This is a genomic window from Streptomyces sp. NPDC050509 (assembly GCF_044457965.1).
GTDB lineage: Bacteria > Actinomycetota > Actinomycetes > Streptomycetales > Streptomycetaceae > Streptomyces.
The window spans coordinates 1-114,772 of sequence record NZ_JBITHL010000017.1; the positions used below are offsets into that span (position 1 = coordinate 1).

Sequence of the window (114,772 nt, forward strand, 5' to 3'; positions counted from 1 at the left end):
GTCTGGCGACGCGCGCATCAGGCGGAGGCACGACGGCACCATTTCCGAAGGCGGCTACGACTCCAGATGATCAAGATCTAGCCCTGTAGTACTAGGGCCTCTCCTGCTCCCCTGAAAAGCCGCCCGGCCGGTACCATGGTTGGCGGCAAGCGGCCGTGTCGTAATCAGGCAGCCGAGCTGGGTTTAGATCCCAGTGGGAGAAATCCCGTGTGGGTTCGAATCCCACCGGCCGCACCGTGCCCGTTGGCCCCGTCCGATGCCGGACGGGGCCGACGGCGTCTCTCAGCCCAGCAGCTCCCGTACCACCGGGACCAGCGCCCGGAACGCCTTGCCCCGGTGGCTGATCGCGTTCTTCTCCGCCGCCGTCAGTTCCGCGCACGTCCTCGTGTCGCCCTCCGGCTGGAGGATCGGGTCGTAGCCGAAGCCGCCCGTGCCTGCCGGGGTGGGGCGGAGGGTGCCCAGGAGGCGGCCTTCGACCACGCGTTCCGTTCCGTCCGGGAGGGCCAGGGCTGCCGCGCAGGCGAAGTGGGCGGTGCGGTGGGGTGGGGCGATGTCGGCGAGTTGGGCCAGGAGGAGGTCCAGGTTGGCCTTGTCGTCGCCGTGGGTGCCTGCCCAGCGGGCGGAGAAGATGCCGGGGGCGCCGCCCAGGACGTCGACGCAGAGGCCGGAGTCGTCGGCCACGGCCGGGAGGCCGGTGGCGGAGGCGAGGGCGTGGGCCTTGAGGAGGGCGTTCTCGGCGAAGGTGACGCCGGTTTCCTTGACGTCGGGGATGTCGGGGTACGCCTCCGCCCCGACCAGTTCGTGCGGCAGGCCGGCGTCCGCGAGGATGGCCTTGAGTTCGGTGATTTTCCCGGCGTTGCGGGTGGCGAGGATCAGGCGGGTCATGCCCACCAGTATCCGTACCGTACGGGCGCGCCGGACGGGCGCCCGTACGGTGGCGGGCGTCAGGCCGTGCGGGCGAGGGCCTCGTTCTGGAGTGCGGCGAGGTCGACGCAGCCGGCCGTCGCGAGGTCGAGGAGGGCGTTCAGTTCCTTGCGGTCGAAGGGTTCGGCCTCGGCCGTGCCCTGGACCTCGACGAAGCGGCCGTCGCCGGTGCAGACGACGTTCATGTCGGTGTCGGCGCGGACGTCCTCCTCGTAACAGAGGTCGAGGAGCGGCGCGCCGTCGACGATGCCGACGCTGACGGCGGCGACGGTGCCGGTGAGGGGGCGCCGGCCGGCCTTGACGATCTTCTTGCCCTGGGCCCAGGTGACGGCGTCGGCGAGGGCGACGTAGGCGCCGGTGATGGCGGCGGTGCGGGTGCCGCCGTCGGCCTGGAGGACGTCGCAGTCGAGGACGATGGTGTTCTCGCCGAGCGCCTTGTAGTCGATGACTGCGCGCAGGGAGCGGCCGATGAGGCGGCTGATCTCGTGGGTGCGTCCGCCGATCTTGCCGCGTACGGATTCGCGGTCGCCGCGGGAGTTGGTGGCGCGGGGCAGCATGGAGTATTCGGCGGTGACCCAGCCTTCGCCGCTGCCCTTGCGCCAGCGGGGGACGCCTTCGCTGACGGAGGCGGTGCAGAAGACCCTGGTGTCACCGAAGGAGATGAGGACGGAGCCCTCGGCGTGCTTGCTCCATCCGCGTTCGATGGTGACGGGGCGGAGCTGTTCGGGGGTGCGGCCGTCGATTCGAGACATGGTTGTGAGCCTATCGGGACGTGGAGAGGGGCCTGATCCGGCGGTGGTGACCGTGGTCGGATTCAGGCCCCGCTCCTCCGCGTCGCGATTTCGGGGTCGCGTTGCCTTCGTCGCGATTCCGCGTCGCGTTGTCTTCGTCGCGTTTACATCATGTCTTCGATGTCCGCCGCGATGGGGTCGGCGTCCGTGCCGATGACCACCTGGACCGCGGTGCCCATCTTGACGACGCCGTGGGCTCCGGCCGCCTTGAGGGCGATCTCGTCGACGAGGTCGGGGTTGACGACTTCGGTGCGGAGGCGGGTGATGCAGCCCTCGATCTCCTCGATGTTGTCGAGCCCGCCGAGTCCGGCGACGATCTTTTCAGCCTTGGTGGCCATGTCTTTCTCCCTGACGTTCGAACACAGACCGTTTTGTCACCGTAACGCACGGTTGGCTCATCTTCGCGGGCGGGGCGTCTCGCCGTACCGAATGATGGCGGGGAGAAGCCTAACTCAACTGGTCTACACCAGTAGTGGAGGGATGGGAGAGGAATGGGGGAACGCCGATGAGCGCCGACGGCGCCGCTGTGCCGGGACAGTCGGCGCGGCGGCCGGGACGCTGGTGGAACGGCGTGTTCCAGGGGCTCCAGAAGGTCGGCCGGAGTCTGCAGCTCCCGGTGGCCGTGCTGCCCGCCGCCGGTCTGCTGGTCAGCCTGGGCAATCTCTTCTCGGCGTATCTGCACGGCCCGTTCTGGGACAAGACGGCGAAGGTGTTCACCCAGGGCGGTACGGCGATCCTCGACGCGGCGTTCGGGCTGCCGCTGCTCTTCTGCATCGGGGTGGCGATCGGCTTCGCGAAGAAGGCGGACGGGTCGACGGCGCTCGCCGCGGTGGTCGGTTTTCTCGTCTACCACAATGTGCTGGCCGCGTTCCCGGTCGGCGGCTCGGTGACGAAGGCGGCGCCGGACGGGGTGCCGCAGAACCCGGGGGTGCTCGGGGGCATTCTGATCGGGCTGCTGACGGCGGTGGTCTGGCAGCGGTTCCACCGGACGCGGCTGGTGGACTGGCTGGGTTTCTTCAACGGGCGCCGGTTGGTGCCGATCCTGATGGCGTTCATCTGTGTGGTGCTCGGGGTGGCCTTCGGGTTGCTGTGGCAGCCGGTGGGTGACGCGCTGACGGCGTTCGCGAAGCAGCTCATCGGGCTGGGTGCCTGGGGTGCGGGGATCTTCGGTGTGGCCAACCGGCTGCTCATCCCGATCGGTATGCATCAGTTCCTGAACACGTTCTTCTGGTTCCAGGCGGGTTCGTTCACGAAGCCGGACGGCACGGTCGTCCAGGGCGATCTGACGCGGTTCTTCGCCGGGGATCCGTCGGCGGGGCAGTTCATGTCGGGGTTCTTCCCGATCATGATGTTCGGGCTGCCGGCGGCGGCGCTGGCGATCACTCACTGCGCGCGCCCCGAGCACCGTAAGCGGATCGCGGGGCTGATGCTCTCCGTGGCCCTCACGTCGTTCGTGACGGGGGTGACGGAGCCGCTGGAGTTCTCGTTCATGTTCGCGGCGCCGCTGCTGTACGGGGCGCACGCGCTGCTGACGGGTGCTTCGATGGCGATCACCTGGGCGCTGGGGGTGCACGCGGGGTTCAGCTTCTCGGCCGGGCTGATCGATTACGTGGTGAACTGGCATCTGGACACCAAGCCCTGGCTGATCATTCCGATCGGCCTCTGCTTCGCGGTGGTCTACTACGTGGTCTTCCGGGTCGCGATCACGGTGTTCGACATTCCGACGCCGGGGCGGGAGCCGGAGGAGCTGGAGTCGGAGATCGAGGACCAGAACACCAGGTAGCCCGCGACGGCGCTCCGGCCCGGGACGTAACCGCGTAACCCAGGTCACATTTTTCGCCGAATTACGGCGGTTCCTTATCCGTTCCTCACCGTGTACAACTGGTCTAAACCATTGAGTGGTGTAGACCACGCGGCCGTGTGCCGCGTTCCCCCTGGAGGAAGTTGATGTCCACGGCCAGCGCCGCCCCCGCGGCGGAGAACAAGCCCGCGGCGGCGAAGCCGAAAAAGGGCAGCGGCCTGATGTCCGTGATGCAGCGTATCGGGCGCAGCCTGATGCTGCCCGTCGCGGTCCTGCCCGCCGGGGCGCTGCTGGTACGGCTCGGGAACGCGGACATGCTCGGCCGTGAGTCGTTCCCCGCGTTCGTCACGAAGATCGCGGGCTTCATGGCCGCGGGCGGCAACGCGATCCTGGACAACATGCCGCTGCTGTTCGCCGTGGGTATCGCGATCGGCTTCGCGAAGAAGGCGGACGGCTCGACCGCGCTCGCCGCCGTCACCGGCTATCTGGTCTTCAAGAACGTGCTGGCGACCTTCACCGACTCGAACCTGCCCAAGGTGGCGCAGGTGGTGGACGGCAAGATCGTGATGACGGACGCGCCCGTGGACGCGAAGGTCCTCGGCGGTGTGGTGATGGGCGTGGTGGTCGCCCTGCTGTACCAGAAGTTCTACCGGACGAAGCTGCCGGACTGGGCGGGCTTCTTCGGCGGCCGTCGTCTCGTGCCGATCCTCTCCGCGTTCGCCGGGCTCGGCATCGGCATCGTCTTCGGCTACATATGGCCGGTTCTGGGTGCCGGGCTGCACAACCTCGGTGAGTGGCTGGTGGGTTCGGGCGCGGTCGGCGCGGGCATCTTCGGTGTCGCAAACCGTGCGCTGATCCCGGTCGGCATGCACCATCTCCTCAACTCGTTCCCGTGGTTCCAGGCCGGTACGTTCGACGGCAAGAGCGGTGACATCAACCGCTTCCTGGCGGGCGACCCGACGGCCGGGCAGTTCATGACCGGCTTCTTCCCGATCATGATGTTCGCGCTGCCCGCGGCCTGTCTGGCCATCACGCACTGCGCGCGCCCCGAGCGGCGCAAGGCCGTCGGCGGCATGATGCTCTCGCTCGCGCTGACCGCGTTCGTGACGGGTGTCACGGAGCCGATCGAGTTCACGTTCATGTTCATCGCGCCGGTGCTGTACGCGGTCCACGCCGTGCTGACCGGGGTGTCCATGGCGCTGACCTGGGCGCTCGGTATGAAGGACGGCTTCGGCTTCTCGGCGGGCGCGGTCGACTACTTCCTCAACCTGGGCATCGCGACCAACCCGTTGGGGCTGGCGCTGGTCGGGCTCTGTTTCGCGGCCCTCTACTACGCGATCTTCCGTTTCGCGATCGTCCGGTTCAACCTCCCGACGCCGGGGCGGGAGTCGGACGAGGAGCTCGCCGAACTCCTCAAGGCCGAGGCGAAGTAGGCGCCTCTCCCGGCGCCTCTCCCGGCGCCTCTCCCCCTGGGTTCCGTGGGCCCGGCCGATGTCAGGACGGCCGGGCCCACGGTCGCGTACAGGTACGCGTACGAATACGAGTACGGTCCCGTACGCCGCGTCAGATCTCGTAGACCGCGCCGGGGACGGCCAGCTCGGCCGGGCCCCCGTACACGTCGCGCGCGTCGGCCAGGTTGCGGTCCCCGTCGGTCCACGGCGGGACATGGGTGAGGACGAGCCTGCGGGCGTGGGCGCGGGCGGCGTGCGCGCCGGCCTCGCGGCCGTTGAGGTGCAGGCCCACGACGTCCTCCTTGCCGTAGGTGAAGGCCGCCTCGCAGAGGAAGAGGTCCGTCCCGTCCGCCAGCTCGACCAGGGGTTCGCAGACGCCGGTGTCGCCGGAGTAGGTGAGGGATCTGCCGCCGTGCTCGACGCGGATCGCGAAGGTGTCGACGGGGTGCGCGACCTTCTCCGTACGGACGGAGAACGGGCCGATGTCGAACGAGCCCGAGCCCGGCTTGAGGGTGTGGAAGTCGAAGACCTCGCTCATGGACTTGTCCGTGGGGGTGTCCGCGTACGCCGTGGTGAGGCGCTGTTCGGTGCCCTCGGGGCCGTAGACGGGGATCGGGTCGCACCGTCCGCCGTCGAAGCGGTAGTAGCGCGCGACGAAGTAGGCGCACATGTCGATGCAGTGGTCGGCGTGGAGATGGCTGAGGAAGATGGCGTCGAGGTCGTAGAGACCGATGTGGCGCTGCAACTCGCCAAGGGCGCCATTACCCATGTCGAGGAGCAGCCGGAAGCCGTCGGCCTCTACGAGGTAACTGGAGCAGGCCGATCCCGCGGCGGGGAACGAGCCCGAACAGCCGACGACGGTGAGCTTCATGGAGCGGGAACCTCCGTGGCGTGGACGGCGGGGCGACGGGGGTTGTGCGGTTTACCGAGCGTAAAGCGCGAAACGGCTGGTCGCTCCTCCACAGTGGTCCGTTGTGGGGGAACTCACCCAGGACGTCACTGGTTCGGATGGTCCGTACGGGTGGGGCCCCGCTCCACGCCACGGGGCCCGCGCCCGTCCTGTTCCCCGTCCGCGCACCGTCCGCGCTCCGACTGTGCTCCGTACGCACTCCCCGGCCGCCGGCCGGCCGCCGCGGACCGCTACGCCCAGAGCTGGCCGTGCAGCGCCTCGATCGCCTCTTCGGTGGTCGCCGCCGTGTAGACGCCGGTCGACAGGTACTTCCAGCCGCCGTCCGCCACGACGAAGACGATGTCGGCGCTCTCCCCCGCCTTGACCGCCTTGCGGCCCACGCCGATCGCCGCGTGCAGGGCGGCGCCGGTCGAGACGCCCGCGAAGATGCCCTCCTGCTGGAGGAGTTCGCGGGTACGGGTGACGGCGTCGGCCGAGCCGACGGAGAAGCGGGTGGTGAGGACGGAGGCGTCGTACAGCTCGGGGACGAAGCCCTCGTCGAGGTTGCGCAGCCCGTAGACGAGGTCGTCGTAGCGGGGCTCCGCGGCGACGATCTGGACGCCCTCGACGTGCTCGCGCAGGTAGCGGCCGACGCCCATGAGCGTGCCCGTGGTGCCGAGGCCCGCCACGAAGTGGGTGACGGAGGGCAGGTCGGCGAGGATCTCCGGGCCCGTGGTGGCGTAGTGGGCGCCCGCGTTGTCGGGGTTGCCGTACTGGTAGAGCATCACCCAGGAGGGGTTCTGGGCCGCGAGTTCCTTCGCGACCCGTACGGCGGTGTTGGAGCCGCCCGCGGCGGGGGACGGGACGATCTCGGCCCCCCACATGGTGAGCAGGTCGCGCCGCTCCTGCGAGGTGTTCTCCGGCATCACGCAGACGATGCGGTAGCCCTTGAGCCTGGCCGCCATGGCGAGCGAAATGCCGGTGTTGCCGCTGGTGGGCTCCAGGATGGTGCAGCCGGGGGTGAGCCGGCCGTCCTTCTCCGCCTGCTCGACCATGTGGAGCGCGGGCCGGTCCTTGACGGAGCCGGTCGGGTTACGGTCCTCCAGCTTGGCCCAGATCCGTACGTCCGCCGAGGGGGACAGCCGGGGAAGCCGGACCAGGGGGGTGTTGCCGACCGCCGCGAGCGGGGAGTCGTACCGCATCAGACGGCGTGCGTCGCGTCGGGCGCGCCGCCGGCCACGGCCGGGAGGATGGTGACGCTGTCGCCGTCGGCGAGTTTGGTGGCGATGCCGTCCAGGAAGCGGACGTCCTCGTCGTTGAGGTAGACGTTGACGAAGCGGCGGAGCTGGTTGTCCTTGGCGGGGTCGATCAGCCGCTCCCGGATGCCGGTGTGGCGGGTGTCGAGGTCGGCGAAGAGCTCGGAGAGCGTGTTGCCGGTGCCCTCGACCGCCTTGGCGCCGTCGGTGTAGGTGCGGAGGATGGTCGGGATGCGGACCTCGATGGCCATGACATGGGCTCCTGTCGGGAGACTGCGTGACGGGCGCGCGGCTCGGGCCCCCGCGCGAGGGGGTGGTGCTGGGTACGTGCGACGTGCGTGCGGGTACGGAGGACCGCGCTCCGGGCGGGCCGTCGCTCAGCCGGCGGCGCGGCCGGTACAGATGGCACTGGCGAGGCGGCACAGGTCGACGTGCAGCCGCGCCACGAGCAGCGGGGTGCTCGGCGTCTTGTCGCTCACGTCGGTGGAAACCATGCGCTCATCGTATCGATTCCCGTTCCGCGTCCCGGCATGCGTTCCCACTGGGTGGACGTTCGGCGTCCACCTGATGGACAAGGGGGTGGGCAGAGAGCTGGACAGGGCGGTCAGACGATCTCGACGGGCTCTTCCTCGACCGTGCCGTCCACGATGCGGTACGAGCGGAACTGGAAGGGGCCGGCGCCGTCGGTGTCGGCGGTGGAGACCAGGACGTAGTGGGCGCCGGGTTCGTTGGCGTAGGTGATGTCCGTACGGGACGGGTACGCCTCGGTCGCGGTGTGGGAGTGGTAGATGATCACCGGCTCCTCGTCGCGGTCGTCCATCTCGCGGTAGAGCTTGAGCAGGTCGACGGAGTCGAACTCGTAGAAGGTGGGCGAGCGGGCGGCGTTCAGCATGGGGATGAACCGCTCGGGCCGGCCGGTGCCCTCGGGGCCCGCGACGACGCCGCACGCCTCGTCGGGGTGGTCGGTTCGCGCGTGCGCCACGATCCGGTCGTGCAGGTCCTGGGTGATGGTGAGCATGAAGAAAATATAGAGGGACCGCCACGAAGGCCCCCGGATCAGGGGCGTCTGCCGCGATCCGGGGGCCTGACGACCGGGGCGGCGTGACGAAGTCACGCGCGGGAGGTCACGTCACGCGCGGGAGGTCACTCGGAGGCCGGGGCGTACTCCGGCTCGTCCGGGGTGCCGGAGGTCTTCGCGCGCTGCGGGGCGCGGTTCTTCACGTACTGCCAGCCGACGGCGAGGAACACCGCCCAGACCGCCCCCACGTAGAGGGAGATCCGCGCGTCGCTGTCGTACGCGATCAGACAGGTGACCAGGGCGAGGAAGCCGACCGCGATCCAGCTGAAGAGCGAGCCGCCGGGCGCCGGGAAGGACGAGGCGGGCAGCCGGCCGGCCTCGACGCCGCGCCGGTAGCGGATGTGGCTGATCAGGATCATCATCCAGGTCCAGATGCCGGCGGCGGTGGCGACGGAGGTCACATAGCCGAACGCCTTCTCGGGGACGAGGTAGTTGAGGATCACGCCGATGCCCATGAGGGCGACGGAGACGGCGATGCCGACGGCCGGGGTCCTGCGGGAGTTGAGCCGGCCGAAGGCGCTTGGCGCCTCGCTGTTGGCGGCGAGGTCGCGCAGCATCCGGCCGGTGGAGTACATGCCGGAGTTGCAGGAGGAGAGCGCGGCGGTCAGTACGACGAAGTTGACGATGCCCGCGGCGAGCGGGATGCCCATCTTCTCGAAGGCGTGGACGAAGGGGCTGGTGCCCTCCGAGAACTCGGTCCACTTGACGACCGAGAGGATCACGGTGAGCGCGCCGACGTAGAAGACGATGATGCGCCAGGGCAGGGTGTTGATGGCCTTGGGGAGGGTCTTCTCGGGGTTCTCGGACTCGCCCGCCGTGACGCCGACGAGTTCGACGGCGAGGTAGGCGAACATGACGCCCTGGAGGGTCATCAGGCTGGAGCCGATGCCGTTGGGGAAGACGCCGTGGTGCGCCCAGAGGTTGCCGGCGGTGGCGGTGTCACCGGCGTCGGAGAAGCCGAGGGTGAGCACGCCCAGGCCGATGACGATCATGCCGATGATGGCGGTGACCTTGATCATCGAGAACCAGAACTCGACCTCGCCGAAGATCTTCACCGAGATCAGGTTCACCCCGAAGAGGACCACCAGGAAGACCAGCGCGCTGACCCACTGGGGGATCTGCGGGAACCAGAAGTGGATGTAGATCGCGGCGGCGGTGAGTTCCGCCATGCCGGTGACGACCCACATCAGCCAGTACGTCCAGCCGGTGGCGAAGCCGAAGAAGGGGCCGAGGAACTCGCGGGCGTACTCCGCGAAGGAGCCCGAGACGGGCCGGTAGAGGAGCAGTTCGCCCAGGGCCCGCATGATGAAGAAGATCACGACGCCGGCGAGGGCGTACATGAGGATGATGCTGGGACCGGCCTTGGCGATGTTCGCCCCGGCGCCCATGAAGAGGCCGACGCCGATCGCTCCGCCGATGGCGATCATCTGGACCTGGCGGCTGCCGAGTCCGCGCTCGTACCCCTCTTCGTCCGCGCCGTTCCCGGCGGGACCCCTGGCGGGCCCTTCGCCGCCGTACTCCTTGTCGACCTGCGCAGAGGTCATGGTCATGCGCCCTTTCTCCATGCAGCTCCGCGGACCGCTCGCGGCCACGGACCGGTTCCTGATCCCCCCGGATATGGATGGAGTGCCACCGGCGTTCGGCCGGTCGAGACACCCCCGGGGACAGGGGTGGCGTCCCCGGGGGGTCCGGCAGATCTATCACGGGAGGACGGGCGCCCGGCGCCCGCGATTGTGGCCCAGCCCACAGGAAAAAGGGGACGAATCGCACCGCGAACCGCAAAGAAGGCCGTGGTGGTGACGGGATCGTTATGTCAATTTGAGCATCATTTGAGCGTATGGCGAGGACACGGAGGGCGGCGTTCGAGTGACCTCGACGTGGCGCGGAGGCGTCACCGGAACCGGGTCGTCCGGAACCCCGGCCGACCCCCGCCCGGCCCCCGGCCGACCCCCGCCCTGAACCCGCTCGGAACCCCGCCGGGACCATCAGGCCGTCAGGGCATCAGGTCATCAGGTCATCAGGGTCTCGACGAGCGTCTCCTGGAGCGCGCCGAGCCAGAGGTACGCCATCACCATCGGCTTGCGCGGGTCGGAGTCCGGCAGCCGGTACAGCTCGCCGCCCTCGTCCTCGTCGGAGACCTCCAGGCGCGTACCGATCGTCAGCCGCAGATCGTTGAGCGCGCCCAGCCAGTGCGCGCAGTCGTCGGGCGTCAGCTTCAGTACGGCGCCGCCCTCGCCCGTGGCGGTGAGCGCGTCCAGCGTGCGGACGAGCGCCACGCCGTCCTCGCGCTTGCGGTCGCGCAGGTCGTTCTCGGTGAACCGGCGGAACTCCGAGGAGTACTCCTTCAGTTCGTTGTCGACGGAGCCCTCGCCGGAGGCCTCCGGATCGCCGTACGCGTCCGGGAAGAGCCGGGCCAGCGCCGGGTCGGCGGGCGGCTCGCTGGGGCCCGGGGCGAAGAGCGCGGCGAGCGGGTCCTCACCCTGCGCGGGTTCGTCGGCGGGGCCGATCAGCTCCAGCAACTGCACGGCCAGCGACCGCAGGATCGAGATCTCGACCTCGTCGAGCGCGACGGCCGCGCCGCCGCCCGGGATCGCCTCGAAGCGCCCGGCCATCAGGTGCGGTCCTGCGAGAGGGTCGCCCAGAGCCCGAATCCGTGCATGGCCTGCACATCGCGCTCCATCTCCTCGCGGCTGCCGCTGGAGACGACCGCGCGGCCCTTGTGGTGGACGTCGAGCATCAACTTGTGCGCCTTGTCCTTCGAATAGCCGAAATAGGTCTGGAAGACGTACGCCACGTAACTCATGAGGTTGACCGGGTCGTTGTGGACGATCGTCACCCACGGCACGTCCGGCTCAGGGACCGCGAAGGTCTCCTCGGCCGATTCGGGGCGTTCGATCTCAGTCGGAGCAACACTCACGGTTCGGGACGACCTTCTTCTCCGCAGGGGGGCGCCGGCATGCCGCGGCCTCACGCGTCCCATGCTGCCACCACGTGAGCGGTGTCGCACAAACGGCCACCGAGAAATCGTCAGAGTGACGACTATTGCGAGGTAGCATCGTCGTATGAACACTGCGGACCTTGGGCTGCCGGTGGACATTCCGTCAACCGCGCTCTTCACCGATCAGTACGAGCTGACGATGCTCCAGGCGGCACTGCGGGCCGGTACGGCCGACCGGCGCTCCGTCTTCGAGGTCTTCACCCGGCGGCTGCCCGAAGGCCGCAGGTACGGGGTCGTGGCGGGCACCGGGCGCGTCCTGGACGCCGTGGAGAACTTCCGCTTCGACCCCGACCTGCTCCGCTTCCTGCGCGAGAACGCGATCGTCGACGAGCCGACGCTCGCCTGGCTCGCCTCGTACCGCTTCCGCGGCGACATCTGGGGCTACCCGGAGGGCGAGGTCTACTTCCCCGGCTCCCCGGTGCTGCGGGTCGAGGGCTCCTTCGCGGAGTGCGTCCTGCTGGAGACCGTGATCCTCTCGGTCCTCAACCACGACTCGGCGATCGCCGCCGCGGCCTCCCGGATGGCGACGGCCGCGGGCGGGCGCCGGCTGATCGAGATGGGCGCGCGCCGGACGCACGAGCTGGCCGCGGTGGCCGCCGCGCGCGCCGCGTACGTGGGCGGCTTCGACGCCACCTCCGACCTGGCCGCCGGGTTCCGGTACGGCATCCCGACGGTCGGCACGAGCGCGCACGCCTTCACCCTGCTGCACGACACGGAGCGCGACGCCTTCCGCGCCCAGATTGACTCGCTCGGCCGGGGGACGACGCTGCTGGTCGACACGTACGACGTGGCCGAGGCCGTACGGACCGCCGTGGAGATCGCCGGGCCCGAGCTGGGCTCCGTACGGATCGACTCGGGCGATCTGCTGCTGGTCGCGCACCGGGTGCGGCAGCAGCTCGACGAGCTGGGCGCGGTCAACACCAAGATCGTGGTCACCTCGGACCTGGACGAGTACGCGATCGCCTCGCTGGCGGCGGCGCCCGTGGACGCGTACGGCGTCGGTACCCAGCTCGTCACGGGCAGCGGGCACCCCACCTGCTCCATGGTCTACAAGATCGTCGCGCGGGCCGTTTCGGCGGACCCGAAGGCCCCGCTCCGGCCGGTGGCGAAGAAGTCGCTGGGCGGGAAGACCTCCGTCGGCGGGCGCAAGTGGGCGGCGCGCCGGCCCGACGCGCAGGGGTACGCGGAGGCCGAGGTGCTCGGCACCGGCCCGGTGCCGCCCGAGCTGCTGGACCAGCAGCTCCTGGTGGAGCTGGTCAAGGGCGGCGAGATCGTGGCGCGCGAGTCGCTGGACGTGGCGCGGGAGCGGCACGCGGCGGCGCGGGCGGGGCTGCCGATGTCGGCGATGCAGTTGTCGCGGGGCGAGCCGGTGATTCCGACCGCGTACGTGTGAACCGAGGACGTGTGAACGGGGTGCGGACGAGCAGGGGAAGAGGGTGAGTGTGATGCGTATGTCCCGTACTGGCGTGCGACCTCTCCCCTACGGCGGCCGGAGTCTCTACGCTCACATCCAGCCGCCCTCCCCCGGCCTCCGCACCGCTTCCCTTACCGCTCCGTCTCCCGTCCGCTCCCCCACTGAAGGACCCCCGCCATGCACCGCGCACTGATCGTCGTCGACGTACAGAACGACTTCTGCGAGGGCGGCAGCCTCGCCGTGGCCGGGGGCGCCGATGTCGCCGCCGCCATCACCGACCTGATAGGCGAGGCGACCGCCGGGTACCGGCACGTGGTCGCCACCCGTGATCACCACGTCGACCCGGGCGACCACTTCGCGGTGTCCCCGGCCGAGCCGGACTACGTCACCACCTGGCCGGTGCACTGCGTGGCCGGTACGGAGGGCGTGGGCTTCCACCCGAACTTCGCCCCGGCGGTCGCCTCGGGCGGGATCGGCGCGGTCTTCGACAAGGGCGCGTACACGGCGGCGTACAGCGGCTTCGAGGGCGCCGACGAGAACGGCGTCGGGCTGGCGGACTGGCTGCGGGAGCGGGAGGTGACCGCGGTCGACGTGGTCGGTATCGCCACGGACCACTGCGTACGGGCGACGGCGCTGGACGCGGTCCGTGCCGGCTTCGTCACGCACGTGCTGCTGGACCTGACGGCGGGCGTGGCCGCGGGGACCACGGAGCGGGCCCTGGAGGAGCTGCGGGACGCGGGCGTGGTGCTGACGGGCAAGCCGGTCCTCTGACGTCCGCGTGGGCGCCGGGAGGGCGCCGGGCGGACGGGGCGGGCCGGAGCGGGACTCCAAGGGCCTTCCTGGGCCGCTGCGGGGCTTTTCGTGGGGTTCCGTGGGTTCCGTGGGCCGGGGGCTTCGTGGTGGGTCAGTACCCCATCACCGCGGGTCTCAGCAGCGCGCGGATCGGCTGCCAGAGCTGGTCGGCCGTCCCCGTCCCCGGCGCGCCCGGTGTCGTACGCCAGAGCAGGCCGTCCGGGTGGTGCAGTACGGCCGTGACCTCGTCCGGTGTCGGCGGCTCCGCGTTGCCGCGCAGGTAGACCGCCCGGAGCCCCAGGTTCCGCAGCCTGGTCAGGGCGCGGGCCCGGTTCGCGGCGAGCACCAGGACGCGTACGGTGCCGTCCTCGGCGGCCGGTCTTGGCAGGGTCAGTGCCACCACCACGGTGCCGTTCGGGAGCTTGCTGAAGCCTCCACTTGCCATGTCTTCATCTCCCCCGTGAGACGTCGTGTCAATAAGAGATCCGTAGGACGCACCTAAACACGATCGGCCGCCGCCCGCTAGGGGGCGACGGCCGATCATGCATTTGACCTGCGGTTACTTCCGGTTACTTGCCGGACTTACCTACCTTGACCGTCATCGTCGAGCCGTCCAGCGGCTGGCTGATGATGCTGATCTTGGTGTTGGTGTCAGGAACCTTGACGCTTCCGCCCTTGTTCTCCTCGCTCCAGTAGGTGCCCTTGCGGTCGTCGAAGACCGGGGCGCCCAGCGACGGGGAGATCCGCGTCGGCTTGTCGGCGCGGTGGAGCGAGAGACCGGTCGTCGGCCACCAGCTGAAGGTGGAGTCGTACGACTGGATCCGGTTGCGCATCAGCGTGCCGTCCGACCACTTCAGCGGCTTGGCGTGGGCGTCGATCGGCAGGACCAGGCCCTCGCCCGGGTGCTGGCTGGTGTTGTTGTCCTTCTGCGAGGTGTCCCACAGCCAGATCAGCAGGCCGTTCTGGTACGGGAAGTGCTCGACCTTGCCGTCGTTCGGCGCCGTGAAGCCGAAGTTGTACGGGCCGACCTTGAGGGTCCGGTCGTACGAGACGTACTGGCGGTTCTCGGCGATGTAGTACTGCTCGTAGTCCTGGGTGAAGGACTCGCCGATCCGCGAGAAGCCGTTCGCGGTCCAGCCCGCGTCGTCGCCCTCGGCGTTGTCGGTGAAGACCGAGGCGCCGTCGGCGGTGACGGTGATCGCGTCGGCCGTGAAGCCCTTGCCGCTCACGCCGCCGTCCGTCTGGTAGCGGAAGCGCAGGTCGAACTTCTGGCCGGCGTAGGCGTCCAGCGGGAAGACGAGCTTCTTGTTCGTGCCCGAGACACCGGTCAGCGCCGGCTTGTCGGCGGCGTCGCGGGTCAGGGACTTGCCGTCGGCCGTGCCCTCCAGCGGCGTCCAGTTGGCGCCGCCGTCCGTGGAGACCTCGGTGTAGAGGTAGTCGTAGTCGGCCTCGATGTCCCACCAGCCGGTCAGGTCGAGCGACGCGGCGGACTTGCCGGTCAGATCCACCGAACGGGTGAGGGTGTTCTTGAGGTCGTCACCCATGTCGCTCCACCACTGCTTGGAGCCTTCCGCGGGCTTCACGACCGTCGTGGTCTTCTCCTTCTTGGGGAGTTCGACGACAAGCGCCTGCGGGTTCTTCGTGTTGTACGCGGAGACGCCCAGCTTGTGGGTCGAGTTGGTGGCCGCCTTGGCCTCGGCGTAGTCGAGCCAGCCGAGCTGGAGCTTGTCCCAGGCGGTCATGTCGCCGGGCAGGTCGCCGATCTCGTTCTTGCCGGTGCCCAGCCACGAGCCGGACGACATCAGCGTCCAGAAGGCGGTGGAGTTCTCGCCGCCCGCGGTGTCGTACAGGTCGGGCAGGCCCAGGTCGTGGCCGTACTCGTGGGCGAAGACCCCGAGGCCGCCGTTCTCCGGCTGCATCGTGTAGTCGCCGACCCAGATGCCGGTGTCGCCGACCGGCGCGCCGCCGGCCTTGTTGCCCGCGGGGCCCGTGGAGCCGGCGTTGCTGCCGTACGCGTACCAGCGGTGCGCCCACAGGGCGTCCGTGCCCTGGACGCCGCCGCCCGCGGACTCGTCCTCACCGGCGTGGACGATCTGGAAGTGGTCGACGTAGCCGTCGGGCTCGTTGAAGTTGCCGTCGCCGTCGAAGTCGTACCGGTCCCACTGGTCGTACTGGGCGAGGTGGTCCTTGATCTCGGCGTCGGTCTTCCCCTGGGCCTTCTGGCCTGCGGTCCAGGCGGTGAGGCCGTCGCGGACCAGGTCCCAGACGTTGGCGCAGTTGGTGGAGCCGCAGTAGTTGGAACCGTAACGGGCCTCGTTCCACGGGACCTTGACCCAGTCGGAGACCTCGCCGTCGACCGAGTAGCGCCCGGAGGACGTCTTCTCGTAGTACGTCTTCAGGGAGTCCTTCTGCTTGCCCTTGGCGTCCTTGCCGGTGCCGAAGTACAGGTCCTGGAAGTGCTCCTGGCTGTAGTCGGCCTGCCAGGCGGTGGAGTTGTCCACCTTCCGGTCGGGCTCGGCTATCTCGTTGTGCAGCGGGCCGGGGTCGCCGCCGTACCTGACGACGGGCGGCAGGGGGCCGTCGGGACCGTCCGGGTCGTACGTCGTCGAGTTGTCGACGTCGTCGCCGAACTCCACGAGGATGGTGAAGATCTTGTCGGTCTTCTCCCGGCCCAGCTCGACGTACTTCTTGTTGTCGAGCTTGACGACCTGGGAGCCGCCGCGCTTCTCCACCTTGGCGTCGCCGGATATGACCTGCTGGAGCGCGGCTTCGCGCTGCTTGGACTGCTGCTTGCTGAACGGGCCGTCCAGGTCGTGGTCGGCCTGCCCCTTCTGAGGCGCCGGGTCACGGCGCTCCGCGCCGGATGGGGCGCTGGAAGCGGAGGCGGGGTGGTCCTGGGCCTGAGCCGTGGTGAAGGCCGAAGCCGTCGCGGCGGTCGCGGCCAACGCCACGATCACTGCGGACACTCTTCTCGCCCGTCGGTTTCTGATCACTTGGTGGTGTTCCTCCCCGGCGCACGCGATCCGCGGACCGGGAGTGGAGGATCCGCGCGCGTCTGCGCGTCATAAGTGACGACATTGGACCCGAGTTGAGAAAGAAAAGACAGACCTTGACTTGAACCCGTCAATTGCATTATGCGGCCTTCCGGTTTCACTATCCGGACGGAGGGAGTGAACCGGCCAACCGGTGCATATATTCGGCCTGTTGGCAGGGCGGCGTGACTCGATGCGCCCCCCATGCACCGGGACCAAAGGTCAGGTCACGCTTACCAGCCGTTCCACTCGGGCATCCACCGTCTTAGAGTCGGTAGGCAGTGCGACCGCCTTGCCACGGCCTGGTCCCACTTGTCCCACTGCACGAGACAGCACCAGACACGCCAGACGCACCGAACACCCCCAGAACCACCGAATCCCCAGAACCCCACAGATATTGACGCCCCCGAGGGACGGATTCCGCCATGCCGCGTCCGACTGCCGCACAGCTCGCCTACGGCTCCGCCACCATCGTCTGTTCCACCCTCGCCATGCTCCTGCTCTCCGGTACGAGTACGGGCATCGGGGTCGCGGTGATCGGCGTCGCCGCGCTCGGTCTGGGGCTGTTGGTCGCCATGACCGTGCCGCTGCCCCGCAAGGACCGGGCGGCGCGGGCGGCCACCCCCCGCCACCGGACCGGCGCGGACACCACGGCGCGCGCCACGGTGGCGGCACCGCGTACGCAGGGCTCGGGCGTGGGCGCCGAGGCCCGCCGCTAGCGGTTCGGGGCGCCGCCCGCGGAGTCGCCGCTCACTGAGTCGCCGCCCAGGGAGTCGCCGCTCACTGAGTCGCCGTCACCACCACGGTCCTGGCCGCCTTGTCGTGCAGACCCTGCCGGTACGGCCGGCTGGCCAGGATCGTCACGATGATGATGAGCCACCAGAGACAGAGGCAGCAGAGCAGCGCGGGAACCCAGAGCACCAGGGCGCGCAGCAGCGACGCGTTGGACTCCGGTACGGACCCGTCGTTGAGCATCGCCACCCGCAGCTTCAGCCAGCGCTTGCCGAGGGTCTGCCCGTACTTCTTCGTCATCAGGGTGTCGTAGCCGACGTACGCGATGATCGAGATGAGCGACCAGACCCACTGGGTGCCGGTGTTCACCTGGTTGGTGACCTCGTCCCAGTTCCCGGTGTTGTTCGAGGTGTGGCGCCAGCCGCCGACGAGCAGCGAGATGACCGCCAGCGGGATGAAGATGATCAGGGCGTCGATGATCCGGGCCGCGAGCCGGGTGCCGAACGGCGCGAGCGGCGGCATCCCGGCGAGCGGATCCGTACCGCCGTAAGGGCCGTCGCCCCCTCCCCCGTAGGGGTCCCGCCCGTAGGGAGAGCCGCCGTACGCGCCGCCGCCGGGGTCGTTCGGGTCGTAGGGCGGGGCTTTGGGCGGGCCGTGCTCGCCGCCGTAGGGAGAGCCGTACGGGGAGCCCCCGGAGTCCCCGGAACCCCCTGAGGATGGCGGAGGCCCCTGGGGCGGCGGAGGCTCCTGCGGTCCCTGAGGGTCCTGCGGCCCCTGGCCCTGGCCCTGGGGTCCCTGCGGCTTCTTGAGGAAGGGGTCGTCCTCGGGGGGCTGGCCGGGCGGCGGCTGATCATTGCTCATGGGGGCAGTGCACCCCGGGCAGGAAGGGCCCGCAACGGCTGGGACGCCGTTCGGAGGAACGCCCCGCCGCCGCCTCACACCCCGTCAGCAGGGGTGCCGCCGGACGCTCAGCGCGCCACGAAGGTATGGGCGATCTTGTCGTGCCAGCACTGCCGCCACGGCCGGTCGATCAGGCACCACAGCACATTGCCGAGCCCCACGACGAGCACCCCGAGCACGCTGTAGACCAGCCAGCGGCGCAGCGCGGCGCCGAAGGCCGGGGCCTCGTGGGTCTCGATGTCCCGTACGTCGAGCCCGCACAGCTTCTTGCCCAGCGTGCGTCCCCATTTGGCGGTCGGTACGGCCTCGTAGACCACGCCGACGACCAGCAGGGCGGCGAGGACGCCGCCGAGGTAGCCGGCCGTGGTGGCGTCGAGCAGCCAGACGGTGACGGTCTGTCCGGTCTGCCTGGCCGCCTCGACCTTGTCGTCGATATGGGCCAGGGCCCGGGTGATGAGCGGTACGGCGATGGCGCCGACGATGGCTCCCAGCATCAGCGTGTCGATCAGCCGGGCCACGACGCGCTTGCCGAGACCGGCGGGGCGCGAGGCGGCCTGGGCGCGCGCGGCCTGGAGGAACGGGTCCTCGACCGGCGGCTTCCAGGGCACCACGGGCTGGTCGGCCTGGTCCGGCTGGGCGAGCCGGTGCACCTGCTGGGCCCAGGAGGTGGCGCCGCCGCCGCTGCCGGAGCTGATGGGCCCCGGGTCGGGCTCGGGTACGGGCGGGGGCGCGGGCGCGTAGGAGTGCGGGACCGGCGGGGACGGCTGGGCCGGTGGCTGCTGGTGCACCGGCTGACGGGCGGGGAGCTGCGGCTTCGGTCCGGCGTCGAGCGCGCGGATCGCCATCGTCCCCTCGTCCCTGGCGGGGCGCTCCGAGGCGGCGTCCTCGCCCTTCGCGCGCCGGGCGGCGCGCAGGGCGCGGATGGTCATGGTGGAGTCGGCGGGCGGCTTTCCGCCTTCGCGGGGCGCCGGGGCCCGTCCCGGTCCGGCACCGCCGCGCCGCTGGGGGCGGATCGCGACCGTACCGTCGGAGACCGACCCGTCGTCCCCGTCGCCGCCGGTGCCGTCCCCGGGGCCGAGGGAGCGTACGCCGGGCAGCGCGCCCCCGGTCGGATCGGCGGCCGGGGCGGGCGCGGGTGCGGGTGCGGGAACCCGGGGGTCCTGACCCGTCGGGCCGGTCGGACCCGTCCCGCCCCAGGAGACCCGGGCGTCACGCTCGCCGCCGAACCCGGTCTGGCGGGAGGCGTCGGCCTGCCACGCGGAGGCGGGCTCCTGCCGGGCCCGCTCGGGCGGGTCCTCGTCGAGGAAGACCGGCCCCGTCTCGTCCACGGCGGGCAGCGCGGGCGGCGTGGCGGCGGCGGGCAGCGCGGCCTGCGCACCCTCGCCCTCCCGGGGCGCGGGCCGCGAGGTGCCGGGCACCCAGGCGGCGCCGTTCCAGTACCGGACATATCCAGGAATGGAAGGGTCCGGGTAGAAGCCTTCCCGAGGTACGTTCCCGCCGTCACCAGGAGGAGTAGCCACTGACCCCAACTCCGTTCGCTCACACCATGATTGACCTGAAAGGGCCGCCCGGCGCCGGAACGGCGACCGGATTCGTACTCCCGCTTGTCCAGGAAGACATTAACGAAGAACTCGGGGCCCGGAAGATGGCGCCCGGCAGAAAGAACCCCGTTCGGGCGCCAGGCCGGCGGCGCTGCTGCGAAGCGTAAAGCTGCGGGGTGGGATCTGTTCGCGGACCTGCACCAATTCGGCACACGGGTTCGACGCGGATGGTGTGACCAAGGGGCAGAAGCACGGAAAGCACGCCGCGCAAGAGCCCATCACCCGGACGGACCGGCGGACGGCTCGGAAACTGACGATCCGCCCCAGTTGCCGCCCGGTGACAGCCGGCCGTGAGCACGTGCCCTACGACACGTGCGTTACGAGGGAACGTGCCGCCACCGGTCCGCTTCCGCGCGAGCCACCTCGGCGTCGTACCGGCAGGCTTCGAAGTGACATTCCGGCGGCGGGACCTCCAGGTGGGGCACCTGCCAGTCCGACCACCACACGATGTCCCCGATCCGCTGTACGGCCACGGACAGAAAGCCGCAGCAGCCGCCGGTGCACTCGGGCTCCCCCAACTCCAGACGCCGCCGCTCGCCGACCGCGCGCAGGGGGCTGGGGCGGCCGACGGGCAGCATCTCGGACACGTACGGCCCACGCCCCCCTTCGCCGACCGCGCCTGCCACCACGTCCTCACCGTTGACCCGGAACCGCAGGTGGGCCGCGAACCGGGGCCCGGGCGGCAGCACACTGATCTCCAGGTGATCGAACACCGGGCCACCCTATGGTGAGCGGGAGTGAGAGGTTCCCTCACACAAAGTCATCGCCGAAAGTCGCGTCATGAACCAAGAGGTACTGCCTCTCTCCTGGTAAGGCCCCGCCGCTGGGCCCCCCGCCAGGAAAGGAAGTGCCCGCCATGCACTCTGTGGTCGAACGCGAGCTGGAACTGAATCTGGTGCTGTCGCCCGAGCGCAGCATCCCCGTGCCCGCCCGGCTGACGTACCGTACGGACGATCCGTACGCCGTGCACATCACCTTCCATGTCGGCTCGGACGCCCCCGTGAACTGGACCTTCGCCCGGGAGTTGCTGGTGGAGGGGGTCTTCAGGCCGTGCGGGCACGGGGATGTCAGGATCTGGCCGACGAAGGTCGACGGGCGGCAGGTGCTGTGTGTGGCGCTGTCCTCGCCCGACGGGGACGCTCTGCTCGAAGGGCCGTCGGGGGCGCTGTCGGCGTGGGTGGAGCGGACGCTGCGGATCGTGCCGCCGGGGACGGAGGCCGAGCGGCTCGGTCTGGACGACGCGCTGGCCGCGCTGCTGAGTCCGGTGGCGACCGACGAGCTGTGGCTGCGGGACCCGTGGCCGTCGGACGAGTCCGTGGACGACGAGGCGTGACGCCGGAGGGCGCGTGTCATACGTTGAGTTCGCGGGTCTCCTCGATGAAGTCGCGGACGGTCGCCGCGTTCCGTACGGGGAGGTCGCACCGCCCGGTGCTCGTGCGGACCCGCAGCCGGGACGGGCCGAAGGTCGTCGTCTCCGCCAGCTCCGGCCACTCGATCACGGTCGGCTCGGCGGCTGCGCCGCTGTGCAGGGTGACGCCGTCGTCGGTGACGGCCAGGTCACCGAGGCGGACCGTGCCCTCCGTGTCCAGGGTCGCGCGCAGCCGTTCGAGCAGCCGGGGGCGGATGCCCGCCTCCAGCGCCTCGGCCAGCTTGTTCTGCCGTACGACATGGGCGAGGACGACCGGCTGCTCGCGGCCGGCCGGCCAGATCGCGGTGACGGCGGCCCGTTCCGTGGTCCGGAAGCCGCCGGGGGCCAGGCCGATGTCGCTGTCGCCCAGGTCGTGGCCGGTGGAGTCGATCTCCTGCCAGGCGTACGTGACCGGCTGGGACCGCGGGTGTCCCAGCAGCACGCCGCCCTCGTACACGACGGCCATCCGCACGCCCTCGGCGGGCGGTATGCGGCGCAGGCCGGCGAAGCCCGCGTAGACGAGGCCGGCCACCACCGGCACGTACAGGAAGGGGGACTTGAGGGTGAGGTAGGCGATCACGGCGGCCATGGCCGCCGGGACGAGCAGGATCTCCATCCAGCGCAGCCCGCGGTGGACCCGGTGGACGGAGCGCCGGTCGCCCAGGCCCCGTCTGCCCGCCGTCGTGTCGTACTCGGTCAGCTTGCTCACACGTACCTCACCCGTACCGCCGCGCCCTCGGTCTCAGAAGAGCTTGCCCGGGTTGAGCAAGCCCAGCGGGTCGAAAGTCTGCTTGATACCGCGCTGCAACTCCAGCCCCACCGGCCCCAGCTCTCGCGACAGCCACTCCTTCTTCAGGGTGCCGACGCCGTGCTCCCCGGTGATGGTGCCGCCCAGCTCCAGGCCGAGCCCCATGATCTCGTCGAAGGACGCGCGGGCCCGCCGGGACTCCTCCGGGTCGGCCTGGTCGAAGCAGACGACGGGGTGGGTGTTGCCGTCGCCCGCGTGGGCGCAGACGCCGATGGTCAGGTCGTACTTCTCCGCGATGGCGGCCGTGCCGTCGATCATCGCGGCGAGCCGGGAGCGCGGTACGCACACGTCGTCGATCATCGTGGCCGACCGGACCGCCTCCAGCGCGGGGAGCGCGAGGCGGCGGGCCTGGAGCAGCAGCTCCGACTCGGCGGCGTCCTCGGCGGGGACCACCTCGGTGGCACCGGCCGCCGCGCACAGCTCGCCGACCGCGGCGAGGTCGGCGGCGGGGTCCGGCGTGTCGAAGGCGGCGAGCAGCAGCGCCTCGGTGGACTCGGGGAGGCCCATGTGGGCCAGCGCGTTGACGGCGCGGACGGTCGTACGGTCCATGATCTCCAGCAGCGACGGGGTGTGCCCGCTCTCCATGATCCGGCAGACGGCGTCGCACGCGGCGGCGGCCGAGCCGAACTCGGCGGCCAGGGCGAGCTGCTGGGGCGGCTCGGGTTTGAGCGCGAGGACGGCCTTGACGACGATGCCGAGGCTGCCCTCGGAGCCGACGAAGAGTCGGGTCAGGTCGTACCCGGCGACGCCCTTGGCGGTGCGGCGTCCCGTGGTGAGGAGCCGGCCGTCGGCGAGGACGACGTCGAGGCCGAGGACGTACTCCGCGGTCACGCCGTACTTGACGCAGCACAGCCCGCCGGACGCGGTGCCGATGTTCCCGCCGATGGTGCACATCTCCCAGCTCGACGGGTCGGGCGGGTAGGCGAGGCCCAGTTCGGCGACGGCGCGGGAGAGCGTGGCGTTGATGACGCCGGGCTCGACGACGGCGATCCGGTCGACGGCGTTGATCTCCAGGATCCGGTCCATTCTGGTGAGGGAGAGGACGATGCACCCGTCCGAGGCATTGGCGGCGCCCGACAGCCCCGTACGGGCTCCTTGCGGGACGACGGGGACACGGAGCGCGGTGGCCGTGCGCATGACGTGCTGGACCTCTTCGACGGTGCGCGGCAGTACGACGACGGCGGGCGTTCCGGCCGGGCAGAAGCTGGCCATGTCGTGGGCGTAGGAGATCGTGATGTCGGGATCGGTGATCAGGGCGTCGGCGGGAAGGGCGGTCCGGAGCCGTACGAGGAGATCGTCCATGATCCCAGGCTCGCACCCGGGGCCATCGGTGTGAACCCGTGGGCGATCCACAACTCAAGACAGTGTGTGCTCTTCATATTGACGCACAGTAATCATCATGAACGCCATGAAGACGGAGCAGGTCAGACAGGTCAGAAGGGCGGCGCTGGCGGCCGGGGTCGGCGCCGCGCTGGTCGGGGGCGTCCTGCTGTTCGTACCGGACCGGGACGGGGCGGGGACGCCGACCCCCGAGGAGCGGGCGCTCGCGGCGGTGAGCGCGGGCGCGCCCGCGTCGCTGCCGGATCTCGACGCGCTCATCCTGGACCGCGAGAAGTGGCTGCGGACGCATCCGGAGGACAGCACGGCGTGGGCGGTGCTGGGCGCGGCGTACGTGGAACGCGGCGAGCGGCGCGGGGACTCGGCGTACTACTCGAAGGCCGACGAGGCGCTCCGGCGCTCGCTGAAGGGGCCGCCGGTGGGGGCAGCAGGGCCCGAGGACCACGGGGCCCGCGCCGCCGAGTCCGCGGAGGGCGACGGTACGGACGGCGACGGCGGTACGGAGGGCGGGGACGGTTCGGACGGCGGGGACGACGGCAAGCAGGGCGCGCTCGGCGCGCCCACCCGCGCCCAGGCGCTGGCCGGCCTCGCCTCGCTCGCCAACGCCCGCCACGACTTCACCACCGCCAAGAAGTGGGGCGAGACGCTCCGCGCCCGCCGGCCCGAGGCGTGGAGCGCGTACCCGGTGCTGATCGACGCGTACACCGGTCTGGGCGACTACCCGGCGGCGGGCAAGGCGCTCGACAAGCTGAAGGAGCTGCGCCCCGGCAGCCCCGTCGTACTGGAGCGCGCGGTGTCCGTCTACCGCGACCGGGGCTGGCGCGAGGACGCGGAGGCGAAGGCCAACGAGGCCACGGCGCACGCCGGCTCCCCCACCGCGAAGGCGGAGGCGCTGTACGCGCTGGGCGAGCTGGCCTGGGAGCGCGGCGAGCCGACCGAGGCGATGGGCCACTACGACGCGGCGCTCGCGACGGTGCGCGACCACCCCGCCTCGCTGGCCGGCCGGGCGCGCGCGCTGGCCGCGCTGAGCAGGACGGACGAGGCGTACCGCGACTACCAGGCGGCGCTGGCGAAGCTGCCGCGCCCGGAGTACGCGCTGGAGCTCGGCGAGCTGTACGACGCGAACGGCCTGGACGGCGACGCCCGCACCCAGTACGCGACGCTGCGCGCGCGGGCGGCGCGGGCGCAGGGGCACGGCGTGAACGAGGAGCTGGTCCTCGCCCGCTTCGAGACCGACCACGGCGACCCGGCGGCGGCCGTGGCGCGGCTGCGCGCCGAGTGGGCACGGCACCACAGGAGCATGGAGGTCGCGGACGCGCTCGGGTGGGCGCTGTACCGGGCGGGCCACGGCAAGGAGGCGCTGAAGTACGCGAAGAAGGCCACGGAGCAGGGCCGGCGCAGCGCGCTGTTCCTGTACCACCGGGGCGAGATCGAACGGTCCCTGGAGATGTACGGCCCGGCCCGCCGCCATGTCGGGGACGCGCTGCGGATCAACCCGTACTTCTCCCCGCTGCTGGCGCCGCGCGCGCTGACCGCGCTGGAGTCGCTCGGGGAGCCGGCGGAGGGCGGCCCGCGGGACGTGGAGGGCGCGGGGTCGACGCCGCAGCCGGCCGAGATGGCCCGGCCGACGAAGCCTCCGACGGGCGCCACGCCTTCGGGAACACCGAGCGGGAGCCCGGCCGTGCCTTCGGTGCCGGTGGTGACGCCGTCGCCCTCCTGAGGGGCGGGCGGTAGGGGCGCACGCGGCATACGCCGGCAGGGGCGTACGCGGCATACGTACGGGAGCGGGGCCCGGTCGAGGAGACCGGGCGCCGCTTCCGTGTGTGCGGCGCCTGGTCCTGGGGTGGCTGCCCCGCCCGGGTGCACACCAGTCGGTGTTTGTTGTCAGGAGGAGCGGTCTCGGCTGTCGGATCCGGATTCCAGGCGCTTCAGCCAGGCGTCGAGGTGAGGACAGGCGGTCGCAGGGCGCCCAAGCCGAGAAGCTCGATCGCGCCCGGGCCGTCCACGACCTTGCGGTAGGCGGGGTGGGCCCTCAGGATCCGCTTCGACGGCGCCGTGTCGGGACCGTCGTTGACCAGTTCGGGCCCGCCCGCGGCAGTGACATGGGACCGCGGTACGTCGGCCAGCCTGGGTGAATCGATCAGCTCGGCAAGCTCGTTCGCGGCGGCGAGTACCCAGGTCTCCGTCTCGTGGAGGACGAGGAACGGCAGGAATCGCGGGTCGTCGACGACCCGTGCCATCGCCTCCTCGACATGGCCGACGCGAGCGTACGCGTCACCGGCCGGGGCGCTGGAGAGCCCGGGTGTGCCGGAGGGCAACCCGTACAGATCGAGCATCGTGGTCACCGTGTCGACGGCCGAGTTCCGCAGTAGTGCCCGGATGTCGTGCTCGATCTTGGGCCACCTGCTCACCCCGCCTCTGTCGTGCGGCCGACCTGCGGCCCGCCGGGTCTTGAGTGCGACCGGGGTGACCCAGATGTCCCGTGCGGTCAGTTCCGGCTGGAGGACCTGCTGCACCAGGCGCTCCTCCGTCGCACCCTCCACCAGCACGTGAACCTGACGCACCTGCCCCGACCTCACCGTTCCTGCTCGGGCCGGGGCCGACCACCCAGCAGGTTCTTCAGCCACAGGTCACCGAGCGAGTAGCTGTCGAGCCAGGCTGCCAGTGCCGCGGGATCGGGCCGGTGCAGCTTCGTCGAGCCGTCCACGCGCTCCGCGACGACGAGTTCGTCGAGCCCGAACTGGTCGACCAGGGTGACGGACTGAGTGGCGGCGAGAATCTGGCTGTGGCCGGAGGCCGACCGGAACAGCTCCGCCAGAACGGTGATGGCGAAGGGGTGCAGGCCCAGCTCAGGTTCGTCGAGCACCAGCAGCGCGGGCGGTCGCGGCTGGAGCAGGAGGACGACAAGACAGATGAAGCGCAGCGTGCCGTCGGACAGTGCGTCGGGCGGGAACACGGTGTCGGACCCGAACTGCTTCCACCGGAGCAGCACGCGCCCCGCTGCGTCCTCGGTCAGGACGAACTCACGGAAGAAGGGTGCGACGGAACGGACCGTACGCACGATCTGCTTGTACGCCGCAGGATGCTCCTCGCCCATGCGCCGCAGGAACGCGGCGAGATTGCGTGCGTCCGGGTGCAGAACCTCCGTGTCGGAGGCGTAGCCCGGCTGCTTCACCGGGGCACCGGGGGTCGTGTCGTGGAAGTGGTAGACGCGGCAGCCCCGCAGTATCTCCAGCGTGTGACGGGCCACGCCGCTCGCTCCGAGCCGTCCCAATTCCGCGACCTCGGCGAGTTTCGACTCACTATGGCCCGGGCCGATCTCCTGCTTCAGCGGCTGCTCATCACGCGACGTGTCGTGGAACTCCACCACCTCACGGCCGAAGACCAGTTCTCCTCGATGCGAGGGAACCAGCCTTGCCTCGTAGGCGTTCACAAGATCGCTGCCGTCAGCCTCCACACGCAGCCCGATCCCCGCAGATCCTTTGGCCACGTCGTGCAGCATGGCCACGGCTCCACCCCGCAGCCCGACCTCCATACCCAGCTCACCGTCGGCGATGCGCCCGAGCAGCTCGACGGCCTCGATGAAGTTGGTCTTGCCCGCGCCGTTGGGGCCGACGAGCACGGTGACCGGGCTCAGGGCCAGCTCGGCCTGTTCGATCGACTTGTAGCCGCTGATGGTGATGCGTCGAACCCTGCGTGACATGGTCATCAATGTATCGAGCCATCGGGGTCATGCGCGGGCGCGCGGCGCCGACGCCTGGTGTGGTGGGCTGCCCATCGATTGTTCACCGATTCTCCTCCCTGAGGGGCTGGTTCTTCATTGTGGCCTCGGATATACACATACGGAACATGGCACTTATTTCCGCCCCGAAAGCGTTCGTCAACGTCGTTTCCGGGCCCGTCGCCGGAACGGGAACCGGAGCCGGAACCGGTCGAACCATCGGGGCTTACGGTGTCTGCGGCGGCCGGGGCGTGGCGCGTGGCGCGGTAATACGCACGCGGGTACGAGTACGGGCAGCGCCCTGAGGGTGTACCGCCCGCTGAAGTCATCGGCGTCGAGGGCGAACTCAGCGCCCGCGAAGAGCTGGTCCCGTGCCGCTTTCTGCGCCTGGGGGGCGTGGCACCAGGACCGGAGTGCGGTGGGTACGTCCGGATCAGGGGCCGGTACGGGGACGAGCACGCCCGGCGGGATCCACCCGGCACCCGGGTCGGGATCGAGGCCGTCGGCGATACGCCGGGCCTGGTGACGGAGGAACGACAGGGCAGTGTCCGGCGACACCGCCTGCCGGGCGGCGAGGACGACGCGTACCCACGCACCGTTGACCGGCCCCTCGCAGACCACGGTCACGTTGTAGAACCGTGCCGCGCTCACACTCGCCGCCTGGCGGGGGGGGGCCGCTGCTGCCGATGGAGCTTGGCGAGGGCGGCAAGTTGAGTCCGTTCCCGCTCGGTCGCCGGGCGGACCGAGATCAGAGCCGCCTGCCAGGTGTGCCCGGAGGGGCGGACGAGACAGACCGCCGATCCGGCGAAGGAGCGGATGACACCCGGCATTTCCACTCTCCGGTCGAACACCGCCATACCGACCCGCAGATCGGGCAGACCAGGCTCCGTCGCGGAACGTACGGGCAGGCGTCGCGGCGGGCAGCGGGGCGGAACGTGCGGTTCGGGGATCATCCGGCGTCACCGGCCCGGGGGTGCGGGTGCGCCGCGATCTGACGGGCGCACTCCGCCGTGGTGAGCGTGTCGATCCCGCGAAGGGCGTTCTCCCGACGCCTGTCCCACCAGTCGCACAGGTCGCAACCAGGCACCGGGGCCGGTCGCCAAGGACCACTGGCCGCTGTCACGGTGTGCGGCTCGTCCGCGTCTTCGCCCGTCGGTGGGGCCGTCCGGTGATCCATGTTCCGCGCCTCCAGCGCCTACGTACTGTGCTTGCCTGGTAACAGATTCGGCGTCGGCACGTAGTCTCAAAAGAGGCAAAGCGATTCCAAGCGGGATGCGAATACTGGGGAGTTGAACGCATGAACGATGAACCGGAGACACCGGCGGTGCAGTTCGGCAAAGAGATCAAGTACGCCCGGGAAGCTCGGGGATGGTCGCAGGCGGAGTTGGCCGACAAGCTGTTCTGCAAACAGCCCTATGTGAGCAAGACGGAGAACGGGCAACTCCCGTCAGCGCAGTTCGCGGAGCAGTGCGACAAGGTGTTTGGCGCGCCCGGCACTTACGCCCGGATGCGGCAGCGAGCGGCTGACGCGGGCAACCCTCTCTGGTTCATCCCCTACCTCCAGTTGGAGCGCGAGGCGGTGAGCATCTGCGACTACTCCGCCACCCGCGTCATGGGCATACTGCAAACCCCGGAATACGCAGAAGCCGTCTTCCGATCCGCCCGCCCGCACGACTCGGCAGTCGAGACCAAGAAGCTGGTGGAAGACCGGATGCGGCGGCGGGAGGTGTTCGACATTCCGAACCCGCCATCGCTGTGGGTGATCCTGCATGAGGCGGTTCTCTGGTCGGGCGCGGGTGGCCCAAGTGCCATGCGGGGACAGCTTCAGCACCTGGTAGACGCGTCGGAATCTCCGCACATCACTGTCCAGGTCTTTCCCTTCAGCGCGGGCGCCGCGTCGCGAGGAGTGCCGTTCGATGTGCTCACGCGGCAGGATGGGACCGAAGTCCTTTACGAGGAGACCTATGTACGAGGGCAGGTGGACGACTCGGCGGAAGCGGTAGCCGAAGCACGAGCGGCCTACGAGCGGCTGCGCGCGGATGCCCTGTCACGCGATGACTCCCTCTCTCTCATCCGTCACGTTATGGAGGCGTACACCCATGACCCCCACCCTCGACCTCTCCCGCACGGAGTGGGTCAAGAGCAGCTACAGCGAAGGGAACGGCGGGCAGTGCGTCGAATGGGCCCCCGCATGCGCAGCTTCCGGCGTCGTCCCCGTCCGTGACTCGAAGGACCCGAGCGGCCCGACCCTGGACATCCCTACCAGCGCGTTCGCTTCCTTCGTGGCGGGCGTCAAGTCCGGCGAGTTCGGCACCGTCTGATCACTCGGCACAGCGCACACCGGTTCACCGGGCCGCCGTCACCCTCCCCCGGAGTGACGGGGGCCCGGCTCGCCTTTCGGTCGGCGTTCCGGTGCCGAGGGCGGCGATGCGCAGCAGGGAGACCTTCCCGCCGTCCGACATCCGCCCCCCGCCCGAGGTTCCCCCGAGCGGCTGGGAGTCAGCGCCGCTCGGGTCCGGATGCTTGGGGCTTTCGGTGTCTGCCGATGCCTGGGCCGAGGGGCCTGGGGGCCGGGCCCGGCTCCTGCGCCGGGGGCTCGATCTTCGAGTCGGGGTACTGGATGCGCTTCGCCTCCGCGAGGTTGGCTGCGAAGCCGTGCGCCTCCCACGCGTACCCGTTCCACCGCTGGATCGGGCGAGGGTTCCCTGCGGCCTCCCAGGCGACGAGCGCCTCCTCGATCCGGTCCCACAGGGGCACAGGGCCGCCCTGCCGAACCGTCCACCTGCCGTCACGGGCGATGAACTCGGCGAAGGGCTCCCGGTCGGGGGCGAAGAGGTGGAGCAGGGGCGTTCCGTCGCTCCGGGCGGCACGGACGAGATGTGCGCCGGGCGCGGCGAGTTGGGCGAGAAAGGCCGGCATCCAGTCGTCCAGGAGGGTCGGCGAAGCCTTCGTCTCCCTCTCACTGTCCGCGTAGGCGGTGGGGGCCGACAGGTCACCGGCGGGCGGCCGGGCAGGCTCCGATTGCCTGGTCGAGGGCGTCACTGTCCAACTGGACGAGGAGACGGCGCACGGTATGGGGGTGCGGGACGGACACCGCGCCGGTCAGTGGGTCCAAGGGGGAAGCCGAGGGCCCGGCAGGCCCGGACAGGGGCGTCGGCGATCCACTCGGTGATCGCGGTGAGTGACCGGGCGCCGGCCAGCACACTTGCCGCGGCTGCGGTGACCAGGGCGGACAGCTGGTAGCGGCGCCCGCGAACACCTCTCGGATCGGGCACCAGGCCCAAGAAGCCGGACAGGGCGACCGCGTCCGTCAGTGGGGCCGGCGGCGGAAGCCCGGGCCGGCTGTCCAGCGCGGTGGGCACAGGGGAAGACGCAGGAGCAGGCACGGACTCACCACGTGTTCATGGGACTTCGACACTCACATGATCACCGGGACCGTGCCTGTACTGCGTCCGCCCCTGCCCGAACCGGGACGTCCGACGCGACTCCCAACCAGCCCGGCGATGCGGACGAACCCCAATCACGCAACGCCCCCTGGTCCCAACCGCATGTCGTCAATCGCAGCCGCCATCCTCACCCTGGAGCGGCACCGCTGAAAGGCTCAGTCTCTCCTGCGGGGGACGGCCGTACACATCCGCAGGGGCACCACCGGGGTCGAACCAGCCGATCAGCAACCCGGGTCGGCGGTGCTCCACGATCCCGCGCCTTGTGTGCATGCGTGATCTGCACTAGCCTCACCGCTTGATACATCAACTAGATGCCGATCCGTGGGCTCACGTAGCAACTGGCATCAGGAGCAGGCCCCGTCGGCATGGAGCCGATGAATTCGACCCCCCAGTGATCTGCATTTTCTCCTAGCGTGTTCCATAAGTTTCAATTGAATGAGGACAAATGACTGGAATTATGCCCAACACCCAAGCGCAGTCGACGCAGAATCCCCCCGGTGCGGATTTGATCGTAATCAATGCGAAAATCTTCACCAATAACCGCGGACAGGCCGAAGCATCCGCTTTAGCCGTGAAGGACGGCCGCATCTACTCGGTTGGTTCCGATGTAGACATTTTGAGTTTGAAGAATTCAGAAACGAAGATCATCGACGCGCATGGCCGCAGACTCATTCCGGGCATTACCGATGCGCACACTCACGTGCTCAACGAAAGTGGCTACACTTACAATATAAGGTGGGACGGCGTACCTACGCTACGTCACGCGCTGAGCATGCTGCGCGAGCAGGCGGAGCGAACGCCTGAGGGGCACTGGGTCAAAGTGATCGGCGGCTGGTCCCCCTACCAGTTCGAGGAGAACCGGTTCCCTACGATGGACGAGCTGCACGAAGCCGTGCATAACCGTCCGCTGATCGTGCAATACGCCTATAACCGCGCCTTCCTGAACAAGCAGGCGATGGAATTGTTGGGCGTGGGCACCGATCGGTTTCCCGAAGTGCCGGGAACCGAATTCGAGAAGGACGGTCAAGGACATTACACCGGTGTGATCTACGGATACACATTCACCTTCGTCGCCATAGAGACCATGGTCCCGCAACTTTCGTTCGACGAAGAAGTCAGCTCGCTGATCCATACTGTCCACGCCCTGAACCGTTTCGGTGTCACCTCGATCGTGGATGCCGGCGGCAGGAAGGGCTACCCCAGACCCCAAACCACCGTAGACGTCCTGGCCCGCGACAACCGCCTCAACATCCGCATGCCCTTCGTCGACATACAACTCGGCGACGGCAGCCCAATCAATATGGTGGACGCACACATTGAAGCGATCACCAAAACCGCTCCCATCGGCCCAGGCCACAACCTGCACCCGACCCTGGAACATGGCCACGAATATCGTGGCGCCGGCGAAGTGTTGCAGGCGGAAGTGCACGATCATGAGAATTTCGACCGTCCGGCGGTCATCATCGACCCCGACCAGATGCGGCGACACGTCGAGGAAAATGTCACCAAGTTGGTCCGGCGGCGCATCCCTTTCCGCATGCACATCAGCTACAACGAAAACATCACACCGTTCCTTGACGCCTTGGAGAAGATGAACGAAACAACGCCGCTGGACGGTTTGCGATGGAGCATCGAACACGCCGAAACCATCACTCCGGAGAACATTGACCGGGTCAAAAGGCTTGGCGGCGGAATTGCCTTGGACGCCAAAATGGCGCTGCATGGAGATGCGTTCATCAAAACGCACGGCCGCGAAAAGGCTCTGAAAACTCCGCGGCTGCGCCAGCTGGTCGATAGCGAAATCCCTCTCGCCATGACCACCGATGCTTTCCGGGCAGCCACCTTCAACCCGTGGGTAGGCGTCAGCTGGATGGTGTCCGGAAAGTCGACCTCCGGGTCTGAAGTGCTTGCTAAGGGTAATCGCCTGTCCCGCGTCGAGGCACTCAAGCTGTTTACCAGTGGTCCAACTTGGTTCATGAACACAGAATCTGAAATGGGCATGATCGCTCCAGGGAACCTGGCGGATTTTGCACTGTTGGACAGGGACTATTTCACTGTTCCTGAAAATCAGATCAAACATGTTTGCTCCGTCTTGACAGTCCTGGATGGAAGGGTGGTGTTCGGGGCGCAGGACTACAGCACCCTCACGCCGCGTCTTCCCGATATCCTGCCCGCTTGGTCACCCGTCAAATATTTCGGGGGCTATCACCACGGAGCCGAGTAAGCCAACGCTTGAGTGGCGGCTCCTCGGCCGCCACTCACAGCATGCGACTTGCGCAAGCTATTGGGGCGGGAACTGTGATGAGCCCGTCCGGCCGGGGCTGCTTCGGCAAAAGAGCTGGCGAATCCGGCGAAGTAGGCCCGCACACCCGGCCCCAGGGGGCGTTGCGTGATTGGGGTTCGTCCGGATCGCCGGGCTGGTTGGGAGTCGCGTCGGACGTCCCGGTTCGGGCAGGGGCGGACGCAGTACAGGCACCCGAGAGGTGTTCGCGGGCGCCGCTACCAGCTGTCCGCCCTGGTCACCGCAGCCGCGGCAAGTGTGCTGGCCCGCGCCCGGTCACTCCCCGCGATCACCGAGTGGATCGCCGACGCCCCTGTCCGGGCCTGCCGGGCCCTCGGCTTCCCCCTTGGACCCACTGAGCGTTTTCAGAGTGGCCACCGATGGGGTGACAGCGGCGAGGGCGCAACGCACGAGGCACCCGTGCCGTTGAGGGAGGTGTTCGAATTCTCAACTCATCAGTGCAAGTGCCTCGTTGGTCTCCTGTCCTGCCGCACTCGACCTGCCCCATGCGCTGGTCGAGTGGGTCACCATGCTCATCGTCACCCGCGAGGGTGAGCGCCGTTGCAAGCTCCCGCCGCACCAACGCGCGCTCGTCGGTCTGGTGGACCTGCGCAAGCACGACACCCTGGCCCAGATGTCCGCCGGCTTCGGCATCCCGGTCGGCACCGCCCACGCCTACACCACTGCGGTGATCGACCTCCTCGCCACCCGGGCGCCCGGTCCACTCAAGGTCCTGCGCGAGCACGGACCGGAGTACGTCCTGCTGTCCCTGGGGTTGCGACAGCCGCCGGATGCCCAAAACGTGCAGGTCAGAGGGTGATCACTCCCTGAGCGGGGCAGAACCCGGCGTACAGCCCGACTCGTCTGCCGCCACCAGCGGCTTCGCCTCAAGAAGGGGCTCTGCGTCGTGCCCGTCACCCTCGCCTCGCTCTTGATGCGGGCGTGACATCCGAAGGCTCTCTCCGGACCGACGGCGTGCTCTCGGGGCTGGTGTACACGCAGGTACCGAAGTCGCTCCACCCCCGCTGGAGCTCATCCCAGTCACCATGGCCGTAGTAGCCGGTGTCGGCTTCGCTCAGGGTCACGCCGCCGTCCTTCTGACGGCCGATGTAATCCCTGTATCCTCCGTCTCCGGCAGACTGGAACACGTGCAGTTCGGCGCGCCCGTCCTGGTCCTCGTCGGTCGCACGCACCGCGGCGACGAAAAACGAGACCTCAACGCGGATGGTGCCGCTCCGGCTGCCACTCAGGTCCCGGGCGAGCGGTCCGTAGCGCACCTCATGCACGAGCAGGTTGGAGCGGGGGTTGTCCCCGATGTCCTCCTGGCTGCGGAACAACGCCAGATCGATATAGCCGTCGCCGTCGAAGTCGCCGAACGTGCCCCTGGTCTCCAGGTCTGACGTCAGCAGGCCACGGACCTTCTGCCATACGCCGAGAGCCTCGCCGACACCGACCTCGATACGGTCATCGGCCCGGCTGAAGAGCACGGAACCCTTTCCCGAGCGGTCGGGGTCGTGTATCTCGTCCAGCCGCCCGTCCGCGTCCACGTCGGCGGTCAGGCTGGTGTTGTCGGTGTCGGAGCACACCACGGCCGGTGCGTGATCACCGGGCTCGGGCCCGGAACAGAGGGCGAGTGTCGTGGCGACCGCGGCCAGAGCGGCTCCCGTGCCGATGACGAGCCGCCTTCGCCCGCGTGTGTACGGTCGTCTCAGCCGGGCGGTGAACACGCTGCTGACACTGCCCTGTTGTGGGCTCCCGGGTTCCGCCATGGCGGGATTCTAGTAGGGCTTGGTCAGGTCGGTGGTGGTGGTGCGTGTCCTGCGGGCCCGGTGTGGCGTTGAGAGTGTGTAACTGACCGGCGCGGTGTCCGTCCCGCACCCCCATACCCTGCGCCGTCTCCTCGTCCAGTTGGACAGTGACGCCCTCGACCAGGCAATCGGAGCCTTCCTGGCCGCCCGTACCACCCCAAGCGGTCCAAAGACCGTCGCCTTCGCTCACCTCGACTACCGCGACGCACGCCAGGCCCTACAAGTCGTGCGCTGGAGAAAGGACTTCACCAGCGGCAGGCTCACCATCGAGCGCGTCCACCTGATCACCGGCCTGCCGCCCGGCACAGCGACCGGCCCCCAGCTCGCGGCCTGGATCAGAGGGCACTGGAAGATTGAAAATCTCCTGCACCACGTCCGCGACCGCACTTTCCGCGAGGATGACTCCAAGATCCATGTCGGTCGCCTCCCACGCGTCATGGCCGGCCTGCGCAACCTTGCCATCGGCGTCCACCGTCAGGACGGTCGCACCAACATCGCCGCCGCCCTCCGCTACACCGTCCGCGACTCTCGCAGATCCCTGACCGCCCTCGGCCTCACCGGATGAATCCGGACAGATCCCGATCATGCAAGGGCCCCTGGGTGGTCCGGGGCTTGAGCTTCGGGGGTCGAGCTCTGCTTGTGAGGAGTGGTTGGTTCTTGTTTCCCACCCACCCTCCCTACCCCGGGTGTTGACTTTTCGCGATCGGGTTGCCACGCAGGGTGAGATCCGTCTAGCGTGCCCCTGAACGAAAAAACGGCCTCCGCCCGGTGTTAGCGCACCTGACGGAGACCTCACCAGCTAGATCATCGAGGCGATCTTTGTGGCTGCTCCGCAGTTTAGTATTGCGCCGCCGCGCGTGCACACCGCTTCCCATCCGATGGCCAGTGCCGGGTACGGCAAGCGTTCGGCCGCCGGTCAACCGGCGTCCTCTCCAGACGACTTCGCGCTCCTGCCGGGGCGTGAGGCGGCCATCGCCGGGTTCATCGACCGGCTGCCCGACGGGGCCGATATCTCGGTGAAAGCCCTGGCCAAGGTGATGGAGTACGGGCAGTGCGCCTTACGGACGGCCCTCAACTTCCTTGAGCGGGCCGGACATCTCCTCCGGCGGCGTGAGTTCCTGGTGGGGACGGGCGGTGGACGGTGGGTCACCCGTACGTGGTTCTCGCGCGCCGCCCGGGGTGATGATTCCTGGGGTGCGGGGGTCGATGCGACCGTCGCGGCACCGGACCAGGCGCCGGTTTCGGCCCCGGCTCCTGGCCCGGCACCGGCCCCGGCGCCCGGCACGCGGGCGGGGCGGTCACGTGGGTATCTCGTGCTCGCCTCCGTCGGGCGGCGGTGTCCCGCGCTGTCGCTGTCCGCCGCCGACTGCGCGGCGCTGGAAGCGCTGGCCGCCGAGTGGTTCGTACGCGGGGCCGGTGAGGAGGATGTGCTGCGCGCCCTCACCGACGGGCTGCCCGTGCCCGTACACCACGCCGCCGGGCTCGTACGGTCCCGGCTCACCGCCAAGCTGCCGCCCGAGCCGGCGGATACGCCGGTGGTATCGCATCGGGCGGCACCGGCCAGGGTGGAGTGCGGCACTTGTCAGGCGCCGGGGCAGCCGGAAGCGCTGGTCGACGGGGAGTGCGGCACCTGCCGGGGCGCGCCCGCAGCCGTACGCCATCCCGCCGTGCTGCCACCGGACCGGGTCCGGGCCCTCGCCGCCGAGGCACGGAGCGCCGCCGCGCGCGGGTGAACGCGCGGCGGCCCGTCACCCGCGTACGGCGGGAAGGGGCGCGGGTGCCCCCCTCGCCCCGTCAGAGGTTGCCGCGCTTCTCCTGCTCGCGCTCGATCGCCTCGAAGAGCGCCTTGAAGTTGCCCTTCCCGAAGCCCATCGAGCCGTGCCGCTCGATCATCTCGAAGAAGACGGTCGGCCGGTCCTGGACCGGCTTGGTGAAGATCTGGAGCAGATAGCCGTCCTCGTCACGGTCGACCAGGATCTTCAGCTCACGCAGCGTGTCGACGGGCACCCGGGTCTCCCCCGCCCACTCGCCGAGGGTGTCGTAGTACGAGTCCGGGGTGTCCAGGAACTGCACCCCGGCGGCCCGCATCGTCCGTACGGAGGCGACGATGTCGTTGGTGGCGAGCGCGATGTGCTGGACGCCGGCCCCGCCGTAGAACTCCAGGTACTCGTCGATCTGCGACTTCTTCTTGGCGATCGCGGGCTCGTTGATCGGGAACTTCACCTTGAGGGTGCCGTCGGCGACGACCTTCGACATCAGCGCCGAGTACTCGGTGGCGATGTCGTCCCCCACGAACTCCTTCATGTTCGTGAAGCCCATGACCTTGTTGTAGAAGCCCACCCACTCGTTCATCCTGCCGAGTTCGACATTGCCCACGCAGTGGTCGACGGCCTGGAAGGTGCGCTTGGCGGGGGGCGCGACGATCGGGTCCGCCGCGCCGAAGCCGGGCAGGTACGGGCCTTCGTAGCCGGAGCGGTCGACCAGGGTGTGACGGGTCTTGCCGTACGTGGCGATCGCGGCCAGGACGACGGTGCCGTGCGCGTCCTTTATCTCGTACGGCTCCTGGAGGCCGTGGGCGCCGTGCTCGGTGGCGTAGGCGTACGCGGCGCGCGCGTCCGGGACCTCGATCGCGAGGTCCACGACGCCGTCGCCGTGCTCGGCGACATGGGCGGCGAGGAAGCGGCCCCACTCGGTGGACGGCTTGATGACGGACGTGAACACGAAGCGGGCGGAACCGTTGGTCAGGACGTAACTCGCGGTCTCGCGGCTGCCGTTCTCCGGGCCCGCGTAGGCGACGAGCTTCATGCCGAAGGCCGTGGAGTAGTAGTGCGCGGCCTGCTTGGCGTTGCCGACGGCGAAGACGACCGCGTCCATTCCCCTGACCGGGAAGGGATCGGCCTCGCGCGCGGTGTCGGGCGCCGGGTCGGGGGTGGTGCCGGGGGTGCCGAGAGTGCTGTGCGTCGAGGTGTCAGCCATGGGGCCAGCGTCACCCCGTTCCACAAGGTGCGCAACAGTTCGCGTTTTCCCTGGGCATTCTGTACAGCGGATGGCCAGAATGACGGGACGATCCGCACAGGATGACCATGCTGGAGGAGGGAGACGGACGATGGGTATCGACGGGCTCGACGGCAGGCTGATCGTGCTCCTGGCGCAGGAACCCCGGATCGGGGTGCTGGAGGCGTCGCGCCGGCTCGGCGTGGCGCGCGGGACCGTACAGGCGCGGCTCGACCGGCTCCAGTCGAACGGGGTCATCCGGGGGTTCGGCCCGGCGGTCGACCCGGCGGCGCTCGGCTATCCCGTCACCGCCTTCGCCACGCTGGAGATCAAACAGGGGCAGGGCACGGATGTACGGGCCCATCTGTCGGGCGTCCCCGAGGTGCTGGAACTGCACACCACCACCGGCGAGGGGGACATGCTCTGCCGCCTGGTCGCCCGCTCCAACGCCGATCTCCAGCGGGTGATCGACCGGGTCGTCGGCTTCGAGGGGATCGTCCGGGCGGCCACGGCGATCGTCATGGAGAACCCGGTGCCGCTGCGGATCATCCCGCTGGTGGAGCAGGCGGCGCGGGACGACTGAGGGAGCGGGATCAAGCCACAAAGACTCCGTTGCAAAGAACATGTTGCAACGGAGTCTTTGCATGCTTACGCTGACACCATGCCCGAGCACGAAGAGCACCGCGAGCGCGAAGAGCACGAGCACAAGCCCAGGCACGAAGAGGCACAGCCGAAGCAGCCGCAGGAACATCGCGAGCGCACTCTGGACGCGCGGTCGCTCCGCGGTCTCGCCCATCCGCTGCGCATCCGGCTGCTGGGCGTCCTCCGCCACGACGGCCCCGCCACCGCCTCCCAACTCGCCACCCGGCTGGGCGAGTCCAGCGGCGCCACCAGCTACCACCTGCGCCAGCTCGCCGCGAACGGCTTCGTCGAGGACGACCCGACGCGGGGCAAGGGCCGCGAGCGGTGGTGGAAAGCCGCCCAGGAGGGGACGCGGTTCGGCGAGGACCTGCACGCGAACACCGATCCGGAGGTGCGCGGCGCCGTCAACCTGTTCCTGCACGAGGTGGCCACCATCCACACCCAGGAACTCACCACATGGCTGGGCACCGCGGGCGACTGGCCGCTGGAGTGGTCGCAGGCGGCCGACATGAGTGACTTCACCCTGCGCCTGACACCGCAGCAGCTCACCGAGTTGAACGAGGAACTGCACGCGGTCGCCGAACGCTACCGCCGGATCGGGCCCGCCGCCGAGGACGCCCCGCAGGTCCGCGTACACCTGCACTCCTTTCCGCGCCGCGGCTCGGCGGACTGAAGCAGACCTCAGGGGGGATCCACCATGCACGCCGACATCCATCTCACACTGCACACCCTGCGCTCCGCCGAACTGCGGCGGGAGGCCACGGAGTTCCGGCAGGCCACGGAGTTCCGGCAGCCCGCCGAGTTCCGGGAAGCCGCCGGTCCCCGCCGGGCCCGTACGGACCTGCGTACCCGACTGGGCTGGTCTCTGGTCGAGTTGGGGCTGCGCCTCGTCAACCGCCCGGTGGCGCGCACGAGAACGCACCTCGCGTGAGCGGGCCCGAGGACCCACGGGACGAGCCGCCCGGTGACAAGGGCCCCCGCGACCGGTGGCCCTTCTTCGCCACCCTCGCCGCCAACACCGTCTCCATAGCGGGGAGTTCGCTCACCCTGATCGGGGTGCCCTGGTTCGTCCTCCAGACGACCGGGAGCGCGGCCGACGCCGGGATCGTCGCCTTCTGCGCGACGCTGCCGGTCGTCGTCTCCGCGATCGTCGGCGGCCCGGTCATCGACCGGATCGGGCGGCGGCGGGTCTCCGTCGTCTCCGACCTGGTGTGCGGCCTCGCCGTGGCCGCGATCCCGCTGCTGGACTACGCGGGCGTGCTGGAGTTCTGGATGCTGTGCGCGCTGATGGCCGTCAGCGGCCTCGTCCACACTCCGGGGCTCACCGCCCGCTACGTCCTGCTGCCCGACCTCGCCGAGCGCGCCGGGACGACCCTGCCGCGCGCCGCGAGCCTGTACGACGCGGCCTCGCGGGGAGCGCGCATGATCGGCGCCGCGCTGGCCGGCGTACTGATCGCGGTGGTGGGCGCGGAGGCGGTGCTGCTGCTGGACGCCGTGACCTTCGCGGGGTCCGCGGCGCTGATCGCCGCCGGGCTGCGAAGGGTCCGCTCGGCGGAGCCGCAGCGTCTCGCCCCGGTCTCGCTCACCACGTACCGCACCGAACTGCGTGAGGGATACGCCTTCCTGGTCCGTACGCGACTACTGCTGGGCATCACGCTGATGGTGATGGTCACCAACGGCCTGGACCAGGGCTGGAGTTCGGTCCTGCTGCCGGTGCACGCCCGGGACGAGCTGGGCGGCTCGGCCGATCTCGGCCTGCTCACCGCCGTGTTCGGGGGCGCCGCGCTGCTGGGGGCCCTGCTGTACGGGGCGTACGGGGAGCGCTTCCCGCGCCGCGCCGTGTTCGCGGGTGCCTTTCTGCTCTGCGGGGCACCGCGGTTCGTGGTGGCGGCGCTGACGGACGGGACCGTACCGCTGGCCGTGACCATGGCCGCGGGCGGTTTCGCGGCAGGCGTGCTCAACCCGATCCTCACCACCGTGATCTACGAGCGGGTGCCGGACGCGCTGCGCAGCCGGGTGTCCAGTGTGACCACGGCCGGGGTCGAGCTGACGATGCCGCTCGGCGGGCTGGCCGCGGGCCTGCTGGTCGAGCGGGCGGGACTGGGCCACGCGCTGCTGGCCGTCGGCGCGGTCTATCTGCTGGCGACGTTGAGCCCGCTGGTCTTCCCGGCCTGGCGGTCCATGGAACGCGCCCCCGACCAGGGGACACACGCACCGGACACACCGGACACGCGGGGCACCGGGGAGGTCAGCAGCTCGGGACCTGGTCCTTCCGCCCCTGCTCCAGCGCCGTGAGCGACGACACCGCGCCCTTCAGCGTCGAGACCGGCACCAGCAGCATCCCCTTCGGCAGCTCGGCCTGAGCGTCCGCGCACTCCGCCTTCGGTACGAGGAAGACGGTCGCCCCGTCCCGCCCCGCCGCCTGGGTCTTCAGGGCCACCCCGCCGACCGGGCCGACCTCGCCGCCGTCGGTGATCGTCCCCGTACCGGCGATGGTGCGGCCACCGGTCAGATCGCCGCCCGCGCCGTCGCCGTCGAGCTTGTCGACGATGCCGAGCGCGAAGAGCAGCCCGGCGCTGGGGCCGCCCACGTCGGCGAGGTGGAGGCTGATGTCGATCGTCGCCGGGTCCTTGCCGAGCAGGCCGAGGGCGGCCGTCGTCGCCGAGTTCTGCGACTGGATCATGTCCTGGGTGTTGTGCTTCTGGACCTGCTGGTCGGTCTTGCCCGAGGGGTAGACCGCCTCGCGCGGCAGCACGGCCCGGTCCGCGCGGAACCAGCCCTCGGCCACATCGCCGAAGTCGACGTCGGTGGACGGCCCCGTCGCCTCGATCGTCGTCATCCGCAACTGGCCCTGGGTCTTGCGGGTGGGCGCGCCGCTGATGGTGATGACCGGCCGGTCCTTGTTCGTGCCGAGGACGTCCGCGGTCATCCCGGGCTGCGCCACGGCGTACGGCAGGGGCGCGACGCCGACGACGACGAAGAGCGCGACGATCGGGACGGCGCAGAGGACGAGGACACCGGGACGCGAGAGGCGAGAGAACTTCGGGAGACGAGAGAACACGATCTCAATGTATCTGCCGCGCGCCCTCGCCCTTCCGCCAGCGCGGAGCCCCTCCGCCGGCACGGAGCCCGTCCCTCAGCGCGGAGCCCCTCCGCCGGCGCGCAGCCCGTCCCTCAGCGCAGAGCCCCTCCGCCGGCGCGCAGCCCGTCCCTCAGCGCAGCGCGTCCGCCACCTCGCGGGCGGCGTCGACCACCCGCGGACCGACCCGTTCCGGTACGGCGTCCGCGAGCATCACCACACCCACGCTCCCCTCGATCCCGGTCACCCCGACCAGCGCCGCCGCGGCCCCGCTCGCGCCCGCCTCCAGCTCGCCGCTGGTGAGGGTGCAGCGGGGCTCGGTGGGGGCGCCCTGCCGGGCGGCGAGGATCGCCTTGCCGGCCGCGCCGCGGTCCAGCGGATGGCGGAATCCGGCCCGGTAGGCGACGTGGTAGTCGGTCCAGGTCGGCTCCACGACGGCGACGGCCAGCGCCTCCGCCCCGTCCACGAGCGTCAGGTGCGCGGTCGCGCCGATGTCCTCGGCGAGCGCCCGCAACGCGGGCAGCGCTGCTTCCCGTACCAGCGGATGCACCTGACGGCCCAGGCGCAGCACCCCGAGGCCCACCCTGGCCCGGCCGCCGAGGTCACGGCGTACGAGCGTGTGCTGTTCGAGGGTGGCGAGCAACCGGTAGACGACAGTCCGGTTGACCCCGAGTTTGGTGGACAGCTCGGTGACGGTCAGCCCGTGGTCGGTGTCGGCGAGCAGCTTGAGGACGCGCAGTCCCCGGTCGAGCGTCTGGGAGGTCTCCGCGGTCACGACGCCCTCTCCTTCGGTGTGAGTTCGGAGCGAGTTCGGACGAGGTCTCCGCTGGTCGAGCGAAGCCGAGACCTCGGGGAAGAGTGACGACGGCGCTCTCCTTGCCCTGGAGCTTCTGCCGCGCCGGGTCCCGTTCCGGCGCCGCGTGGAGAGGCCACCGGCGGGCCATGGCACCACCGGCTGCGCTACGCGGCGGAGTTGCCACGGAGCGTTCACATTGCGGGGACAGTAACCATCGGTACCGCTCAGCGGAAGCCCTCGTCCAGAATCCGGGCATGAGAGGCGAGTCAATCCGCGTTAACGGTAAATGTCCGGCCGGATGGTGACGTTACGTATTGACTTACGATCCGTGGAGTGACGAACGAGGGCGGACGGGGGCGGGTAGGGGCTCCGAACAGCAGTCGTGGCCGCTGCCCGGATCCGGGCAGCGGCCACGCTTGTTCATCAACCGTTACAACGCTTACGCCATCCTGCGCATACCTCTACGACGTCCACACCTCACGCGGACCTCCCGGCGTCACCCGACGCCTCTTCAGCGCATCCGGGTGGCCCACTCCCCCACCTTCGAGATGCGCTCCCTGAGCTGCCCCGCCGTGGCCTCCGCGCTCGGCGGCCCGCCGCACACCCGGCGCAGCTCCGTGTGGATCACCCCGTGCGGCTTGCCGCTCTGGTGGACGTACGCGCCGACCATGGTGTTGAGCTTCTTGCGCAGCTCCAGCAGCTCCTTGTGGGAGACGACGGGGCGCCGCTCGGCCGGCAGCTCCAGCAGGTCGGCCTCGGTGTCGGGCTTCTTGCGGCTGTGCGCGATCTGCCGGGCCTGCCGCTTCTGGAGCAGCAACTGCACCTGGTCGGGTTCGAGGAGACCCGGGATGCCGAGGTAGTCCTGCTCCTCCTCGCTCCCGGGGTGCGCCTGCATGCCGAACTCGGCGCCGTCGTACAGCACCCGGTCGAAGACGGCGTCGGACTCCAGCGCCTCCCAGGGCAGCATGTCCTGCTCGCCGGTGTCCTCATCCTGCTCGCGCTCTGCCTCCGCCATCTCCTTCTCGGACTCGGCGTAGGGGTCTTCCTCCTCCCCTTCCTTCTTCGGCTTGTCGAGGACGTGGTCGCGCTCGACCTCCATCTCGTTGGCGATGCCGAGGAGGGTGGGGATGGTGGGCAGGAAGACGGAGGCGGTCTCGCCGCGCCGCCGGGACCGTACGAAACGGCCCACGGCCTGCGCGAAGAACAGCGGGGTCGAGATGGTCGTCGCGTACACGCCGACGGCGAGGCGCGGCACGTCGACGCCCTCCGACACCATGCGGACGGCGACCATCCACCGCTCCTGGCTCTCCGAGAACTCGTCGATCCGCTTCGACGCGCCGACGTCGTCGGAGAGGACGAGCGTCGCCTTCGTACCGGTGATCTCGCGGATGAGCTTGGCGTACGCGCGCGCCTGGTCCTGGTCGCTCGCGATCACCAGCCCGCCGGCGTCAGGGATGCCCTTGCGCACCTCGGTGAGGCGCTGGTCGGCGGCGCGCAGGACACTCGGCATCCAGTCGCCGCGCGGGTCGAGCGCGGTGCGCCACGCCTGGGAGACCGCGTCCTTGGTCATGGGCTCGCCGAGGCGTGCGGCGATCTCGTCGCCGGCCTTGGTGCGCCAGCGCATGTTGCCGCTGTAGCTGAGGAATATCACCGGCCGGACGACGCCGTCGCGCAGCGCGTTCCCGTATCCGTACGTGTAGTCGGCGGCGGAGCGGCGGATGCCGTCGTTGCCTTCTTCGTACGCGACGAAGGGGATCGGGTTGGTGTCGGACCTGAACGGCGTACCCGTCAGCGCGAGGCGCCGGGTCGCGGGCTCGAACGCCTCCAGGCACGCCTCGCCCCAGGACTTGGAGTCGCCCGCGTGGTGGATCTCGTCGAGGATGACGAGGGTCTTGCGCTGCTCGCACCGGTTGCGGTGCAGCATCGGCCGGACCCCGACGCCCGCGTACGTGATGGCGACGCCGTCGTACTCCTTGCTCACCGGCCCCGCGCTGTACTCGGGGTCGAGCTTGATCCCCACCCGCGCGGCGGCCTCGGCCCACTGCTTCTTGAGGTGCTCGGTGGGCGCGACGACGGTGACCTGCTGCACGACGTGGTGGTGCAGCAGCCAGGAGGCGAGCGTCAGCGCGAAGGTCGTCTTGCCGGCGCCGGGGGTCGCGACGGCGAGGAAGTCACGGGGCTGCTCCTCCAGATAGCGGCCGAGGGCGCCTTCCTGCCAGGCACGCAGCTTGTTGGCGGTGCCCCAGGGCGCGCGGCCGGGGAAGGCGGGCGAGAGGTGGTGGGAGGCGGCGGTAGTAGTCACGGTCTCCGGTTCGGACGCTCGGACGTGGGGTTACGTGGGGTCACGTGGGTTACGTGGGGTCACGCGGGGGCCCGGCCGGACGCGTGGACGCCGGTGGGCACAGGGGCTTACGTACGACAACCGGGCCACCCTACCGGCGGGGTGACCCGGTCCTCGTAGTACGAACGACTGCCGCCCGGGAGATGCGACCCGGATCACACGGCGTCGTGCAGAGCGCGCAGCCGTCGCCCGATCTCCGGGGCGTCGTCGAGCGTGCCCATGGACACCTCGATGACCAGCTTGTACGCCTCGTCCTGATCGATGCCGAGCATGTCGGTGCCGTTGAAGTCGAGGAAGACGACCGTGGACATCCACGCCATGCGCTTGCTCCCATCCACCAGGGGATGGTTCACGGCCAACGACTGGAGCAGCGCTCCGGCCTTCTCGAAGGAATCGGTGTACGCCTCGATACCGAACATCTGCGACTGCGGGCGATGCGCCGCCGAGGTGAGCAGTCCCAGATCGCGGACCGCGACCCGTTGCCCCCCGCAGGCGAGCTCCGCCAGGTCCAGGACTTCCTGGACCGTCAGGTACTTCACGTCCTACTCCCCCAGCCTCCGCAGCAGATCGGCGTGGCCCACCGCGTACTTGGCACCGAGGCGTCGGACCGTCCCCTTGTCCGCCTCCTGCTCCAGATAGCGGTCGATCGCCTGAAGCACGATGGCGTGCATGCTGCGGCCCTCTTCCTCCGCCCGGAGCCGGAGCGCTTCTTGCTGGTCGTCACGGAGCCGCAGGTTCATAGCCATACCGAAACGGTACCGCCAGGATGGGGCCAGAGTGGTACCAGCTATCAGCTACCGCACCCGGACCCGCGTAGCCACCCACACCCCCGCCAGCGCCACCACCGCCATCGGCAGGAACACCGCCGCAAAGGCCGCCGGGTGCGACGCCGTCGCCGAGGCGGCCATGTCCGACGCGGCGTGGCCCGCCGCGCCCACCGCGCCGCCGCCCAGCGCCGCGAAGGCCGCGCCGCCCGCCGCCAGCAGCAGGACGTTCGACAGGCCGTCGGAGATCTGGAGCGCCGCCGAGTTCGCGCCCGCCTCCTCCGGCGCCGAGAGCTGGAGCAGCAGCACGCTCGTGGAGGCGATCACCGCGCCCATGCCCAGACAGCCGAAGGCCCAGGCGACCGCCACGATCCAGACCGGCACCGCCTCGATCAGCACGCTCGGCGCGGTCGCGATGGACAGCGCCACCAGCACCATGCCGCCCGCCATGAGCCGGCCCCGGTACGGCTCCATGCGCGGCCGGGACTGTACGTACGAGCCGAGCGCCCAGGTCGCGCCGCCGACCGCGAGCGAGAGCCCGGCCATCGTCGGCGACAGGCCGCGCTGCGTGACCAGCATGAGCGGTACGAAGCTCTCCGCCGCGATGAACGCCCCGGACGCGACGCCGCGCAGCAGCACCACGGATGGCAGCCCGCGCGCCGCCCGCCAGGTCCCGCCCGGCAGCAGCCCGAGGACGGCCGGCACGAGGAACGCCAGCCCCGCCGCGGCCGGCAGGAGCGAGAGGACCCGCAGGTCCTGGCCGGCGTACTGGAGGAGCGCCGCGCCCAGCGAGATCCCGAGCGCGAGCCGGATCCTGCGCCGGTCGAAGCCGGCCGCGGGCCCCGACGGGTCGGCGGGCCCTGACGCCATCCGCCGGATCGCGGGCACCGCGAAGACCAGCGGCGGTACGACGAGCACGGGGATGCCGACGAAGACCCAGCGCCAGCCGAGGTGTTCGGTGACGGTCCCGGCGGCGAGCGGCCCGACGACGGACGGGATCACCCAGCTCGCGGCGATCGCGGCCATCATCGCGGGCCGCAGCCGCTGCGAGTAGGCGCGGCTGATGACCACGTACAGGGCGACGATGACCAGCCCACCGCCGAGCCCCTGCACGGCCCGGCCCAGGACGAACAGCCACATGGAGCCGGCGGCGCCGGAGAGCAGCAGCCCGGCGGCGAAGGCGCTGACGCCGGTGACGAGCGGCGCGAGCGGCCCGTCACGGTCGGACCACTGGCCGGAGAGCACCATGGCGAAGAGGCTGGTCGTGAAGTACGCGGAGAAGGCGAACGCGTACAGCGACACGCCGTCCAGTTCGCGCGCGGCGACCGGCATCGCCGTACCGACCGCGGTCGCCTCGAAGGCGATCAGCAGCACGACGGAGACGATGGCGATACTGAGCGCCCGGTGCTCCGGCCCGAGCACACCGCCGCGCCACCCGGAGACGGGCACGGGGACGGCGGTCGGGACGGCCGGAGGTGCGGCGCTGGGACCGGGTATGCCGGAGGGGGCAGCGGGGGCGACGTCGGCGTCGCCTGGTTCCAGTGCGGTCATTGCTTCAGCGTAAGGGGCGTCTCAAGGGTTGGGCCCTGTCACGAGATGGATCTTCGCTGGGCCGTTGGTCGTACGACCGACGCGGCGACCGACGCGGTGCATCCGTGAACGGAGTGTGGCAGTCACGTTGCACGCCACCGGAAATCCTTGAGCCCGGCCGTCCGCCCTCGTACGGTCGTGGACAGGAAGGACGAGGCAGGAAGAAGTACGACGCGATACAGCGAAGTGCACGGCCGTGTGCCCGAGTGGTTCAGGGGCTCGACTGCAACTCGAGTTACGTGGGTTCGATTCCCGCCACGGCCTCGGTTCACGTTTACGTACGCGCACGGGCCGCCCCGAGAACACCGGGGCGGCCCGTTCCGCCGTACAGGGGAGCTTGCCGTACAGGAGCCTGCCGTACGGGGGACCCTAGGGGGCGTCCGCGTACCGGTCGAAGGTCTCGGTGCCGGTGCCACCGGAGGTCCACTCCACGCTGAGGGTGCCCTCGCCGAAGGTGAAGGACCCGGCGCGGTCCTCGGACTCCACCGGCACGTCGTCACGGGAGCAGATGAGCGCGAAGCGGTACTTCTTGCCCGGCTCCGTCACCGTGCGCAGGCCTTTGCACTCCAGGCCGCCCTTGACGTACACCATCGTGATCTTGCTGTCCTTCTGGATGGTCTCGATGTCCTCACCCTTCAGGACACCCAGGACCCCGCTGCCGGAGGTGGACCGCCACATGCCCTCCATACCGGTACCGGTGGGCGCGGCGTCCGAGGGCTCGGGGTCGTCGGGGTCGTCGGCGTCGGAGGGTTCGGAGCCGGAGGTCTCCGACGCCTCGTCGTCCGGCGCACCGGCCGCCTCCTCCGTCGCCCCGCTCGACGCGTCGTCGGACGGCCCGGCGCTCGCGGCGAGGTCCTTGCCGTCGCCCCCGCCACCGTCCCCGCTGTTCGCGAGCCAGACACCGCCCCCGGCGAGCAGCACGACGGCCGCCACGGCACCGGCCAGCAGGGCGGTCTTACGACGGCCCCCGGGGCGCTGCGAGGGCTGGGGCGACAGGGGCGGTTGGGGCGACTGGGGTATGTACGGCGGCGGGGTGCCCTGGTACCCCTGAGGCCCCTGGTACCCCTGAGGCCCTGGGTGGCCGCCGTAGGCCGGCGGTGTGGCGGGCGGCGTGGCGGGCTGCGCGTACGGATTGCCCTCGACGGGGACACCCTGCGGGGGCGCCTGCGGCTGAGGGGGAAGCGAATACGGCCCCGGCTGACCCTGTTGCCCCGGTTGGCCTTGCTCACCCGGCTGGCCCGGCCGGCCCGGCTGGTCCTGAGGAGCCCCTGAACCGTCGGGAGCGGGTGGGTACGGCGGCTGGCTCATCGGTCTCCCTCGCTGGCATGCGGCATGGTTGCAGGAGCAACGCCGGTCGGATCAGCATATGTTGACCACCCTTACGGGGCGGGATCCGGCCCCGCGCCCGGACGGCTGCCGGCGGCCGTGACGGGACTCTTGACTACCCGTCAGTAGCTGCCTCACTGTTGTGTCCATGACGACCACCGGGGCGGGACCGCGCACGGCACGTCGCACCACACGTCGCAGCACGCCGCGCACCACCACACGGCGCACCTCACGTCGTACGACCCGCGGGTGCGCCCTGTTCGGCGCCGTACTCGCCCTCCTGGCGGGGGTCGCCCTCGGCGGCCCAGCGACCGCGACGGCGGACAGCCCCCGGGCCGCGCTGTGGTTCGACGACCGGGCGGCGACCGAGGTCACCGTGGACGGCGCCCGGTTCGCCGACGGGCACGGCCGCGAGGTCGTCCTGCGCGGATTCAACGTCTCCGGCGAGACCAAACTGGACGAGAACGGCGGCCTCCCCTTCGCCAGTGCCGCGGACGCCCGTGAATCCGCCGTGGCCCTGCGCTCGCTGACCGGAGGGAACGCCGTACGGTTCCTGCTCTCCTGGGCCTACGCCGAACCCGAGCCGGGCCGGATCGACACCGCGTATCTGCGCGGCGCCACCGAGCAGATCAGGGCGCTCCTCGACGCCGGGCTGCGGGTGTTCCCCGACTTCCACCAGGATCTCCACTCCCGGTACCTCTTCGACAAGGACAGTTGGTACACGGGCGACGGCGCGCCCCGGTGGGCCATCGAGGCGGGCGGGTACCCGCGCGAGTCCTGCGGCGTCTGCATCCTGTGGGGCCAGAACATCACCCAGAACCAGGCGGTCAAGAGCGCGACCCGGGACTTCTGGAGCAACCGCGTCCTCGGCATCCCCGTCCAGACCGCGTTCCTCGACACCGCGCAGAAGACGATGGCGTACCTCGCGCAGAACCTCGACGCGGACGAGTTCGCGGGCATCGTCGGCTTCGACCCGTACAACGAACCGTTCGCGGGCGAGTACGCGGCCGGGCAGAGCAGCCGCGCCTGGGAACGGGACGTGCTCTGGCCGTTCTACGAGAAGTTCCGCTCCCGCATGGACGCGGCGGGCTGGCGCGACAAGCCGGTCTTCGTGGAGCCCAACATGTTCTGGAACGCCAATCTGGACTTCGCGCGGCACGAGGGCGGCCTCCTCGACGCGGGCTCCGTCGGCCCGCGCTACGTCTTCAACACGCACTTCTACGACCAGAAGGCCATCTCCGGCGTCTTCATGTGGGGCAAGGCGAACGACGGCCAGTACGCCAACGACTTCACGACCGTCCGGGACCGCTCGGCGGCGCTGGGCACCACCGGCATCGTCAGCGAGTTCGGCCATCCGCTGAACGGCATGACCGCCGACAAGGCGCCCACCGTGAACAAGGCGCTCTACCAGGCGCTCGACTCCCGGCTGCCGGGGGCGACCTGGTGGACGGGGGCCGCCCGCTCGGGGCCGGTGCTCTCGGGCACGCAGTGGCAGTGGGACATCTACAGCGGGCGCCACCGCGAGGCGATGAACGGCAACCCCGACAAGATCCTCACCGAGGGCGACGCCTGGAACGACGAGGACATGTCCGCCGTCGGACTCGACACCTCGGGCCGGGCCGTACTGCGCCAGGACGCCCGGCTGCTGGACCGGCTCTACCCGGGTGCGGTGGCGGGCCGTACGGTCGCGTTCACGTACGAGGACCGCTCCCGTGACGGCGGTACGACGCTGACCTGGAACCGGATCCCCGACACCCTGCCCAACACCACCCGCCTGGTGGGCACCGGCCGGTACGGGATCCTGGTGTGGCGCTCCGAGGGCGCCACCCGGGCCCCGACCCAGCTCCACCTGCCGAACGGCTTCACCCCCGCCACCACCACGGTCGTCTCCGACCTGGGCACCGCCACCGGCCTGCCCGCCTACACCGCCCAGGGCCAGACCGCCGACCACGCCCTGGCCTCCGCCACGGAACCCGGCACCGCCAACGCCCAGCGCCTCCTCCTGACGGCCCCATCCGCGTCGGACACCGCGGGCACCCTGCACTACGCCCTGGTGGCGGAAGGCCCCGCAACCCCGGAACTGCGCGCCGCGGCCCAGCGCGAACTGGCGGCGTGGGCGGCGTCCACCGCGTTCCCCGGCCTCCCGGCAGCCCCGTAAACAGCCAGGTTCGCAGCGCACTTCCCGTGTGTGCGGTCGCACATTCCGTCCGCTAGCTTGATCCGAGCAGCACGCGGCGCGGGGAGACTCACCCATGACAACCAGTCGGTATTCGCACGGATTACGACACACGTTCGACCCGATCGAGCGTGACCGCAACGGCATCGAGAAGCCGCTCACCGGCATCGCACCCGCGAAGCACCCGCTGTGCTGACGTGGCAGCAGTTACGGGACCTCACGTACACGGAGCTCCAGAACGCGGCCGACGGCTGGGGCGAGGTGAGCAACCGGGCCGATGCCGCACGTGACCAACTGAGCAACGAGATGACGAACAAGCTCGCGGCGTCACAGAAGGGCGAGGCGGCGAGCGCGGCGCTGAGACGGCTGAAGCAACTCGACCGGAACTTCGAATATCTCCACACCGAATGTGGCCTGATCCGTACGACGCTGAACAGCCTCGCCTACGAACTGAGCGGCTCGCAGAAGCGGTTGAACGGCGCCCTGGAGGAGGCCGTCAACCTCAGGTTCACCGTGCACCCGGACGGTTCCGTGAGTTACCCGCCCGCCGGCGAGAACATCATCGACGGCACGCCGATCCCGGGCGGCACCACAACAGGCTCCGCCGTAGGCACCCCGTACGGCCCCCCACTGGGCGCCACCTCCGGAGCGCCCCCACTGCCCCGGCCCAACCCCCACCACGCCACGGCCCAGGACATCGCCGACCGCATCCTCAAAGCGGTCAACGAGGCCAGGGAGACCGACAGACGCTTCACGGAAGCCCTGGCCAAACTCAAGGCGGCCCCCGGCCTCACGGTCGACACGAGGACATGGACGGACGCCGCCGCGGACGCCGCGGCCATCCGTGACCTGGCGGACGACTACCTGAAGAACGACATCCCACAGGACAAGTCCCCCGCGGAACGGCGGGCGTGGTGGGCTCAGCTCACACAGGAACAGCGGGAGGAATACCTGGCCGTCCACCCGGACGTGATCGGCAACCTGGACGGAATCCCCGCCGAAACCCGGGACACGGCCAACCGCGACAACCTGCAGTTGCTGATCGGCAAGCTGGCGGGCCAGAACAGCGAACAGGCACAGATCCGACTGGCCGGACTGAAGTCACTCGACCGCCAGTTACGTGCGGACCCCGCGGAAGGCGTCCCTCCGATGTACCTGCTGGGCATCGGCGACCAGGGAAACGGCCGCGCGATCGTATCTTTCGGCAACCCGGACACGGCGAGGAACGTCTCGGCGTACGTTCCCGGCCTGGGCACGGCGCTGGACGAGAGCTTCGCGACGAACGACGTACAGCGGGCGCGCGACACGGCAAAAGGGGCGAGAGCCTATGACAAGTCCAGCGCGGCGATCGTCTGGCTCGGTTACGACGCGCCCCAACTCCCCGCCGAGAAACTGGCCGACAACGCGGGCGTGATGTTCGACCACAACGCCAAGGCCGGTGCCCACGCGTACAACGAGTTCATGGCCGGCATCTCGGCAACGAACCAGAACGCCGACCCTCATGTCACCGCCATCGGCCACTCGTACGGTTCCTTCACCGTCGGGCAGGCGGCGCAGCGACACGGCGGAATCCCCGGCGCCGACGACATCGTGATCCTGGGAAGCCCCGGCACGGGCGCGGACTCCGCCAAGGACCTCGGCGTCGGCAAGGACCACGTCTATGTGGGCGCCGCGGACAACGACCCGGTGACCATAATGCCGAGCAAGGACGAGTCGAGCGCCCTGGGAGCCGGCACAGCGGGCGGAGCCTCCGCCGGACTGGTCCTGGGCCTCGGCATGGGAGGCCCAGCAGGCGGCCTGGTCGGTGCGGCGGCGGGCGGCGTGGTGGGCGGCGTCGCAGGCCTCCGCTCGTCGGAGGACGAGAGCCAGATCTGGTTCGGCACGGATCCGGCACACAAGGACTTCGGGGCGACGCGCTTCAAGGTGGACGACGGAGCACGCCCGTTCATCGACGGGCAGGGAGCGACACCGGCGCACTCGAACTACTTCAATCCCGAGAAGGACCCCGAGTCGGCCGACAACATCGCGAGGATCGTCGCGGGCCGGGACGGTCTCACGCTTCAGGAGCACCGATGACGAAGATACTGCGCTGCTCGCTGACCGCAGCGCTACTGATGGTGGTGGCCGGCTGCAGCATCCCGGGAACCCCCGGTGGCGAGAAGGAGGAAAAGCACGTGGTGAGCAAGATCAGCCTGCAAGAGGCTACCGAGAAGGCTGACGCAATCATGTTGGACACCATGTCATCGGTACAGCCACCTCTGAACTGGGTACATGACGCGGCCACGGAGGGCGGGTGTGGCGAGTACACCATCGACGGCAGGACAACCGGCTCAGCGACCCGGCGCGCCGCAGTGATGACCATCGTGTCCGAGGAGCGACGGGGAAATCTGCTCGGTGTACTGGAACGGCTGTGGAAGAAGCAGGGATACGAGATCACCGGGACGAATCCTTCCAAGGAAGCCCCGGCCATTTTCGCCCGGACCCCGGAAGACTTTCGGATGAGTGTGGTGGTGGGCGCCAAGGGACAGTTCCTCTTTTCCTTGGCGACCCCGTGCTTCATCAAATCGGATGTTGCTCCGCCCAAGACAGCAGCCAATGGAACGCCCTTCGAAGGCGAGGACGTTCCCTACCCGTCCGTGCACTCCGACTTCTGGTCCGCGACCACTCCGGCCCCGTCCGCGTCTCCAGCCCGCTGACGAAGCCGGAGGCTTCAGCGCGTCGCCCTCAATGACCGGACCCGGGAGGGGCGTTACGGGGATCGCCCTGCCCCTGTCCGGGCTGCGGCGGGGCGTAGACGGGCGGGTACGGTGCATAGGCCGGAGCGGGCGACACCGGCGCCACCGAGGCCGCTGCTGCGCGACGGCGGGACCGGATGACCGGTACGGCGACCGCACCGCCCAGAAGCGCGGCAGCACCAACACCCAGGCCGATCCAGAGACCGGTGTTACCGGCATCGTCGGACGCGGCCACGGGCTTCTTGGCGTCTTCCTTGTCATCAGTGGCTCCGCCTGCGGCCTTGGAGGCTTCGGCCGAAGGAGAGGGCGACTTGGACTCGGCGGCTACAAGATCCGGCAGCGGATACTCGCCCGCCGGGCCCAGGTCACCGGGGGTGTTGATCGCACGAAGAGCGCGAATGGCTCCGTAGCCGACATAGTCATTGCGCTTGTTACCGCTCGTCGGGCCGCCCGCGGTGTTGAGCATGGCTCGAAGAAGCTGGTTGTTGGTCCACTCGGGGTGCTTGGACCAGATCAACGCGGCGGAGGCGGAGGCAATGGCGGTCGCGTCGCTGGTTCCTGTCGATTTACAGAGACCCGTCGCTTCCGCACAAGCGTGCACGATGTCCTTGCCGGGTGCAGCGAAGTCCACAGCAGGACCCCACTGAGATTCATCAGTCTTCTTGAGATCCTTACCCACAGCACCTACTCCGAGGACCCCAGGAGTGGCGGCAGGGTACGACAACGAGGAGTCACCGTCGTTACCTGTAGCGGCGAAGACCAAGGATCCCTTACTGAGAGCATATTTCACTGCGTCGGTCATCCGTTGTGACCCCTCACGCGTCGCCATCGAAATATTGATGACTCTCGCCCCGGAATCAGCAGCATAACGAATTGCCGCCGACACGGAAGTGTTGAATTCTTCGACCTTCGATTCCTGGTTGGCGTCCCATCCCACATTAGGCATGCGAATGGGGAGAATCTTAGCTCCCGGAGCTAGTCCGAACGCTCCGTCTCCTCCGCCGCTCTTCCCGGTACCGGCAATAATTGCGGAAATACCAGTGCCGTGCCCTTTATAATCGGAGCTCTCATCGCCAGACTCTGCGGAAGCCAGATCTTTTCCCTTGAGGACCTGTCCGAGGAGATCGGGGTTCGTGTCATCGACCCCAGTGTCGATGACCGCAACCGTCACCCCCTTGCCCGTACTGACCTTCCAGATTTTCTCGGCCCCCAACGTATCGAGATGCCACTGCTGCGAGCGGATGGAATCCGCGTACGCAGGCGCTATGGCCCCTCCCGACAGCAATACTCCCAGAGCGGCGGCAATCGCCCTCCGGCTTCGGGTCCTCGAAGGGCTGCCGATACGCATCTGCTCTCCCACACCGCTTCCCTGCGACATCATTCGATAACCGGCGGCACAATGCGTCGCCCACCCTGCTGCCAGGTTTCCTCGTCTTCGACGAGGTAGTCCGGACGATTTCCCTGGGCGTCGTCACGACGACGTGCCGCGCCGTTGGAACGTGGCGCAACCGCTCCACCGCGTGCTGCTTGAGCGCCTTGTCTGCCTTCACCGTTCGCGCCGCGGACAAGGCCGGAGCCTCCCGGAGTGAACGGGCGCCCGGGAGTGGTACCAGGCTGCTGCGGACGGCCCATGCCGGCACCCATACCGTTGGCCATCGGGGGGCGCCCATGCGCACTCTCGCCACCGATGACCGTGCCCCGGGGGATTCCTCCCGTTGGCTGGCCCGAGTTGGGCGGGACGGGTCTGCCGCCGACAATGGCACGCTCCTGTGGCGCGCGTGCGGCGGGACCACCGACGGGTCCACCCTGTCCGGGCGACAGCGGGGCGCGCGGCGCCGCGATGGGTCGCCCTGTAGCGAGATTCCTGGGAGTCGAAGAATCTCTTCCACCGAACGCTGGCGGAATCATCCCCGGAAGAGGGGTACCACCGCTCTCAGGCCTGCCACCTCCCACCGGGATACTCGGCGTTACTGAAGGGGGTGTCACCGTCGTCGGTAGCGTGTCCAAGCCGGCTACCTCCATACTGGTGGGCTGCTCCGGTCTCGTCATACCGGCCGGTGGCGACACTGAGCCAGCTCGGAACTCTGGTTCGGATGCCTCGCCCTCACCACCGCCCCGAACCGACTGAGAAGAGTCAACCCCCGCAGCCCCTGCGGAACCCGTACCGCTTCCGGCGCGCTCAAGTTGACTGCTGTCGTACTTCACACCGCCATCCGGCACAAAAGCCTTCGGCGGCGGCTGAAAAGTAGGCACCTCCAGCTTGGTCATCTGCGTCTGGGCCTGCTGGTAAGACTGCGACAGCTTTCGCATCTCGTCGGCGGCTTCCAGGCGGCTCTTCTCCGCTCCCGCCTCCAGCGTCTCCAGAGACTTGCCCGCGACCAGCCCGGCGTCCGGGTCGTTGCGGTGGGCGTTTGCCGCTGCGAGGTTGGCCTTGGCGCCTGTGACGTCGCGGGGGATGGAGCTCTGCGCTACCGCGATCGCGTCGGACGTGCGGGAAAGCCACTTCGAGGCTTCGTCGCTGTATTCGGCCAGCCGGTACGTCGAGCTGGCCAGGCTCGCCCCCCAGCTCTCGAAGGCGTCCTTGCCCTCCCCCTCCCACTCCACCCGTTGCGGACGGAACTGGAACTGCTGGGCGATGTCACGGATTTCGGAGGCGGCGGCCGACAGCCGGTCGGCCGCCGCCTGTACCGTCGCGCTGTTCGCCTTGTCCAGCCATGCCAGCATCTGCTCGTGCGACATGGCTTCGAAGGACGTCGAGCCGCCGCCCCCGTTGCTTTCGCCGTACTCCGCCATCCCGATGTCCTACCTGTTCCCCGTAGTCCCCGTGGTTCCCGTTCGACCGCGCCGAAGCCCCGGCCGTTATTGAGCTACGACGCCGGCGGTGTCGCCCGGCTGCTCCTTGTTCTGGTCCTGCCGCTGGTCCTGCCCCTGGCCCTGTCCCTGGCTGTTGTTCTGGTCCGCCGCCGGGTCGAGCTCCGGGTTGTAGTGCTTCTTCATGTTCTTCTGGATCGCGAGCATGCGCGTCCGGATGTCGTCGTCCTCGCCCTCGTAGCCATGCTTGGACGACACCACCGCGATCCCCATGCCCTCCAGCGAGTCCGCCAGGAGTTGCGAGAGATCCTTGAGCTGCTTGATGACCGATGTGTACGCCGTCGACAGGCCGTTCGCTTCCGCCCAGGCGCCGCCGTCACCGCCGAAATGGCTCCGGCCCACCGGCTCCTGGCCCACCTTGTCCGGGGCGGCCGGTGAGTCGTTCAGGTTGGTGATCAGCTTGTCGACGCGCTTCTTGAAGTCCACCATCGACTCGGCGTCGTACAGCATGGAGGCCATCGCAGGATGGACCGAACGCAGCATGCTTTCGTCGCTCATCGACGTTCACCGGCCCCCGGGCCCGAACCCCCGGGCCCACCGTTGTCCCCGCTCAGGACGTTGTCCCCGCTCAGGACGTCCGTGATCAGCACGGATGCCTCCCCCCTTTGCCAACATCTGACTCATGAGCTTAGCCAGTGGTGCCGACACCCCGCACGCCAAGGTCGCGACCGCAACGAGAATCACGCCGCCGCCCCGCGGGTGAGCCCCTGTTGAGGACACTGTCCCCGGGAAGCCTTTGCACAGGGGACGGGCGCGTCCGTGACGGACCGGGCTCGGGCTCCTAGCCGCCCGGCGCCGCCGCCACCGCCGCCTGGGGGCGGATCGGGAGGCGGCTGATCGGGCGGCCCGTCGCGGCCCTTACCGCTGCGGCCACCGCGGCCGGGGAGGTGACGACCGGGGCCGCGCTGGCGGGTTTGGCGCCGAAGGGGGCTACCACGTCGCGTTCCTCGACGAGCCGGACGATGCGGATGTCCGGGGCGTCCAGGGAGGTCGGGAGCGCGTAGCCGGTGAGGTCGGGGCGGCGGATCAGGCCTCGGGTCGTGCGGAGGTTCTCCGTCAGGGCGGTGCCGATGCCCTGGGTGATGCCCGCCTCGATACGGGTGGCGAGCTGGGCCGGGTTGAGGACGCGGCCGACGTCCTGCGCCACGGCCATCTCCACGACGCGGATCGAGCCGAGTTCGATGTCGACGTCCACCACCGCGCGGATCGCGCAGAAGGCCATGCCGACGAAGGCGTCGCCCTGGCCGGCGTCGTCCAGGGGTTCCGTGGGGTGGGGGCGGCACTGGGCCGTGGCCCAGAGTTCCTTGCCGTCGAGCGCCTCCGTGACGGTCGTGGAGAGCACGCCGTCGTACGAGGTGATCTTGCCGTCGGTGATCTGGAGCAGTTCGGTGGACATCCCGAACTTGTGGGCCAGCGGCTGGAGGAGCTGCGTACGGACCATCTTCGCGGCCCGTTCGACCGCGCCGCCCGAGACCCAGGTGTGCCGGCCGTGGGCCGCGGGGCCCGCCGGGGGCTGGTCCGTGTCGACCGGGGCGACCTGGACCTCCTCGATGCCCAGGGTCTCCTGGACGATCTGCCGGGCGAGGGTGGTGAAGCCCTGGCCGGTCTCGACGGCGGCGCAGATGACGGTGGCGATGCCGTCGTGGACCTTCACGGTCGCGGTGGAGACCTCGTCCGCGCCTTCGGCGCCGAGCATGTGGACCATGCCCAGCGCGTAGCCGACGCCGCGCCGTACCGCGCCCGGTTCGCCCGCGCCCTCGGGGCCGCCCGGGAGCAGCCAGGCGGCTTCCGGGGTGTCCTTGGGGAGGGGCGGCAGGGGGTAGTCCCGTACGGCGGTGAGGAGTTCGGCCACCGGGGCCGGGCAGGTGACCGTCTGGCCGGTGGGGAGGATGTCGCCGGTGGCGAGGACGTTGCGCAGGCGCAGTTCGGCCGGCTCCAGGCCGAGTCTGGCGGCGAGCTTGTCCATCTGGCCCTCGTACGCGGCGCAGACCTGCATGGCGCCTTCGCCGCGGACGTGGCCGGAGGGCGGGTTGTTGGTGCGTACGGCCCAGCCTTCGATGAAGGCGTGCGGGACGACGTACGGGCCGCAGGCGAAGGCGACGGCCGCGGCGAGGGATTCGGAGGAGGCGTCGGCGTACGCGCCCGCGTCCAGCAGGATCTGGGCCTCGACCTTGACGAGACGGCCCTCGGCGTCCGCGTGGTGGCGGTAGCGCAGCAGGGTCGGGTGGCGGTGGGCGTGGCCGAGGAAGGACTCCTCGCGGGTGGCGGCGAGTTTGACGGGGCAGCCGGTGCGCAGGGCGAGCAGCCCCAGCGGGATCTGGAAGCCGGGGTCCTCGCGGTCGCCGGTGGCGCCGGGGACGCCGGTGACGACGACCTTGACCTGTTCGGGGTCGAGGCCGAAGCAGGCGGCGGCCAGGTCGCGGTCGGTGTGGGGGTCGGTGGAGGCGGTGTAGATCTCGACGCCGCCGTCCGGTCTCGGTACGGCGAGGCCGGCCTCGGCGCCGATGGGGGCGGGGTCCTGGCGGCCGATGCGGTAGAGCCCCTCGACGATGACCTCGCCGGTGAGGTCGGGGTCGCCGTAGCGCAGCGGGATGTGGCGGATGAGGTTGCCGTCGGGGTGGAGCGGTTCGGCGGCGAACGCCTTCTCGGGGTCGGTGACCGGTTCGAGGATCTCGTACTCGACGGCGATGGCCGCGGCGGCGAGCCGGGCCGTGTCGGGGTGGTCGGCGGCGACGGCGGCGATGGCCTCGCCGTGGTGGCGTACGACGTCGGAGGCGAAGACGGGGCGGTCGACGACGCTCCTGCCGTACGCGGAGTCGCCGGGGATGTCGGTGTGCGTGACGACGGCGCGTACGCCGGGCATCTCGGCGGCGGCGGCCGTGTCGACGGAGACGATGCGGGCGTGCGGGTGCGGCGAGCGCAGCATGGCCGCCCACAGCAGGCCCTCGGCCCACAGGTCGGCGGCGTACGGGAACGTGCCCTCGGTCTTCGCGCGCGCGTCGGCCGGCGCGAGTGAGGCTCCGAGGCCGTGCGCGGGCGGCTCCTGGTGGGGACCGTCGAGCGCGGTCCCGGTGGCCGCGTCGTTGCTCACGCCATGCCTCCGTCGGGCGAGTGCGGGTGCGGGTTCGGGTGCGGGTCACCGGCGGCGCCGGTCCCCGGGGGTGCCTGGTGCGGGATGCGCGCTTCCTCGGAGGCGGCGGCCGCGGCTTCCGCGCTCGCCCGGCGTTCGGCGACGACCTCGCCGACGGCGTCGAGGACGCCGCGGTAGCCGGAGCAGCGGCAGAGGTTGCCGCAGAGCGCCTGGCGGGTCTCCAGTTCCGTGGGGGCGTGGTTGCCCTCCAGGAGGTCGTGGACGGTCATGGCCATGCCGGGGACGCAGAAGCCGCACTGGACGGCCCCGCAGGCCGCCAGGGCCCGCTGGACGTCGGAGGGTTCGCCGTCGACGGCCAGGCCCTCGACCGTACGGACCTCGGATCCGGCGGCGGTCGCTGCGGGGACGAGGCAGGAGGCGACGAGCCGGCCGTCGACCTGGACGTTGCAGGCGCCGCACTCGCCCTGGGAGCAGCCGTCCTTGGCGCCCGCGAGGCCGAGGCGTTCGCGCAGCACGTACAGCAGCGACTCGCCGATCCAGGCGTCGGTGACGGGGCGGTCGGCGCCGTTGACGCGCAGGACGTAGGAGCCCGCGGGGTGTTCGGCGCTGTCGTTGCTGTGGGTGAGCGGGGCGAAGTCGTGGTCGGGCGAGGCGTCGGGCGCGTGGCCGGACGCGTGGTCCGCTCCGGGGGCCGCTTCCTGCCCGGGCCCGGGCGCGGCTTCGGTCTCCGGGGCGGGCTCGGGTACGGAGGTGTCCTCGGCCGGTTCCGGCGCCCAGGGCGCGGCGGCGCCGCCGGGCAGGGTCGCGGGCGGGGCCTCGCCGGCCCACTGGGAGGCCAGTACGGAGGTGCTGAACTCGCCCGACTCGTCCGGGAGGTCGCCTCCGGCGACCGGGATCGTCCACTGGCCGGTGAGTTCGGCGGGGGCGTCGGCGGGCGCTTCGGCGGACGGCGCGCCCGCTTCCTGGACGACGTCGCTGAAGTTCCAGTGGCTCGTGCCTTGCGGCTCGTAACCGCCGGGCCCGTAGCCGCCGTGGCCGTACCCGCCCTGGCCGTAGTCGGCGCCCTGGCCGTACGCGGCGTCCTGGGCCCCCGCGACGGGCTGGGCGGCCCAGCCGCCGGGCCCGGCCTGATCGGTCCTGGACGGGTCGCCGGGGGCCTGTGGCTCGATGCTGGGCGGTACGTAGCCGTGCCCCGGCGCGGCCAGGGGCGCGTCCAGGGAGTCCTCGGGCGGCAGTTGCACGAAGGCGGTCGCCTCGGCGTCGTAGTCGCCGCCGTGCGGGACGGGCTGCCAGCCGCCCTGGTGCTCGGCGGGCCCGGCGCCCCGGCCGGATCCGGAATGGTCGTCGGTGGTCACGACAGCGCCCTCCCCAGTGCTCGTCGGGCCAGCGCGGCGACGGTGCGCCGCAGGTGCAGTACGGCGGCGGACGGCGCGGGCGCCTCTCCGCCGTCGGCGGGCGGCGGCGGGTCCGGGATGCACGCGGCGGCGACGTACTCGCCGAAGGCGGCGAGCGCTTCCTGCGCGAGCCCCCGCGCGCCGTCCCAGTCGATCAGCGAGGCGATCCAGCGCTCCGCTTCGAGGGGGCGCAGCGGCATCGGGGCGATCGCGCCGACCGCGCAGCGCACGCCGCGCCGCGCCGGGTCGAGGACGACGGCGACGGACGCGGTGGCGCGGCCGGGGCCGGTGCGTCCCGTCGCCTTGAGGAAGACCTGCGGGGCGTGCAGGAGCGGCACGCGGACGAAGCCGATGAGTTCGGCGGGGGCGAGCATCTCGCGTCCCGCCAGGAGGTGGGAGACGGGGATCTCGCGGCGCGCGGCGCCGGGTCCCGCGACCACCAGGTCGGCTTCGAGTGCGGCGAGGACGGGCAGGGCGTCACCGGTCGGCGCCGCGGTGGCGATGTTGCCGCCGAGCGTGCCGGCGTTACGGATCTGGGGCGGCCCGGCGGCGCGAGCGGACGCGGCGAGCGCGGGGATCAGGGCGGCGAAGTCGGGCCTGCCCATGCGCGCGTGCGTGAGGCCTGCGCCGAGCAGGGCGTGGCCGTCCTGGTAGTGCCAGCCGCGCAGTTCACTGATCCGGCCGAGGCCGACCAGTCCGGCGGGCCTCAACTGGCCCTTGTTGACGGCCGCCATCAGGTCGGTGCCACCTGCGACGGGCACGGCGGCAGGCATCTCGGTGAGCGCCGCCACGGCCTCGTCGAGCGAGGCCGGCAGCGTCACGAACTGCGCCGTCTGCGGTGCGTGCGTGGTCAACCCCACTGCCCCTTTCCGGTGTCCCGGTGTCCCGCCTGTGTTGCCGTACCGTACGTGCTCACAGGCCGGACGTGGCAACTCTGGCACATCTTCCGGGCAGGGCGACGCGAGGGTCCACGAAGGGCGCATCCGTCCCCGACCAGGGGGAAGGTCCGCTTTCACCCCTCTTCACCGCCACATACCGAATGCCACTCTTCGGCGGTCGTTGTATGACTTATCCGCCTGGGGTGACGGGGAGTACGGTGCGCCTTACTGCGGCTGGGATCCGTCTCGGATCGGCTGGGAACCGTCTCGGATCCGCCTCTGATCCGCCCCGACTCCGTCCAGGATCTGCTCAGATGTGTGGCGGCGGCCCTTCGAGCGGCCGTCCCGCGACACCGGGGCGGCGCTGCCAGGGCAGCGGGCCGCCGGGCGGCCGGTAGGCGACCCCGAGTGCGTCAAGACGCCGGTAGTGCTCCGTCATGCGCTGTTCGAAGTCGGCGAAATCACGTTCCCCGGGGGCGGGCAGGGCCGACCAGGCGACCTCGGCGAAGGCGGCCAGGCGCGGGAAGACCTGGTAGTCGACGCGGGAGCGGTCCTGCATCACCTCGGTCCAGACATTGGCCTGGGTGCCGAGGACATGGGCGGCCTCCTCCTCGGTGAGCTGCGGGGGCAGGGGCTCGAAGCGGTAGACGTCCTCCAGGGTGCGGACGTAGCCGATGGGCATCGGCTCGTCCTCGCCCGGCGCCTGACGGTGGTCCAGGTAGACGTACTGCTCCGGGCACATGACGACGTCGTGGCCGGCCCGTGCGGCGGCGATCCCGCCCGCGTAGCCGCGCCAGGAGGAGACGGCGGCCCCCGGCGCGAGACCGCCCTCCAGGATCTCGTCCCAGCCGATCAGGCGCCGCCCGCGCGCGGCGAGCCAGCGGCCGAAGTGGCGGATGAACCAGGACTGGAGCTCGTCCTCACCGGTCAGGCCGAGTTCGCGGATCCTGGCCTGGGCGGCCGGGGAGCGCTTCCACTGGTCCTTGGGGCACTCGTCACCGCCGACGTGGATGAACGGCGAGGTGTCGGCGGGGAAAAGGTCGAGTATCTCCGTGAAGACGTCCTCGTAGAACCGGAGGGTGTTGTCGGTGGGGGCGAGTACGTTGTCGTTGACGCCCCAGGTGTCCCAGACGGTGAGGGAGGTCGTGTCGATGACATCGGTGTTGCCGAGTTCCGGGTACGCGGCGATGGCGGCCTGTGAATGGCCCGGGATCTCGATCTCGGGGACGACGGAGATATGGAGCGCGGCGGCGTACGCGACGATTTCGCGGATGTCGTCCTGCGTGTAGTAACCGCCGTGCGGTTTCTCGTCCCACAGGTCCGAGGCGCGGTGGCCCCATTTGGTGCGGGCCCGCCAGGCGCCCACCTCGGTCAGTCTCGGACGGCTCTTGATCTCGACGCGCCAGCCCTGGTCGTCGGTGAGATGGAAGTGGAAGACATTCAGCTTGTGGGCGGCGAGCAGATCCAGCCACCTCAGGATGTCGTCCTTGGGGGTGAAGTGGCGTGACACGTCGAGCATCAGCCCCCGCCACGCGAAGCGCGGCGCGTCCTCGATGACCGTCATGGGTACGGACCAGTGGCGCCCGGGGCCCAGGGGCGCCGTGCGGAAGGCGTCCGGGCCGAGGAGCTGACGGAGCGTCTGGGCGGCCCGGAAGACCCCGGCGGCGCTGCCGCCGTCGAGCCGGACGGCCTCGGCGTCCACGGTGATCCGGTGGCCCTCGGGGCCCAGTTCGCGCGCGATGTCCGCGCTGACGCCGAGGACGATCAGGTTGTCGCCGGGGCCCGTCCCGGTGTCGGGGAGCAGGGGCAGACCGGTGGCGGCGCCCACGGTGCTACGGAGCCAGTGCGCGACGCCCTCCGTGCCGGGCCCCGCCGCGACCGCGGTCTCCTTGTCGAGCGGGAAGGCGTCCGCGGTGCGCGGCGCCGGCCAGGAGCGCAGGGGGTCGGGGATCAGGTCCATGGTGGGGTCGCTCCTCCGCGCCGGGTTCGGGGTGCCGGTGCCGTGACCGGCGCCGGATCCCGGACGCGCCGGCCCGGGACCGCTTGCCTACCCGGGATCGGCGGCTCCCAGACCGGGGCCGGCGACCCGCTCCACCGGCCGGATCCCACCGCCCCGCCCCGGCGACCGGAACCGGCCACGCCCGCGCATCCGGAACACGCGGTCCCGCCCGGCCCGCGCCCCGCCCCCGGCCCGCGGGTCCCGGGAACGCGTACGGCCCCCGGAGCACGGCGTCAGCGCGTGCTCCGGGGGCCGTACGAACGGCATACGAACGGAAGGCGGGCGGCTACTTCTTGCCGCTGTCCTTGCCGCTCTTCCCCTTGTCCTTGTCCCCGCCGGGGCCCATGGACTCGTAGATCTCCTTGCACATGGGACAGACCGGGTACTTCTTGGGGTCGCGCCCCGGCACCCAGACCTTTCCGCACAACGCGACCACGGGAGTGCCGTCGAGCGCACTCGCCATGATCTTGTCCTTCTGGACGTAGTGGGCGAAGCGCTCGTGGTCGCCGTCGCCGTGTGACACCTGGGGTGTCGGCTCCACGAGGGTGCTTGTACCTGCCCCGCGATCGGGCTCAAGAGTGCTCATGGGAACCAAGGGTACCCACGCCGGAGGCATCACGGAGTAGCCGGGTCCGTGCACTCCGCAGCCGGACACGCGCCCGTCGCGGCGACACGCCGGGCACGGACCCCTGGGTGGCGAGTTCAGGCCACGGCCCAGCCCCTTCAATTGACGGGGCTAGGCCGGCTCCTTCAATTGAGGGAGGCGTCGTCCGGGTACGTCGCGACCATCGCCAGTCCGCTGCGCTGTCTGCGCAGCACCGCGCGCCACAGGTTCTCCGGGCGCGGCGACGACACGTCGCCCGGTTCGGACTCCACCACGTACCACGCGCCTTCGCGCAGCTCCCCTTCGAGCTGGCCGGGGCCCCAGCCCGCGTACCCGGCGAAGATGCGCAGTGAGCCGAGGGCCCGCGCCAGCAGCTCCGGCGGGGTCTCCAGATCGACGAGGCCGATCGCCCCGTGCACCCTGCGCCACCCCAACGGCCCCTCGTCGCCCGGTATCACGGCGAGCCCCAGCGCCGAGTCCAGCGAGACGGGGCCGCCCTGGAAGACCACGCCAGGATCGCCCGCCAGCCCGCCCCAGGGCTCCAGGATGTCCCCGACACCCACGGGCGTGGGCCTGTTGAGGACGACGCCGAGCGAGCCCTCGTCGTCGTGATCGAGCAGCAGGACGACCGCGCGCTCGAAATTCGGGTCCGCCAGGGAGGGTGTCGCGACAAGCAGCCGCCCTGTGAGCGAGGACACCTCGGTCATGCGAGACATGATCCCGCATATTCGCCGTCCGCGGGGCGTGCCCGGCACAGTGGGCGTGCGCGCAGCTCAGGGCGCACGGCGGCAACGGGAGCGCACGGCCCGCCGGGAGCCGCGGCGGTGACCCTGCGCGAGGGACGTTCCACCGTACGTATCAAGGGTGTTCCCGTACGTGTCCATTACGTATCCGACGCCGCCCGGGCCTTACAGCACAGGGGGTAAGGAGCCGTACCCTTTTCCTTGGCCACCCGCCCGCCCACTCCGGAACGCGAGATTCATGACCGGCACTGACGATGTAATGCTTGTCCACGGCGGCACCCCGCTGGAGGGTGAGATCCGGGTCCGCGGCGCGAAGAACCTGGTGCCGAAGGCCATGGTCGCCGCCCTCCTCGGCAGCGGCCCGAGCCGGCTGCGCAATGTGCCCGACATCCGCGATGTGCGGGTGGTGCGGGGACTGCTGCAGCTCCACGGCGTGACCGTGCGCCCCGGCGACGAACCGGGCGAGCTGATCCTCGACCCGACGCATGTCGAGAGTGCCAACGTCGCCGACATCGACGCGCACGCGGGTTCGTCCCGTATCCCGATCCTCTTCTGCGGACCGCTGCTGCACCGGCTCGGCCACGCGTTCATCCCGGGTCTCGGCGGCTGTGACATCGGCGGCCGGCCGATCGACTTCCACTTCGACGTGCTGCGTCAGTTCGGCGCGACGATCGAGAAGCGGGCGGACGGGCAGTATCTGGAGGCCCCGCAGCGACTGCGCGGCACGAAGATCCGGCTGCCGTACCCGTCGGTCGGCTCGACGGAGCAGGTGCTGCTGACGGCCGTGCTGGCCGAGGGCGTCACCGAGCTGTCGAACGCCGCGGTGGAGCCGGAGATCGAGGACCTGATCTGCGTGCTCCAGAAGATGGGCGCGATGATCTCGATGGACACCGACCGGACGATCCGGATCACCGGTGTCGACCGGCTGGACGGCTACACGCACCGCGCGCTCCCGGACCGGCTGGAGGCCGCGTCCTGGGCGTCGGCCGCGCTGGCCACCGAGGGCAACATCTACGTACGCGGCGCGCAGCAGCGGTCGATGATGACGTTCCTCAACACCTACCGCAAGGTCGGCGGCGCGTTCGAGATCGACGACGAGGGCATCCGCTTCTGGCATCCGGGCGGCTCGCTCAACGCGATCGCGCTGGAGACGGACGTGCACCCCGGTTTCCAGACCGACTGGCAGCAGCCGCTGGTGGTGGCGTTGACGCAGGCGTCGGGGCTGTCCATCGTCCACGAGACGGTGTACGAGTCGCGGCTCGGGTTCACCTCGGCGCTCAACCAGATGGGCGCGCACATCCAGCTCTACCGGGAGTGCCTGGGCGGCTCGGACTGCCGCTTCGGGCAGCGCAACTTCCTGCACTCCGCGGTCGTGTCGGGCCCCACGCGGCTCCAGGGCGCCGATCTGGTCATCCCCGACCTGCGGGGCGGCTTCTCGTATCTGATCGCGGCTCTGGCGGCCCAGGGCACGTCCCGGGTGCACGGGATCGATCTGATCAACCGCGGCTACGAGAACTTCATGGACAAGCTGGTCGAGCTGGGCGCGAAGGTCGAGCTGCCGGGGGGCGCGCTCGTCTGACCGCCCTGTCGCGCGCTGCTGTGGCCCCGTCTCCTCGGAGCGGGGCCACAGGCGTCCCACCAGGCGTCCGCGGGGCCGTTCGGGGCCGAGGGGCCGCCCAGGGCCCTCTGACGGGACGGCAGACGGGACGGCGGCGACAGGGGCAGCGGCTGCGGCTGCGGCTGGTGGCTGCGGCAGCGGCTGGTGGCGGAAGCGGAGGGCGGAGAACACAGCGGAGGCGGCTCCCCGGTCGGGGAGCCGCCTCCGTGCGTCGCCTGTGCGGGGTGCGGTCTACCCGTACCCCTTGGCGCTTACTTGCCCTTGGCGGCTTCCTTGAGCTTGGAGCCCGCGGAGACCTTCACGCTGTAGCCGGCCGGGATCTGGATCGGGTCGCCGGTCTGCGGGTTACGAGCGGTGCGAGCGGCACGGTGGGTGCGCTCGAAGGTCAGGAAGCCGGGGATGGTGACCTTCTCGTCGCCCTTGGCGACGACCTCGCCGACCGTCTCGGCGAGAGCGGCCAGCACAGCGTCGGCGTCCTTGCGGGTCACCTCGGCGCGGTCGGCCAGGGCGGCCACCAGCTCACTGCGGTTCATGTTTGTACTCCCGTGTTCTTCTTGCCTGTGAGGCGTGAGATCGAAGCCGATGCTGCCAGGGCCCTCGGACAGTCCCCGGACCCGGGTCTGCTGACAGACCCTCGCGCCCGAATACGCATCCTGCCCCCACCAGCGGCGGGAAAGCCAATCCGGCACCCTCCGGAGCCGGATGAAGAGCGCCACTGCCTCGTCGTCGTGACGTTCCGTCGACTCTGTGGAGACTCCTTGGAGCCTTGGGGCCCTATGAGCCCTCCATGAGCCCGCCGGAGGCCCTGAAACCTCCCTGGAGCTGCGGGGCTCATGGTCCGCCACCCTAGAGGGGCCCGCGTGGCCCGGCGAATCGCGACGCGCCGGGCACCGGACGGACGTGAGATGTACCGCAGTGGCCGCTACCGTGACCGGCCCGGGGTGGGCATGGTCACACCGACGACGTCGCGTCGCCCTCGGCGGCCTTCGCCGCGTCACGCACCGCGCCCGCGACCGCGCCGGCGACCTTGTCGTTGAAGACGGACGGCACGATGTAGTTCGGGTTCAGCTCGTCCTCGGTGACGACGTCCGCGAGGGCGGTCGCCGCGGCGAGCATCATCTCCGTGTTGACCGTACGGGACTGGGCGTCCAGGAGGCCGCGGAAGACGCCGGGGAAGACCAGCACGTTGTTGATCTGGTTGGGGAAGTCCGAGCGGCCCGTGGCCACCACGGCGGCGGTCTCTCGGGCGATCGCCGGGTCGACCTCGGGGTCCGGGTTGGCCAGGGCGAAGACGACCGCGCCGTCCGCCATGGCGGAGACGTCCTTGCCGTCCAGGACGTTCGGGGCGGAGACGCCGATGAAGACGTCGGCGCCGACCACGGCCTCCTTGAGGGTGCCCGTGACGGCCTCGGGGTTGGTGTTGTCCGCGATCCAGCGCAGCGGCGACTCGGGGGCCGCCTCGACCAGGTCCGCGCGGCCCGCGTGGACCACACCGTGGATGTCGGCGACGACCGCGTGCTTGACGCCGGCGGCGATCAGCAGCTTGAGGATGGCCGTACCGGCCGCGCCCGCGCCGGACATGACGACCCGTACGTCACCGATGGACTTGCCGACGACGCGCAGCGCGTTGGTCAGCGCCGCGAGCACCACGATGGCGGTGCCGTGCTGGTCGTCGTGGAAGACGGGGATGTCCAGCGCCTCGCGCAGCCGCGCCTCGATCTCGAAGCAGCGGGGCGCGGAGATGTCCTCCAGGTTGATGCCCGCGAAGCCGGGGGCGATCGCCTTGACGATCGCGACGATCTCGTCGGTGTCCTGGGTGTCCAGGCAGAGCGGCCAGGCGTCGATGCCGGCGAACCGCTTGAACAGGGCCGCCTTGCCCTCCATGACCGGCAGCGCGGCCTTGGGGCCGATGTTGCCCAGCCCGAGCACCGCGGAGCCGTCCGTGACGACCGCCACGGAGTTGCGCTTGATGGTGAGCCTGCGGGCGTCCTCGGGGTTCTCCGCGATCGCCATGCAGACCCGGGCCACACCCGGCGTGTAGATCATCGAGAGATCGTCGCGGTTGCGGATGGGGTGCTTGGACTGCATCTCGATCTTGCCGCCGAGGTGCATCAGGAACGTACGGTCCGAGACCTTGCCGAGGGTGACGCCCTCGATCTCCCGCAGTTCCTCCACGATCTGGTCCGCGTGGCTCGTGGAAGTCGCGGCGATGGTGACATCGATCCGCAGCTTCTCGTGGCCGGAGGCGGTCACGTCCAGGCCGGTCACCGAGCCACCGGAGGACTCCACGGCCGTGGTGAGCTGGGAGACCGCGGTACCGCTCGCGGGCACCTCCAGCCTGACCGTCATCGAGTACGAGACGCTGGGCGCCGTTGCCATGACCGAGTCCTCTTCTTTCCCTAGCCGCATTGCCGCCCCGCGGGAACTCACGTTCCTACGCGACCTTCAGATGGTCGCACCTACCCGCAGGTAACGGGTAAAGACCTTTATCTACGGAACCCGCGTTCGCCCTTTCGGGACATCGTCCCTGGACATCGCGGGGCCGAGGCCGTCGCACGGCGGCGCGAAAGACCTTAACAGTGGTGTCTTCAACAAAAGCAGGCCCCCACCGTTCTCCGGTGAAGGCCTGCTGAAGTGAGTGTGAAAGGTGACACCGACCCGCCATGCTCGCCTCGCGGCAAGTGGTCGCTCGTAGCGACGAAGGTTGGGCCCGGGGGCTTGGATCGGGCCGGTGTCACACCCAGGCTAACAAACCACCCCGGTAAGTGATTCCTTCCTCGCGAGTTGACCGGAAGTCAATGCGTACGGTCAATGCGTACGGTCAACCCCCGGGCGGCCCCGGGCTGTCCCCGTCACTCCCTGAGCAGGTCGGGAACGCCCTCGGCGTCCGGCTCGTCGCGGGCCGCCGAGACCACCGTGAGCTGCTGCGTCGCCCGGGTCAGCGCCACGTACAGGACCCTCAGGCCGGCCGGGGACTCGTCGGCGATCTCCGCGGGCGAGACCACGACCGTCGCGTCGTACTCCAGCCCCTTGGCCTCCAGGCTGCCCAGCGCGACCACCCGGTCCCCCAGCCCGGCCAGCCAGCGCGCCGCCTGCTCGCGCCGGTGCATCGCGACGACGACCCCCACCGTGCCGTCGACCCGGTCCAGCAGGTCCTGGGCCTGCGCCCGTACGACCCGGGCGAGGTCGCCGTCCGACACGACCGCGAAGCGCGGCCGTACGCCCGTGGAGCGCACCGCGCGCGGTGACTCCATGCCGGGCATGGCCAGCGCCAGGACCTTCGACGCCAGCTCGGCGATCTCGGCCGGGTTGCGGTAGTTGACGGTCAGGGTGAAGCGGCGGCGCGGCCGGGTGCCGAGCGCCTCGTCCCTGGCCTCCGCCGCCTCGTCCGGGTCCGACCAGGACGACTGCGCGGCGTCGCCGACGACCGTCCAGGTGGCGTGCCGGCCGCGGCGGCCGACCATCCGCCACTGCATGGGCGTCAGGTCCTGCGCCTCGTCGACGATGACGTGCGCGTACTCCGTGCGCTCCGCCGCCAGCCGTTCCGCGCGCTCCCACTGCGACTCCTCGCGCTGCGGCATCAGCTCCTCCAGACCGGTGAGGTGGTCCAGCGGGTCGAGATCGCGGCGCCTGCGCTTGCGGGGCGGGGCGCCGAGCAGGGTCTCCAGCTCGTCCAGGAGGGCCACGTCGTGCACCGAGAGCGGGCCGGTGCCGTCCGGGCCCAGCCGCTTGAGGGAGCGGGCCAGGCGCCGGGTCTCGCCCGGGTTGAGGACGCGGCGGGACCAGCGGCCGAGCCGGCGCTCCTCGGCCATCGCGGCCAGCACCCCGCGCGGGGTCAGCTCGGGCCACCAGGCGTCGAGGAAGGCGAGGAAGCTGTCCTCCGAGGTGATGTCCTCGTCGAAGGACGAACGCAGTTCGGCCGCCAGTTCGGGGTCGGTGTGGCGGCCGGCGGAGCCGGACTTCGACCAGAGGGCGTCCAGCAGGAGTCTTCGGGCCCTGGGTCTGAGCAGGTTGACGGGCGCGGTGCCGCCGAGCACGGAGTGCCGGATGCGGCGCAGCTCGTCGTCCTCCAGCTCCAGCCGGCGGCCGAAGGCGACGACCCGCAGCAGGTCGGTCCGTACCGCGGGGCCGGGCGTGGCGGCGTCGTCGTCGGCGTCTTCTCGCTCGGGGGACTCGGCGGCCTCGGGGTCACCGAACGCGAGCTGGCCCACCGGACCGCCCGCGCGGGCCCCGCGGGACGGGGCGGGCCCAGTCCCGCCTTCCAGCGCCCCTCTGGCGGCCTTGCGCAGCACCTTCAGCATCCGGGCCGAGCCCTTGACGCGGGCGACGGCCGGTTCGTCGTACGCCGTGGCCTCCGCGCCGTCCACCAGCGAGCCGACCGCGCGGATCGCGACCTGCCCCTCCTCGCCCAGCGACGGCAGCACACCCTCGGTGTACGCGACGAGCAGCGGCGTCGGCGAGACGATCAGGATGCCGCCCGCGTACCGCCGCCGGTCCTGGTAGAGCAGGTAGGCCGCGCGGTGCAGCGCCACGGCGGTCTTGCCGGTGCCGGGGCCGCCGGAGACCTCGGTGACGGAGGCGGCGGGCGCCCGGATCACCAGATCCTGCTCGGCCTGGATGGACGAGACGATGTCCCGCATGGTGTGGCTGCGGGCCTGCCCGAGGGCGGCCATCAGCGCGCCGTCGCCGATCACGGCCAGCGCTTCGCCGCCGAGCGAGGCGGTCAGCTCGGGGCGCATCAGGTCGTCCTCGACCCCGAGGACCTGGCGGCCCTTGGAGCGGATGACCCGGCGCCGTACCACCCGGCCGGGGTCGACCGGCGTGGCGCGGTAGAACGGCGCGGCGGCGGGCGCGCGCCAGTCGATGACCAGCGGCGAGTAGTCGGAGTCGAGCACCCCGATCCGGCCGATGTGCAGGGTCTCGGCGATGGCGGCCGTACGGTCGGGCCCGACGGCGTCGTCGGCGGGCTCGACCGAGGTGTACGCGCCGTCCGGGCCCTTCCGGCCGTCCTTGCCCCGGAGGAGGTCGATCCGGCCGAAGAGGAAGTCCTCGAACTCGTTGTTGAGCCGGTTGAGGTGGATCCCGGCCCGGAAGACCTGGGCGTCCCGCTCGGCGAGAGCTCCCGGCGTACCGACCTGCCCCCGTTTGGCGGCGTCGTTCATCAGGAACTCCGCCTCGTGGATCTTCTCCTCCAGACGGCGGTACACCTGGTCGAGATGGTGCTGTTCGACGCCGATCTCACGGGCGCGTACGGAGTCGTGCCCCGTGTCGCGTCCGGGATCGACGGCGGGTCCAGCGGATTCAACAGCGGCATCCTGCGCGGCCACCGAGGCCCCCTTCATGACGTGCATCGGGCAGCCGTCAACCGTACGCGAAGGGGGCACGTATGTCAGGCGTCGATCTCCAGCAGTCGCTTGCCGTCGTCGGTCCGTACCTCGAAGTGATCGAACTCGCTGTCGGTCATCGACGTACTGCCCTGGATGTAGAGCGGCTTCCTGGCGTCCTCGTTCGAGCTGTCGGGGATGCCGTATCCCCACTTGGGCACGGACCAGGTCGTCACGACCTCCTGCTCACCCGTCTTGGAGACGGCGATCAGGCTGCACTTCAGCGGACCCTTGACGTTCTTCAGCTCCAGGGTCATCAGCGTGCCGTAGAGCTTCTCCTCCATGGCGACGGTCCCGCTGACCCCCGTGACGGGGTCCGTGCCGCCGACCTTGTTGGTGATGTGGCCGAAATCCTGCGCCGCGGTGGAGCGTATGGCAACGTTGTTGCTCCCACTGCCGCTGCCCTGCGTGGCCACCCCGACCGCGACGGGACCGCCGACGATCAGCGCCGCGGCGGCGGCGACGAGGTAGAACCCTCGGCGCTTGCGCTTGGCGCGTTTCGCCGCGACCTCGTCGACCAGCTTGTCGAGAAGCTGGGGACTGGGCCGTACGGAGACGGACGGGGTCGGGAGCTGGGAGAGCGGGACCGGGGGCGGAGCCTGCGGATTGATGGAGGACACCGAGGCCATCGGGCCCGGTGGCCCCATGGAGCCGAACGGGTCCGGGTTGTCCGCCAGCATCGCCAGCATCGGTTCCATCCCGGAGAACTCCTCCAGATGGACCGCGCAGATCCGGCACCCGGCCAGATGCGCCTCGAAGATGGAGGCGTCGACATCGTCCAGAATGCCGAGAACATACGCGCCTACGGTTTCATGCACAGTACTTTCGTCGCCCAGTCCGTACTGCTCGTGCGTGGTCATGCCGAGACCCCCCTCTCCTCCAACGCGAGCTTCATCGAACGCAGTGCGTAGAACACACGGGAACGCACCGTCCCGCTGGGTATGCCGAGCGTCTCCGCCGCCTCATTGACCGTACGCCCCTTGAAGTACGTCTCCACGAGTACTTCCCGGTGGGCTGGGGTCAAATCCTCAAGGGCATCTGAGAGCGTCATAAGCCACAACGCCTTGTCGATCTCGTCCTCCGCGGGCATGACCTCCAGCGGCGACGGATCGACTTCCTGCGGCCGGGCCTGCCGGCTGCGGTGTCCGTCGATGACGATGCGCCGGGCGACCGTCACCAGCCAAGGTCGGACAGAGCCGGTCGCCCTGTTGAGCTGACCGGCGTTCTTCCAGGCACGGATGAGCGTCTCTTGCACGACGTCCTCGGCTCGCTGGCGGTCGCCCGCCACAAGACGCATGACGTAGGCGAGCAGCGGTCCGGCATGTTCCCGGTAGAGGGCTCGCATCAACTCCTCGTCAGGTGCGGGAGTGTTGGTGCGCGGTGTCGCGCTCCGGTGTCGGGCCCGGTGAGGGCGGTCATCGGCCACGGCCGCATCCTTGCGCACCTAAACCTCCCGGTCGAGACCTTCATGGCTGCTTCTCCCTCATCACTACGGACGCGCGACCAGCGGTGCTCAACCGTTCCGAAAAAACTTTCAAGATCTTTTGGGCGCGCTCCCACGCCCTCAGGACCGGTCGCACGCCAATTCGCGCCGGGCACCTGGATTCGTGCAGAACTCGTGGAGGACATGTCCGTGACTGGCAAAGAAGGCTCGCAGAGTTGGCTTGAAATAGCGCAAGAACCTTCTGGAATCGGCCGGAGAGGCACCCTTGTCCGGCCAGCCGGAGTATGCCGAACGGCCGTTCGCACGGCCGCCGGTGCGCTCAGGAGTGCGTTCGGGAAAGCGTTGAGGGCGCGTTGAGGGCCCGTTGAGGGCGCGTTCAGGAGAGCGTGACGGAGGCCGCCCTGCGCCGGTGCCTGGCGACCCGTTCGCGGTTCCCGCAGACCTCGCTGGAGCACCAACGGCGGCGGCGCCCCCGCGAGGTGTCGAGGTAGACGCGCCGGCAGCGGTCGCCCTCGCACCGCCGCAGCCGGGCGCGCGCGTCCTGGTCGGTGAGGAGCTCCACGGCGTCCCTGGCCACGGCGGCGAGCAGCGCGGCGCACTCCGGCTCGGGGATCGGCGCCCGTACGAGGACACCCGCGTCGTTCCGTACGGCCCTGATCCCCGGCGGCGCCCCGGCCGCCAGCGCGTTGACCCGCTCCAGGGCGGCGGGCGCCTGCCGGCCGTCGATCTCGGCGCGCACCAACCGGCCTATACCGTCACGGAGTTCGGTGAAGGAGCGGACCCAGTAGGCGTCGATGCCGGAGAGCAGGGTGCCGGGGGGCAGCAGTCCGGCGCCGAGCAGCCACCGGCCGAGCGGTACGGCGCCGTCGAGCCGTCCCCGTCCTCCCGCGGCCGGTTCCGCGGTGGCCACCAGGTCCAGGCAGACCCGCCCGGAGTCGAACCGCCAGCCGTACGCGCCCGTGCCCGCCGCCGTGTTCGCCGTACGCGCCGTGCCCGCCGTCCCGCCCGCCGCCATGCGCCTGTCACCGCCTCGGACTCGCCGTGGGTGCCGCCCCGGGTGCCGTCCTCCCCAGAGTGCCCGCAAGGCGGCGCGACCGGAACCCCCGCCACCGGCGCTGTCCGAAACGGCGTCAGGGAGCCGTGTTCGGCGGGCCGTTGTGCAGGATGCGCTGGAAGAGATGGTGATCGCGCCACGCGCCGTCGATATGGAGGTAGTCGGGCGCGGTGCCGATCAGTTCGAAGCCGCATTTGCGCAGCACGCGCTGGGACGCGGCGTTGGCGAGAACGGTCCCCGCCTCGACGCGGTGCAGCCCCAGGTCCTCCCCGGCCGCCCGGCAGACCTGCTCGACCAGGCGCGTCGCCAGGCCGCGCCCGGTGTACTCGGCGTCGACCCAGTAGCCGAGGTTCGCGCTGCGGAAGGGTCCGAGCGCGATGTTGGAGAGGGTCGCCTGGCCGACGACGCGGTCCCCGTCCTTGAGGTGCCAGAGCCGTGCGGCCGGGTCGGCGAGCCGGTGGGCCTGGGCCTGCGCGGTGAAGAAGTCGGCGGGACGTATGGGCCCCCAGGGCCGCATGTGGTCACGGTTGCGCAGCAGCGCCTCCGCGACGCGCTCGGCGTCGCCCGGAGTGGCGGGGCTGATGAGGATCGAGGAGTCATGGGCCATCTCCGTACCGTACCGACGCGTGTGCGAACCTCCGGGCGGTTCGCACACGCTCCGAGCCGTTCGCGCGCGGCTCAGTCGTCGGCGTACTCAGACGTCGGCGTACTTGGAGTCGGCCGACGGGTCCAGCGCCAGCCGGTAGCCGCGCTTGACCACGGTGTGGATCAGCTTCGGGGCGCCCAGCGCGGTCCTGAGGCGCGCCATCGCGGTCTCGACGGCGTGTTCGTCGCTGCCCGCGCCGGGCAGCGCACGCAGCAGCTCCGCCCGCGGGACCACCCAGCCGGGCCGCCGGGTCAGCACCTTCAGCAGGGCCATGCCGGCGGGCGGCACCGGCCGCAGCTCGCCGTCGACGAGGACCGCGTGGCCGCGGATCTCCATCCGGTGACCGGCGACCGGCAGCGTACGGGCCCGTCCCGGCAGCTCGGCACAGAGCACCTGGACGAGCGGGCCGAGGCGGAAGCGCTCCGGCTGGACGGTGTCGACCCCCCGCGCCTGGAGCGGCAGCGCGGTGACCGGTCCGACGCACGCCGCCAGCACGTCGTGGTGGAGGGCGTCGAGCAGTCCGGTGAGCCGGCCGCGTTCCTCGGCGCGGGAGAGCAGCGAGGCGGCGGCGGGCGCACTGGTGAAGGTGACGGCGTCCACCGAGCGGGCGACGGTCGCGTCGATCAGCCGGTCGACCGGGGCGAGGTCCTCCGGCGGCATCCAGCGGTAGACGGGGACGACCACCACATCGGCGCCGCCCGCCCGCAGCGCCTCCACGAAGCCCGGCAGGGGTTCGCCGTGGAGCTGGAGGGCGATACGGCGCCCCTCGACGCCCTCGCCGAGGAGCCGGTCCAGGACCTCGGCCATGGATTCGGAGGTGGGCGACCATGCCTCGGTGAGCCCGGCGGCCCGGATGGCGCCCTTCACCTTGGGTCCGCGGGCCAGCAGCTCGACGCCGCGCAGGCAGGAGAGCAGGTCCTCGCCGTGTCCCCAGCCGTCGGCCGCGCCGACCCAGCCGCGGAAGCCGATCGCGGTGGTGGCGACGACCACGTCGGGCACGCGGTCGATCAGCTCCTTCGTGGCCGTGAGCAGCTCCGCGTCGTCGGCGAGCTGCACGATGCGCAGGGCGGGCGCGTGCACGACGGAGCCGCCGCGGCGCTGGAGCAGCGCCCCCAGCTCATCGGCGCGCCGGGCCGCGGTGACCCCGATGGTGAAGCCCGCGAGCGGGCCGTGCTGCTGATCGTCCATACGTCGCCTCCCGCTCTCTCCCGCTCGCGCTCACCCGCGCGCCCGGACTCGGACTCGTCAAGGCGCCCGAGCCTGTCAACCTCGCATGACAGGCCCGGTACGCCACCATTTCGCCGAGGTTACGTACGACTCCGGTCCAGACCTCGGCGTAGCTGAGGTCTAGACCTCGGCGTAGCTGAGCTTGGGCTTGCTCTCGGCCTGTACGGAGCCGACAGGCACCCTTCGAAGGTATACCGCCCAGGTGAGGGCGAAGCAGCAGGCGTAGAAGAGCAGGAACACGACGAACGCCGATGTGCCGGTCCCTGCCGTCTGGAAGGACTGCCGGAAGGCGAGGTTGATCGCGAGCCCGCCGAGCGCGCCGACGGCCCCTATCAGCCCCATGGACGCCCCGGAGAGCCGGCGGCCGTACGCGGCGGCGGCCTCGCCGGACATGCCCTGGTCCAGCGCCTTCGCCTGGAAGATGCCGGGGATCATCTTGTACGTGGAGCCGTTGCCGAGCCCGGTGAGCAGGAACAGTGCGACGAACCCGACGAGGAAGACGGTCAGCGACTCGATCACGGAGGCGAAGACCACGACACCGGTCGCCGCGGCCATGGCGGCGAAGTTCCACAGGGTGATGCGGGCGCCGCCGTACCGGTCGGCGAGCGTGCCGCCGACGGGCCGGATCAGGGAGCCGAGGAGCGGTCCGATGAAGGTGATCGAGGCGGCCTGGAGGGGGGTGCGGCCGAACTGGGTCTGGAGGACGAGCCCGAACGCGAAGCTGTACCCGATGAAGGACCCGAACGTCCCGACGTAGAGGAAGGCCATGATCCAGGTGTGCCGGTCGCGCAGGGCTTCCTTGGCGGCGCCGGTGTCGTTCGTGACGGGCGCGAGGTTGTCCATGAACAGCGCGGCGCAGAGGGCGGCGCCGATGATCAGCGGGATGTAGACGCCGAGCACGATCCGGGGGTGCGCGGCGCCCGCGACGCCGATCACCAGCAGCCCGACGAGCTGCACGACGGGCACGCCGATGTTCCCGCCCCCCGCGTTGAGGCCGAGGGCCCAGCCCTTCTTGCGCAGGGGGAAGAAGGAGTTGATGTTCGTCATGGAGGAGGCGAAGTTCCCGCCGCCGACCCCGGTGAGCGCCGAGACCACCATGAAGGTGGTGTACGAGGTCCCGGGCTCCATGACGACGAACGCGGCGACGGTCGGCAGGAGCAGCATCAGCGCGCTGAAGATCGTCCAGTTCCGTCCGCCGAACCGCGCGACGGCGAAGGTGTAGGGGACCCGCACGATCGAGCCGACCAGGGTGGCGGTCGCGATCAGGAAGAACTTCCCGGCCGGGTCGACGCCGTACTCCGGGCCCATGAAGAGCACCATCACGGACCACAGGGTCCAGATGGAGAAGCCGATGTGCTCGGAGAGGACGGAGAAGAGCAGATTGCGCCGGGCGACCCGCTCCCCCGTCTCCCGCCAGAAGGAGTCGTCCTCCGGATCCCAGTGCTCGATCCAGCGGCCCCCTTTACGTGCTGCGACGGTGGTGATCGGGGCAGTCATCACGCCTCCACTGACGGGTTCGGTAGGTGATTCCCGACCGTAGATACGTCGCGTTTCGCCCCCGTGCCTCAAAATGACCGCCGCGCAACCTTGCCCTCACCCGGGGCGGGGGGCCGCTGTGAGCGGGGTTCCCGCCGCGGCAGTGGCGTTCCCGCCGCGCCGCGCGGCCCGGACAGGGGCCGACGGCAGGCCGGCAGCGGACCGGCAGCGGACCGGCGCCTCCCGCGCGCCGATTATCGTTCCAACTCGGGGCGACTCAGCACGCGTTGGAAGAGCCGGCGCGCCCCCGGACGCGGAGGAGACCGTATGGCGCCCACCAGGACAAGATCCACCGGCCACCCCGACCGGCCGGCCACCCTGGCGCAGGTCGCCCAGCGGGCGGGGGTGTCGCCGCAGACCGTGTCCAACGCGCTCAACGCCCCGGAACTTCTCGCGCCGCCGACCCTGGAGCGGGTCCGCAGGGCGATAGCCGAGCTGGACTACCGGCCGCACCAGGCCGCGCGCGCCCTGCGGACGCGTACCAGCAAGCTGATCGGCTACGGGGTCCACCCCATGACCCACGGGGACTCCGGGCCGGTGATGGACCACTTCCTGCACGCGCTCTCGCGGTCGGCCAACGAGGCCGGGTACCGGGTGCTGCTCTTCACCGCGCCCGCCGGGGCGGAGTACGAACCCGACTGTTACGCCGGGCTGTTGCGGGAGCAGCCGGTCGACGGTTTCGTCCTCACCCACACCTTCCGGGGCGACCGCCGCCCCGACTGGCTGCGCAAGCGCGGTGTCCCCTTCGTCGCCTTCGGCCGCCCCTGGTCGGCGCGGCCCGCCGGGGACTGGGTGGACGTGGACGGGGCCCACGGCACCTCGGCCGCCGTCGACCACCTGGTGGCGCTGGGCCACCGCAGGGTCGCCTTTCTCGGCTGGCCCAGGGGCTCCGGCGTGGGCGACGACCGGGCCGGGGGCTGGCGGGAGGCGATGCGCCGCCACGGGCTCTCCGTGCGCGGGCTGCGGGCGTACGCGGAGAACGACGTGGACGCCGCGCGGGACGCGGTGGCCCCGCTGCTGTCCGCCGGTACGACCGCCGTGGTGGCGGTCAGCGACACCCTCGCCCTCGGCTGCTACCGCGCGCTGCTGGAGGGCGGCCGTACGCCGGGGCGGGACGTCGCCGTCGTCGGGTTCGACGACTCCTCCGCCGCCGCGCTGCTCACCCCGGCGCTGACCAGCCTGCGCCAGCCGCTGCCCGAGGTGGGCCGCGCCTGCACCCGGCTGCTGATCGCCCGGATCAAGGAGCCGCAGGGCGAGCCGGAGCAGGTGCTGCTGCCGCCCTCGCTGGTCGTCCGGGAGAGTTCGGCGTACGCGGGCTGAGGCCGACCCGCCGGGGCCGCCCGCCGGGTCAGCGTTTGTGGCCGCCTCCTGAGGACGACCGAGACGACCGGGACGACCGGCGCCCGCCCCTGCTCCGGGTCTCCCCGTTCGGCCACAGCCTCGGCCGGCGCCGTGCCGCCAGGTCCTCGACCCATCCGACGGCCAGGATCATCAGCCCGATCATCGGCCACACCATGACCAGCGGCAGCACGTTGTACAAGGAGTCCAGCTCCGAGGCGAAGGACTCGGTCCCCGGGATGTTCCAGAGCTGGTCGATGAGCGGGTACGTCATCATGATCAGCAGGTTGTGCCAGAGGTAGATCGTGACGGCACGGTTGTTGGCCAGGGTGATCGTCGAGTCGAACTGCTTGAGCTTGCCCGGCAGTTCACGCCAGGACGGCGAGTACTGGAGCAGGATCATCACGAACCCCAGCGACCAGGTCGCCTGCGCGAGCGGGATCTCGTCCAGGTTCCAGCCCTCGTCGGTGAGATGGCCCGAGGCCCACCACAGGCCGAACGCCATCGTCAGGGCGGCCAGCGAGACCGTCAGATAGCGCGGCACCTTCTGGAACATGCCGTCGTTGTGCGCGAAGCCGAGCACCCAGCAGGCGCCGTACACCGCGAAGTCCGTCAGGGCCAGCCCGAACTCGCCGGGGACCTCGACCAGTCCCGTACCGATGACCGCCGTCAGCGCGACGGGGAAGAGCAGCGTCACCCACGGCGCCCGGCGGAACGCCCGTACCAGCAGCGGCGAGAGCAGGACGAACCACAGGTAGGCGCGGATGTACCAGAGCGGGCCCGCCGAGTCCTGGGCCCACGTCATGTCCAGTACGCCGCTGCCGTCACCGCTCTCGAAGGGGTACGGCGGGGCGCCGATCGGCACGAGGTAGTTGAGCAGCTTGACGACGCCCCACAGCCCCTCCTCCCGCACCGGCTTCCAGCCCATCAGGAACATCACCGGCACGATGACCAGCGCCAGCGCCCACATCGGCGGCAGCAGCCTGCGCAGCCTGCCCCGCAGCACGCTCCACGGGGGCCGCTTCGCCAGCGACCTGGCCATCAGCGAGCCGGCCAGCGCGAACATCACGCCCATGGAGGGGAAGAGGATGGTCAGCCAGGCCCAGCCGAAGATGTGGAAGACCACGACACGGACCAGCGCCACCGCGCGCAACAGGTCGAGGTAGCGGTCCCGGCCGGGCGGGCGGGGTGCCGGTTCGGCCGCCTCGGGGGCCGGGGCCGGGGGCGGTGCGGGAGTCGGCACCGGGGGCGGTGTCAGGGTCGGATTCGGTGTCAGGGTCGGGTGGCCGTACGGGGGCGTCGCCTCCGTACCTCCCGTACCCGCGTCCACGAAGTGGTGGCTCACGCGACCGGCCTCCGCTCCGTGTCCCGCGCCGCGTCCTGCCCGCGCGGGCTCGGGATCGAGCCCGGCGCCTCCACCACGCCGGTACGGCGCAGCTTCTGCCAGCGCAGCCGGCCGCCGGTGAGGGCGGTGATCCAGGACTGGAGCAGCACCACGTACATGAGCTGCCGGTACAGGATCTGCTGGAGGGGCAGTGAGATGAGGTGGGTCATGCGTTCCCCGTCGAGCCGGAAGGCGTACGCGGCGCAGACGGCCTGGACGAGCAGGACGCCCAGCCACGCCCCGATGGTCTTCTGCGTGGGGCCGAAGACCAGGCCGTACACGAGGAAGACGTCGATCAGCGGGGCCAGCAGCGGCGCCAGCACCATGAAGAGGGAGACCAGCGGCAGGCCGACGCGGCCGAAGCGGCCGGAGGGGCCGCGTTCGACGAGGGCGCGGCGGTGCTTCCAGATCGCCTGCATCGTGCCGTAGCTCCAGCGGTAGCGCTGGGACCAGAGCTGCTGGACGGACTCCGGGGCCTCGGTCCAGGCGCGGGCGCGCTCGGCGTAGACGACGCGCCAGCCGTCGCGGTGCATGGCCATGGTGATGTCGGTGTCCTCGGCGAGCGTGTCGTCGCTCATGCCGCCGACGCGGTCCAGCGCCCGGCGGCGGAAGGCGCCGATCGCACCGGGGATGGTGGGCATGCAGCCGAGGACGTCGTACATCCGCCGGTCGAGGTTGAAGCCCATCACGTACTCGATGTGCTGCCAGGCCCCGATCAGGGTGTCGCGGTTGCCGACCTTGGCGTTGCCCGCGACGGCGCCGACCCGCTCGTCACCGAAGGGCTGCACCAGCTCCCGTACGGTGGACGGTTCGAAGACGGTGTCGCCGTCCATCATCACGACGATGTCGTGGCTGGCGTGCGCGATGCCGTTGTTGAGGGCGGCCGGTTTGCCGCCGTTCCGCTGGCGTACGACATGGACGTTGGGGAGCCAGAGCGCCTCGACGATGTCGGCGGTGCCGTCGGTCGAGCCGTCGTCGACGACGATCACCTCGATCGGGTGGTCGCTCGCCATCAGGGAGTTCACCGTATTGGCGATGCACTCGCGTTCGTTGTACGCGGGGACGAGGACGGTGACCGGTTCGGTGACCTCCGGGCCCCAGCGGAAGTCGCGGCGGCGCACCTTGCGGGCGTGCGCGAAGGAGAGCAGCAGCATCAGAGCGAACCGCGAGATGACCAGGAAGCCGATCACGGCGAGCCCGGCGACCAGGACGGCGGTGAGGTTGTCGGAGAGGGCCACGGCGGCGACCCACGCCTTGCCCTTCCACAACTCGACGCCGCCGACCGGGGTGTGGGCGCTGGGCGCGCCGAGCGCCTCGGTGAGGTTGGCGAAGGCGAAGCCGCGCTTCCGCATCTCGGGCAGGTAGCGGCCGAGCGCCTCGACGGTCTGGGAGCGGTCGCCGCCGGAGTCGTGCATCAGGACGATGGAGCCCTGGTGCCCCTTGGGCGTGGCGCCCTTGATGATCGCGTCGACGCCTGGGCGCTTCCAGTCCTCGCTGTCGAGGCTGTCGAGGACGGTGATGTAGCCGCGGGAGCCGATGTACTGGGTGACCGGCCACGACTTGTTGTCCATGGCGTCGGCGAAGGAGGAGTACGGGGGCCGGAAGAGCGAGGAGCGGATCCCGGCGGCGCCCGCGAGCGCGAGCTGGTTCTGGGTCAGCTCCCAGTCGATACGGGACTTGGTCTGGTAGGAGAGGTCGGGGTGGTTGAAGGTGTGCAGCCCGATCTCGTGGCCCTCGTCGACCATGCGCTTGACGAGCGCGGGGTAGCGGGAGGCCATGGTGCCGGTGACGAAGAAGACGCCGTGGGCGTCGTACTTCTTGAGTTCGTCGAGGACCTTGGGTGTCCACTCGGGGTCCGGGCCGTCGTCGAAGGTGAGGACGAGCTTCCGGTCGGGGAGGTCGATCGACCGGGGGGCCTCGGTGCCGCGGGCGTCGATGACGGGGCCGCCTTCGAGGATGTGGCGGGGGACCTCGTCGGTGGCGGCCGGGGGGCGGACACGGTGGTCGGCGAGGATCTCGCTGTGGACGTAGCCGCGGAGCATGAGCATGGCGGCCAGCGCGACGAGGACGAGCGAGGGCAGCAGGTAGCGCATGGGCAGCCTGCGCCGCCGGGATGGCCGCTTGTTCCTGTTCGTCCCGCGCGGCCCGGTGCCGCGGTGGTGGGTGCCGCCGGGCGTGCCCGTGTGCGGCTGGGCCCTGCGCGGCTGGACCCGCCTGCCGGAGGAGGTCATCTACTGTGCACCTTCCGCTGCCAGTTGGCCGCCGTCGTCGACCGACGGGGTTTCGACGGGAGGGCTGGGTTCGGCGGGCGGCGAGCTGACGCCGCCGGCGGTGTCCGTCGGGGTCGGGCCCCCGGCGCCGGCGGAGCCCGCGCCGCTGCTGGTGCCGGTGCCGGTGTCGTCGCTCTCGCCCGGGTCGGGGTCGCCGCGGCCGGGGGTGTCGGAGCCGACGGGGGGCTCCACGGAATTCGACGCGCCCGGGGCTGGATCGCCCGGGACGCCGCTGGTCACGGCCTCGGAGGTACGGGGGACGACGGCGCCGCCGGTGTCCGTCGCCGTGGGCGGGGCGGACGGGTCGGCGCTGGTGGCCACCACGGTCGGGGGGGTCGTGGCGGCCGGCTGTATCTGCACGGTGTCCGGCCCCTTCTTGTCCGCGAGGCCCGGTATCTGGAGCCAGGGGGCGGAGGAGTCGCCGCCGACGAGCGCGGCCACGACGGTGACGGCGTAGCAGGCGCAGGCGATCGCGATGACCCAGCCGGCCCGGCGGAGCTTCTTGCTCCGCCGGCCGCTCTCGTCGACGAAGACGGGGCCTTCGGGCGCTTCGGCCGCGTCGGCGGCGCCGTCCGCGTGGACCCCCGTACCGCTGCGGGAGTCCGGGGCGGATCCGAAGCCGGGGCCTGTGCCTATGCCAGTGCCTGTGCCGCCGCCCGTGCGTATGCCGGTGGTCGTGCCGGTGCCGGTGCCTATGCCGGGCGCTGTCTCGGGACGGGTCCCGGCGGGCAGTTCGGAGAGCTGACGGCCCAGACCGTCCAGCTCCACGGTGACGTCGTTCGGCTCATACATATGCCCGGTTCGGGCATCTTCACGCCACTGTTCCACTGGAGTACGCACATCCCCCACCGCTGACTGATTTAGGTGCATACATACGCTGGCTGATTTTGTCGGTCGGATCCCCATCCGAACCGCACGCCCCTACCACACCGCACCCGGGCAACGAATGTAGCGCACCGGGAGAGTGTGTGGATCCGGTTCACAAGTTGTGATGTATCAATGCAATGTCAGTGGTAAGAGGAGATCGGCAGGGTCCGGATCGAGCCATCCTTCTTCGGCCGCGAGCCCGGCAGCGGCAGCTCGGAGCGCCTCCAGCCCCGGATGACGTAGCTCTTTGCGCCACACCAGCGAAAGCGGCGCCAGAGGTACGGGATCGACGAGCGGACGCAGCACTGTGTCCGGCATCACCGGGAAATCTACGACGGCCAGGACCGGCTGGCGATGCTTGGCCATGACTCGGCGGAACTCCTGCGCGCCGACCGCCATCGGCGCGGGCGCGGCGACCTCGACGGAGCGGCCCGCGAAGAGCCGCCGCGCCAGCCCGGTCCACTCCGCGGTCCCCGGGGTGCCGGCCCCCGCGTACACGCTCTCGCCCGCGAGCGCGTCGAGCGGCACCTCGGGGAGCCGGGCCAGCGGATGGCCGTACGGCAGGAGCACGGCCAGCGGCTCGTACCGTACGAGCTGGTGGGAGAGCGCGTCGCGCAGGACGGGCGCGAGCCCTCCCACATAGCCGAAGGAGGCGTCGAGGCGCCCCGCGAGGAGGTCGGCGGCGGCGCCGGTGAGCCCGCTCAGGAAGCGGGCCATCAGCTCGTGGCGCGGGACGAGCTCGCGGGCGCGCGCCAGCACCCGCCCGGAGACCATGCCCTCGGTGTTGAGGTCCACGAGCAGCGGCGGCACCTCGTCCGCGCACGCGGCCAGCAGCTCGTCCTGGGCCGCCAGCACCCGGCGGGCGTACGGGAGGAGCCGCTCGCCGTCCGCCGTCAGGGTCACCCGGCGCGTCGTCCGGACGAACAGCTCCACGCCCAGCTCCCGTTCCAGCCGCCGCACATCGCGGCTCAGGGCCTGCTGGGCGACGTAGAGCCGGGCGGCGGCGCGGGTGAAGTGCAGCTCTTCGGCGGTGACGGTGAAGGCGCGCAGCAGCCGGGGGTCGATGTCCTGGGGCACACGGCATTGAACAGCCCCCGCACGCCATTGACAACAAAATGGCGTGAACGGCCGCTCATCAGGTGTTGGACCGGATACGGAGCGGGCCGCGAGGGTGAAGCCATGCCGCACCCCCGATCCCCGCGCCTCCGATCCCCGCGCCCCCGGTCCCGTCCGTTCACCGCGCCGCGCCCCGAACCCGTCCGAGGGAACACACCGCTGATGTCGGTGACCGGCTCCACTCTCGTCCTGGCCGCGCGCGAGGAGGCGTACGAAAGCGCACACGACACCGCACGCCGGAGCGCGCGGCGGCGCGTGCATCCGTACGCCCGCCTCTTCGCGCCCCCGGGCGCCCGCGCGTTCACCGCCGGGAACCTCCTCGCGCGCCTCCCGATGGGGATGTTCAGCGTGGCCGCCGTGATCATGATCGCCAGGTCGCGCGGCTCGTACGCCCTGGCCGGCGCCGTCACCGCCACCGGCCTCGCGGCCACAGCCCTGGTCGCCCCCTGGACGGCGCGCCTCGTCGACCGGTACGGACAGGCCCGGATCGCCGTACCCGCCACCGCGATCGCCGTACTCGGCTCACTCGCCCTGCTGCTCTGCGTACGGTACGGAGCCCCCGACTGGACGCTCTTCGCCGCCTACGCCGCGACCGCCACCACCCCCAACACGGGCGGCATGTCCCGGGCCCGCTGGGCGCATCTGCACCGCGGCGACCCGGCGGCCCTGCACACCGCCACCGCCTTCGAACAGGCCGCCGACGAGCTGTGCTTCATGCTGGGCCCGGTACTGGCCGCCTTCCTGTGCACCGCGCTCTTCCCCGAGGCGGGCACCCTGACCGGCGCGGTCCTGCTGCTGACCGGCGTCCTGGTCTTCGCGGCCCAGCGCACGACGGAACCGCCGGCCGCCGGGCGCACGGCGGCGGCCCTGGCCCCGCTGCACTCCCCCGCGCTGACCGGGCTCCTCGCCGTCTTCCTCGCCACGGGCGCGGTCTTCGGCGCCATGGAGGTCGTCACCCTCGCCTTCGCTGACGACCGGGGGCACGGCGCGTGGGCGGGCGCGGTGCTGGCGCTCCAGGCAGCCGGTTCGGGCGCGGCGGGGCTGCTGCTGGGCTCCCTGGCACCGGCCCGCCGCCCGCGCTCCCGGCTGCTCCTCTGTGTCGCCGCGATGGCGGCGCTGCTGACCCTGCCGCTGCTCGCGGCGCGCACGGGTTCGCTGCCACTGCTGGGCGGGGCGCTGCTGCTCGCGGGCGCGGCGACGGCGCCGACGATGGTGACGGGCATGACCCTCGTCCAGCGCCTCACCCCGGAGGCCCGGCTGAACGAGTCCATGACCCTGGCGGTGACCGCGCTGCTCGCCGGGATCGCGGCGGGCGCGGCCACGGGCGGCTGGGCGGCGGAACACACCACCGCGGCCCACGCCTACGCCGTACCGCCGGCGGCGGCGGCGCTCGCGCTGCTCATCGCGGCCTTCGGCGCGCACCGGCCCCGGAAGCGCCGCACGGCCGGAACAGGCGGAACAGGCGGAACAGCACGGTGACGGGGACCGGGCACCACACCGGGTGCGGTCCCCGCCGTCGGAGGTCTACTCCTTGGGAACCTCGGGTCGGTCCAGGATCCGCAGCCAACTGCCGTCCGCCTGCTGACGCGCGACCTGGACCCGGCCGCCCGTGTTGTCGGAGTCGCGGGTGGAGGTGAGGGCGAGGTCGCCGTAGCGCACCGTCGGCAGCGGGTCCTCGACCGGGAACGGGAGCGGCGCGTGTTCGAGCATCCGCTCCCACACCGCGCGGATCGCCTCCCGGCCTACCGTCGAGCCACCCGGCGGATAGGCGAGCACCGCGTCGGGCGCGTACAGCTCGGCCAGTCCTTCGGCGTCACGGGCGTTGGCCCTCTCCACGAACAGTCGAGCCAGTTCCTCAGGCGTCGCGGCGGGTTGACGGGTTTCGGACATGATCAACTCCTATCTCTCTCACCCGCAACCCTCGCCCACCAACAATCAGAAGTCCAAGACCAAGTAAATCTCATTGCTATAATCGCGGCTTATGGAACTTCGGCAGCTCGCATACTTCGTGGCCGTGGTCGAGGAGCAGAATTTCACCCGCGCCGCCGCCAGAATGAATGTGTCCCAGCCCGGCGTCAGCGCTCAGGTACGCCTGCTGGAGCGTGAACTCGGACAGGAGTTGCTGGACCGCTCCGGCCGCTCGGTCCAACTGACGGACGCCGGCACGGCCGTCCTTCCCTACGCGCGGGCCGCGCTCGCGGCGGTGGAAGGCGTCCGGCTCACCGTCGACGAACTGACCGGTCTGCTCCGGGGGCGCGTCGCCATAGGAACCGTGACCTCCCACCAGGTGGATCTGCCCGGACTGCTCGCCGGATTCCACAACGACCACCCGGGGGTCGAGATCTACCTCTGCGAGGAGATGTCCGACCAGCTCATCGAAGGACTGCGTACGGGACGGCTCGACGCGGCGATCATCAGCGTGGGGGACACGGCCCCCGCCGACATCGAGATGCATGTGGTCGACGACCAGGAACTCGTCGCCGTGGTTCCCCACGACCACGAACTCGCGGTGCATCCGGCCATCTCGCTCGACACGCTCCGCGGCCGTGCGCTGATCAGCCTGCCCAGCGGCACCGGGCTGCGCGCCCGGCTCGACGACGCGTGCGCCGGCCTCGGTTTCGTCCCCCAGATCGCGTTCGAGGCCGGTGACCTGAACGTGCTGGCCCAACTCGCGCGCCGCGGGCTGGGGATCGCGATCCTGCCCAGCGCGTTCGCCGCCGCGCGCGCGGCGAGGCTGCGGTCGATCCCGATCGTCCGGCCGACCCTGCGCGGACGCCTGGCGTTCGCCTGGCGCGCCGGCGGCACCACGAGCCCGGCCGGCCGCGCGCTGATCGGCCGGGCCCGCCGCAGACTGCCCGTCGTCGGGAACGGGTCCGCCCGGACCCCCCGCGCCTGAGGAAGTGTCCGTACACACACGGTGCGCACCGGGCACACGGGGCGCACGGGCCTCAGGCGGGGTGGGGGCGGGGCCCGGGCTCAGGACGAAAGCCGCGCCTTGAAGCGGTCGACGCGCGGCCCGCCCATCGACGCGCGCCGCTCGGGCATCTCCAGGGCCGCCATCCAGACCAGACTGGGGAAGGAATAGGTCAGGTTTCCCTTCTCGTCCACCCCACAGGCGCTGAGTACGTTGTGTTCGACGAGATGCTCCAGAATGTCCTCGGCCTCACCGCTGCTCGTCTCCAGCGGGAGCGCGGCGGTGACGGCCGATATCTGACCGGAGGGCAACAGGGCCAGCCAGGCGAGTGCCGACCTCACCTCCTCGGAGAGCTGGCCGAAGCTCCGCTGGATTTTCGAGCGGACGTCCAGATCGGCGATCCGCAGTTCGTCCAGCCGGTTCCGCGCGGGGTCGACCATCCTTCCCACGAGGTGGGATATCGGCCAGTGGGGCTTGGCCGCGAGTCTCGCCGCGGCCACCCGTACCGCCAGCGGAAGCCGGTCGCACAACTCGACCAGCGCTTCCGCGGACACCGGCTCCGCCGAGACCCGGTCGTCGCCGACGATCCGGCTCACCAGCTCGACGGCCTCGGCGCGGTCGAGGGCGCCGACCCGGGTGATCCGGGCTCCCTCCAGGGGGGCCAGACACGACCGGCTCGTCACGATGACCCGTGAGGCGCCGACCCCCGGCAGGAACGGGCGCACCTGCTTCTCGTCCCGCACGTTGTCCAGAAGGACGAGCATCTTCCGGCTGGCGATATGGCTGCGGTACAGCCAGATCCTCTCCATCAGGGAGGAGGGCAGCGCTTCGGAGGGTTCGACCGCCCGGATGAGTTCCCCCAGGACGCCGTATGTCCCGCGCATACGGTTCCCCTCCTTGGTGAAGTCCACGTGCAACTGGCCGTCGGGGAATCTCGCGGCGTTCTCGTGGGCCGCCCGCACGGCCAGCGCGCTCTTCCCCGATCCGACCATTCCGCTGATCACCAGCGGCTGAGGGGGGTTCGCGGGGGAGAGCCGGTCGGCCAGTTCCCGCAGTTCGGCCCTGCGGCCGGTGAAGTCCGCGATGTCCGGCGGGATCCTGGCGGGGATCTCGGCCATGGGTCTCCGCCGTACGGTGTGCAGCCGCACACGCGGCGCGTCGAGCTCCGGATCGCCGTTGAGGATGCCCTGGAAGACGGCGTTCAGCGACGGGCTCGGATAGACGCCGAGATCCTCGGCGAGCACCTTGCGCGCGGCGTAGTAGACGGCCAGGGCCTCCGCCTGCCGGCCGCTGCGGTACAGGGCCTTCATGAGCAGGGAGCGAAGCCGCTCCCTTACGGGGAACTCCTCCACCAGGTCGGTGAGGGCCGTGAGCAGTTCACTGTGGCGTCCGAGCCCCAGATCCGCTTCCGCCTTCTGTTCGAAGACGGTGATTCTCGACTCGTCGAGCCGGGGTAATTCGATATCGGCCAGATGGGCGGTGACGCCGCCGAGAGCGGACCCGCGCCACTGCGCCAGCGCTTCGGACAGGCGGGAGGAGGCTTCCTCGTACCGCTGGTTCAGCAGCGCCGCCCGGCCGGCGGACGACAGGCGCAGGAACTCCGCGTAGTCCAGTTTCCCCGGGTCGACCGGCAGTACGTACCCGGTCGGCCGGCGCACGATACTGACGTCGGGGCCGACCGCCTTGCGCAGCCGGGACACGTAGGTGTGAATCTGTGCCTGTACGGTCGCGGGCGGTGATGACCCCCATAACGCCTCACTGATCTCACTGTTCGAAATGGTTTTTCCATTCGCCAGAAGCAGAGCAGCAAGAATCGACCTCGGCTTACTTCCCCCCAGTGCCACCAAGCGATCCTCGTGTGCAATCTCAACCGGCCCCAGAATACGGAACTCCATATTCCCACCGGCCCCCTTCTTTAATGAGATGACCAATGAAAGAGGTCGCGCAGTCGAGCGGAGCGGGACCCTTTCACCCGAAAGCAGACCGACACGACCCCCCCGAGTCCGCACCGAAGCCCTGATGACAGCGTTGTCGTCGGCGCCGTTTCAACCTAATCATCAAATACCTTCCTCGATCCAGGGGACACACGCGCGGGGCACGGCGCCCAGGATCCGCCCCGGGATCCCCGCGTCGCGCGCCCGCCCGGAATCACGGGGCAGCCTGAGGAAAAGAGGCCTTTTCACATGGCTTTCCACGGCAGCGCATCGTTCCGGTCACCCGACAGATGTCCGGAAACAGTGCCCGGGAGACCCCGTTCGTGTGCCCGCAGTCCTCGGCCGACCGGACCGACCGGTCACGGAGTGTCCACCGTCCGTCTCGCGCCGTACGCACCGGCGGCCCCGGTCACGTCACCGTGCGGCGGCCGGGGCGATGTTGTGGTTGTGGCGGAACAGATTGGCCGGGTCGTGGACGCGCTTGAGTTCGGCGAGCCGCCGAAGATCGTCGGGTGCGTAGACCGCGCTCGTCTGGTCGGGCATGTCCTCGTCGCTGTAGACGAAATTCAGGGAACGCCCGGTGGTCCACGGCCGCACCGCGTCGAAAAGCCGCTGGTGCACAGGCCTGGCGATATCGATGTCGGAGGCCGCCAGTGGGGTCAGGACACGCAGGATGTACCGCGCGTCCCGATTTCCGACCGCGCTGGCGACAGCGGGCGGCCGGGAAAGGGCACCGCCGAGATGACGTAGATCGATGACACACATGGCGGGCGAATCCGGGCCCGCCACTTCGAGCACCGTCTTGACCAGTGTCGAGGAATCCACTTCACCCAGCAGGACATTGTTCCCGTAGTACGCGTGCGGGAACGCCGGGTCGTTGTAAATGGTGCCGCTCGCCGTGTACGGCATTTCCTGCACGCTGTCGATCAGCCGCGGGGCGACCGCGCGCAAAGGGGCCACCAGACGCTCCCCCGAAGCCGCGTCGCCGGTGTAGGCGATCCGGATGTGGGCGACATAGCGGCCCCGGAGAGGCGCCGGAATCATCGGCAGGTCCGGATAGGCCATCAGCGACACGGACGAGGTCAGCTCCTCGGGCACCGTCGTGGTCCACGCCAGGTAGGCGGAGAACACGTCGGGAACCGATTCGGCGGGGAAGAACATCCCGCCGCCGTACAGCCTGCTGACCGGGAAGAGGTCGACCTCCATGCTCGTCACGACACCGAAGTTGTCCCGCCCGCCCCGCAGCGCCCAGAACAGGTCGGGATCGCTGTCGGCCGTGACCTGGCGCAGCGCGCCGTCGGCGGTGACGACCTCGATGCCGCGCACATGGTCGGCGGCGTAGCCGAACTGCCGGGCCAGGATGCCGAGTCCGCCGCCGAGCGTGTAGCCGACCGCGCCCACGTGCGGGGCGGAGCCGTTCAGCGGCGCGAGTCCGTGCGGGGCCGCCTCCGCGATGACCTGCTCCCACCGCACGCCGGCCTCGAACCGGGCGGTGCGGGCCGCCGGATCGATGTGGACACCGTCCATACGGCGGGTGCTGATGAGCAGCCCCTCGCCGTTCGTGGCGGCGGACAGGCCGTGCCCGGTGGCCTGCACGGCGACCGGCAGCCCATGAGCGTCCGCGAAGGTCACCGCCGCGCTCACGTCGGCCGCCCCGGCCGCGCCGACGATCACCGCGGGGCGGTGACGGAAGGCCGTCTGGAACCCGGACCGCTCCTCGTCGTACCCCGGGCGGCCCGGCCGGAACACCGGGCCCTCCGTCCGCTGGGAAAGCTCTTCGAACGCTGCTGCCGGGAGATCACTCATGACGGTGCTTTTCCTTTCGCCGGGCGCGGAACACAGGGGCGTGAAAGCAAGCCCATGTGTGCACAGCCTGGAGCACCCGTCACCAGTAGTCCAAGATCTGATTCGTCTCACTGCTAGCATAATTAGTTATGGAGCTAAGGCAGTTGGAATACTTCATAGCCGTGGCCGAGGAAGCGAGTTTCACCCGGGCCGCTGTCCGGGTGCGGGTGGCCCAGCCCGGTGTGAGCGCGCAGATCCGCCGCCTCGAAAGGGAACTCGGTGAAGAACTGCTGGACCGCTCCGGCCGCGTGGTCCGGCTGACCGAGGTGGGCGCTGCGGTGCTTCCGTACGCGAGGGCCGCGCTGGCGGCGGTCGTGGACACCCGTCTCGCCGCCGACGAACTCACCGGGCTCGTCCGCGGGCAGGTCGCACTGGGCGTGGTGCCCTCCTGCGGGGCCATCGACCTGCCCGCCCTGCTCGCCGGTTTCCACCAGGGCCACCCCTCGGTGGAGATCACCCTCTCGGAGGCCAACTCCGAGGAACTCGTCGCATCGCTGCGGGCGGGCCGGCTCGACGCGGCGATCATCGGCATCGCGGCCACCTCGCCACCGGACGTCCGGACCCAGGTCATCGCCGACGAAGCCCTCGTCGGCGTCGTGTGCCACGGTGATCCCCTCGCCGGCCGGGCGGAGATCACCCTGGACGACCTCCGGGACCGTACGCTGATCAGCCTCCCGCGCGGCACCGGCCTGCGCACGAGTCTCGACGAGGCGTGCTCCGCCGCCGGCTTCACCCCGCGCATCGGCCTGGAGGCCGGAAACCCCAACACCCTGGCGGAACTGGCCGGCGGGGGCCTGGGGCTGGCGATCCTGCCCGAACCCCTCGCGCGGGCCCACTCGGAGCGGCTGTGGGTGCTGCCCTTCGCCCGTTCCGTGCTCCGCGGGCGGCTCGCCCTCGGCTGGCGCGGCGGCGAACCGGTCGGCCCGGCGGCCCGGGCGTTCCTCGGCCACGCCCGGCTGGCCCTGACCGAAGGGCCCGCCGGACGGGTGGAGTTCGCGGGGGACGCGCCGGGTGGTGGGGCGGCGGCCCCGGTCACCCGGTGCTGACGACGCGGTGCCACTCCAGCACCCGGCGCTGCGGTCGGCCGACCAGCGCGTCGCCGTACAGCGTGAGCCGGTCGCCGTCCAGGGTCAGGTCCCTGATCTGGTCGGTGCCGATCCACTCGGGGTTCGGGGCCACCGTCAGGGTGTGGACGACCTGGTCCCCGAACCTCCGCCAGGTCCCCGCGTAGCTCATGTAGCCCGGCGTTGGCCGCTCCGCCGGACCGTCGCCGGTCTCCCGGTGCTCCACCGTGCGCATCATGTGCACCGACACAAATCCGTCGGCCGCGTAGAAGAGCAGCCCCGCCGGGTCCGGACCCAACGGGCCCTCCCGGGTGGCCCCCTCCCCGTCGATGTCGTGGAACGAGACCAGCCGCCACACCCCGGCCAGGTCGCGCACCGCCAGGTCCTCCGTCATCCGTCCTCCGGCCATGGCGTCAGGCCGCCGGTGTGGCGGGGAGGTCCACCCGCCCGGTGGATCCGCCGAGCACCGGCTCCAGGGCGAGCGCGTTCACCTCGTGGGGTGCGCCGAGCGGTACGGCGCTCACCGCGTCCAGCCGGGCCACCTGCTCCTCGGTGAGGGTGGTTTCCAGGGCCTGGAGGTAGTCGGCGAGCTGAGCGGCGTTCCGCGGCCCGATGACGGGGACGAACCCGGTGCCGGCCCGCCGGGCGCGGGCGCGCACCCAGGCGACGGCGATCCTCGCGGGAGGTTCCCCGGTCTCCTTCGCGACGGCCAGCACCTCGTCGAGGGTCGCCTCCCGCTGATCGGCGTCCCCGCCGCGGATCACGCGTTTGCCCTCGCTGGTCCAGCCGTCGGTGCCCCGCCGGTACAGCCCGGTGAGCAGCCCGCCGCCCAGCGGAGACCACAGGGCCGCGCCGAGGCCGAGGCTGTCGGCCATGGGCAGCAGCTCCCGGTCGGGGGTGCGCTGCGCGAGGCTGTACTCGCTCTGGATGCCGGTGACCGGCGCCCAGCCGCGCGCCTCGGCGATGGCGGCGGCCCGGGAGACCCGCCAGGCGGGGAAGTTGGAGAGCCCCGCGTAGAGGATCTTCCCGGCGCGGACGAGGTCGTCGAAGGCCGCCAGGATCTCCTCGACGGGGGTGACCGTGTCGGGGAAGTGCGCCCAGTACAGGTCGATGTAGTCGGTGCCCAGGCGTTTCAGGCTGGCCTCGACGGAACGGACCATGTTCTTGCGGCTGTTGCCCGTGCCGGAGACATGGGGCCGCGGTGAGGAGCCGTTGGTGAACTTGGTGGACAGGACGAAGTGGTCGCGGTCGGCGGCGACGAACTCCCCCACCAGTTCCTCGGACTCGCCGAACTGGTAGCAGTCGGCGGTGTCGATGAACGTGCCGCCCGCCTCGGCGAACCGCTCGAACACCGTACGGGACGCGTCCCGGTCGGCGCCCGGTCCGCGTCTGCCCCACAGCAGGTCGGAGCCCGGCCCGTCGCTCCTCGCGCGGGTCCCGAAGTTGCCCGTACCGAGGGCGTACTCCGACACCCGCAGGCCGGTGCCGCGGCCGAAGGTGGTGTAGCGCATGGCGACTCCCGTCAGTGCTGTGTGTGTCCTCGGGCCCTGTGTCCTTGGGCCCTGTGTCCTTGCGCCCTGTGTCCTTGGGCCCTGTGTGTCCCAGGGCCCTGTGTGTCCCGTTACGTGGAGGTGGGCGCGGCGCCCGGCATCGCTTCGGAGACCCGGCGCAACAGCTCGCGCTGCTCGGCGCGGAGGTAGAAGTGGCCTCCGGGAAGGAACTGGAGGTCGACCGGCCCCCGGGTGTGGGTCCGCCAGTCCTCGAAGCGGAAGGCGTCCCGTTCCTCGGTACCGGCGAACACGGTGACGGGGAGATCGAGCGGCTCCCCCGGGACGTACTCGTACGTCTCGAAGACCGCGACGTCGGACCGGGTGTACGTGAGCACGAGCGAGAGGAGTTCGGGGTGCGAGCGGACCGCGTCCGGCAGCGCACCCCACCGGCGCTCCGTCTCCGCCAGCAGCTCGGCGTCCGGGAGCGTGTGCATCGGCGTCCTGTTGACCGGTACGGGGTGGGGCGGCGGCGGGCAGGACGACAGGAACAGCCGCTCCGGCTGCCGCCGCCCGAGGTCGCGCAGGGTTCTGGCCACCTCGAAGGCGACCAGAGCGCCGAGGCTGTGGCCGAAGAAAGCGAACGGCCTCTCGAAGGTCACCGCCCCCACCAGCGCGTCGACCAGCGGCCTCATCCGGGTGAAGGGGGGCTCGGCCCTGCGTGACGCCCGGCCCGGCAACTGCACCGCCCAGACCTGCGCACCCGGCAGGTGGTCGGACCAGCGGACGTACTCGCCGGGCGACCCCCCGGCGTGCGTGAAGCAGTACAGGTCGGCCGGGGCGTCCGGCCTGCGCTCACGGCGGATGAGCCAGGGCGCGCCCGGGGCGGCCCCCGGGGCGCCGGTCTTCGGCTCAGTCGCTTCCACGATGGTGACTCCTCACGGGACGGCCGGTCACCGGCTGCTGCCGTCGGCCGTCGACTTGTCGATGAGTTCGGCGAGTTGGGTCGCGGTCTCGGCCTCGTACAGCGACAGGACATCGATGTCCACCGCGAAGAGTTCGCGGGTGCGCGCCAGGAGCTGGACGGCGATGAGCGAGTCGCCGCCGAGGTCGAAGAAGCTGTCGTCGGGGGCGACGTCGGGGAGGCCGAGGATCTCCGCGTACAGCCGGGCCACCACGAGGGAGGTCTCCTCCCGGCCCGGCCCGCCGCTCCGGACGGGATCCGCCCTCTCGGACGGGAGGGGCGCTGGTTCGGGCTCGGCCGGTTCGACGAGGTGGCGCTGCCGCTCGAAGGGGTACGTGGGCAGGGGGACCCGCAGCCGGCGCCGGTCGCCGTGGACCGCGTCCCAGGAGACCGCCGCGCCGGCCAGCCAGAGCTCCCCCAGGGCGGTGAGCAGCGACGGCGGTTCGTCACCCCTGTCACTGCCGGTGCCGGTGCCGGTGCCGGTGCCGGTCAGCGTGGGGACGAGGACGTGCGTGTCCGTACGGGCGGGGCTCCGGCGGGCCAGGGAGGTCAGGGTGGCACCGGCCCCGATCTCGACCAGGACCGCGTGCGGCTCCGCCAGCAGCGCGGAGAGCGCGTCCTCCGTGTTCCGCTCCTCCGCCGGGGCGACGGACCAGCGGGCGCGCTCCACCACCTCGTCGGGGGCGAGCAGCCGTCCCGCCACCGCGCAGGCGACAGGGATACGGGGCGCCCGGGGGCCGACCTCGCGGACCAGCTCCTGGAAGCGGTCCGCCGATTCCGTACCGCCGTCGGCGCCGGTCAGCAGCCGGGCCCGGCCGAGCACCAGCCGGACCGCGCCGTCGAGGTCGAGCGCCCCGGCCACGGTGGCCGCCGTGAGCGCCCCGACCCCCGTGCCGAGCACCGCCGCGGGCCGGATGCCCCAGGTGCTCCACAGGTGCGCCAGCGCGTACTCCTCGGCGAAGGCGGTCAGATCGGCGAGGAGCGGGTCGGCGGACCCGTCGCCCCGGCGCAGGGCCTCGGCCGCCGCCGCCCCGAGGTGGGGCGCCGCGGCGGCGTGGCACTCCTCGACCGCCCGGCGGAACGACCGCTCCGCCGCGTACAGCCGGTGCACCTCGCCGGAGGCATCGGTGCCGGTGCCGGGGAACAGGAAGGTCACCGGCCGGGTCCCGGGCGGTCCCTGGGAGTCGGCCCGCCGCGCGCCCGCCGCGCCGGAGAGCACCCGCAGGGTGTCCTCGCGCCCGCCGACGACCGCGTATCTCCGGTGGCCGTGTTCCCGCCGCCCGCTCTGGAGCGTCCACGAGATGTCGGCGGCCGACAGCTCCGGGTGGGCGCGCAGATGGGCGGCGAGGTTCTCCGTCACCGTGTCGAGCGCGGCCGGGGTGCGCGCCGAGAGGACCAGCAGATGCCACGGGTCGGCCAGGTCGGCCGGGGACGGTGCGGGCGGCTCCTCCAGGACGACATGGACGTTGGTGCCGCCGATGCCGAACGAACTCACCCCGGCCCGCCGGGGCGTGCCCCGCGGACTCCACTCCTCGGTGCGGGTGGCCACCCGGAAGGGTCCCGCGCCGAAGTCGATGCGCGGGTTCGGCTCCTCGAAGTGCAGGCTCTTGGGGATGGTGCCGTGCTCCAGGGCGAGGACGGTCTTGATGAGCCCGGCCGCGCCGGCGGCGGCGTCCGTGTGGCCGATGTTGGTCTTCACCGATCCGATCCGGCAGACCTCCCGGTCCTCGGCGCCGTTCCCGAACGCCTTGGTCAGCGCGGCTATCTCGATGGGATCGCCGAGCGGTGTGGCCGTACCGTGCGCCTCCACGTAGGTGACGGTGGCGGGGTCCACACCGGCCACGTACTGCGCGTCCCGGATCACGGCGGCCTGCCCCTCGATGCTCGGCGCGGTGAAGCCGATCCGGTCCGAGCCGTCGTTGTTGACCGCGGATCCGCGGAGCACCGCGTGGACGTGGTCGCCGTCGGCCAGGGCCTCCGAGAGGCGTTTCAGCACCACGATGCCCGCGCCGTCACTGCCCACGGTCCCACCGGCCGCGGCGTCGAAGGTCCGGCAGACCCCGTCCGCGGCGATGATGCCGCCCTCGACGTACGGGCTGGTCTTCGCCGGCGCGTGCACGGCGACGCCGCCCGCGAGGGCCAGGTCGCAGTCCCCGGCCAGCAGGGCCTGGACCGCGGTGTGGACGGCCGCGAGGGAGGTGGCGCACGCGGCCTGGACCGTGACGGCGGGACCGCGCAGCCCCAGCTTGTACGCGACCCTGGTGACCAGGTAGTCCACGGCGTTGCCGAGCAGGATCTCCATGTCGGTGGCCGCCGGGGCGCTGCCCGGCCGCCGCAGGAGCTGGGCGTACGACGTGTCGGTGCCTCCGCCGTAGACACCGATGGAGCCGGGGTGCCGCTGGGGGTCGTACCCGGCGTGCTCCAGCGCCTCGACCGCGCACTCCAGGAAGACCCGGTGCTGGGGGCCGATGATGCGGGCCTCCCGGGGGGAGTAGCCGAAGTACCCGGCGTCGAACCACTCCGGGTCCTTCAGCAGACCACGGGCCGGAACGTACGTGCGTGCGGGGCCGCTCCCGTCCCGTACGGGGCCGCTACCGGCGCCCGCCACCGGCAGGGGGGCGGAGCGGGTCACGGTGTCGACGCCGTCGGTCAGATTCCGCCAGAACGCGTCGAGGTCACCGGCCCCGGGGAACCGGCAGGCCATGCCGATGACGGCGATGTGCGTGCTGTCGAACGAGCCGTCACTCACGCGTCCCACCCCGTCCCGCCCCGCTCCTTCGAGGCCGGCCGGGGCCGCCGGACCCGCTCGACCCGCCGCCGCTCCGGCCGGGCACGGCCGCCCGTGCCCTCCTCCGTGCCGTCGGGCGCCTCGCCGTCGAGACGGCGGGCGAGCGCCCGGACCGTCGGATACGTGAACAGCTCGACGAGCGGCGGGTTCTTCCCCAGCTCCCGGCCGATCCGGTCCTGAACCATGTGCAGCAGGACCGAATGCCCGCCCAGATCGAAGAAGTTGTCCTCGACATTCACCTGGGAAACCTCAAGGACCTCGGACCAGATCGCGGCGATGACCCGTTCCGTCGCCGTGACCGGTGGTTCGGTCACGGCTCGGTCGGCGGGGTCGGGTAGGGACCCCTGCGCATGCTGGTGAGAATCCACGTTTTTCTCCCATGGCTTTTCGAAGGGCCTGCCCAGCCTTTCTATTTGTCCGCGCGAACACCTGTCAACGGAACGCGGACGGACGGTTGGACAGACCGTCCAACCGTGGAGAGTGCGCACTTGGACCTCTATTCCCCCGGCCATTCGGCCCGCCCGCCTCGGCCGACGACCACCGGCCGCCGAACTGAGTACCGGCCGCTCATGGCCCGCGCCCCCGGGGCGTGTTGTTCTCGTCGGGTCCCCCCATTCCTCGTGCCCGCCGTCGGTGGACCCGCCACCGGCGGACGCGCCGCACAGAATTTCTCCGCCCGTTTTCGCCACCCGTTTTCTCCGCCGCCGCGCGGTTCTCACGTCAGGAGAGGAAGCAGACCCATGAGTTCCACCCCGTCGCAGCATTACTTCGAGACCCAGGTCGAGCTCACGCAGGAACCACTCCTCCTGGCGGCCCGGCTGGCCGGTTCGGGTGCCCACCCGGACCATGTGATCTACGAGCACGCCGGCGACTGGTCGTACGCGGGCGGCGCCCTCGTGGAGATCACCGTGGACCGGACCGGCGCCCGGATGCGCCGGGGCGACGAGCCGGAGACGCTGCTGCCGTGGAACGGCCAGCCGCTGCGCCAGGTGCAGCAGTTGCTCGACTCGGTGACCGTGGCCGGCTGGCGCGCCTACGGCTGGGCGGCCTTCGAGCTCTCCTACGCCAAGGACGGCGACCTCGGCCACGTCGGGGACGGGCGCCTGCTGCACCTCGTGATCCCCCGTGCGGAAGTACGGTTCACGGAGGGCCACGCCCGGCTCCGCGCGGCCGACCAGGAGACCCTGACGGCCCTGATCGACCTGCTCACGGGCCCGGCCCCCGAGGTGAGCCGCCCGCCGAAGCCGATGGACGTCCGCGGGGTCGGCCGGCCGGGCTACCAGGACGCCGTCAAGTTCGCCGTCGAGGAGATCGAGCAGCGGGAGCTGCACAAGGTGATCCTCTCCCGTGTCGTGGACGTCACCGGCGACATCGACCTGATCAGCACCTACGTCGTGGGCCGCCGGCGGAACAACCCCGCCAGGTCCTTCCTGCTCGACCTCGGCGGGCTGGAGGCCGCGGGCTTCAGCCCGGAGATCGTCGTCCAGGTGTCGGCGGACGGCCGGGTGGTGAGCCAGCCGCTCGCCGGGACCCGTGCGCTGACCGCCGACCTCCTCGCCAACGAACGGTTGCGCGCCGATCTGCTCGCCTCCTCCAAGGAGGTGTACGAGCACGCGATATCGGTGAAGACCGGCGTCGACGAACTGGCGGACGTCTGCGAGCCCGGCTCGGTGGAGGTGCCGGAGTTCATGGCCGTACGGGAACGGGGCAGCGTCCAGCACCTGGCGTCCCGGCTGTCCGGCCAACTGGCGCCCGGCTGCCGGGCCTGGGACGCCTTCGGCGCGGTCTTCCCCGCCGTCACCGCGTCCGGCGTGCCCAAGGAGGCCGCGTACACCTCGATCCGCCGGCACGAGGACCAGCCCCGCGGCCTGTACAGCGGGGCGGTCCTGACCGTGGACCAGGACGGCTCGATGGACGCCGCCCTGGTGCTGCGCAGCGTCTACCGGCAGAACGGCCGCACCTGGCTGCGGGCGGGCGCCGGAATCGTGGAGCAGTCGATTCCCGAGCGGGAATTCGAGGAGACCTGCGAAAAGCTCGACAGCGTGGCGCGCCATCTGGTGCCTGCCGAGAATCCGGAGGCGTAGGAGCTCTCATTTGGGAAAGCAAGGCCCGGCGTCATCCCTGATTCGAGAAAGCGAATTCATGACATGCGCTCTTTCCTCAAGGACATTCCCCCCAACGGGTCGGACCCTGCCCCCAGGGACACCTGGCGCGCCTTCCCGGCCGCCCAGCAACCGGACTGGCCCGACCGGGCCGCTCTGCGCTCCGTGACCCAGGAGCTGGCGACGGCCCCTCCGCTGGTCTTCGCCGGCGAGTGCGACCTGCTGAAGGAGCGGCTCGCCGCCGTGGCGCGCGGCGAGGCGTTCCTGCTCCAGGGCGGCGACTGCGCGGAGACCTTCGAGGGGGTCGGGGCGGACGCCATCCGGGACAAGTTCAGCACCCTGCTCCAGATGGCGGTGGTCCTCACCTACGCCGGGTCCGTCCCCGTGGTGAAGCTCGGCAGGCTCGCCGGGCAGTACGCCAAGCCCCGCTCGAAGCCTACGGAGACCCGGGACGGTACGGAGCTGCCGGCCTACCGGGGTGACGCGGTGAACGGTTTCGACTTCACCAAGGCCGCGCGCGTCCCCGACCCGGCCCGGCTGCTGCGGATGTACCGGTCGTCGGCCACCACCCTGAACCTGATCCGCGCCTTCACCACCGGCGGGTACGCGAGCCTGCGTCAGGTGCACAACTGGAACCAGGACTTCGTCGCCGGCTCGCCCTCCGGGCGCCGCTACGAGGCCCTCGCCGGGGAGATCGACCAGGCGCTGCACTTCATGCGCGCCACCGGCAACGATCCGCGCGGGGTCGACACCGTCGAGTTCTTCGTCTCGCACGAGGGGCTGCTCCTGGAGTACGAGGCCGCGCTCACCCGGATCGACGAGTTCAGCGGACGGCCCTACGCGACCTCCGGGCATCTGCTGTGGATCGGCGAGCGGACCCGGGACCTGGACGGCGCGCATGTCGAGTACTTCTCCAGGATCAACAACCCGATCGCGGTGAAGCTGGGACCGACGACCGACCCGGACACGGCGCTGCGGCTGATCGACCGGCTCGATCCGGACCACGAGCCCGGCCGGCTCACCTTCGTCGTCCGGATGGGCGCGGACAAGGTCCAGGACGTGCTGCCTCCGCTGGTGGAGAAGGTCGCCGCCTCGGGCGCGCCGGTCGCCTGGGTGTGCGACCCCATGCACGGCAACACGCGGGAGGCCCCGTCCGGTCACAAGACCCGCCGGTTCGACGACGTGCTCGACGAGATCAGGGGCTTCTTCGACGTCCACCGGGCCCTGGGCACCCATCCCGGTGGCATCCATGTGGAGTTCACCGGCGACGACGTCACCGAGTGCACGGGGGGCGGGGACGAAGTCCTCCTGGAGGACCTGGCCTCGCGGTACGAGTCCGTCTGCGATCCCCGGCTGAACCGGAGCCAGTCCCTGGACCTCGGTTTCCTGGTCGCCGAGTTCCTCCGTACCCGCGAGGGGTCCTCCGCGCCTCCGCTCGCGAGGGCGAGCCGTCCCGCCGCCTGACGCCCCTTTATCCACCCCTGTACGGCCCGGCTGTGGAGCCGAGTGGAGCCGAGAGGAGAACGCTGTTGAGCAGGTTGCGCTGGCTGACCGCGGGTGAGTCGCACGGCCCCGCGCTCGTCGCGACGCTGGAGGGACTGCCCTCCGGCGTACCGGTCACCACCGGGGCGGTGGCGGACGCGCTGGCGCGGCGGCGGCTGGGGTACGGCCGTGGCGCCCGGATGAAGTTCGAGCGGGACGAGGTCACCTTCCTGGGCGGTGTCCGGCACGGGCTGACCATGGGGTCCCCGGTCGCCGTCATGATCGGCAACACCGAGTGGCCCAAGTGGGACCAGGTCATGGCGGCCGATCCGGTGGCCCCGGACATCCTGGCGGGGCTGGCGCGCAGCGCCCCGCTGACCCGCCCGCGGCCCGGCCACGCCGACTTGGCGGGGATGCAGAAGTACGGGTTCGGCGAGGCCAGGCCCGTACTGGAGCGGGCCAGCGCGCGGGAGACGGCCGCCCGGGTCGCGCTGGGCGCGGTGGCCCGCTCGTATCTCAGGGAGACCACCGGCGTCGAGATCGTCTCCCATGTGGTGGAACTGGCGGCGGCCAGGGCTCCGTACGGTCTCCTGCCCACCCCGGACGACACCGCCCGGCTGGACGCGGACCCCGTGCGCTGCCTGGACCAGGATGCCGCCAAGGAGATGGTCGCGGAGATCGACCGGGCCCACCGGGACGGTGACACCCTCGGCGGCGTGGTGGAGGTCCTGGCCCACGGGGTGCCGGTGGGTCTCGGCAGCCATGTGCACTGGGACCGCCGGCTCGACGCCCGGCTGGCGGCGGCGCTCATGGGCATCCAGGCCATCAAGGGCGTCGAGGTCGGTGACGGCTTCGCGCTGGCCCGGGTGCCAGGATCGCGGGCGCACGACGAGATCCACCCGACGCCCTCCGGGATCCGCCGGGCCACCGGGCGCTCCGGTGGCACCGAGGGCGGAGTGAGCACCGGTGAGCTGGTACGGGTCCGGGCGGCGATGAAGCCGATCGCCACCGTGCCGCGCGCGCTCGCCACCGTCGATGTCACGACCGGCGAGGCCGCCCAGGCGCACCACCAGCGCTCGGACGTCTGCGCGGTGCCGGCCGCCGGGATCGTCGCCGAGGCGATGGTGGCGCTCGTTCTGGCGGACGCGGTCGCTGAGAAGTTCGGCGGCGACTCCGTGGCCGAGACCCGCGCCAACGTCACCGGTTACCTCGACCGTCTGACCGTCCGGTGAGCGGTGGCGCGAGGGGCCCCGCGGTCGTCCTGGTGGGTCCGATGGGGGCGGGCAAGACCACGGTCGGCGAGCTGATCGCGGCCCGGCTCGGCGTGGCGTGCCGGGACACCGACGCCGACGTCGTCGCCGCGCGGGGCAGGCCGGTCGCCACGATCTTCGCCGAGGACGGCGAGGAGTACTTCCGGGCTCTGGAGTCCGCCGCGGTGCGCAATGCCCTGGCCGAACACACCGGGGTGCTGGCGCTGGGCGGCGGGGCGGTCCTGGATCCCGGGGTCCGCGCGCTGCTGGCCGGGAGGCCGGTGGCCTTCCTGGACATGGACGCGGACGAGGCCGCCCGGCGGCTCGGCCCGGACACCACCCGCCCGCTGCTGGCGGCCGATCCCGCGCGACGGTGGCACGAACTGGCGCAGGCGCGCCGACCCCTGTACGCCGAGGTCGCCCGCGTCGTCATCGGCACCGGGGGCCGTAGCCCCGAGCACGTGGCGGACGCCGTGCTCGACGCCCTGGCGGGGGGCTTCGTACGGCTCCCGTACGAGGTCCCGTACGAGGTCCCGTACGAGGTCCCGTACGAGGTCCCGTACGGGGTCCCGTACGGATCCCGCCCCGCCGGAAGTGAGTAACGGCCACTCAGGAAGCGGCCACGTGCGCCGTGCTCTGCTGAGCACGGCCGGTCGACGGAGATCAACAAGTGCGTGGAAAGGCAGTCAAGTGAAGGTCGAGAACATCTACCTGGCGGGAGTGGGCACCTACCTCCCCGCGCTGATGCCGCTCGAACAGGCCGTGCAGTCGGGCGAGTTCGGCGCGGCGGAGCACAAGGCCTCCGGTATGGAGTCGGTGGCGGTCGAACACACCCTGTCCGCACCGGACATGGCGGTACGGGCCGCCGAGACCGCGATACGCCGGTCCGGGCACAGCCCCGACGACTTCGCCGCGGTGCTGCACAGCAACACGTTCCTCCAGGGCCCCGACGGCTGGTCGCCCGCGCACTACGTCCTGCTGCACACGCTGGACCGGCCGATCACGGCGACCGTGATCCAGCAGGGCTGCAACGGTCTGCTGACCAGCCTGGAGATGGCCGCCCACCGGCTCATCGCCTCCCCCGACAAGGACGCCGTCCTGCTCACGGCGGCCGACAACTTCAACACCCCGCTGGTGGACCGCTTCGGCTCGTCCGCGCTGTTCCTGCTGGCGGACGCCGGTTCGGCGATCGTGGTGTCCCGGCGGAGCGGATTCGCCAAGGTGCTGGCGATCGGCTCGGCGTCGGACCCGAAGCTGGAGTGGCGCCACCGTACCGAGGAGTCGCTGCTGCCCCCGCACGAACCGGTGGGCCAACTCCTGGACTTCGAGTCCCGCGTGAAGTTCTGGCAGCGCAAGTGGGCCGACGGCGCCAAGCCGCCCGGGGGCAACTTCATCGACCTGCTCTCGGTGATCGCGGAGCGCACCCTGGCCGAGGCCGGCCTCTCCATGGACGACGTCGCCCGGATCACGCATGTCGGCTTCAACGAGGACTCCCTGCACGCGCTCTACCTGGAGCCGCTGGGCATCGACGCGGCGCGCGGGACCTGGGAGCACAGCCGGCGCATCGGCCACGCCAGCATGTCCGACGTCGTCATCGGGCTCGAACACCTGTGGCTCACCGGCCAGGTGTCCCCCGGCGACAAGGTGCTGATGGTCGGCACCACGCCCGGCATGGAGGTCGGCTGCGCGGTCGTCGAGATCACCACGGGGCCGGACGAGGCGTAACGCCCGTACGGGGCCGAGCGCCCGGCCCCGCCCCGCTCCCACTTCCCCTCCCACTTCCCCTCCCACCTCCACTTCCGCTCACCAAGACATCAGTGACCAATCGTTAAGGAGACGGCCGATGCTCGACGGTTGCACCCCCTGGCCGAAGGAGTACGCCGAGCGGTACCGCGCGGAGGGCTACTGGCGCGGCGAGAGTCTGGTGGACCTGCTGGAGTCCTCGGCCGGACGGCACGGCGGGAAAACCGCGCTGGTGCAGGGCGACCGTCGACTCTCCTACGAGGAGCTGGACGGCCGGTCCCGCCGGATGGCGGCGGGGTTCCGGGCGCAGGGCATCGGCGCGGCCGACCGGGTCGTGGTCCAACTCCCCAATGTGGCCGAGTTCGTGGTGGTCTGCTTCGCCCTGTTCCGGCTGGGCGCCCACCCCGTGTTCGCGCTCCCGGCCCACCGGGCCAGCGAGATCCGGCACCTGTGCGAGCTGTCCGGGGCGGTCGGTTACGTCTTCCCCGGCGTCCACCGCGGCTTCGACCATCCGGCGCTCGCCCGCCGGATCCGCGACGAGGTCGGCACCCTGCGGAAGCTGTTCACGCTGGCGGACACGGCGGGGAGCACGGACACGGCGGAGGCAACGGAGGCCGTGGACACGGCGGGGACCACGGAGGCCGACGGGATCGTCCCGCTCTCCGCCGTGGAGGCCACCGTGGATCCGGCCGACGCCGGGCCGTCGTCCCCGTCCCCCGCGCCGGACCCGGCCGACGTGGCGTTCTTCCTGCTGTCCGGCGGCACCACCGCGCTGCCCAAGCTCATCCCGCGTACCCATGACGACTACGTGTACATGGCCCGCGCCGCCGTCGAGGCGATCGGGCTCACCGAGGACGACACGTATCTCGCGGTCCTGCCGGTCGAGTTCAACTTCACCTGGGGCTGCCCCGGTGTGATCGGCACCCTGCTCGCCGGCGGCACGGTGGTGCTCGCGGAGGACCCGACACCGGAGCGCTGCTTCCCCGTCATCGAGCGGGAGGGGGTGACGGTCACCGCCGTCGGCCCGAGTGTCGTACAGCTCTGGCTGGAGGCGGCCGAGTGGCTGGAGCAGGACCTGTCGAGCCTGCGTACGCTCCAGGTCGGCGGGTCCACCTTCCACCCGGAACTGGCGGCGCGGGTCGGGCCCGAGCTGGGCTGCCGGGTGCAGCAGGTCTTCGGCATGGCCGAGGGCCTGATCACCTTCACCCGGGACGGCGACCCCGACGAGGCCGTACTCACCACCCAGGGGCGGCCCATCTCCCCCGCCGACGAGATACGGATCGTCGACACACGGGACCAGGACGTGGAGGCCGGCACCGTCGGTGAGCTGCTGACCCGGGGCCCCTACACCCTGCGCGGCTACTACCGGGCCCCGGAACACAACACCCGGGCCTTCACCGAGGACGGTTTCTACCACAGCGGGGACCTGGCCCGGCTGACGCCCGACGGGAACCTGGTGATCGAGGGCCGGATCAAGGACATGATCAACCGGGGCGGGGACAAGGTGTCCGCCGGCGAGGTGGAGGGCCATCTGCTCGCCCACCCCGCCATCGCGCGGGCCGCCGTGGTCCCCGTACCCGACGAGTACCTCGGTGAGCGGATCTGCGCCTTCGTCGTCCCCGTGGGCGAACCCCCGGCGCTGCGCGAGCTGAAGGCAGCGCTGACCGAACGGGGGCTGGCCGGCTACAAGCTGCCGGACCGGCTGGAGATCGTCGCCGAGCTGCCGCTCACCGGCCTGGGCAAGACCGACAAGAAGATTCTCGCGGCCATCGCCCGGGGTGAACCCGCCCCCGCCGCCGCCGACTTCGTACCGTCCCCTCCCGGCCGGCCGGACACGGACCGGCCCGCCGGGTGACAGCAGAGAGGCACACCACCATGGACCAGAAGCCGACCGGCACCGCCGACGAGATCCGCAGCGCCGTCGCGGCCCTGCTCGACACCGACCCGGGGGCCATCGCGGGGGACGACAACCTCGCCCTCCTCGGGCTCGGCTCCCTGGACGTCATGCGGCTCAGCAGCCGCTGGCGCCGCGCGGGGGTGCCGGTGGAGTTCGAGGTCCTGGTCGCCGACCCCACGATCGACGGCTGGGCGCGCCATCTCGACACGGTCCGCCCGGACTCCGGCGAATCCGGCGGCTCCGACGGCGCCACCGCCTGAACGGCGCGACCCCGCACCCGAGACACCCCGACCCCACACCCCACACCACACCACCCCACCCCACACCCCTGCTCCCTGCCCACTCGCCCCGCCCCCGCCCCTCGCTCCGCGGGCCGCGCCGCCCCGTCACGGACCGAGGCACCACGGAAGGAGACCGACCATGGCAGCTCCGGCCATCCCCCGGATAGCCCCCTACCCCATGCCCAGCGCCGCCGCCCTGCCGGAGAACACCGCCGACTGGACGGTCGACCCGCGCCGTGCCGTCCTGCTCGTCCACGACATGCAGCACTTCTTCCTCCGGCCCTTCCCCGCCGGGCAGTCCCCGGTGACGGAGCTGGTCGGCAACGTGGCCGGACTGCGGGACGCCGCCGCCGCCGCAGGAGTCCCGGTGGCGTACACCGCGCAGCCCGGCGGTATGACCGCCGAACAGCGCGGTCTGCTCAAGGACTTCTGGGGCCCGGGGATGAGTGCCGACCCCGAGCACCGGGGCGTGCCCGAGCGGCTGGCGCCCGCGCCGGACGACATCGTCCTGGACAAATGGCGGCCCAGCGCGTTCTTCAATACGCCTCTGCTGGACCTGCTGCGGGAGCGGGGGCGCGACCAGTTGGTGCTGTGCGGTGTCTACGCCCATGTCGGGATCCTCCAGACCGCCTGCGAGGGCTTCGCGCACGACATCCAGACGTTCCTGGTCGCCGACGCCGTCGCGGACTTCTCCGAGAGCCACCACCGGATGGCCGTGGACTACGCGGCCACCCGCTGCTCCATGGTCGTACCGACGGCGACCGTACTGGCCGCCCTGGGCAACCCCCGTCCTGGAGCGCCGAGTTGACCGCGCACGAGGACGGCACCGGGCTGCTGCGCCGGCTGACGGGCCCGACGCCGCCGGCGTCGTTCGCCCTGCTGCACCGGCCGGAGGCGGACGGCGGCGGCCGGATCGACCTGCTCGTCGGTGATGTGTCGGAGGTCGCCGGCACGGCCGATCTGCCGCTTCCCCCGGAGGGCGGGCGCGAACGGCACGAGCTGCTGGCGCTGCTGCCCTTCCGGCAGATCGGGGAGCGGGGTTACGAGCACTACGACGACGGCGAACCGCTGGTCGTCATGGCCGTCACCGGGCAGGCCGTCGTGCCGGTCGACGAGGTGCTGGCCCACCTCCCCGACCTGCCCATCGAGGTCCGGGACAGCGGCTTCACCACCGATGACGAGGAGTACGCCGACACGGTCCGGCAGATCATCGCCAACGAGATCGGCTCCGGCGCCGGATCCAACTTCGTCATCAAGCGCGCCTTCACCGCCACGATCGGGAACTGGTCGACGCGGACCGCGCTCACGCTCTTCGGCCGGCTCCTGCGGCACACGTCCGGCGCCTACTGGACGTTCCTGATCCGCGTGGACGGCCGTACGTTCATCGGCGCGAGCCCGGAACGCCATCTCACGCTGGACCACGGCACCGCGGTGATGAACCCGATCAGCGGGACGTACCGCTACCCGCCGTCGGGCCCCTCCCGCGACGGGGTGCTGGACTTCCTCGCGGACCGCAAGGAGGCCAACGAGCTCTACATGGTCGTGGACGAAGAGCTGAAGATGATGAGCCGGGTGTGCGACGGCGGCGCCCAGGTCGTCGGCCCCCGGCTCCGGGAGATGGCCCACCTCGCGCACACCGAGTACTTCATCGAGGGCCGCTTCGACCGCGACGTGCGCGAGGCCATCCGCGAGACGCTCTTCGCGCCGACCGTCACCGGCAGCCCGCTGGAGAGCGCCTGCCGTGTCATCGCCAAGTACGAGACGGAGGGCCGGGGTTACTACGCCGGCATGGTCGCCCTGCTGGGCCGCGACCCGGAGGGCGGCCGTCGGCTCGACTCGGCCATCCTCATCAGGACCGCCGACATCGACCGCGCCGGACACCTGCGCCTCGGCGTGGGGTCGACCCTGGTACGCGACTCCGACCCGCGGGCCGAGGCGGCCGAGACCCGGGCCAAGGCCGCCGGCCTGATCGCGGCGCTGCACGCGGACCCGGCGGAGGCCGCCCCCGTCCCCGTACAGCCGTCCGTCCCGGGCGTGCCGCTGCTGGGCGCCCTTCCCGAGGTCGCCCACGCGCTGGCGGCCAGGAACATGCCGCTGGCCCCGTTCTGGCGGGAGCCACCCGACTCACGGAGCCGGCATCTGCCGCATCTGGCGGGGCGCAGGGCGCTGCTCATCGACGCGGAGGACACCTTCACCGCGATGGGCGCCGCCCTGATGCGCGAACTGGGGCTGGAGGTGACCGTACGCCGGTTCGACGAGGACTACCGCCTGGAGGGCAACGACCTGGTCGTCGTCGGCCCCGGCCCGGGAGACCCCCGCGACACCGGCGACCCCAAGGTCACCCATCTGCGTGAGGTGACGGCCCGGCTGATCGCCCTGGGCACGCCGTTCCTCTCCGTCTGCCTCGGGCACCAGGCGCTGAGCGGGGTCCTCGGGCTGGAACTCGTCCGCAAGGAGGTGCCCAACCAAGGGGCGCAACGGGAGATCGACCTCTTCGGACAGCGGGAGGCCGTGTACTTCTACAACACCTTCGCCGCGGTCAGCACCCGGGACTCCTTCCCGGGCCCCCCGGCGCGGCCCGCGGCCGTCGAGGTGTGCCGCGACCCCGTGAACGGGGAGGTGCACGCGCTGCGCGGCCAGGGGTTCGCCTCCGTGCAGTTCCATCCGGCGTCCGTGATGACCCGCGACGGGTCGGCCGTACTCGACCGTCTGATCACCGACCTGTTCCTCACGGCCTGACCTCCGAAGGGTTTGGCCTCCGAAGGGCCCGGCCCCTGAACGGCCTGACCTCCGGTCGGCCGACCCCTCGAACCGCCCAACCCCCCACTCACGAGAAGGAATCACCATGGAAACCGTCGAAGACTTCCTCACCGCGCACGAAGCGGCGCGCCTGAACTCGCTGAATCTCATCGTGAGCGAGAACCGCATGACCGACCGCGCCAGGGCCCCGCTGGGTTCGGACATTTCCCAGCGCTACGCGGCCGACTTCTACTCCGGTACGGAGCCGTCCCGGAAGATGACCGCGCACGTGGCGAACCTGGCGCGCGAGGTGTTCGGCGCCGAGTACGCGAACCTGTCGCCGATATCGGGCAACATGAGCCTGCTGGCCGTCGTCTTCGCCCTCACCGGGGTCGACGACCATGTCGGACGGATTCCTCCCTTCTTTCCCGGTGGCGGATATCCGCTCGACTACGCGGTCTTCAACCGCCGCCCGCTGCCGCTGCCGTTCTCGGACGAGAACTGGCAGGTCGACCTGGAGGCCACCACCGCCCTCCTGCTGGAGGTGAAACCGCCTCTGGTGGTCCTGGGTTCGTCGATCGTGACGTACCCCATGCCCGTCCGCGAGATCAGCGAGGTCGTTCACTCGTACGGCGGGATCGTCGCGTACGACGGCTCCCACAGCCTCGGTCTGATCGCCGGCGGCGAGTACCAGGACCCCCTGCGCGAGGGCGCCGATCTGCTGCTGGGGTCGACGCACAAGACCTTCCCCGGCCCCCAGGGCGGCATCGTTCTCACCAACAGCGAGGAGATCCACCGGCGGGTGGAGGCGCTGTCCAACTTCACCCCGCTCAACGGCCCCACCCTCATCTGCAATCCGCATCTCGCCCGGATCGCCTCGACCGGGATCGTGCTCGAAGAGACCCGGTGGGAGGAGTACGCGAGACAAGTGGTCGTGAACGCGCGCAGCATCGCCCGTTCGCTGCACGACGAGGGCATCGCGCTGCGCGGGGTGAGCGCGGAGAACTTCACCGAACTCACCTACTGCCACCAGGTGCTGATCGATGTCCCGCTGGACGACGCGAAGCGGCTGCGCGACCACCTCGGGCGGCACCGGATCAATGTGGACGGTTTCCTGCGGCTGGGTGTCTCCGAGATCACCCGTCTCGGCTTCACCGCCGAGGAGTGTGCCGAACTCGGGCGTCTCATCGCCGTTCTCCTGCGCGACGAACAGGACGTCCCGGCAAGCGTCGACCGCCGCATCGACGAACTGATCGGATCGCACCAGAAGATCGTGCTCTAGGTTCGGTCCGGGGCGGGCCCGGGGTCCAGCCGGTGGGCGAGTTCGGCGCGGGCGGTGACGCCCAGCTTTCCGTACACGCGGTGCAGATGGTTCTCCACGGTGCGTACGGAGACGACCAGCCGGTCGGCGATCTCCTGGTTGGACAGCAGGGACGCCGCCAGCGCCGCCACCTCGCGCTCCCTGCTGGTGAGGCTGGTGAGCGGCGCGGGGCCCGGCCCGTACAGCGCCGCCCACGGGGGCAGGGTGGCGCCGGACCCGTCCGTCAGCTCCACGCTCCTGGCCCGGGCCGCCCGGCTCCTGCGATGCCGCCCGGCCGTCTGGTGGGCCCGGGCGGCCTGGGCGGACATCTCGGCGGCCAGCGGGCGCAGCCCCATCGCCTCGGCCCGGGAGGCGAGTTCGTGGAGGGCGTCCCCGTCGTCGGCGGCGAGGGCGCGCACATGCCCGGCCTGGAGTCCGGCCAGCGGGGAGCCGGTGTCCCCGGCGAGGGCCGAGGCCCGCTCCATGACGGCGCGCGCCTCGCCCAGCCGGGCCGCCAGGTGCAGGGCGGCCAGTGCCTGGAAGCGGCGGCCCGCCGTGGCCGCCCGCCCGGCGAGGTCCAGCGACTGCTGCGCCGCGCCGGCGAAGTCCCCGACGTGGGCGATCACCAGCGCCCGTTCCATGGCCACCCCGTCCGAGGCGACCGGGTAGGGCACGGTGCCGGCCTCCTCGGAGCGGACCTCGACGAGGGTACGTAACGCCTCGGCGTGCTCCCCCGCCTCGGCCAGCGCCCCGGCCAACTGGGCGAGCCGCCATGCCTTGGTGGTGAGCCAGTCCCAGGTGTTCCCCGGCGCGGCGGCCTGCCGGAGCAGGACCACCGCTTCGGGCAGCCGCCCCGAGGCGCGGTACAGGCGGGCCCGTACCGTCGCGATCCGCGGGGCGTGGGACCGGTCGTCGACGGCGGTGTGGTCCGGCAGGCCGTCCAGCACGGCGGCGGCCTGCGCCGTCGCGCCGTCGCTGATCGCGGCCCAGGCCGTCACCAGGTGACGGGTCGGACCGTCCTGGTCGTCCCGGGGGTCCGGCAGGGGCCTGTCGTGCCCGAGCAGGGCGAGCGCCCCGGCCGCGTCGCCCAGTTCGGTACGGGCGAAGGCCGCGGGCGGGAGTACGGCCCGCGCCGCGGCCGTGCCGGGATGCCCGGCCCGTACGGTCTCCCCCATGGCCGCGGCCTCCGGCAGCCGGTCCGCCAGCAGGCTCATGACCGCCCGTGTCTCCTGGAGCGGCCCCTGGTCGGCCTGCGGGGTCACCGCGACCGCCGCGTCGAGCACGGCCGCGGCGTCCTCGACGCGGCCCAGTCCCCAGGCCATGTTGACCGCACGGGCCCGTACCGCGGGCACGAACGCGGCCGGCGGTACGGCGGCGCCGGGCGCGCCGGAGGCGCACGCCGCCTCGAAGACGGCTTCGGCCTCCGCGTGGCGCCGCTGGCCCGCGAGGGCGTGACCCCGCAGATGCGCCCACGCGGTGGTGTCGCCTCCGGGGGCCCGGAGGGCGAGCAGGCACAGCCGTTCGGCGCGTACGAAGTCCAGTCGGCGCAGGGCGATCCGGGCGGCGGACTGGAGCCGCTCGGCGTCGGGCAGTTGTCCCGCGTCGATCCGCAGGACGACCATCCGCAGCAGGTCGTCGTCGCTCCGCGGTCCGGCGATGTCGAGGGCGTCGGCGAGCCTCCGCCGCAATCGCAGAGCGGTCAGTTCGGGCAGGGCGGCGGCGAGAACCGGCGCGTACAGGGGGTAGGCCAGCCGCAGGAGCAGCCGCGGCCCGCTCCGCTCCGCGACGACGACGCCCCGCCGGTTGAGGGACTCCGCGGCGCGGGCCAGTCCCGCCACGACCGGCAGCCCGGCTTCGAGCGGTTCGGCGAGCGCGATCATCTCCACCAGTTCGCGTTCGTCCGGGGCGAGCCGGCCGATCCGCAGACGCACCAGATCGGTCAGACGGCTGCTCTGCGGGACGTCCGCGCCCGTCCAGTGCCAGACCCCGTCCTCGCGGCGGAGGCTGCCGGCGGCCACCCCGGAGTCGACCACCTCCGTCAGCAGGAGGGCGTTGCCGAGGGTGAGCCCCCACAGGGATTCCAGCGCCGACGCGACGACGTGTCCGCCGAGCCGCGTGTGGACGGCGTCGGCCAGCGCGGATCTGTCGAACGCGCCGACCTCCAGCCGCTCCACCGACCGTTCGACCCACAGTCTGCTGATCCCGTCGGACGCGTGGGCGCCGGCCTCGGCCGCGGCCACCAGGGTCACACGGCCGTCCGCGACCAGCCCTCTGAGCCGGGCGGCGGGCGCCGGGGCGAGGAGGTGCGCGTCATCGAGACCGAGCACGAACCGCCCGCCGGGGTAGGCGGCGTCGAGGAAGTGCGCGGGGATGCCCAGGGATTCGCCGACGTACCCGTCGGCCCAGTCGGCCAGCAGCGCGGACGTCTCCTCCTCGCCCCGGCCCGCGCCGCTCAGCCACCGCACCTCGGCACCGTCCTCCGCCGCGCGGCGCAGCGCCGCCCGCAGGAGCCGGCTCTTGCCGACGCCGGGGCCGCCGTTGAGCAGCACGCCGCGCCCTCTGCCGACCGCGGACCCGATCCTTCGCAACTCGGTGTCGCGGCCGACGAGGGGCCACTCGGTCACGGTCTCTTCCGCCATGTCGCTGTGCCGCCCCCAGGCCCTGTCCGATTCCCTGTGCCGGTCCGGGCGCTGTCCGATTTCTGTGCCGGCCCGGGCCCTGTCCGGTGGCTCCTGTCCGGATGCCGCCGGGGCCGTCACACGTGCAGGGTTCCCCGGGCGACGATGACCGCGGCTCCGCCCACCTCGACGGAGCCGACCCGCTCGCCGGCTCCCTGGGCGGTGGCGATCATCGTCGCCGGCCGCCCCATCTCGACGCCTTGGAGGATCTCGGTACGCCGGCCGAATTCGCTCAGCCCGTGCCGTGCGAGGTGGATCGCGAGCGGCCCGGCGGCCGAACCCGTCGCCGCGTCCTCGGCCACCCCGTACGCGGGCGAGAACATCCTGCTCCGCCAGTGCCCGTCGGCCGGGGCGAAGCAGTTGGCCGCCATGTCGGGGAACTTCGCGAGGGCGAGGAGGTCCGGCCGTACCGCCGAGAGCGCCGCCACGTCGGGCAGGCCCACGAAGACGTGCCGGGGCCCGTTCCGGTAGGCCTCCACCGGCAGCGTGGAGGATTCCAGGCCGAGCGCGGCGAGCAGCTCGTCGGCGTACTCGTACGGTTCCCAGGTGGGTATCGGCTGCCGCATGCGGACGGTGGCGATCCTGCCGTCCACCCGGTCGAACGCGAAGGGGATCACGCCCATGGCGGTCTCCAGCGAGAGACGGTCGCCGTCGATGGAGTCGCCGAGCACGGCGGCCGTACCCAGCAACGGATGCCCCGCGAAGGGCAGTTCGTTCACGGGGGTGAAGATACGGATGCGCGCGTCCCCGCCGTTCTCCGCGGGGAGGACGAAAGTGACTTCCGAGAGGTTCATCTCCCGGGCGATTTTCTGCATGCGCTCCGTGGGAATATCGAGAGCGTCGAAGAAGACGGCGACCGGATTCCCTTCCAACGGAGTTTCCGTGAAGGCGTCCGCGACTACATAGGGATGCATTTCGGTGAAGCTACCAGTGGGCTTCCGCCACGCCAAGCAATCCCTTCCGGGACGGTGACCGGCAGCCGGTGTCCAACTGCCGGTTTCCCTCAGTCGCACAGCCGTGTCCGCGGGGCAGCGCCCTGAGCACCGGATGCCTTCCCGGGGCGCCGGGACGCCGCTGTTCCGCCCAGGACGGCGGCGAGAATATAGGAAAAGTATAGCCTTCCGCCGCCTGCGTATAGAAGCAAAACGGATGATGGTGTTCAAGGTGAGCCCGACAGCCGATCAGAAGACTGAAGGGAGAATGTGCATCGATGCCCGCCGCTGACGCCACAAACCTCTTACTCAGGGACTTTTCACACACTGCCGATCCGGATGCACCGGTGACCGAGATGGTGCCGGTGGAATTGCTGCTCCCGGCGGACTCCCCTCGGATCGGCGGCGAGATAAGCAGCCATGTGCAGACCCTCACGGAGACCGGGGGAATCCTGCCGCCTATCACGGTCCACCGGTCCACCATGCGGATCATCGACGGTACGCACCGGGTGCGTTCGGCGATTCTCCGCGGTGAGCACACCATACGGGTGAACTTCTTCGACGGCACGGAGCAGGACGCGTTCGTGCTCGGCGTACGGCTCAATGTCGGGCACGGGCTGCCGCTCACCCTCGCGGAGCGCCGGAGCGCGGCGGCGCGCATCGTGGTCTCCCATCCGCAGTGGTCGGACCGGGCGATCGCCTCCGCCACCGGGCTGTCCCCCAAGACCGTCGGCGAGGTCCGCAAGCGCACGGCGGGCACGGCGCACCAGCCGCTCGTCCGGGTCGGCAGGGACGGACGCGCCCGGCCGGTCAACAGCGAACGCGGGCGCCGGCTGGCCGCCGAATACCTGAGTGCCCATCCGGAGGGCTCCCTCCGCGAAGTGGCCAGGTTCGCCGGTATCTCACCGGAGACCGTGCGCGACGTACGGGAGAAACTGAGACGCGGCCAGGACCCCGTTCTCGTACGGCACACATTCCCAGCCCCCGAGAAATCCG

98 protein-coding genes, 2 tRNA genes and 2 pseudogenes (1 of these 102 cut by a window edge) are annotated in these 114,772 nt (G+C 71.0%); 38 read left to right on the forward strand and 64 right to left on the reverse strand.

Translation table 11 applies throughout. From position 1 onward, the window contains the following. The first annotated feature begins 149 nt into the window (after positions 1-149). A tRNA-Leu gene (locus tag ACIBJC_RS34825) sits at positions 150-234 on the forward strand. 48 nt (positions 235-282) lie between these two features. Here the strand turns inward: ACIBJC_RS34825 and rdgB are convergent. The 3 genes from rdgB to ACIBJC_RS34840 all read right to left on the reverse strand — a co-directional run bounded on the left by rdgB (position 283) and on the right by ACIBJC_RS34840 (position 2,080). After that, on the reverse strand, positions 283-885 hold the full coding sequence (rdgB, locus tag ACIBJC_RS34830) for an RdgB/HAM1 family non-canonical purine NTP pyrophosphatase (RefSeq protein WP_399299520.1): 603 nt from the start codon (positions 883-885) through the stop codon (positions 283-285). 59 nt (positions 886-944) lie between these two features. Further along, positions 945-1,676: a ribonuclease PH gene (rph, locus tag ACIBJC_RS34835; RefSeq protein ID WP_329826873.1), complete on the reverse strand. Its 732-nt coding sequence runs from the start codon at positions 1,674-1,676 to the stop codon at positions 945-947. 143 nt (positions 1,677-1,819) lie between these two features. After that, positions 1,820-2,080 carry a PTS glucose/sucrose transporter subunit IIB gene (locus ACIBJC_RS34840; RefSeq protein ID WP_329827407.1) on the reverse strand — a complete coding sequence of 87 codons (261 nt, stop codon included), beginning with the start codon at positions 2,078-2,080 and terminating at the stop codon, positions 1,820-1,822. Between the two features lie 140 nt (positions 2,081-2,220). Between ACIBJC_RS34840 and ACIBJC_RS34845 the strand changes: the two genes are divergently transcribed. Beyond that, entirely contained in the window at positions 2,221-3,498 is a 1,278-nt protein-coding gene (locus tag ACIBJC_RS34845) for a PTS transporter subunit EIIC (RefSeq protein WP_399299524.1), read from the forward strand. Positions 3,499-3,662: 164 nt separating this feature from the next. Further along, positions 3,663-4,949 carry a PTS transporter subunit EIIC gene (locus tag ACIBJC_RS34850; protein ID WP_399299527.1) on the forward strand — a complete coding sequence of 429 codons (1,287 nt, stop codon included), beginning with the start codon at positions 3,663-3,665 and terminating at the stop codon, positions 4,947-4,949. A 130-nt stretch (positions 4,950-5,079) separates the two neighbouring features. Here the strand turns inward: ACIBJC_RS34850 and ACIBJC_RS34855 are convergent, their stop codons facing one another. The 8 genes from ACIBJC_RS34855 to clpS form a co-directional block, all read right to left on the reverse strand. Beyond that, a complete protein-coding gene (locus ACIBJC_RS34855; protein ID WP_399299529.1) occupies positions 5,080-5,838 on the reverse strand; it encodes an MBL fold metallo-hydrolase in 759 nt (252 codons plus the stop codon). A 269-nt stretch (positions 5,839-6,107) separates the two neighbouring features. Further along, the gene (locus ACIBJC_RS34860) at positions 6,108-7,058 is read right to left on the reverse strand and encodes a PLP-dependent cysteine synthase family protein (protein WP_399299532.1); all 951 of its coding nucleotides are present in this window, start codon (positions 7,056-7,058) and stop codon (positions 6,108-6,110) included. Then, positions 7,058-7,363, reverse strand: coding sequence for a MoaD/ThiS family protein (locus tag ACIBJC_RS34865; protein WP_329826867.1), 306 nt, complete (start codon positions 7,361-7,363; stop codon positions 7,058-7,060). The genes ACIBJC_RS34860 and ACIBJC_RS34865 overlap by 1 nt, the downstream gene beginning before the upstream one ends. 126 nt (positions 7,364-7,489) lie before the next feature. Continuing rightward, the gene (locus tag ACIBJC_RS34870) at positions 7,490-7,606 is read right to left on the reverse strand and encodes a putative leader peptide (protein ID WP_329826866.1); all 117 of its coding nucleotides are present in this window, start codon (positions 7,604-7,606) and stop codon (positions 7,490-7,492) included. 110 nt (positions 7,607-7,716) lie between these two features. Then, positions 7,717-8,130 (reverse strand): Mov34/MPN/PAD-1 family protein, encoded by a 414-nt coding sequence (locus tag ACIBJC_RS34875; RefSeq protein WP_399299536.1) that lies wholly within the window; start codon positions 8,128-8,130, stop codon positions 7,717-7,719. 125 nt (positions 8,131-8,255) lie between these two features. Further along, positions 8,256-9,734, reverse strand: coding sequence for an amino acid permease (locus ACIBJC_RS34880; RefSeq protein ID WP_399299868.1), 1,479 nt, complete (start codon positions 9,732-9,734; stop codon positions 8,256-8,258). A gap of 465 nt (positions 9,735-10,199) precedes the next feature. After that, positions 10,200-10,802 carry a DUF2017 domain-containing protein gene (locus ACIBJC_RS34885; RefSeq protein WP_399299538.1) on the reverse strand — a complete coding sequence of 201 codons (603 nt, stop codon included), beginning with the start codon at positions 10,800-10,802 and terminating at the stop codon, positions 10,200-10,202. After that, positions 10,802-11,107: an ATP-dependent Clp protease adapter ClpS gene (clpS, locus tag ACIBJC_RS34890; protein WP_329826863.1), complete on the reverse strand. Its 306-nt coding sequence runs from the start codon at positions 11,105-11,107 to the stop codon at positions 10,802-10,804. Before clpS ends, ACIBJC_RS34885 begins: the two co-directional genes overlap by 1 nt. A gap of 145 nt (positions 11,108-11,252) precedes the next feature. On the opposite strand from clpS, the gene ACIBJC_RS34895 reads away from it, so the two are divergent. Both ACIBJC_RS34895 and ACIBJC_RS34900 read left to right on the forward strand, forming a co-directional pair. Beyond that, positions 11,253-12,581: a nicotinate phosphoribosyltransferase gene (locus ACIBJC_RS34895; RefSeq protein ID WP_399299542.1), complete on the forward strand. Its 1,329-nt coding sequence runs from the start codon at positions 11,253-11,255 to the stop codon at positions 12,579-12,581. Positions 12,582-12,779: 198 nt separating this feature from the next. Next, positions 12,780-13,373, forward strand: a complete 594-nt coding sequence (locus ACIBJC_RS34900; protein ID WP_399299545.1) for an isochorismatase family protein — start codon at positions 12,780-12,782, stop codon at positions 13,371-13,373. 133 nt (positions 13,374-13,506) lie between these two features. On the opposite strand, the gene ACIBJC_RS34905 is transcribed toward ACIBJC_RS34900, so the two are convergent. Both ACIBJC_RS34905 and ACIBJC_RS34910 read right to left on the reverse strand, forming a co-directional pair. Beyond that, a complete protein-coding gene (locus tag ACIBJC_RS34905) occupies positions 13,507-13,839 on the reverse strand; it encodes a hypothetical protein (protein WP_399299548.1) in 333 nt (110 codons plus the stop codon). Between the two features lie 124 nt (positions 13,840-13,963). Beyond that, on the reverse strand, positions 13,964-16,387 hold the full coding sequence (locus tag ACIBJC_RS34910) for an immune inhibitor A domain-containing protein (RefSeq protein WP_399299550.1): 2,424 nt from the start codon (positions 16,385-16,387) through the stop codon (positions 13,964-13,966). A gap of 464 nt (positions 16,388-16,851) precedes the next feature. On the opposite strand from ACIBJC_RS34910, the gene ACIBJC_RS34915 reads away from it, so the two are divergent. After that, positions 16,852-17,145 (forward strand): hypothetical protein, encoded by a 294-nt coding sequence (locus ACIBJC_RS34915; RefSeq protein ID WP_329826855.1) that lies wholly within the window; start codon positions 16,852-16,854, stop codon positions 17,143-17,145. Between the two features lie 61 nt (positions 17,146-17,206). Here ACIBJC_RS34915 and ACIBJC_RS34920 read toward each other — a convergent pair whose 3' ends face one another. From ACIBJC_RS34920 to ACIBJC_RS34930, 3 genes are all read right to left on the reverse strand, one after another. Beyond that, positions 17,207-18,019, reverse strand: a complete 813-nt coding sequence (locus tag ACIBJC_RS34920) for an RDD family protein (RefSeq protein ID WP_399299553.1) — start codon at positions 18,017-18,019, stop codon at positions 17,207-17,209. A 107-nt stretch (positions 18,020-18,126) separates the two neighbouring features. Then, positions 18,127-19,578 carry an RDD family protein gene (locus ACIBJC_RS34925; RefSeq protein ID WP_399299556.1) on the reverse strand — a complete coding sequence of 484 codons (1,452 nt, stop codon included), beginning with the start codon at positions 19,576-19,578 and terminating at the stop codon, positions 18,127-18,129. A 398-nt stretch (positions 19,579-19,976) separates the two neighbouring features. Beyond that, positions 19,977-20,372, reverse strand: coding sequence for a hypothetical protein (locus tag ACIBJC_RS34930; protein WP_399299559.1), 396 nt, complete (start codon positions 20,370-20,372; stop codon positions 19,977-19,979). Positions 20,373-20,515: 143 nt separating this feature from the next. Here ACIBJC_RS34930 and ACIBJC_RS34935 point away from each other — a divergent pair, with 143 nt between their 5' ends. After that, positions 20,516-20,992 carry an SsgA family sporulation/cell division regulator gene (locus tag ACIBJC_RS34935; RefSeq protein WP_399299562.1) on the forward strand — a complete coding sequence of 159 codons (477 nt, stop codon included), beginning with the start codon at positions 20,516-20,518 and terminating at the stop codon, positions 20,990-20,992. 16 nt (positions 20,993-21,008) lie between these two features. Here ACIBJC_RS34935 and ACIBJC_RS34940 read toward each other — a convergent pair whose 3' ends face one another. Both ACIBJC_RS34940 and ACIBJC_RS34945 read right to left on the reverse strand, forming a co-directional pair. Then, positions 21,009-21,776, reverse strand: coding sequence for a hypothetical protein (locus ACIBJC_RS34940; protein WP_399299565.1), 768 nt, complete (start codon positions 21,774-21,776; stop codon positions 21,009-21,011). Positions 21,777-21,809: 33 nt separating this feature from the next. Continuing rightward, a complete protein-coding gene (locus ACIBJC_RS34945; RefSeq protein ID WP_399299568.1) occupies positions 21,810-23,177 on the reverse strand; it encodes an FAD-binding oxidoreductase in 1,368 nt (455 codons plus the stop codon). Between the two features lie 97 nt (positions 23,178-23,274). On the opposite strand from ACIBJC_RS34945, the gene ACIBJC_RS34950 reads away from it, so the two are divergent. After that, positions 23,275-24,933 carry a tetratricopeptide repeat protein gene (locus ACIBJC_RS34950; protein WP_399299571.1) on the forward strand — a complete coding sequence of 553 codons (1,659 nt, stop codon included), beginning with the start codon at positions 23,275-23,277 and terminating at the stop codon, positions 24,931-24,933. A 208-nt stretch (positions 24,934-25,141) separates the two neighbouring features. Here the strand turns inward: ACIBJC_RS34950 and ACIBJC_RS34955 are convergent, their stop codons facing one another. From ACIBJC_RS34955 to ACIBJC_RS34965, 3 genes are all read right to left on the reverse strand, one after another. After that, entirely contained in the window at positions 25,142-25,777 is a 636-nt protein-coding gene (locus tag ACIBJC_RS34955; RefSeq protein WP_399299574.1) for a DUF4276 family protein, read from the reverse strand. A gap of 11 nt (positions 25,778-25,788) precedes the next feature. Then, positions 25,789-26,916: an AAA family ATPase gene (locus ACIBJC_RS34960; RefSeq protein WP_399299577.1), complete on the reverse strand. Its 1,128-nt coding sequence runs from the start codon at positions 26,914-26,916 to the stop codon at positions 25,789-25,791. 177 nt (positions 26,917-27,093) lie between these two features. Continuing rightward, positions 27,094-27,585, reverse strand: coding sequence for a hypothetical protein (locus tag ACIBJC_RS34965; RefSeq protein WP_399299580.1), 492 nt, complete (start codon positions 27,583-27,585; stop codon positions 27,094-27,096). Positions 27,586-28,231: 646 nt separating this feature from the next. Here ACIBJC_RS34965 and ACIBJC_RS34970 point away from each other — a divergent pair. Then, a pseudogene (locus ACIBJC_RS34970) lies at positions 28,232-28,954 on the forward strand (Scr1 family TA system antitoxin-like transcriptional regulator); the annotation flags it as partial. A gap of 79 nt (positions 28,955-29,033) precedes the next feature. Further along, positions 29,034-29,255, forward strand: a complete 222-nt coding sequence (locus tag ACIBJC_RS34975; RefSeq protein ID WP_399299583.1) for a DUF397 domain-containing protein — start codon at positions 29,034-29,036, stop codon at positions 29,253-29,255. Positions 29,256-29,433: 178 nt separating this feature from the next. Here the strand turns inward: ACIBJC_RS34975 and ACIBJC_RS34980 are convergent, their stop codons facing one another. Together ACIBJC_RS34980 and ACIBJC_RS34985 are read right to left on the reverse strand one after the other, a co-directional pair. Continuing rightward, positions 29,434-29,976: a DUF6087 family protein gene (locus ACIBJC_RS34980; RefSeq protein ID WP_399299587.1), complete on the reverse strand. Its 543-nt coding sequence runs from the start codon at positions 29,974-29,976 to the stop codon at positions 29,434-29,436. Further along, a complete protein-coding gene (locus ACIBJC_RS34985) occupies positions 29,973-30,320 on the reverse strand; it encodes a transposase family protein (RefSeq protein WP_399299590.1) in 348 nt (115 codons plus the stop codon). The genes ACIBJC_RS34980 and ACIBJC_RS34985 overlap by 4 nt, the downstream gene beginning before the upstream one ends. A gap of 505 nt (positions 30,321-30,825) precedes the next feature. Between ACIBJC_RS34985 and ACIBJC_RS34990 the strand changes: the two genes are divergently transcribed. Continuing rightward, positions 30,826-32,604, forward strand: coding sequence for an amidohydrolase (locus ACIBJC_RS34990; protein WP_399299593.1), 1,779 nt, complete (start codon positions 30,826-30,828; stop codon positions 32,602-32,604). Positions 32,605-33,133: 529 nt separating this feature from the next. Next, positions 33,134-33,427 (forward strand): annotated as a pseudogene (locus ACIBJC_RS34995) (transposase family protein); the annotation flags it as partial. 148 nt (positions 33,428-33,575) lie between these two features. On the opposite strand, the gene ACIBJC_RS35000 reads toward ACIBJC_RS34995, so the two are convergent. Continuing rightward, positions 33,576-34,388 carry a hypothetical protein gene (locus tag ACIBJC_RS35000; RefSeq protein WP_399299595.1) on the reverse strand — a complete coding sequence of 271 codons (813 nt, stop codon included), beginning with the start codon at positions 34,386-34,388 and terminating at the stop codon, positions 33,576-33,578. Between the two features lie 181 nt (positions 34,389-34,569). On the opposite strand from ACIBJC_RS35000, the gene ACIBJC_RS35005 reads away from it, so the two are divergent. Both ACIBJC_RS35005 and ACIBJC_RS35010 read left to right on the forward strand, forming a co-directional pair. Then, on the forward strand, positions 34,570-35,034 hold the full coding sequence (locus tag ACIBJC_RS35005; RefSeq protein ID WP_399299597.1) for a hypothetical protein: 465 nt from the start codon (positions 34,570-34,572) through the stop codon (positions 35,032-35,034). A 292-nt stretch (positions 35,035-35,326) separates the two neighbouring features. Beyond that, a complete protein-coding gene (locus ACIBJC_RS35010; protein WP_399299599.1) occupies positions 35,327-36,202 on the forward strand; it encodes a hypothetical protein in 876 nt (291 codons plus the stop codon). Between the two features lie 61 nt (positions 36,203-36,263). On the opposite strand, the gene hppD is transcribed toward ACIBJC_RS35010, so the two are convergent. Continuing rightward, on the reverse strand, positions 36,264-37,445 hold the full coding sequence (hppD, locus tag ACIBJC_RS35015) for a 4-hydroxyphenylpyruvate dioxygenase (RefSeq protein ID WP_399299602.1): 1,182 nt from the start codon (positions 37,443-37,445) through the stop codon (positions 36,264-36,266). A 130-nt stretch (positions 37,446-37,575) separates the two neighbouring features. Between hppD and ACIBJC_RS35020 the strand changes: the two genes are divergently transcribed. The 4 genes from ACIBJC_RS35020 to ACIBJC_RS35035 all read left to right on the forward strand — a co-directional run bounded on the left by ACIBJC_RS35020 (position 37,576) and on the right by ACIBJC_RS35035 (position 40,400). Beyond that, the gene (locus ACIBJC_RS35020) at positions 37,576-38,046 is read left to right on the forward strand and encodes an Lrp/AsnC family transcriptional regulator (RefSeq protein WP_399299604.1); all 471 of its coding nucleotides are present in this window, start codon (positions 37,576-37,578) and stop codon (positions 38,044-38,046) included. A 78-nt stretch (positions 38,047-38,124) separates the two neighbouring features. Beyond that, positions 38,125-38,778 (forward strand): ArsR/SmtB family transcription factor, encoded by a 654-nt coding sequence (locus tag ACIBJC_RS35025; RefSeq protein WP_399299607.1) that lies wholly within the window; start codon positions 38,125-38,127, stop codon positions 38,776-38,778. A gap of 24 nt (positions 38,779-38,802) precedes the next feature. Further along, positions 38,803-39,036 carry a hypothetical protein gene (locus ACIBJC_RS35030; RefSeq protein WP_399299609.1) on the forward strand — a complete coding sequence of 78 codons (234 nt, stop codon included), beginning with the start codon at positions 38,803-38,805 and terminating at the stop codon, positions 39,034-39,036. After that, positions 39,033-40,400 carry an MFS transporter gene (locus tag ACIBJC_RS35035; protein ID WP_399299612.1) on the forward strand — a complete coding sequence of 456 codons (1,368 nt, stop codon included), beginning with the start codon at positions 39,033-39,035 and terminating at the stop codon, positions 40,398-40,400. Before ACIBJC_RS35030 ends, ACIBJC_RS35035 begins: the two co-directional genes overlap by 4 nt. Here the strand turns inward: ACIBJC_RS35035 and ACIBJC_RS35040 are convergent. From ACIBJC_RS35040 to ACIBJC_RS35065, 6 genes are all read right to left on the reverse strand, one after another. After that, positions 40,354-41,166 carry a S16 family serine protease gene (locus ACIBJC_RS35040; protein WP_399299615.1) on the reverse strand — a complete coding sequence of 271 codons (813 nt, stop codon included), beginning with the start codon at positions 41,164-41,166 and terminating at the stop codon, positions 40,354-40,356. The genes ACIBJC_RS35035 and ACIBJC_RS35040 overlap by 47 nt on opposite strands. 151 nt (positions 41,167-41,317) lie before the next feature. Next, positions 41,318-41,959 (reverse strand): helix-turn-helix domain-containing protein, encoded by a 642-nt coding sequence (locus tag ACIBJC_RS35045; protein ID WP_399299618.1) that lies wholly within the window; start codon positions 41,957-41,959, stop codon positions 41,318-41,320. 532 nt (positions 41,960-42,491) lie between these two features. Then, complete coding sequence (locus ACIBJC_RS35050) at positions 42,492-44,282, reverse strand: DEAD/DEAH box helicase (RefSeq protein ID WP_399299622.1); 1,791 nt, start codon at positions 44,280-44,282, stop codon at positions 42,492-42,494. Positions 44,283-44,476: 194 nt separating this feature from the next. After that, entirely contained in the window at positions 44,477-44,860 is a 384-nt protein-coding gene (locus tag ACIBJC_RS35055; protein ID WP_399299624.1) for a type II toxin-antitoxin system death-on-curing family toxin, read from the reverse strand. A gap of 3 nt (positions 44,861-44,863) precedes the next feature. Next, positions 44,864-45,061 (reverse strand): Arc family DNA-binding protein, encoded by a 198-nt coding sequence (locus ACIBJC_RS35060; RefSeq protein ID WP_399299871.1) that lies wholly within the window; start codon positions 45,059-45,061, stop codon positions 44,864-44,866. A 54-nt stretch (positions 45,062-45,115) separates the two neighbouring features. Then, positions 45,116-46,636, reverse strand: coding sequence for an MFS transporter (locus tag ACIBJC_RS35065; protein ID WP_399299627.1), 1,521 nt, complete (start codon positions 46,634-46,636; stop codon positions 45,116-45,118). A 231-nt stretch (positions 46,637-46,867) separates the two neighbouring features. On the opposite strand from ACIBJC_RS35065, the gene ACIBJC_RS35070 reads away from it, so the two are divergent. Next, positions 46,868-46,939, forward strand: a tRNA-Cys gene (locus tag ACIBJC_RS35070). 105 nt (positions 46,940-47,044) lie between these two features. Here ACIBJC_RS35070 and ACIBJC_RS35075 read toward each other — a convergent pair. Further along, positions 47,045-47,983 carry a hypothetical protein gene (locus ACIBJC_RS35075; protein ID WP_399299630.1) on the reverse strand — a complete coding sequence of 313 codons (939 nt, stop codon included), beginning with the start codon at positions 47,981-47,983 and terminating at the stop codon, positions 47,045-47,047. 166 nt (positions 47,984-48,149) lie between these two features. On the opposite strand from ACIBJC_RS35075, the gene ACIBJC_RS35080 reads away from it, so the two are divergent. From ACIBJC_RS35080 to ACIBJC_RS35090, 3 genes are all read left to right on the forward strand, one after another. Continuing rightward, positions 48,150-50,159 carry a cellulase family glycosylhydrolase gene (locus ACIBJC_RS35080; protein WP_399299633.1) on the forward strand — a complete coding sequence of 670 codons (2,010 nt, stop codon included), beginning with the start codon at positions 48,150-48,152 and terminating at the stop codon, positions 50,157-50,159. A 207-nt stretch (positions 50,160-50,366) separates the two neighbouring features. Further along, positions 50,367-52,253: an alpha/beta hydrolase gene (locus ACIBJC_RS35085; protein WP_399299636.1), complete on the forward strand. Its 1,887-nt coding sequence runs from the start codon at positions 50,367-50,369 to the stop codon at positions 52,251-52,253. Further along, entirely contained in the window at positions 52,250-52,873 is a 624-nt protein-coding gene (locus tag ACIBJC_RS35090; RefSeq protein WP_399299639.1) for a hypothetical protein, read from the forward strand. The genes ACIBJC_RS35085 and ACIBJC_RS35090 overlap by 4 nt, the downstream gene beginning before the upstream one ends. Positions 52,874-52,901: 28 nt before the next feature. Here the strand turns inward: ACIBJC_RS35090 and mycP are convergent, their stop codons facing one another. The 9 genes from mycP to ACIBJC_RS35135 form a co-directional block, all read right to left on the reverse strand. Further along, complete coding sequence (mycP, locus tag ACIBJC_RS35095) at positions 52,902-54,260, reverse strand: type VII secretion-associated serine protease mycosin (RefSeq protein ID WP_399299874.1); 1,359 nt, start codon at positions 54,258-54,260, stop codon at positions 52,902-52,904. Positions 54,261-54,289: 29 nt separating this feature from the next. Continuing rightward, complete coding sequence (locus ACIBJC_RS35100) at positions 54,290-55,705, reverse strand: hypothetical protein (protein ID WP_399299642.1); 1,416 nt, start codon at positions 55,703-55,705, stop codon at positions 54,290-54,292. 66 nt (positions 55,706-55,771) lie between these two features. Further along, positions 55,772-56,281, reverse strand: coding sequence for a hypothetical protein (locus ACIBJC_RS35105; RefSeq protein WP_399299645.1), 510 nt, complete (start codon positions 56,279-56,281; stop codon positions 55,772-55,774). A gap of 283 nt (positions 56,282-56,564) precedes the next feature. After that, positions 56,565-58,874, reverse strand: a complete 2,310-nt coding sequence (locus ACIBJC_RS35110; protein WP_399299648.1) for a xanthine dehydrogenase family protein molybdopterin-binding subunit — start codon at positions 58,872-58,874, stop codon at positions 56,565-56,567. Next, on the reverse strand, positions 58,871-60,229 hold the full coding sequence (locus ACIBJC_RS35115) for a (2Fe-2S)-binding protein (protein WP_399299651.1): 1,359 nt from the start codon (positions 60,227-60,229) through the stop codon (positions 58,871-58,873). Before ACIBJC_RS35115 ends, ACIBJC_RS35110 begins: the two co-directional genes overlap by 4 nt. Next, positions 60,226-61,122 carry an FAD binding domain-containing protein gene (locus ACIBJC_RS35120; protein ID WP_399299654.1) on the reverse strand — a complete coding sequence of 299 codons (897 nt, stop codon included), beginning with the start codon at positions 61,120-61,122 and terminating at the stop codon, positions 60,226-60,228. Before ACIBJC_RS35120 ends, ACIBJC_RS35115 begins: the two co-directional genes overlap by 4 nt. A 334-nt stretch (positions 61,123-61,456) precedes the next feature. After that, positions 61,457-63,106, reverse strand: a complete 1,650-nt coding sequence (locus tag ACIBJC_RS35125; RefSeq protein WP_399299657.1) for a beta-N-acetylhexosaminidase — start codon at positions 63,104-63,106, stop codon at positions 61,457-61,459. 325 nt (positions 63,107-63,431) lie between these two features. Then, entirely contained in the window at positions 63,432-63,731 is a 300-nt protein-coding gene (locus tag ACIBJC_RS35130) for a DUF3039 domain-containing protein (protein WP_329826823.1), read from the reverse strand. Between the two features lie 164 nt (positions 63,732-63,895). Continuing rightward, positions 63,896-64,456 carry a YqgE/AlgH family protein gene (locus ACIBJC_RS35135; protein ID WP_399299661.1) on the reverse strand — a complete coding sequence of 187 codons (561 nt, stop codon included), beginning with the start codon at positions 64,454-64,456 and terminating at the stop codon, positions 63,896-63,898. A 274-nt stretch (positions 64,457-64,730) separates the two neighbouring features. Here ACIBJC_RS35135 and murA point away from each other — a divergent pair, with 274 nt between their 5' ends. After that, complete coding sequence (gene murA / locus ACIBJC_RS35140) at positions 64,731-66,071, forward strand: UDP-N-acetylglucosamine 1-carboxyvinyltransferase (RefSeq protein WP_399299664.1); 1,341 nt, start codon at positions 64,731-64,733, stop codon at positions 66,069-66,071. Between the two features lie 290 nt (positions 66,072-66,361). Here murA and ACIBJC_RS35145 read toward each other — a convergent pair whose 3' ends face one another. The 9 genes from ACIBJC_RS35145 to ACIBJC_RS35185 all read right to left on the reverse strand — a co-directional run bounded on the left by ACIBJC_RS35145 (position 66,362) and on the right by ACIBJC_RS35185 (position 77,362). Next, complete coding sequence (locus ACIBJC_RS35145; protein ID WP_004571953.1) at positions 66,362-66,643, reverse strand: HU family DNA-binding protein; 282 nt, start codon at positions 66,641-66,643, stop codon at positions 66,362-66,364. A gap of 418 nt (positions 66,644-67,061) precedes the next feature. After that, positions 67,062-68,489, reverse strand: coding sequence for an NAD-dependent malic enzyme (locus ACIBJC_RS35150; RefSeq protein ID WP_399299666.1), 1,428 nt, complete (start codon positions 68,487-68,489; stop codon positions 67,062-67,064). Positions 68,490-68,962: 473 nt separating this feature from the next. Continuing rightward, positions 68,963-71,437, reverse strand: a complete 2,475-nt coding sequence (locus tag ACIBJC_RS35155) for a HelD family protein (protein ID WP_399299669.1) — start codon at positions 71,435-71,437, stop codon at positions 68,963-68,965. Between the two features lie 62 nt (positions 71,438-71,499). Beyond that, a complete protein-coding gene (locus ACIBJC_RS35160; protein ID WP_399299672.1) occupies positions 71,500-72,312 on the reverse strand; it encodes an anti-sigma factor family protein in 813 nt (270 codons plus the stop codon). Between the two features lie 38 nt (positions 72,313-72,350). Further along, the gene (locus ACIBJC_RS35165) at positions 72,351-72,938 is read right to left on the reverse strand and encodes a sigma-70 family RNA polymerase sigma factor (protein WP_114624088.1); all 588 of its coding nucleotides are present in this window, start codon (positions 72,936-72,938) and stop codon (positions 72,351-72,353) included. A 376-nt stretch (positions 72,939-73,314) separates the two neighbouring features. Next, entirely contained in the window at positions 73,315-73,953 is a 639-nt protein-coding gene (locus tag ACIBJC_RS35170) for a CGNR zinc finger domain-containing protein (protein WP_399299675.1), read from the reverse strand. A 115-nt stretch (positions 73,954-74,068) separates the two neighbouring features. After that, positions 74,069-74,599 (reverse strand): GNAT family N-acetyltransferase, encoded by a 531-nt coding sequence (locus tag ACIBJC_RS35175; RefSeq protein WP_399299678.1) that lies wholly within the window; start codon positions 74,597-74,599, stop codon positions 74,069-74,071. An 87-nt stretch (positions 74,600-74,686) separates the two neighbouring features. Then, positions 74,687-75,826 carry a uroporphyrinogen-III synthase gene (locus tag ACIBJC_RS35180; protein ID WP_399299680.1) on the reverse strand — a complete coding sequence of 380 codons (1,140 nt, stop codon included), beginning with the start codon at positions 75,824-75,826 and terminating at the stop codon, positions 74,687-74,689. A 159-nt stretch (positions 75,827-75,985) separates the two neighbouring features. Beyond that, entirely contained in the window at positions 75,986-77,362 is a 1,377-nt protein-coding gene (locus tag ACIBJC_RS35185) for a nitrate/nitrite transporter (RefSeq protein WP_399299683.1), read from the reverse strand. Between the two features lie 306 nt (positions 77,363-77,668). On the opposite strand from ACIBJC_RS35185, the gene ACIBJC_RS35190 reads away from it, so the two are divergent. Next, positions 77,669-78,721, forward strand: a complete 1,053-nt coding sequence (locus ACIBJC_RS35190) for a LacI family DNA-binding transcriptional regulator (RefSeq protein ID WP_399299686.1) — start codon at positions 77,669-77,671, stop codon at positions 78,719-78,721. 28 nt (positions 78,722-78,749) lie between these two features. Here the strand turns inward: ACIBJC_RS35190 and ACIBJC_RS35195 are convergent, their stop codons facing one another. From ACIBJC_RS35195 to ACIBJC_RS35210, 4 genes are all read right to left on the reverse strand, one after another. Then, a complete protein-coding gene (locus ACIBJC_RS35195; protein WP_399299689.1) occupies positions 78,750-80,084 on the reverse strand; it encodes an acyltransferase in 1,335 nt (444 codons plus the stop codon). Beyond that, the gene (locus tag ACIBJC_RS35200) at positions 80,081-82,216 is read right to left on the reverse strand and encodes a bifunctional polysaccharide deacetylase/glycosyltransferase family 2 protein (protein ID WP_399299876.1); all 2,136 of its coding nucleotides are present in this window, start codon (positions 82,214-82,216) and stop codon (positions 80,081-80,083) included. Before ACIBJC_RS35200 ends, ACIBJC_RS35195 begins: the two co-directional genes overlap by 4 nt. A 138-nt stretch (positions 82,217-82,354) precedes the next feature. After that, positions 82,355-83,185 carry a hypothetical protein gene (locus ACIBJC_RS35205; RefSeq protein ID WP_399299692.1) on the reverse strand — a complete coding sequence of 277 codons (831 nt, stop codon included), beginning with the start codon at positions 83,183-83,185 and terminating at the stop codon, positions 82,355-82,357. A 204-nt stretch (positions 83,186-83,389) separates the two neighbouring features. Further along, positions 83,390-84,337 carry a LysR family transcriptional regulator gene (locus tag ACIBJC_RS35210; protein ID WP_399299694.1) on the reverse strand — a complete coding sequence of 316 codons (948 nt, stop codon included), beginning with the start codon at positions 84,335-84,337 and terminating at the stop codon, positions 83,390-83,392. 102 nt (positions 84,338-84,439) lie between these two features. On the opposite strand from ACIBJC_RS35210, the gene ACIBJC_RS35215 reads away from it, so the two are divergent. Then, positions 84,440-85,855: an MFS transporter gene (locus ACIBJC_RS35215; protein ID WP_399299697.1), complete on the forward strand. Its 1,416-nt coding sequence runs from the start codon at positions 84,440-84,442 to the stop codon at positions 85,853-85,855. Between the two features lie 45 nt (positions 85,856-85,900). Here ACIBJC_RS35215 and ACIBJC_RS35220 read toward each other — a convergent pair whose 3' ends face one another. After that, positions 85,901-86,266 (reverse strand): YybH family protein, encoded by a 366-nt coding sequence (locus ACIBJC_RS35220; protein WP_399299699.1) that lies wholly within the window; start codon positions 86,264-86,266, stop codon positions 85,901-85,903. Between the two features lie 91 nt (positions 86,267-86,357). On the opposite strand from ACIBJC_RS35220, the gene ACIBJC_RS35225 reads away from it, so the two are divergent. Then, on the forward strand, positions 86,358-87,272 hold the full coding sequence (locus tag ACIBJC_RS35225; protein WP_399299702.1) for a LysR family transcriptional regulator: 915 nt from the start codon (positions 86,358-86,360) through the stop codon (positions 87,270-87,272). A gap of 80 nt (positions 87,273-87,352) precedes the next feature. On the opposite strand, the gene ACIBJC_RS35230 is transcribed toward ACIBJC_RS35225, so the two are convergent. Further along, on the reverse strand, positions 87,353-89,185 hold the full coding sequence (locus tag ACIBJC_RS35230) for a BTAD domain-containing putative transcriptional regulator (protein WP_399299705.1): 1,833 nt from the start codon (positions 89,183-89,185) through the stop codon (positions 87,353-87,355). Between the two features lie 453 nt (positions 89,186-89,638). Beyond that, positions 89,639-91,030: an FAD-binding oxidoreductase gene (locus ACIBJC_RS35235; RefSeq protein ID WP_399299708.1), complete on the reverse strand. Its 1,392-nt coding sequence runs from the start codon at positions 91,028-91,030 to the stop codon at positions 89,639-89,641. A gap of 128 nt (positions 91,031-91,158) precedes the next feature. Between ACIBJC_RS35235 and ACIBJC_RS35240 the strand changes: the two genes are divergently transcribed. Beyond that, positions 91,159-92,115 (forward strand): LysR family transcriptional regulator, encoded by a 957-nt coding sequence (locus ACIBJC_RS35240; RefSeq protein WP_399299711.1) that lies wholly within the window; start codon positions 91,159-91,161, stop codon positions 92,113-92,115. Here the strand turns inward: ACIBJC_RS35240 and ACIBJC_RS35245 are convergent. The 5 genes from ACIBJC_RS35245 to ACIBJC_RS35265 all read right to left on the reverse strand — a co-directional run bounded on the left by ACIBJC_RS35245 (position 92,102) and on the right by ACIBJC_RS35265 (position 97,686). Continuing rightward, positions 92,102-92,527, reverse strand: coding sequence for a lipocalin-like domain-containing protein (locus ACIBJC_RS35245; protein ID WP_399299714.1), 426 nt, complete (start codon positions 92,525-92,527; stop codon positions 92,102-92,104). The two genes, ACIBJC_RS35240 and ACIBJC_RS35245, sit on opposite strands and share 14 nt — an antisense overlap. A gap of 19 nt (positions 92,528-92,546) precedes the next feature. Further along, positions 92,547-93,644: an aldo/keto reductase gene (locus ACIBJC_RS35250; RefSeq protein WP_399299717.1), complete on the reverse strand. Its 1,098-nt coding sequence runs from the start codon at positions 93,642-93,644 to the stop codon at positions 92,547-92,549. A gap of 110 nt (positions 93,645-93,754) precedes the next feature. Continuing rightward, positions 93,755-94,546, reverse strand: a complete 792-nt coding sequence (locus ACIBJC_RS35255; RefSeq protein WP_399299720.1) for a thioesterase II family protein — start codon at positions 94,544-94,546, stop codon at positions 93,755-93,757. 27 nt (positions 94,547-94,573) lie between these two features. Continuing rightward, positions 94,574-97,333 (reverse strand): type I polyketide synthase, encoded by a 2,760-nt coding sequence (locus tag ACIBJC_RS35260; protein WP_399299723.1) that lies wholly within the window; start codon positions 97,331-97,333, stop codon positions 94,574-94,576. Then, a complete protein-coding gene (locus tag ACIBJC_RS35265) occupies positions 97,330-97,686 on the reverse strand; it encodes a phosphopantetheine-binding protein (protein ID WP_399299726.1) in 357 nt (118 codons plus the stop codon). Before ACIBJC_RS35265 ends, ACIBJC_RS35260 begins: the two co-directional genes overlap by 4 nt. A gap of 426 nt (positions 97,687-98,112) precedes the next feature. Between ACIBJC_RS35265 and ACIBJC_RS35270 the strand changes: the two genes are divergently transcribed. The 10 genes from ACIBJC_RS35270 (at position 98,113) to ACIBJC_RS35315 (ending at position 110,148) form a co-directional block, all read left to right on the forward strand. Further along, positions 98,113-99,456: a salicylate synthase gene (locus ACIBJC_RS35270; protein ID WP_399299728.1), complete on the forward strand. Its 1,344-nt coding sequence runs from the start codon at positions 98,113-98,115 to the stop codon at positions 99,454-99,456. A 63-nt stretch (positions 99,457-99,519) separates the two neighbouring features. Beyond that, positions 99,520-100,938: a class II 3-deoxy-7-phosphoheptulonate synthase gene (locus ACIBJC_RS35275; protein WP_399299731.1), complete on the forward strand. Its 1,419-nt coding sequence runs from the start codon at positions 99,520-99,522 to the stop codon at positions 100,936-100,938. Positions 100,939-101,003: 65 nt separating this feature from the next. Continuing rightward, complete coding sequence (gene aroC, locus ACIBJC_RS35280) at positions 101,004-102,188, forward strand: chorismate synthase (RefSeq protein WP_399299734.1); 1,185 nt, start codon at positions 101,004-101,006, stop codon at positions 102,186-102,188. After that, positions 102,185-102,808, forward strand: coding sequence for a shikimate kinase (locus ACIBJC_RS35285; RefSeq protein ID WP_399299736.1), 624 nt, complete (start codon positions 102,185-102,187; stop codon positions 102,806-102,808). The genes aroC and ACIBJC_RS35285 overlap by 4 nt, the downstream gene beginning before the upstream one ends. Before the next feature lie 88 nt (positions 102,809-102,896). Further along, positions 102,897-103,931 carry a ketoacyl-ACP synthase III family protein gene (locus tag ACIBJC_RS35290; RefSeq protein ID WP_399299739.1) on the forward strand — a complete coding sequence of 345 codons (1,035 nt, stop codon included), beginning with the start codon at positions 102,897-102,899 and terminating at the stop codon, positions 103,929-103,931. A 118-nt stretch (positions 103,932-104,049) separates the two neighbouring features. Then, positions 104,050-105,804 (forward strand): (2,3-dihydroxybenzoyl)adenylate synthase, encoded by a 1,755-nt coding sequence (locus ACIBJC_RS35295; RefSeq protein WP_399299742.1) that lies wholly within the window; start codon positions 104,050-104,052, stop codon positions 105,802-105,804. Continuing rightward, positions 105,801-106,106 (forward strand): phosphopantetheine-binding protein, encoded by a 306-nt coding sequence (locus ACIBJC_RS35300; RefSeq protein ID WP_399299745.1) that lies wholly within the window; start codon positions 105,801-105,803, stop codon positions 106,104-106,106. Before ACIBJC_RS35295 ends, ACIBJC_RS35300 begins: the two co-directional genes overlap by 4 nt. A 160-nt stretch (positions 106,107-106,266) precedes the next feature. Next, a complete protein-coding gene (locus tag ACIBJC_RS35305; RefSeq protein ID WP_399299748.1) occupies positions 106,267-106,935 on the forward strand; it encodes an isochorismatase family protein in 669 nt (222 codons plus the stop codon). Continuing rightward, positions 106,932-108,866 carry an anthranilate synthase family protein gene (locus ACIBJC_RS35310; protein WP_399299751.1) on the forward strand — a complete coding sequence of 645 codons (1,935 nt, stop codon included), beginning with the start codon at positions 106,932-106,934 and terminating at the stop codon, positions 108,864-108,866. Before ACIBJC_RS35305 ends, ACIBJC_RS35310 begins: the two co-directional genes overlap by 4 nt. A 106-nt stretch (positions 108,867-108,972) precedes the next feature. Then, positions 108,973-110,148 carry a hypothetical protein gene (locus tag ACIBJC_RS35315; protein ID WP_399299753.1) on the forward strand — a complete coding sequence of 392 codons (1,176 nt, stop codon included), beginning with the start codon at positions 108,973-108,975 and terminating at the stop codon, positions 110,146-110,148. Here the strand turns inward: ACIBJC_RS35315 and ACIBJC_RS35320 are convergent. Further along, positions 110,145-112,790, reverse strand: coding sequence for a LuxR C-terminal-related transcriptional regulator (locus ACIBJC_RS35320; RefSeq protein WP_399299756.1), 2,646 nt, complete (start codon positions 112,788-112,790; stop codon positions 110,145-110,147). The two genes, ACIBJC_RS35315 and ACIBJC_RS35320, sit on opposite strands and share 4 nt — an antisense overlap. A 131-nt stretch (positions 112,791-112,921) precedes the next feature. Further along, positions 112,922-113,758, reverse strand: coding sequence for a PhzF family phenazine biosynthesis protein (locus tag ACIBJC_RS35325; protein WP_399299758.1), 837 nt, complete (start codon positions 113,756-113,758; stop codon positions 112,922-112,924). Positions 113,759-114,132: 374 nt separating this feature from the next. Between ACIBJC_RS35325 and ACIBJC_RS35330 the strand changes: the two genes are divergently transcribed. Continuing rightward, on the forward strand, positions 114,133-114,772 hold the 5' portion of the coding sequence (locus tag ACIBJC_RS35330) for a ParB N-terminal domain-containing protein (protein ID WP_399299879.1). It continues 353 nt past the right edge of the window; the window shows 640 of its 993 coding nt (coding positions 1-640); its start codon is at positions 114,133-114,135; the stop codon falls past the right edge of the window.

Bases quoted from the DNA above. Each gene is read 5' to 3' on its own strand.
- rdgB (WP_399299520.1), bottom strand. From the start codon at position 885: ATGACCCGCCTGATCCTCGCCACCCGCAACGCCGGGAAAATCACCGAA.
- rph (WP_329826873.1), bottom strand. From the start codon at position 1,676: ATGTCTCGAATCGACGGCCGCACCCCCGAACAGCTCCGCCCCGTCACC.
- ACIBJC_RS34845 (WP_399299524.1), top strand. From the start codon at position 2,221: ATGAGCGCCGACGGCGCCGCTGTGCCGGGACAGTCGGCGCGGCGGCCG.
- ACIBJC_RS34850 (WP_399299527.1), top strand. From the start codon at position 3,663: ATGTCCACGGCCAGCGCCGCCCCCGCGGCGGAGAACAAGCCCGCGGCG.
- ACIBJC_RS34855 (WP_399299529.1), bottom strand. From the start codon at position 5,838: ATGAAGCTCACCGTCGTCGGCTGTTCGGGCTCGTTCCCCGCCGCGGGA.
- ACIBJC_RS34860 (WP_399299532.1), bottom strand. From the start codon at position 7,058: ATGCGGTACGACTCCCCGCTCGCGGCGGTCGGCAACACCCCCCTGGTC.
- ACIBJC_RS34865 (WP_329826867.1), bottom strand. From the start codon at position 7,363: ATGGCCATCGAGGTCCGCATCCCGACCATCCTCCGCACCTACACCGAC.
- ACIBJC_RS34870 (WP_329826866.1), bottom strand. From the start codon at position 7,606: ATGGTTTCCACCGACGTGAGCGACAAGACGCCGAGCACCCCGCTGCTC.
- ACIBJC_RS34875 (WP_399299536.1), bottom strand. From the start codon at position 8,130: ATGCTCACCATCACCCAGGACCTGCACGACCGGATCGTGGCGCACGCG.
- ACIBJC_RS34880 (WP_399299868.1), bottom strand. From the start codon at position 9,734: ATGACCTCTGCGCAGGTCGACAAGGAGTACGGCGGCGAAGGGCCCGCC.
- ACIBJC_RS34885 (WP_399299538.1), bottom strand. From the start codon at position 10,802: ATGGCCGGGCGCTTCGAGGCGATCCCGGGCGGCGGCGCGGCCGTCGCG.
- ACIBJC_RS34895 (WP_399299542.1), top strand. From the start codon at position 11,253: ATGAACACTGCGGACCTTGGGCTGCCGGTGGACATTCCGTCAACCGCG.
- ACIBJC_RS34900 (WP_399299545.1), top strand. From the start codon at position 12,780: ATGCACCGCGCACTGATCGTCGTCGACGTACAGAACGACTTCTGCGAG.
- ACIBJC_RS34905 (WP_399299548.1), bottom strand. From the start codon at position 13,839: ATGGCAAGTGGAGGCTTCAGCAAGCTCCCGAACGGCACCGTGGTGGTG.
- ACIBJC_RS34915 (WP_329826855.1), top strand. From the start codon at position 16,852: ATGCCGCGTCCGACTGCCGCACAGCTCGCCTACGGCTCCGCCACCATC.
- ACIBJC_RS34920 (WP_399299553.1), bottom strand. From the start codon at position 18,019: ATGAGCAATGATCAGCCGCCGCCCGGCCAGCCCCCCGAGGACGACCCC.
- ACIBJC_RS34935 (WP_399299562.1), top strand. From the start codon at position 20,516: ATGCACTCTGTGGTCGAACGCGAGCTGGAACTGAATCTGGTGCTGTCG.
- ACIBJC_RS34945 (WP_399299568.1), bottom strand. From the start codon at position 23,177: ATGGACGATCTCCTCGTACGGCTCCGGACCGCCCTTCCCGCCGACGCC.
- ACIBJC_RS34950 (WP_399299571.1), top strand. From the start codon at position 23,275: ATGAACGCCATGAAGACGGAGCAGGTCAGACAGGTCAGAAGGGCGGCG.
- ACIBJC_RS34960 (WP_399299577.1), bottom strand. From the start codon at position 26,916: ATGTCACGCAGGGTTCGACGCATCACCATCAGCGGCTACAAGTCGATC.
- ACIBJC_RS34975 (WP_399299583.1), top strand. From the start codon at position 29,034: ATGACCCCCACCCTCGACCTCTCCCGCACGGAGTGGGTCAAGAGCAGC.
- ACIBJC_RS34990 (WP_399299593.1), top strand. From the start codon at position 30,826: ATGACTGGAATTATGCCCAACACCCAAGCGCAGTCGACGCAGAATCCC.
- hppD (WP_399299602.1), bottom strand. From the start codon at position 37,445: ATGGCTGACACCTCGACGCACAGCACTCTCGGCACCCCCGGCACCACC.
- ACIBJC_RS35020 (WP_399299604.1), top strand. From the start codon at position 37,576: ATGGGTATCGACGGGCTCGACGGCAGGCTGATCGTGCTCCTGGCGCAG.
- ACIBJC_RS35025 (WP_399299607.1), top strand. From the start codon at position 38,125: ATGCCCGAGCACGAAGAGCACCGCGAGCGCGAAGAGCACGAGCACAAG.
- ACIBJC_RS35030 (WP_399299609.1), top strand. From the start codon at position 38,803: ATGCACGCCGACATCCATCTCACACTGCACACCCTGCGCTCCGCCGAA.
- ACIBJC_RS35060 (WP_399299871.1), bottom strand. From the start codon at position 45,061: ATGAACCTGCGGCTCCGTGACGACCAGCAAGAAGCGCTCCGGCTCCGG.
- ACIBJC_RS35065 (WP_399299627.1), bottom strand. From the start codon at position 46,636: ATGACCGCACTGGAACCAGGCGACGCCGACGTCGCCCCCGCTGCCCCC.
- ACIBJC_RS35075 (WP_399299630.1), bottom strand. From the start codon at position 47,983: ATGAGCCAGCCGCCGTACCCACCCGCTCCCGACGGTTCAGGGGCTCCT.
- ACIBJC_RS35080 (WP_399299633.1), top strand. From the start codon at position 48,150: ATGACGACCACCGGGGCGGGACCGCGCACGGCACGTCGCACCACACGT.
- ACIBJC_RS35090 (WP_399299639.1), top strand. From the start codon at position 52,250: ATGACGAAGATACTGCGCTGCTCGCTGACCGCAGCGCTACTGATGGTG.
- mycP (WP_399299874.1), bottom strand. From the start codon at position 54,260: ATGCGTATCGGCAGCCCTTCGAGGACCCGAAGCCGGAGGGCGATTGCC.
- ACIBJC_RS35100 (WP_399299642.1), bottom strand. From the start codon at position 55,705: ATGGCGGAGTACGGCGAAAGCAACGGGGGCGGCGGCTCGACGTCCTTC.
- ACIBJC_RS35105 (WP_399299645.1), bottom strand. From the start codon at position 56,281: ATGAGCGACGAAAGCATGCTGCGTTCGGTCCATCCTGCGATGGCCTCC.
- ACIBJC_RS35125 (WP_399299657.1), bottom strand. From the start codon at position 63,106: ATGGACCTGATCCCCGACCCCCTGCGCTCCTGGCCGGCGCCGCGCACC.
- ACIBJC_RS35130 (WP_329826823.1), bottom strand. From the start codon at position 63,731: ATGAGCACTCTTGAGCCCGATCGCGGGGCAGGTACAAGCACCCTCGTG.
- ACIBJC_RS35135 (WP_399299661.1), bottom strand. From the start codon at position 64,456: ATGACCGAGGTGTCCTCGCTCACAGGGCGGCTGCTTGTCGCGACACCC.
- murA (WP_399299664.1), top strand. From the start codon at position 64,731: ATGACCGGCACTGACGATGTAATGCTTGTCCACGGCGGCACCCCGCTG.
- ACIBJC_RS35145 (WP_004571953.1), bottom strand. From the start codon at position 66,643: ATGAACCGCAGTGAGCTGGTGGCCGCCCTGGCCGACCGCGCCGAGGTG.
- ACIBJC_RS35150 (WP_399299666.1), bottom strand. From the start codon at position 68,489: ATGGCAACGGCGCCCAGCGTCTCGTACTCGATGACGGTCAGGCTGGAG.
- ACIBJC_RS35170 (WP_399299675.1), bottom strand. From the start codon at position 73,953: ATGGCGGCGGGCGGGACGGCGGGCACGGCGCGTACGGCGAACACGGCG.
- ACIBJC_RS35175 (WP_399299678.1), bottom strand. From the start codon at position 74,599: ATGGCCCATGACTCCTCGATCCTCATCAGCCCCGCCACTCCGGGCGAC.
- ACIBJC_RS35180 (WP_399299680.1), bottom strand. From the start codon at position 75,826: ATGGACGATCAGCAGCACGGCCCGCTCGCGGGCTTCACCATCGGGGTC.
- ACIBJC_RS35185 (WP_399299683.1), bottom strand. From the start codon at position 77,362: ATGACTGCCCCGATCACCACCGTCGCAGCACGTAAAGGGGGCCGCTGG.
- ACIBJC_RS35190 (WP_399299686.1), top strand. From the start codon at position 77,669: ATGGCGCCCACCAGGACAAGATCCACCGGCCACCCCGACCGGCCGGCC.
- ACIBJC_RS35200 (WP_399299876.1), bottom strand. From the start codon at position 82,216: ATGCGCTACCTGCTGCCCTCGCTCGTCCTCGTCGCGCTGGCCGCCATG.
- ACIBJC_RS35205 (WP_399299692.1), bottom strand. From the start codon at position 83,185: ATGTATGAGCCGAACGACGTCACCGTGGAGCTGGACGGTCTGGGCCGT.
- ACIBJC_RS35215 (WP_399299697.1), top strand. From the start codon at position 84,440: ATGCCGCACCCCCGATCCCCGCGCCTCCGATCCCCGCGCCCCCGGTCC.
- ACIBJC_RS35220 (WP_399299699.1), bottom strand. From the start codon at position 86,266: ATGTCCGAAACCCGTCAACCCGCCGCGACGCCTGAGGAACTGGCTCGA.
- ACIBJC_RS35225 (WP_399299702.1), top strand. From the start codon at position 86,358: ATGGAACTTCGGCAGCTCGCATACTTCGTGGCCGTGGTCGAGGAGCAG.
- ACIBJC_RS35230 (WP_399299705.1), bottom strand. From the start codon at position 89,185: ATGGAGTTCCGTATTCTGGGGCCGGTTGAGATTGCACACGAGGATCGC.
- ACIBJC_RS35235 (WP_399299708.1), bottom strand. From the start codon at position 91,030: ATGAGTGATCTCCCGGCAGCAGCGTTCGAAGAGCTTTCCCAGCGGACG.
- ACIBJC_RS35240 (WP_399299711.1), top strand. From the start codon at position 91,159: ATGGAGCTAAGGCAGTTGGAATACTTCATAGCCGTGGCCGAGGAAGCG.
- ACIBJC_RS35245 (WP_399299714.1), bottom strand. From the start codon at position 92,527: ATGACGGAGGACCTGGCGGTGCGCGACCTGGCCGGGGTGTGGCGGCTG.
- ACIBJC_RS35250 (WP_399299717.1), bottom strand. From the start codon at position 93,644: ATGCGCTACACCACCTTCGGCCGCGGCACCGGCCTGCGGGTGTCGGAG.
- ACIBJC_RS35270 (WP_399299728.1), top strand. From the start codon at position 98,113: ATGAGTTCCACCCCGTCGCAGCATTACTTCGAGACCCAGGTCGAGCTC.
- ACIBJC_RS35275 (WP_399299731.1), top strand. From the start codon at position 99,520: ATGCGCTCTTTCCTCAAGGACATTCCCCCCAACGGGTCGGACCCTGCC.
- ACIBJC_RS35295 (WP_399299742.1), top strand. From the start codon at position 104,050: ATGCTCGACGGTTGCACCCCCTGGCCGAAGGAGTACGCCGAGCGGTAC.
- ACIBJC_RS35305 (WP_399299748.1), top strand. From the start codon at position 106,267: ATGGCAGCTCCGGCCATCCCCCGGATAGCCCCCTACCCCATGCCCAGC.
- ACIBJC_RS35315 (WP_399299753.1), top strand. From the start codon at position 108,973: ATGGAAACCGTCGAAGACTTCCTCACCGCGCACGAAGCGGCGCGCCTG.
- ACIBJC_RS35325 (WP_399299758.1), bottom strand. From the start codon at position 113,758: ATGCATCCCTATGTAGTCGCGGACGCCTTCACGGAAACTCCGTTGGAA.